Source organism: Nonomuraea sp. NPDC050536, from assembly GCF_044457685.1.
Taxonomy (GTDB): Bacteria; Actinomycetota; Actinomycetes; order Streptosporangiales; family Streptosporangiaceae; genus Nonomuraea.
The window spans coordinates 454,709-567,332 of record NZ_JBITHD010000003.1; the positions used below are offsets into that span (position 1 = coordinate 454,709).

At 71.4% G+C, this 112,624-nt stretch carries 108 protein-coding genes (2 of these 108 cut by a window edge); 52 read left to right on the forward strand and 56 right to left on the reverse strand.

Features of this window, described 5'->3' with window-relative positions; genetic code table 11:
* The 4 genes in view from ACIBHX_RS12120 to ACIBHX_RS12135 are tightly spaced (at most 11 nt apart) and all read left to right on the forward strand, a layout consistent with a single transcriptional unit that may run on beyond the window.
* A protein-coding gene (locus tag ACIBHX_RS12120; RefSeq protein WP_397066751.1) for an SCO2322 family protein crosses the window boundary here: on the forward strand, positions 1–531 show its 3' portion. 129 nt of this gene lie to the left of the window's left edge; 531 of the gene's 660 nt are visible here — the last part of the coding sequence; the start codon falls outside the window, past its left edge; the stop codon is at positions 529–531.
* Entirely contained in the window at positions 528–1,436 is a 909-nt protein-coding gene (locus ACIBHX_RS12125; protein ID WP_397066753.1) for a bifunctional adenosylcobinamide kinase/adenosylcobinamide-phosphate guanylyltransferase, read from the forward strand. The genes ACIBHX_RS12120 and ACIBHX_RS12125 overlap by 4 nt, the downstream gene beginning before the upstream one ends.
* An 11-nt stretch (positions 1,437–1,447) precedes the next feature.
* A complete protein-coding gene (locus ACIBHX_RS12130) occupies positions 1,448–2,170 on the forward strand; it encodes an aminoglycoside 3'-phosphotransferase (protein ID WP_397066755.1) in 723 nt (240 codons plus the stop codon).
* Positions 2,167–2,895, forward strand: a complete 729-nt coding sequence (locus ACIBHX_RS12135; RefSeq protein WP_397066757.1) for an adenosylcobinamide-GDP ribazoletransferase — start codon at positions 2,167–2,169, stop codon at positions 2,893–2,895. The genes ACIBHX_RS12130 and ACIBHX_RS12135 overlap by 4 nt, the downstream gene beginning before the upstream one ends.
* Here the strand turns inward: ACIBHX_RS12135 and ACIBHX_RS12140 are convergent.
* The 3 genes from ACIBHX_RS12140 to ACIBHX_RS12150 are packed head-to-tail and all read right to left on the reverse strand — an operon-like array spanning position 2,776 to position 5,047.
* Positions 2,776–3,750, reverse strand: coding sequence for a lysostaphin resistance A-like protein (locus tag ACIBHX_RS12140; protein ID WP_397066758.1), 975 nt, complete (start codon positions 3,748–3,750; stop codon positions 2,776–2,778). The two genes, ACIBHX_RS12135 and ACIBHX_RS12140, sit on opposite strands and share 120 nt — an antisense overlap.
* Positions 3,747–4,703 (reverse strand): hypothetical protein, encoded by a 957-nt coding sequence (locus tag ACIBHX_RS12145; RefSeq protein WP_397066760.1) that lies wholly within the window; start codon positions 4,701–4,703, stop codon positions 3,747–3,749. The genes ACIBHX_RS12140 and ACIBHX_RS12145 overlap by 4 nt, the downstream gene beginning before the upstream one ends.
* Positions 4,700–5,047 carry a GntR family transcriptional regulator gene (locus ACIBHX_RS12150; RefSeq protein ID WP_397066762.1) on the reverse strand — a complete coding sequence of 116 codons (348 nt, stop codon included), beginning with the start codon at positions 5,045–5,047 and terminating at the stop codon, positions 4,700–4,702. Before ACIBHX_RS12150 ends, ACIBHX_RS12145 begins: the two co-directional genes overlap by 4 nt.
* A gap of 98 nt (positions 5,048–5,145) precedes the next feature.
* Here ACIBHX_RS12150 and ACIBHX_RS12155 point away from each other — a divergent pair, with 98 nt between their 5' ends.
* The 12 genes from ACIBHX_RS12155 to ACIBHX_RS12210 all read left to right on the forward strand — a co-directional run bounded on the left by ACIBHX_RS12155 (position 5,146) and on the right by ACIBHX_RS12210 (position 18,696).
* Complete coding sequence (locus ACIBHX_RS12155; protein ID WP_397066763.1) at positions 5,146–6,591, forward strand: leucyl aminopeptidase; 1,446 nt, start codon at positions 5,146–5,148, stop codon at positions 6,589–6,591.
* A gap of 48 nt (positions 6,592–6,639) precedes the next feature.
* Complete coding sequence (lpdA, locus tag ACIBHX_RS12160) at positions 6,640–8,004, forward strand: dihydrolipoyl dehydrogenase (RefSeq protein WP_397066765.1); 1,365 nt, start codon at positions 6,640–6,642, stop codon at positions 8,002–8,004.
* A gap of 23 nt (positions 8,005–8,027) precedes the next feature.
* Entirely contained in the window at positions 8,028–9,479 is a 1,452-nt protein-coding gene (gene sucB / locus ACIBHX_RS12165; RefSeq protein ID WP_397066767.1) for a 2-oxoglutarate dehydrogenase, E2 component, dihydrolipoamide succinyltransferase, read from the forward strand.
* A 186-nt stretch (positions 9,480–9,665) separates the two neighbouring features.
* The gene (locus ACIBHX_RS12170) at positions 9,666–10,559 is read left to right on the forward strand and encodes a TIGR01777 family oxidoreductase (RefSeq protein ID WP_397066768.1); all 894 of its coding nucleotides are present in this window, start codon (positions 9,666–9,668) and stop codon (positions 10,557–10,559) included.
* A 37-nt stretch (positions 10,560–10,596) separates the two neighbouring features.
* The gene (locus ACIBHX_RS12175) at positions 10,597–11,334 is read left to right on the forward strand and encodes a Type 1 glutamine amidotransferase-like domain-containing protein (RefSeq protein WP_397066770.1); all 738 of its coding nucleotides are present in this window, start codon (positions 10,597–10,599) and stop codon (positions 11,332–11,334) included.
* A 47-nt stretch (positions 11,335–11,381) separates the two neighbouring features.
* Positions 11,382–12,053, forward strand: a complete 672-nt coding sequence (lipB, locus tag ACIBHX_RS12180) for a lipoyl(octanoyl) transferase LipB (RefSeq protein WP_397066772.1) — start codon at positions 11,382–11,384, stop codon at positions 12,051–12,053.
* A gap of 12 nt (positions 12,054–12,065) precedes the next feature.
* On the forward strand, positions 12,066–13,031 hold the full coding sequence (locus tag ACIBHX_RS12185) for a hypothetical protein (protein WP_397066774.1): 966 nt from the start codon (positions 12,066–12,068) through the stop codon (positions 13,029–13,031).
* Between the two features lie 84 nt (positions 13,032–13,115).
* On the forward strand, positions 13,116–14,045 hold the full coding sequence (lipA, locus tag ACIBHX_RS12190; RefSeq protein ID WP_397066776.1) for a lipoyl synthase: 930 nt from the start codon (positions 13,116–13,118) through the stop codon (positions 14,043–14,045).
* 196 nt (positions 14,046–14,241) lie between these two features.
* A complete protein-coding gene (locus tag ACIBHX_RS12195) occupies positions 14,242–16,500 on the forward strand; it encodes a glycoside hydrolase family 3 C-terminal domain-containing protein (protein WP_397067078.1) in 2,259 nt (752 codons plus the stop codon).
* A gap of 44 nt (positions 16,501–16,544) precedes the next feature.
* Complete coding sequence (locus tag ACIBHX_RS12200) at positions 16,545–17,225, forward strand: DUF4191 domain-containing protein (RefSeq protein WP_397066778.1); 681 nt, start codon at positions 16,545–16,547, stop codon at positions 17,223–17,225.
* Positions 17,225–17,998: a class I SAM-dependent methyltransferase gene (locus ACIBHX_RS12205; RefSeq protein ID WP_397066779.1), complete on the forward strand. Its 774-nt coding sequence runs from the start codon at positions 17,225–17,227 to the stop codon at positions 17,996–17,998. The genes ACIBHX_RS12200 and ACIBHX_RS12205 overlap by 1 nt, the downstream gene beginning before the upstream one ends.
* Before the next feature lie 197 nt (positions 17,999–18,195).
* Positions 18,196–18,696, forward strand: coding sequence for a helix-turn-helix domain-containing protein (locus ACIBHX_RS12210; RefSeq protein ID WP_397066781.1), 501 nt, complete (start codon positions 18,196–18,198; stop codon positions 18,694–18,696).
* A 40-nt stretch (positions 18,697–18,736) separates the two neighbouring features.
* Here the strand turns inward: ACIBHX_RS12210 and ACIBHX_RS12215 are convergent, their stop codons facing one another.
* Positions 18,737–19,198, reverse strand: a complete 462-nt coding sequence (locus ACIBHX_RS12215; RefSeq protein ID WP_397066783.1) for an RDD family protein — start codon at positions 19,196–19,198, stop codon at positions 18,737–18,739.
* A 60-nt stretch (positions 19,199–19,258) separates the two neighbouring features.
* Here ACIBHX_RS12215 and ACIBHX_RS12220 point away from each other — a divergent pair, with 60 nt between their 5' ends.
* The 4 genes from ACIBHX_RS12220 to ACIBHX_RS12235 all read left to right on the forward strand — a co-directional run bounded on the left by ACIBHX_RS12220 (position 19,259) and on the right by ACIBHX_RS12235 (position 24,360).
* A complete protein-coding gene (locus tag ACIBHX_RS12220) occupies positions 19,259–20,230 on the forward strand; it encodes a hypothetical protein (protein WP_397066784.1) in 972 nt (323 codons plus the stop codon).
* Positions 20,231–20,322: 92 nt separating this feature from the next.
* A complete protein-coding gene (glnA, locus tag ACIBHX_RS12225; protein ID WP_397066786.1) occupies positions 20,323–21,747 on the forward strand; it encodes a type I glutamate--ammonia ligase in 1,425 nt (474 codons plus the stop codon).
* An 81-nt stretch (positions 21,748–21,828) separates the two neighbouring features.
* Entirely contained in the window at positions 21,829–22,731 is a 903-nt protein-coding gene (locus ACIBHX_RS12230; RefSeq protein ID WP_397066787.1) for a DUF4231 domain-containing protein, read from the forward strand.
* A 60-nt stretch (positions 22,732–22,791) separates the two neighbouring features.
* Complete coding sequence (locus ACIBHX_RS12235; RefSeq protein ID WP_397066789.1) at positions 22,792–24,360, forward strand: hypothetical protein; 1,569 nt, start codon at positions 22,792–22,794, stop codon at positions 24,358–24,360.
* Here the strand turns inward: ACIBHX_RS12235 and ACIBHX_RS12240 are convergent.
* Both ACIBHX_RS12240 and ACIBHX_RS12245 read right to left on the reverse strand, forming a co-directional pair.
* Entirely contained in the window at positions 24,354–24,992 is a 639-nt protein-coding gene (locus ACIBHX_RS12240; protein ID WP_397066791.1) for an NUDIX hydrolase, read from the reverse strand. The genes ACIBHX_RS12235 and ACIBHX_RS12240 overlap by 7 nt on opposite strands.
* Positions 24,993–25,001: 9 nt before the next feature.
* Positions 25,002–26,273 (reverse strand): MFS transporter, encoded by a 1,272-nt coding sequence (locus ACIBHX_RS12245; protein WP_397066793.1) that lies wholly within the window; start codon positions 26,271–26,273, stop codon positions 25,002–25,004.
* A gap of 82 nt (positions 26,274–26,355) precedes the next feature.
* On the opposite strand from ACIBHX_RS12245, the gene ACIBHX_RS12250 reads away from it, so the two are divergent.
* Complete coding sequence (locus ACIBHX_RS12250) at positions 26,356–27,171, forward strand: LysR family transcriptional regulator (protein ID WP_397066795.1); 816 nt, start codon at positions 26,356–26,358, stop codon at positions 27,169–27,171.
* On the opposite strand, the gene ACIBHX_RS12255 is transcribed toward ACIBHX_RS12250, so the two are convergent.
* Positions 27,161–27,691: a PASTA domain-containing protein gene (locus ACIBHX_RS12255; protein ID WP_397066797.1), complete on the reverse strand. Its 531-nt coding sequence runs from the start codon at positions 27,689–27,691 to the stop codon at positions 27,161–27,163. The genes ACIBHX_RS12250 and ACIBHX_RS12255 overlap by 11 nt on opposite strands.
* Before the next feature lie 42 nt (positions 27,692–27,733).
* On the reverse strand, positions 27,734–28,765 hold the full coding sequence (locus ACIBHX_RS12260) for a hypothetical protein (protein WP_397066799.1): 1,032 nt from the start codon (positions 28,763–28,765) through the stop codon (positions 27,734–27,736).
* 284 nt (positions 28,766–29,049) lie between these two features.
* Between ACIBHX_RS12260 and ACIBHX_RS12265 the strand changes: the two genes are divergently transcribed.
* Complete coding sequence (locus ACIBHX_RS12265) at positions 29,050–31,089, forward strand: tetratricopeptide repeat protein (protein WP_397066800.1); 2,040 nt, start codon at positions 29,050–29,052, stop codon at positions 31,087–31,089.
* Here ACIBHX_RS12265 and ACIBHX_RS12270 read toward each other — a convergent pair.
* A complete protein-coding gene (locus tag ACIBHX_RS12270) occupies positions 31,040–33,973 on the reverse strand; it encodes a bifunctional [glutamine synthetase] adenylyltransferase/[glutamine synthetase]-adenylyl-L-tyrosine phosphorylase (protein ID WP_397066802.1) in 2,934 nt (977 codons plus the stop codon). The two genes, ACIBHX_RS12265 and ACIBHX_RS12270, sit on opposite strands and share 50 nt — an antisense overlap.
* Positions 33,974–34,051: 78 nt before the next feature.
* Here ACIBHX_RS12270 and ACIBHX_RS12275 point away from each other — a divergent pair, with 78 nt between their 5' ends.
* On the forward strand, positions 34,052–34,606 hold the full coding sequence (locus ACIBHX_RS12275; protein ID WP_397066804.1) for an HXXEE domain-containing protein: 555 nt from the start codon (positions 34,052–34,054) through the stop codon (positions 34,604–34,606).
* Here the strand turns inward: ACIBHX_RS12275 and ACIBHX_RS12280 are convergent.
* Positions 34,584–35,267 (reverse strand): type 1 glutamine amidotransferase, encoded by a 684-nt coding sequence (locus ACIBHX_RS12280; RefSeq protein WP_397066806.1) that lies wholly within the window; start codon positions 35,265–35,267, stop codon positions 34,584–34,586. The two genes, ACIBHX_RS12275 and ACIBHX_RS12280, sit on opposite strands and share 23 nt — an antisense overlap.
* 49 nt (positions 35,268–35,316) lie before the next feature.
* Here ACIBHX_RS12280 and ACIBHX_RS12285 point away from each other — a divergent pair, with 49 nt between their 5' ends.
* On the forward strand, positions 35,317–36,162 hold the full coding sequence (locus ACIBHX_RS12285; protein ID WP_397066808.1) for an alpha/beta hydrolase: 846 nt from the start codon (positions 35,317–35,319) through the stop codon (positions 36,160–36,162).
* A 10-nt stretch (positions 36,163–36,172) separates the two neighbouring features.
* On the opposite strand, the gene ACIBHX_RS12290 is transcribed toward ACIBHX_RS12285, so the two are convergent.
* Positions 36,173–36,886 (reverse strand): PaaI family thioesterase, encoded by a 714-nt coding sequence (locus ACIBHX_RS12290; protein ID WP_397066810.1) that lies wholly within the window; start codon positions 36,884–36,886, stop codon positions 36,173–36,175.
* A gap of 279 nt (positions 36,887–37,165) precedes the next feature.
* Here ACIBHX_RS12290 and ACIBHX_RS12295 point away from each other — a divergent pair, with 279 nt between their 5' ends.
* Both ACIBHX_RS12295 and ACIBHX_RS12300 read left to right on the forward strand, forming a co-directional pair.
* A complete protein-coding gene (locus tag ACIBHX_RS12295) occupies positions 37,166–38,413 on the forward strand; it encodes a serine hydrolase domain-containing protein (RefSeq protein WP_397067080.1) in 1,248 nt (415 codons plus the stop codon).
* Between the two features lie 79 nt (positions 38,414–38,492).
* Positions 38,493–38,990 carry a GNAT family N-acetyltransferase gene (locus ACIBHX_RS12300; protein ID WP_397066811.1) on the forward strand — a complete coding sequence of 166 codons (498 nt, stop codon included), beginning with the start codon at positions 38,493–38,495 and terminating at the stop codon, positions 38,988–38,990.
* A gap of 81 nt (positions 38,991–39,071) precedes the next feature.
* Here ACIBHX_RS12300 and ACIBHX_RS12305 read toward each other — a convergent pair whose 3' ends face one another.
* The 3 genes from ACIBHX_RS12305 to glnA (ACIBHX_RS12315) form a co-directional block, all read right to left on the reverse strand.
* A complete protein-coding gene (locus ACIBHX_RS12305) occupies positions 39,072–39,467 on the reverse strand; it encodes an NUDIX domain-containing protein (protein WP_397066813.1) in 396 nt (131 codons plus the stop codon).
* Positions 39,468–39,574: 107 nt separating this feature from the next.
* Complete coding sequence (locus tag ACIBHX_RS12310; protein ID WP_397066814.1) at positions 39,575–40,477, reverse strand: phosphotransferase; 903 nt, start codon at positions 40,475–40,477, stop codon at positions 39,575–39,577.
* Positions 40,478–40,549: 72 nt separating this feature from the next.
* The gene (gene glnA, locus ACIBHX_RS12315) at positions 40,550–41,911 is read right to left on the reverse strand and encodes a type I glutamate--ammonia ligase (protein ID WP_397066815.1); all 1,362 of its coding nucleotides are present in this window, start codon (positions 41,909–41,911) and stop codon (positions 40,550–40,552) included.
* Between the two features lie 151 nt (positions 41,912–42,062).
* Between glnA (ACIBHX_RS12315) and ACIBHX_RS12320 the strand changes: the two genes are divergently transcribed.
* The 3 genes from ACIBHX_RS12320 (at position 42,063) to ACIBHX_RS12330 (ending at position 44,333) form a co-directional block, all read left to right on the forward strand.
* Positions 42,063–42,608: an EF-hand domain-containing protein gene (locus ACIBHX_RS12320; RefSeq protein WP_397066817.1), complete on the forward strand. Its 546-nt coding sequence runs from the start codon at positions 42,063–42,065 to the stop codon at positions 42,606–42,608.
* An 11-nt stretch (positions 42,609–42,619) separates the two neighbouring features.
* Positions 42,620–43,573: a terpene synthase family protein gene (locus tag ACIBHX_RS12325; protein ID WP_397066819.1), complete on the forward strand. Its 954-nt coding sequence runs from the start codon at positions 42,620–42,622 to the stop codon at positions 43,571–43,573.
* A gap of 82 nt (positions 43,574–43,655) precedes the next feature.
* On the forward strand, positions 43,656–44,333 hold the full coding sequence (locus ACIBHX_RS12330) for an expansin EXLX1 family cellulose-binding protein (RefSeq protein WP_397066821.1): 678 nt from the start codon (positions 43,656–43,658) through the stop codon (positions 44,331–44,333).
* On the opposite strand, the gene ACIBHX_RS12335 is transcribed toward ACIBHX_RS12330, so the two are convergent.
* Positions 44,330–45,286 carry a DUF5937 family protein gene (locus ACIBHX_RS12335; protein ID WP_397067081.1) on the reverse strand — a complete coding sequence of 319 codons (957 nt, stop codon included), beginning with the start codon at positions 45,284–45,286 and terminating at the stop codon, positions 44,330–44,332. The genes ACIBHX_RS12330 and ACIBHX_RS12335 overlap by 4 nt on opposite strands.
* Positions 45,287–45,356: 70 nt before the next feature.
* Here ACIBHX_RS12335 and ACIBHX_RS12340 point away from each other — a divergent pair, with 70 nt between their 5' ends.
* Genes ACIBHX_RS12340 through ACIBHX_RS12365 form a run of 6 tightly spaced genes read left to right on the forward strand, consistent with a single transcriptional unit; the run spans position 45,357 to position 53,041 of the window.
* Positions 45,357–46,559 carry an MDR family MFS transporter gene (locus ACIBHX_RS12340; RefSeq protein WP_397066822.1) on the forward strand — a complete coding sequence of 401 codons (1,203 nt, stop codon included), beginning with the start codon at positions 45,357–45,359 and terminating at the stop codon, positions 46,557–46,559.
* Positions 46,560–46,604: 45 nt separating this feature from the next.
* Positions 46,605–48,455, forward strand: coding sequence for a histidine kinase (locus ACIBHX_RS12345; protein WP_397066823.1), 1,851 nt, complete (start codon positions 46,605–46,607; stop codon positions 48,453–48,455).
* A 49-nt stretch (positions 48,456–48,504) separates the two neighbouring features.
* The gene (locus ACIBHX_RS12350; RefSeq protein ID WP_397066825.1) at positions 48,505–49,941 is read left to right on the forward strand and encodes a BTAD domain-containing putative transcriptional regulator; all 1,437 of its coding nucleotides are present in this window, start codon (positions 48,505–48,507) and stop codon (positions 49,939–49,941) included.
* Between the two features lie 60 nt (positions 49,942–50,001).
* Positions 50,002–51,771, forward strand: coding sequence for an NAD+ synthase (locus tag ACIBHX_RS12355; protein WP_397066827.1), 1,770 nt, complete (start codon positions 50,002–50,004; stop codon positions 51,769–51,771).
* A gap of 29 nt (positions 51,772–51,800) precedes the next feature.
* Positions 51,801–52,646: a TIGR03619 family F420-dependent LLM class oxidoreductase gene (locus tag ACIBHX_RS12360; protein WP_397066829.1), complete on the forward strand. Its 846-nt coding sequence runs from the start codon at positions 51,801–51,803 to the stop codon at positions 52,644–52,646.
* An 11-nt stretch (positions 52,647–52,657) separates the two neighbouring features.
* Complete coding sequence (locus tag ACIBHX_RS12365) at positions 52,658–53,041, forward strand: hypothetical protein (RefSeq protein WP_397066831.1); 384 nt, start codon at positions 52,658–52,660, stop codon at positions 53,039–53,041.
* On the opposite strand, the gene ACIBHX_RS12370 is transcribed toward ACIBHX_RS12365, so the two are convergent.
* The 6 genes from ACIBHX_RS12370 to ACIBHX_RS12395 all read right to left on the reverse strand — a co-directional run bounded on the left by ACIBHX_RS12370 (position 53,038) and on the right by ACIBHX_RS12395 (position 60,803).
* Positions 53,038–54,255 carry a hypothetical protein gene (locus tag ACIBHX_RS12370; RefSeq protein ID WP_397066833.1) on the reverse strand — a complete coding sequence of 406 codons (1,218 nt, stop codon included), beginning with the start codon at positions 54,253–54,255 and terminating at the stop codon, positions 53,038–53,040. The genes ACIBHX_RS12365 and ACIBHX_RS12370 overlap by 4 nt on opposite strands.
* Positions 54,252–54,635 (reverse strand): hypothetical protein, encoded by a 384-nt coding sequence (locus ACIBHX_RS12375; RefSeq protein WP_397066835.1) that lies wholly within the window; start codon positions 54,633–54,635, stop codon positions 54,252–54,254. The genes ACIBHX_RS12370 and ACIBHX_RS12375 overlap by 4 nt, the downstream gene beginning before the upstream one ends.
* Positions 54,632–56,629: a hypothetical protein gene (locus ACIBHX_RS12380; protein ID WP_397066837.1), complete on the reverse strand. Its 1,998-nt coding sequence runs from the start codon at positions 56,627–56,629 to the stop codon at positions 54,632–54,634. The genes ACIBHX_RS12375 and ACIBHX_RS12380 overlap by 4 nt, the downstream gene beginning before the upstream one ends.
* Positions 56,630–56,901: 272 nt before the next feature.
* Entirely contained in the window at positions 56,902–57,507 is a 606-nt protein-coding gene (locus ACIBHX_RS12385; protein WP_397066839.1) for a TetR/AcrR family transcriptional regulator, read from the reverse strand.
* Positions 57,508–57,514: 7 nt separating this feature from the next.
* On the reverse strand, positions 57,515–59,065 hold the full coding sequence (locus ACIBHX_RS12390; protein WP_397066840.1) for an MFS transporter: 1,551 nt from the start codon (positions 59,063–59,065) through the stop codon (positions 57,515–57,517).
* 526 nt (positions 59,066–59,591) lie between these two features.
* The gene (locus tag ACIBHX_RS12395) at positions 59,592–60,803 is read right to left on the reverse strand and encodes an MFS transporter (RefSeq protein ID WP_397066841.1); all 1,212 of its coding nucleotides are present in this window, start codon (positions 60,801–60,803) and stop codon (positions 59,592–59,594) included.
* A gap of 134 nt (positions 60,804–60,937) precedes the next feature.
* On the opposite strand from ACIBHX_RS12395, the gene panB reads away from it, so the two are divergent.
* Complete coding sequence (panB, locus tag ACIBHX_RS12400; RefSeq protein ID WP_397066843.1) at positions 60,938–61,759, forward strand: 3-methyl-2-oxobutanoate hydroxymethyltransferase; 822 nt, start codon at positions 60,938–60,940, stop codon at positions 61,757–61,759.
* 440 nt (positions 61,760–62,199) lie between these two features.
* On the opposite strand, the gene ACIBHX_RS12405 is transcribed toward panB, so the two are convergent.
* The 6 genes from ACIBHX_RS12405 to ACIBHX_RS12430 all read right to left on the reverse strand — a co-directional run bounded on the left by ACIBHX_RS12405 (position 62,200) and on the right by ACIBHX_RS12430 (position 68,275).
* Complete coding sequence (locus tag ACIBHX_RS12405) at positions 62,200–63,684, reverse strand: nitrilase-related carbon-nitrogen hydrolase (protein WP_397066845.1); 1,485 nt, start codon at positions 63,682–63,684, stop codon at positions 62,200–62,202.
* A 138-nt stretch (positions 63,685–63,822) separates the two neighbouring features.
* The gene (locus ACIBHX_RS12410; RefSeq protein WP_397066847.1) at positions 63,823–64,488 is read right to left on the reverse strand and encodes a response regulator; all 666 of its coding nucleotides are present in this window, start codon (positions 64,486–64,488) and stop codon (positions 63,823–63,825) included.
* Positions 64,489–64,492: 4 nt separating this feature from the next.
* Positions 64,493–65,575: a sensor histidine kinase gene (locus ACIBHX_RS12415; protein WP_397066848.1), complete on the reverse strand. Its 1,083-nt coding sequence runs from the start codon at positions 65,573–65,575 to the stop codon at positions 64,493–64,495.
* Positions 65,576–65,634: 59 nt separating this feature from the next.
* Positions 65,635–66,642, reverse strand: a complete 1,008-nt coding sequence (locus ACIBHX_RS12420; RefSeq protein ID WP_397066850.1) for a threonine/serine dehydratase — start codon at positions 66,640–66,642, stop codon at positions 65,635–65,637.
* Positions 66,642–66,938, reverse strand: a complete 297-nt coding sequence (locus ACIBHX_RS12425; protein WP_397066852.1) for an ArsR/SmtB family transcription factor — start codon at positions 66,936–66,938, stop codon at positions 66,642–66,644. The genes ACIBHX_RS12420 and ACIBHX_RS12425 overlap by 1 nt, the downstream gene beginning before the upstream one ends.
* A 173-nt stretch (positions 66,939–67,111) precedes the next feature.
* Positions 67,112–68,275: a trans-sulfuration enzyme family protein gene (locus tag ACIBHX_RS12430; protein WP_397066854.1), complete on the reverse strand. Its 1,164-nt coding sequence runs from the start codon at positions 68,273–68,275 to the stop codon at positions 67,112–67,114.
* A gap of 59 nt (positions 68,276–68,334) precedes the next feature.
* On the opposite strand from ACIBHX_RS12430, the gene ACIBHX_RS12435 reads away from it, so the two are divergent.
* The 3 genes from ACIBHX_RS12435 to ACIBHX_RS12445 all read left to right on the forward strand — a co-directional run bounded on the left by ACIBHX_RS12435 (position 68,335) and on the right by ACIBHX_RS12445 (position 73,290).
* The gene (locus ACIBHX_RS12435) at positions 68,335–69,750 is read left to right on the forward strand and encodes a PLP-dependent aminotransferase family protein (protein WP_397066855.1); all 1,416 of its coding nucleotides are present in this window, start codon (positions 68,335–68,337) and stop codon (positions 69,748–69,750) included.
* 59 nt (positions 69,751–69,809) lie between these two features.
* A complete protein-coding gene (locus tag ACIBHX_RS12440; RefSeq protein ID WP_397066857.1) occupies positions 69,810–70,493 on the forward strand; it encodes an alpha/beta hydrolase in 684 nt (227 codons plus the stop codon).
* Between the two features lie 67 nt (positions 70,494–70,560).
* On the forward strand, positions 70,561–73,290 hold the full coding sequence (locus tag ACIBHX_RS12445; RefSeq protein WP_397066859.1) for a BTAD domain-containing putative transcriptional regulator: 2,730 nt from the start codon (positions 70,561–70,563) through the stop codon (positions 73,288–73,290).
* Between the two features lie 14 nt (positions 73,291–73,304).
* Here the strand turns inward: ACIBHX_RS12445 and ACIBHX_RS12450 are convergent, their stop codons facing one another.
* The 17 genes from ACIBHX_RS12450 to ACIBHX_RS12530 form a co-directional block, all read right to left on the reverse strand.
* On the reverse strand, positions 73,305–73,619 hold the full coding sequence (locus ACIBHX_RS12450; protein WP_397066861.1) for a winged helix-turn-helix domain-containing protein: 315 nt from the start codon (positions 73,617–73,619) through the stop codon (positions 73,305–73,307).
* A complete protein-coding gene (locus ACIBHX_RS12455; protein ID WP_397066863.1) occupies positions 73,603–74,031 on the reverse strand; it encodes a hypothetical protein in 429 nt (142 codons plus the stop codon). The genes ACIBHX_RS12450 and ACIBHX_RS12455 overlap by 17 nt, the downstream gene beginning before the upstream one ends.
* A gap of 5 nt (positions 74,032–74,036) precedes the next feature.
* Positions 74,037–74,792, reverse strand: coding sequence for an ABC transporter permease (locus ACIBHX_RS12460; RefSeq protein ID WP_397066865.1), 756 nt, complete (start codon positions 74,790–74,792; stop codon positions 74,037–74,039).
* A gap of 4 nt (positions 74,793–74,796) precedes the next feature.
* On the reverse strand, positions 74,797–75,735 hold the full coding sequence (locus tag ACIBHX_RS12465) for an ABC transporter ATP-binding protein (RefSeq protein ID WP_397066866.1): 939 nt from the start codon (positions 75,733–75,735) through the stop codon (positions 74,797–74,799).
* A gap of 80 nt (positions 75,736–75,815) precedes the next feature.
* A complete protein-coding gene (locus tag ACIBHX_RS12470) occupies positions 75,816–76,592 on the reverse strand; it encodes a lantibiotic dehydratase C-terminal domain-containing protein (RefSeq protein WP_397066867.1) in 777 nt (258 codons plus the stop codon).
* Position 76,593: 1 nt separating this feature from the next.
* Entirely contained in the window at positions 76,594–78,897 is a 2,304-nt protein-coding gene (locus ACIBHX_RS12475) for a lantibiotic dehydratase (protein ID WP_397066869.1), read from the reverse strand.
* Positions 78,894–79,970, reverse strand: coding sequence for a hypothetical protein (locus tag ACIBHX_RS12480; RefSeq protein ID WP_397066871.1), 1,077 nt, complete (start codon positions 79,968–79,970; stop codon positions 78,894–78,896). Before ACIBHX_RS12480 ends, ACIBHX_RS12475 begins: the two co-directional genes overlap by 4 nt.
* A 58-nt stretch (positions 79,971–80,028) precedes the next feature.
* Positions 80,029–80,202 carry a thiocillin family RiPP gene (locus tag ACIBHX_RS12485; protein WP_397066873.1) on the reverse strand — a complete coding sequence of 58 codons (174 nt, stop codon included), beginning with the start codon at positions 80,200–80,202 and terminating at the stop codon, positions 80,029–80,031.
* An 11-nt stretch (positions 80,203–80,213) separates the two neighbouring features.
* Positions 80,214–80,378 carry a thiocillin family RiPP gene (locus tag ACIBHX_RS12490; RefSeq protein WP_397066875.1) on the reverse strand — a complete coding sequence of 55 codons (165 nt, stop codon included), beginning with the start codon at positions 80,376–80,378 and terminating at the stop codon, positions 80,214–80,216.
* A gap of 14 nt (positions 80,379–80,392) precedes the next feature.
* Entirely contained in the window at positions 80,393–80,560 is a 168-nt protein-coding gene (locus ACIBHX_RS12495) for a thiocillin family RiPP (RefSeq protein ID WP_397066877.1), read from the reverse strand.
* Between the two features lie 13 nt (positions 80,561–80,573).
* A complete protein-coding gene (locus ACIBHX_RS12500; RefSeq protein ID WP_397066879.1) occupies positions 80,574–80,756 on the reverse strand; it encodes a thiocillin family RiPP in 183 nt (60 codons plus the stop codon).
* Positions 80,757–80,761: 5 nt separating this feature from the next.
* A complete protein-coding gene (locus ACIBHX_RS12505; protein WP_397066881.1) occupies positions 80,762–81,436 on the reverse strand; it encodes a nitroreductase family protein in 675 nt (224 codons plus the stop codon).
* Positions 81,433–83,016, reverse strand: a complete 1,584-nt coding sequence (locus ACIBHX_RS12510; RefSeq protein ID WP_397066883.1) for a nitroreductase family protein — start codon at positions 83,014–83,016, stop codon at positions 81,433–81,435. Before ACIBHX_RS12510 ends, ACIBHX_RS12505 begins: the two co-directional genes overlap by 4 nt.
* Positions 83,013–83,597, reverse strand: a complete 585-nt coding sequence (locus ACIBHX_RS12515) for a TOMM precursor leader peptide-binding protein (protein WP_397066885.1) — start codon at positions 83,595–83,597, stop codon at positions 83,013–83,015. The genes ACIBHX_RS12510 and ACIBHX_RS12515 overlap by 4 nt, the downstream gene beginning before the upstream one ends.
* Positions 83,598–83,604: 7 nt before the next feature.
* Entirely contained in the window at positions 83,605–84,924 is a 1,320-nt protein-coding gene (locus ACIBHX_RS12520; RefSeq protein WP_397066886.1) for a YcaO-like family protein, read from the reverse strand.
* A gap of 199 nt (positions 84,925–85,123) precedes the next feature.
* Positions 85,124–85,885, reverse strand: coding sequence for a hypothetical protein (locus tag ACIBHX_RS12525; protein ID WP_397066887.1), 762 nt, complete (start codon positions 85,883–85,885; stop codon positions 85,124–85,126).
* A 4-nt stretch (positions 85,886–85,889) separates the two neighbouring features.
* Positions 85,890–86,804 (reverse strand): ABC transporter ATP-binding protein, encoded by a 915-nt coding sequence (locus tag ACIBHX_RS12530; RefSeq protein WP_397066889.1) that lies wholly within the window; start codon positions 86,802–86,804, stop codon positions 85,890–85,892.
* 511 nt (positions 86,805–87,315) lie between these two features.
* Between ACIBHX_RS12530 and ACIBHX_RS12535 the strand changes: the two genes are divergently transcribed.
* The 7 genes from ACIBHX_RS12535 to ACIBHX_RS12565 are packed head-to-tail and all read left to right on the forward strand — an operon-like array spanning position 87,316 to position 93,847.
* Positions 87,316–88,638, forward strand: a complete 1,323-nt coding sequence (locus ACIBHX_RS12535; RefSeq protein ID WP_397066891.1) for an AAA family ATPase — start codon at positions 87,316–87,318, stop codon at positions 88,636–88,638.
* A complete protein-coding gene (locus ACIBHX_RS12540; RefSeq protein ID WP_397066893.1) occupies positions 88,635–89,549 on the forward strand; it encodes an ATP-binding cassette domain-containing protein in 915 nt (304 codons plus the stop codon). The genes ACIBHX_RS12535 and ACIBHX_RS12540 overlap by 4 nt, the downstream gene beginning before the upstream one ends.
* Positions 89,546–90,367, forward strand: coding sequence for an ABC transporter permease (locus ACIBHX_RS12545; RefSeq protein WP_397066894.1), 822 nt, complete (start codon positions 89,546–89,548; stop codon positions 90,365–90,367). The genes ACIBHX_RS12540 and ACIBHX_RS12545 overlap by 4 nt, the downstream gene beginning before the upstream one ends.
* A 21-nt stretch (positions 90,368–90,388) precedes the next feature.
* Complete coding sequence (locus tag ACIBHX_RS12550; protein ID WP_397066896.1) at positions 90,389–90,910, forward strand: hypothetical protein; 522 nt, start codon at positions 90,389–90,391, stop codon at positions 90,908–90,910.
* Between the two features lie 8 nt (positions 90,911–90,918).
* Positions 90,919–91,995, forward strand: a complete 1,077-nt coding sequence (locus ACIBHX_RS12555) for an efflux RND transporter periplasmic adaptor subunit (protein WP_397066898.1) — start codon at positions 90,919–90,921, stop codon at positions 91,993–91,995.
* Positions 91,992–92,654 carry an ABC transporter ATP-binding protein gene (locus ACIBHX_RS12560; protein ID WP_397066900.1) on the forward strand — a complete coding sequence of 221 codons (663 nt, stop codon included), beginning with the start codon at positions 91,992–91,994 and terminating at the stop codon, positions 92,652–92,654. Before ACIBHX_RS12555 ends, ACIBHX_RS12560 begins: the two co-directional genes overlap by 4 nt.
* On the forward strand, positions 92,651–93,847 hold the full coding sequence (locus tag ACIBHX_RS12565; RefSeq protein WP_397066902.1) for an ABC transporter permease: 1,197 nt from the start codon (positions 92,651–92,653) through the stop codon (positions 93,845–93,847). The genes ACIBHX_RS12560 and ACIBHX_RS12565 overlap by 4 nt, the downstream gene beginning before the upstream one ends.
* Here the strand turns inward: ACIBHX_RS12565 and ACIBHX_RS12570 are convergent.
* From ACIBHX_RS12570 to ACIBHX_RS12585, 4 genes are all read right to left on the reverse strand, one after another.
* Entirely contained in the window at positions 93,801–94,574 is a 774-nt protein-coding gene (locus ACIBHX_RS12570; RefSeq protein WP_397066903.1) for a DivIVA domain-containing protein, read from the reverse strand. The genes ACIBHX_RS12565 and ACIBHX_RS12570 overlap by 47 nt on opposite strands.
* A complete protein-coding gene (locus tag ACIBHX_RS12575; RefSeq protein WP_397066905.1) occupies positions 94,571–95,671 on the reverse strand; it encodes a globin domain-containing protein in 1,101 nt (366 codons plus the stop codon). The genes ACIBHX_RS12570 and ACIBHX_RS12575 overlap by 4 nt, the downstream gene beginning before the upstream one ends.
* Positions 95,672–95,879: 208 nt before the next feature.
* Positions 95,880–96,533: an NADPH-dependent F420 reductase gene (gene npdG / locus ACIBHX_RS12580; RefSeq protein WP_397066906.1), complete on the reverse strand. Its 654-nt coding sequence runs from the start codon at positions 96,531–96,533 to the stop codon at positions 95,880–95,882.
* Between the two features lie 314 nt (positions 96,534–96,847).
* Positions 96,848–97,999: a lipase family protein gene (locus ACIBHX_RS12585; RefSeq protein ID WP_397066908.1), complete on the reverse strand. Its 1,152-nt coding sequence runs from the start codon at positions 97,997–97,999 to the stop codon at positions 96,848–96,850.
* A gap of 108 nt (positions 98,000–98,107) precedes the next feature.
* On the opposite strand from ACIBHX_RS12585, the gene ACIBHX_RS12590 reads away from it, so the two are divergent.
* Entirely contained in the window at positions 98,108–98,686 is a 579-nt protein-coding gene (locus ACIBHX_RS12590) for a hypothetical protein (RefSeq protein ID WP_397066910.1), read from the forward strand.
* Between the two features lie 70 nt (positions 98,687–98,756).
* On the opposite strand, the gene ACIBHX_RS12595 is transcribed toward ACIBHX_RS12590, so the two are convergent.
* Complete coding sequence (locus ACIBHX_RS12595) at positions 98,757–99,707, reverse strand: LysR family transcriptional regulator (protein ID WP_397066912.1); 951 nt, start codon at positions 99,705–99,707, stop codon at positions 98,757–98,759.
* Positions 99,708–99,780: 73 nt separating this feature from the next.
* Here ACIBHX_RS12595 and ACIBHX_RS12600 point away from each other — a divergent pair, with 73 nt between their 5' ends.
* Both ACIBHX_RS12600 and ACIBHX_RS12605 read left to right on the forward strand, forming a co-directional pair.
* A complete protein-coding gene (locus ACIBHX_RS12600; RefSeq protein WP_397066913.1) occupies positions 99,781–100,041 on the forward strand; it encodes a hypothetical protein in 261 nt (86 codons plus the stop codon).
* Positions 100,038–100,688 (forward strand): cyclase family protein, encoded by a 651-nt coding sequence (locus tag ACIBHX_RS12605; RefSeq protein WP_397066915.1) that lies wholly within the window; start codon positions 100,038–100,040, stop codon positions 100,686–100,688. The genes ACIBHX_RS12600 and ACIBHX_RS12605 overlap by 4 nt, the downstream gene beginning before the upstream one ends.
* Here ACIBHX_RS12605 and ACIBHX_RS12610 read toward each other — a convergent pair.
* Positions 100,685–100,858 (reverse strand): hypothetical protein, encoded by a 174-nt coding sequence (locus ACIBHX_RS12610; protein ID WP_397067085.1) that lies wholly within the window; start codon positions 100,856–100,858, stop codon positions 100,685–100,687. The genes ACIBHX_RS12605 and ACIBHX_RS12610 overlap by 4 nt on opposite strands.
* A 32-nt stretch (positions 100,859–100,890) precedes the next feature.
* On the opposite strand from ACIBHX_RS12610, the gene map reads away from it, so the two are divergent.
* The gene (gene map, locus ACIBHX_RS12615) at positions 100,891–101,739 is read left to right on the forward strand and encodes a type I methionyl aminopeptidase (RefSeq protein WP_397066917.1); all 849 of its coding nucleotides are present in this window, start codon (positions 100,891–100,893) and stop codon (positions 101,737–101,739) included.
* On the opposite strand, the gene ACIBHX_RS12620 is transcribed toward map, so the two are convergent.
* From ACIBHX_RS12620 to ACIBHX_RS12635, 4 genes are all read right to left on the reverse strand, one after another.
* A complete protein-coding gene (locus ACIBHX_RS12620; protein ID WP_397066918.1) occupies positions 101,736–102,122 on the reverse strand; it encodes a sensor histidine kinase in 387 nt (128 codons plus the stop codon). The two genes, map and ACIBHX_RS12620, sit on opposite strands and share 4 nt — an antisense overlap.
* A gap of 163 nt (positions 102,123–102,285) precedes the next feature.
* A complete protein-coding gene (locus ACIBHX_RS12625) occupies positions 102,286–104,259 on the reverse strand; it encodes a cytochrome c oxidase assembly protein (protein WP_397066920.1) in 1,974 nt (657 codons plus the stop codon).
* The gene (locus ACIBHX_RS12630; RefSeq protein ID WP_397066922.1) at positions 104,256–104,831 is read right to left on the reverse strand and encodes a copper resistance protein CopC; all 576 of its coding nucleotides are present in this window, start codon (positions 104,829–104,831) and stop codon (positions 104,256–104,258) included. Before ACIBHX_RS12630 ends, ACIBHX_RS12625 begins: the two co-directional genes overlap by 4 nt.
* Before the next feature lie 46 nt (positions 104,832–104,877).
* Positions 104,878–106,161: a helix-turn-helix domain-containing protein gene (locus ACIBHX_RS12635; RefSeq protein ID WP_397066923.1), complete on the reverse strand. Its 1,284-nt coding sequence runs from the start codon at positions 106,159–106,161 to the stop codon at positions 104,878–104,880.
* 419 nt (positions 106,162–106,580) lie between these two features.
* Between ACIBHX_RS12635 and ACIBHX_RS12640 the strand changes: the two genes are divergently transcribed.
* Positions 106,581–109,400 (forward strand): BTAD domain-containing putative transcriptional regulator, encoded by a 2,820-nt coding sequence (locus tag ACIBHX_RS12640; RefSeq protein ID WP_397066924.1) that lies wholly within the window; start codon positions 106,581–106,583, stop codon positions 109,398–109,400.
* A gap of 43 nt (positions 109,401–109,443) precedes the next feature.
* Here ACIBHX_RS12640 and ald read toward each other — a convergent pair whose 3' ends face one another.
* Positions 109,444–110,559, reverse strand: a complete 1,116-nt coding sequence (ald, locus tag ACIBHX_RS12645) for an alanine dehydrogenase (protein ID WP_397066926.1) — start codon at positions 110,557–110,559, stop codon at positions 109,444–109,446.
* A gap of 99 nt (positions 110,560–110,658) precedes the next feature.
* Here ald and ACIBHX_RS12650 point away from each other — a divergent pair, with 99 nt between their 5' ends.
* Positions 110,659–111,525, forward strand: coding sequence for an excalibur calcium-binding domain-containing protein (locus tag ACIBHX_RS12650; protein ID WP_397066927.1), 867 nt, complete (start codon positions 110,659–110,661; stop codon positions 111,523–111,525).
* On the opposite strand, the gene ACIBHX_RS12655 is transcribed toward ACIBHX_RS12650, so the two are convergent.
* On the reverse strand, positions 111,522–112,624 hold the 3' portion of the coding sequence (locus tag ACIBHX_RS12655; protein WP_397066929.1) for an NCS2 family permease. Its footprint extends 274 nt past the window's final position; only the last 1,103 of its 1,377 coding nucleotides appear in the window; the start codon falls outside the window, past its right edge; it ends in the stop codon at positions 111,522–111,524. The genes ACIBHX_RS12650 and ACIBHX_RS12655 overlap by 4 nt on opposite strands.

Below are 112,624 nucleotides of genomic sequence, written 5' to 3' on the forward strand. Positions count from 1 at the left end.
GACGGCACGGCCTGGCTGGCCGCCACCCCGGCGGACGTGCCGAAGGACGGTTCGGTGATCGGCTGGCGCTTCTCGGTGTCGGCCGACGGGTCCGCGGCCGAGTCGCCCGGCGGCGACCAGCCGGTGTTCGACAAGGTGTGCGGCAAGCAGGCGGCCGCCTCCGGCCAGAAGCGGGTCGCCGTCCAGGTGGACTTCGGCGACACCGCCTCCGATGCCTATCCCGGCGACACGCCGCCGGCCCAGGGCCTGCTCAAGTGCGTCGGCGGCGCCGAGAACGCCTCCGCCGCCCAGCTGCTCGCGCTGGCCGCCAGCGCCAGGGTGAACCCGCAGGGCGACGTGGTGGCCGTCAACGACTACCCGGCCAAGGAGAAGGGCGGCGCGGCGCCGGCGCCTATGTCCGGCGGTTCACCGGGCGGCGGGCTGCCGCTGACCTGGATCCTGGGCGGCGCGGGCGCGCTGGTGCTGGTCGCCGGTGGCGCGGTGGTGGCCACCCGCCGCCGTGCCAAGGCTCCCGTACGCTCGGGCGGGTGACTGTCCAGCTCATCGGTACGGCGGGCCCGCGCGGGTGGCCGGAGCCCGGCTGCCCGTGCTCCTCGTGCGCCCGCCTCCCCGAAGGCCATCGCCGCCCCTTCGACCTGCGGGTCGACGGCCCGGCCGACGGGCTCCTGGTGTACTCGCCCGGCGAGCCCGTCCCTGAGGGCCGCTGCGAGCTCGTCCTCATCGACCTGCTCGAGGCGCCCGAGCACCTGGGGCTGCTGCGCAGGCGCGGGGTGGTGGACGGGGCGACCCAGGTCGTGGCCGTGGGTCTCGACCACCGGATCCGCTCGGAGGAGGAGCTGGCCAGGCGGCTGGCCTTCTGGGGGGCGGTGGCCGTGCCCGACGGGACGTTCCTTCCCGTCGCGGCCGCTCCTCGTGACGTTCCCTTGCGGACGCTGCTGCTGGGCGGGGCGCGGTCGGGCAAGTCGGCCGAGGCCGAGCTGCGGCTGGCGGCCGAGCCGTACGTCACCTATGTCGCGACGGGCCCGTCGGGGGCGGACGACCCTGATTGGGCGGCGCGGGTGAAGCTGCACCGCGAGCGCAGGCCCGCGCACTGGGACACGCTGGAGACCACCGACCTGGCGGCGGCGATCCGCCGGGCGCGGACGCCGCTGCTGATCGACGGGCTGGGCACGTGGCTGGCCGCGGTGTTCGACGAGCACGGCGCGTGGGACGGCGACCGCGCGCCCGTCGCCCAGCGGTGCGAGGAGCTGGCCCAGGCGTGGCGGCGCGCGCGGCAGCGGATCGTGGCCGTCTCCGACGAAGTGGGGCTGGGCGTGGTGCCCGCCACGGCCAGCGGAAGGGCCTTCAGGGACGCGCTCGGCCGGCTCAACGAGCGCCTGGCGGAGGAGTCGGACGAGGTGACCCTGCTCGTCGCGGGCCGCCCGGTGCCGCTTTAGGATCGGCGACTATGCACCTTCCTGGGGGAATTCTGGATCTGTTCGGCGACGACGCGGTCTGGTCCGACGACCACGAGGGCAGGAGCGGGGTGACGCTCAGGGTCACCAACCCTGGCGGGCGGTTCTTCGTCAAGCAGGGTCCCGCGGCGGTGGCCGAGCACGAGCGGCTGCGCTGGCTGAAGCGGTGGCTCCCGGTGCCGGACGTGGTGGCCTTCGAGGGTGACGCGCTGGTGACCGCCGACGTGGGCTGGAACAGCCTGGAGCGAGCCAAGGCCCCCAACAGGGCCGCGCGGATGGGCGAGGCGCTGCGCAGGCTGCACGGGATCCCGGTGGAGGAGTGCCCGTTCGACGAGCGGCTGGACGTCAAGCTGGCGCACGTGGCCGCCCGCGTCGCCGCAGGGCTGGTCGACACCGGCGACTTCGACGCCGACCACGCCGGGATGACCGCCGAGCAGGTGCTCGACCTGCTGCTGGCCGAGCGGCCCGCCGTCGAGGACCTGGTGGTGACGCACGGCGACTTCACGCCGGGCAACGTGCTGGCGCCGCCGGCCGGCGATCCGGTCCTGATCGACCTGGGCGCGCTCGGCGTGGCCGACCGCCACGTCGACCTGGCCATCGCGCTGCGGGAGCTGACCGAGCCGGGCGAGCGCGAGGAGTTCCTGGCCGCCTACGGGCTCCAGGCCCTCGACGAGCGGCGGCTCGGCTACTACCGCCTGCTCGACGAGCTGCAGTGATCGACGGGCTCCGCTTCGCGGTCGGCACGCTCACCGCTTTTCCCGTCAGGGTGGAGCGGGTCGACCGGCGGGTGGCGGGGCAGGCGATGCTCCTGGCTCCCCTGGTCGGGCTCGCGCTCGGCGGCCTGGCCTGCCTGGCTCTGCTGCTGCCGGGGCCTGAGCTGCTCGGCGCCGCCCTGGCGCTGGCGCTGCTGGCGGCGATGACGCGCGGGCTGCACCTGGACGGGCTCGCCGACCTGGCCGACGGGCTCGGCAGCGGCAGGCCCGCCGCGCAGGCGCTGGACATCATGAAGAAGTCGGACATCGGGCCGTTCGGCGTGATGACGCTGGTGCTGACCCTGCTCGTCCAAGCGGCCGCCCTCACGCGGGCGGGTCCCGCCGGCCTCATCGCCGCCTGCGTCACCGGCCGCCTCGCGCTGGCCTGGGCCTGCCGGGCGGGCGTTCCCGCCGCCCGGCCCGGCGGCCTGGGCGCGATGGTCTCGGGCACCGTACGGCCGGCCGCGGCGTGGGCCGTGACCGCGGCCACCGTCCTGGTCGCCGCGGTCGCCGGGCTCGCCCTCGGTCAGCCCGTCATCCCTGTGGGTGTGGCCGCCGGGCTCGGCGCGTCACTGGTGCTGCTCCGGCATGCCGGGCGCAGGCTCGGCGGTGTGACCGGCGACGTGCTCGGCGCCCTGGTCGAGGTCGCGACGGCCGGCTGCCTGGTGGTCTGCGCCGCCTTCCGCTGAGGCCTGCCGTACGGGCAGGAATTTGTACAGGGCGAGCGCGGTCAGGCCCATGACCACCCAGCCCACCGCGCCCGTGATGCCGGCCAGCGCCGGGTCGGGCCGCTTGGCGGCGAACAGGAAGAGGAGCGAGGCGGTCCCGTTCAGCGTGCCGTGGGCGATCACCGGCGGCCACACGCTGCCCGTGCGCAGCCGCAGCCACCCGAAGATCAAGCCGATGAACACGCACGTCACCACGAAGTAGGCCGCGGCCCACGGCCCGAGGCCGGGATAGTTGTAGCCGAGCAGGGTCAGCGGCGCGTGCCACAGCCCCCAGATGACGCCGCTGAGCACCAGCCCCTGGCCGAGCCCGCGCGAGCGCACCAGCGTGGGCAGCAGCCACCCGCGCCAGCCCCACTCCTCTCCCAGCGAGGGCAGGGCGTTGATCACCGGAGCGATCAGGATCCCCACCACGACCTGGATCGCCACGATCGCGCCCACATTGGCGGGCACGGGTACGCCCTGCGCGCCGAGCACTGCGCGGAAGGTGGCGAAGTCGTGCAGGTCGAGCGTGAGCAGGCCGACGGCGGCGCTCAGCGCGCCCGCCACCAGGACGAGCAGGACCGTGCTCAGCCAGGCGCCGAGGCCGACCAGGACGGTCCTGCCGGGACGCGGGCCCAGCGTGAGCCCGGTCTCGCGGGCCCACTGCCGGAACGGGGTGCGGCTGCGCAGCCACACGGCCAGCACGCCCAGCGAGGGCGTGAACATCATCACGGTGGCCAGGACGCGGAAGTACGGCGAGGCCAGCCCACCGCCCAGCCACAGCGGTAACGCCACCAGCCAGGACAGCACGAACGCCACAGGCAGGAAGATCTTCACGCTCTCTCCTCGATCAAGGCGTTGACAAGGGATGCGCCCCGTTCGGCGTCGTCGACGCTGATCAGCAGCTGGCCGCCGGAGCGGTAGCGCAGGATCAGGCAGTCGCCGCCGCGGAGCATGATGGCCGCCATGCCCGGCAGGCCGCGCAGACCCCAGCCGCCGACCTGGCTCGGGTAGCGCACCTCGGCCCAGGCGCGGTCGATCTTCGACAGGCGGATGCGCCGCACCGGCCAGCCGAACGGCCCGAAACCGATGGCCAGCCCGTCCTGCGTCACCCGGACCGTGGCCGAGGAGGTGGCCAGGCCGGCGACCAGCACGATCGCCATACCGGGCAGGATCCGCCCGGCGTCCTCCCGCGCTATCACGCCGAGGAGGATCAGCCCGCCCGTCACCACCAGCGCGGCACCCGCCGCGGCGGCCATGGCCATCAGCCACGGGTTGACCACCCGGCTGACCCAGACCGAGCGCTGGCCGGGACTCAGCCGCAGCCGCGGCACGCCCTCGCCGGCAGGTGACGGCTGGTCGGGCGCTCCCCTGCCGGCGTACCCGGCCAGCACGCCGATCCCAACGGACGCCACCAGGGCGATCGTCATCCAGTCCGGCAGCACGGCCTCCTGCCAGGAGGACCTGTCGAGGTTGGCGTAGAGGGTCGACAGCTCCATGCCGGTCACGAAGACGGCACCGCCGATCAGGAAGCCCCACCAGTACATGCGGCTGAGGCGGCGCTGGAACATCCGCCCCTGCACGGCGATGCCGGTCATGATCGCCCACGGCACCGCCCAGGTGAGGACGCTCGTGATCAGGAAGCTCGTGAAGGAGCTGGCCGAGTCTGGGCCGTTGGACCAGTGGGTGGCCAGCGGCTCGGGCAGCCGGTCGCGCACCGACAGGGGGACCACGATCAGCACCGCGGTGACGATCAACCCCCATCCGATGGCGAGAAAGCGGGGGTTCATGACAGGTCCTCCAGGATCGTGATGAGGTCTTCGCGGCGGTAGCCGTGCCTCTTCGCCTCGTCGAGCAGCTCGCGGGCGCTCTGGACCAGCTGCGCGCGGGCGTCGGCGCCGCCCGCCACGCTGACGCCTCTGCCGCGCCGGAACTCCAGCAGCCCCTCGTCGCGCAGGTCGCGCAGGGCTCGCAGCACGGTGTTGGCGTTGATGCCCAGGGCCTCGGCCAGGTCCTTGGCGGGCGGCAGGCGGTCGCCCGGCCCGTAGGAGCCCTCACCGATCGCGCGGCGGATCGCGGCGGCCACCTGTTCGTGCAGCGGCCGCGAGTCGTTCATGTCCAGTGTCAACAGCATGGTGCTAATGAAGCTAGCACTATTCTGTTCGCTGTGTCGAATGGTGGGATGAACCCCTGATTGTGAGTAGCCATAAACCCTGGATAGCATCGGTTTACGTGACCACCGTGCGGCTGAACTCAGCAGATTCCGTCTCATTCGACACCGACGCACTGATCGTCGGATTCCGGTCCGGCCCCGATGGGCCCCGCCCCGTCGCCGACGGCCTGGAGGCCGCCTTCGACGGGAAGCTGGCCGCCTCGCTTGCGGCCGTCGCCTTCTCCGGCAAGCCCGGCGAGATCGCCAAGATCCCGACCTTCGGCGCGATCACCGCGCCGCTGCTGGTCGCCGTCGGCGTGGGCGAGAGCCTCGAGGACCTGCGCCGCGCCGCCGGCGCCGCTGTCCGCTCGCTGGCCGGTACGGCTCGCGCCGCCCTGGCGCTGGACGGCGACGCCGAGGCGGTGGCGCTGGGCGCGCTGCTGGGCGCCTACGGGTTCGACCGCTACCGCACTGGCGAGCCTCCCAAGGCCCCGGTCGGGGAGCTCACGGTCCTGACCGATGCCGACCAGGCGGTCGCCGAGCGGGCCACCGTACTGGCCGACTCGGTGAAGCTGGTGCGCGACCTGGTCAACACCCCGCCGTCGGACCTGTGGCCGGCGCGCTTCGCCGAGATCGCCGAGCAGACCGCCGCTCCGCTGGGCATCGCCGTGGAGGTCCTCGACGAGAAGCAGCTCAAGGACGCCGGTTACGGCGGACTCATCGGCGTCGGCCAGGGCTCGGTCAACCCGCCGCGCCTGGTCCGCCTGGCCTACAGCCACCCCGAGGCCGCCAAGACGCTGGCGTTCGTGGGCAAGGGCATCACCTTCGACTCCGGCGGCCTGTCGCTGAAGCCGACCTCGTCCATGGACTGGATGAAGTCCGACATGGGAGGCGCGGGCGCCGTCTTCGGCGCGCTGGTCGGCATCGCCAAGCTGGGCCTGGCGGTGAACGTGGTCGGCTACCTCTGCCTGGCCGAGAACCTGCCCTCCGGCACCGCGCAGCGGCCCTCCGACGTGCTCCACAGCTACAGCGGCAAGACGGTCGAGGTGCTCGACACCGACGCCGAGGGCCGCCTGGTCCTCATGGACGGCATCGCCCGCGCCGCCGAGGACGGCCCCGACCTGATCGTCGACGTCGCCACGCTGACCGGCGCCCAGATCGTCGCGCTCGGCTGGCGTACGGCCGGCGTCATGGCCAACGACGACGAGGTGCGCGAGCAGGTCGTCGAGGCCGCCGGCGCCGTGGGCGAGGCCGCCTGGGGCATGCCGCTGCCCGACGAGCTGCGCAAGGGCCTCGACTCCCCGGTCGCCGACATCGCCAACCTCCACCCCGAGCGCTGGGGCGGCATGCTCACCGCGGCCATCTTCCTGAAGGAGTTCGTGCCCGACGGAGTGCGCTGGGCGCACATCGACATGGCCGGGCCCGCCTTCAACAAGGGCGAGCCGCACGGCTACACCCCCAAGGGCGGCACCGGCGCCATCACCCGCACCCTCATCGGACTGGCCGAGCGGCACGCGTCCGCATGAAACAAATGAAAAGATGACGGCATCACGAACCCGACAAGGAGCCTTCCTGTGGCCTACGACATCGTCGTCCTAGGTGGCGGCAGCGGCGGATACGCGTGCGCGCTGCGGGCGGCCGAGCTGGGCAAGTCCGTCGCGCTGATCGAGAAGGACAAGATCGGCGGCACCTGCCTCCACCGGGGATGCATCCCCACCAAGGCCCTCCTGCACTCGGCCGAGGTCGCCGACGAGACCCGCGAGAGCGAGTCCTTCGGCGTCAAGGCCCGCTTCGAGGGCATCGACGTCCCTGGCGTCCACTCGTTCAAGGACAAGATCGTCACCCGTGCCTGGAAGGGCGTGCAGGGCCTGCTGAAGTCGGCCGGCGTGACCATCGTGGAGGGTGAGGGCCGCCTGGTCGGTCCGCGGCAGGTCCAGGTGGGCTCCGAGGTCGTCGAGGGCACGAACCTGGTGCTGGCCACGGGCTCGGCGCCCAAGTCCCTGCCCGGGTTGGACATCGACGGCGAGCGGATCATCACCAGCGAGCACACGCTGGTGATGGACCGCGTGCCCACCTCGGTCATCGTGCTCGGCGGCGGCGTCATCGGCGTCGAGCTGGCCAGCGTCTACCGCTCCTTCGGCGCCGAGGTGACCATCGTCGAGGCGCTGCCGCACCTGCTGCCGACCGAGGAGGAGTCCAGCTCCAAGCTGCTCGAGCGGGCCTTCCGCCGCCGCGGCATCAAGTACGAGCTGGGCGTCTTCTTCGACAGCGCCAAGACCACCGACACCGGCGTGGTCGTCACCCTGGCCAACGGCAAGACCCTCGACGCCGAGATCCTGCTCGTGGCCGTCGGCCGCGGCGCCGTCTCCGCCGGGATGGGCTTCGAGGAGCAGGGCATCGCCGTCGAGCGCGGCACCGTCAACGTCGACGAGCACTGCCAGACCTCCGTGCCCGGGGTCTACGCCATCGGCGACCTGATCAACACCCTGCAGCTGGCGCACGCCGGCTTCGCCGAGGGGATCATGGTGGCCGAGCACATCGCCGGGCTCAACCCGCCGCCCATCGACTACCTGGGCGTGCCCCGGATCACCTACTCCGACCCCGAGGTGGCCTCGGTCGGCCTGACCTCGGCCCAGGCCGCCGAGCGCGGCATCGAGATCGTGGAGCAGGTCTACGACCTCGCGGGCAACCCCAAGAGCCAGATTCTCGGCACCGCCGGCGCCGTCAAGGTCCTCGCCAGGAAGGACGGGCCCGTCGTGGGCGTTCACATGGTCGGGCGGCGCATCGGCGAGCTCGTCACCGAGGGCCAGCTGATCTACAACTGGGAGGCGCTGCCCGCAGAGGTCGCCCAGCTGATCCACGCTCACCCGACTCAGTCAGAAGCCATGGGCGAGGCCATGCTGGCGCTGGCCGGCAAGCCCCTGCACGTGCACAACTAAGAATCTCGAGGAAGACATAACCCATGCCGGTCTCCGTACAGATGCCCCAGCTCGGCGAGAGCGTGACTGAGGGCACCGTCACCCGTTGGCTGAAGAAGGAGGGCGAGCGCGTCGAGGCGGACGAGCCGCTCCTCGAAGTGTCGACCGACAAGGTCGACACCGAGATCCCGTCGCCGGCCGCGGGCGTCATCACCAAGATCGTCGTGGCTGAGGACGAGACCGTCGAGGTCGGCGCGGAGCTGGCCGTCATCGACGAGAACGGCCAGGCGGGCGCCACCGCCCCGGCCGCCGAGCCCGCCGCCGCCCCGGCCCCTGCGCCCGCGCCGGAGCCTGAGCCCGCCGCGCCCGTTTCTTCGATCCCGCAGCCCGCACCGGCCGCCGCCCCGGCGCCCGCACCGGCTCCGGCTCAGGCCGCTCCGGCGCCCGCCTCGGCTCCGGCTGCTCCCGCGCCCGCTCCGGCTCAGGCCGCGCCCGCGCCGCTGCCGTCCGCGGGCGAGAGCCCGTACGTGACGCCGCTGGTGCGCAAGCTCGCCGCCGAGCACAGCGTCGACCTGGACGCGATCACGGGCACCGGCGTCGGCGGGCGTATCCGCAAGCAGGACGTCCTCGAGGCCGCCAAGGCCCAGCGTGAGCAGGCCGCCACGGCCGCTCCCGCCCCGGCCGCCGCGGCCCCGGCTCCCGCCGCCGCCCCGGCCGCCGCCGCTCAGGCTCCGGTCGCCACGGCTCCCGAGCCGGTCGAGGTGGACACCACGCTGCGCGGCCGTACCGAGAAGATGACGCGGCTGCGTCAGACGATCGCCAAGCGGATGGTCGAGTCGCTGCAGACCGCGGCGCAGCTCACCACCGTGATCGAGGTCGACGTCACGAAGATCGCCCGGCTGCGCGCGAAGGCCAAGGACGACTTCCAGCGCCGCGAGGGCGTGAAGCTGACCTTCACCCCGTTCTTCGCGATGGCCACGGTCGAGGCGCTCAAGCAGCACCCGAAGCTGAACGCCACGATCAACAACGAGACCAACGAGGTGACCTACTTCGACGTCGAGAACCTCGGCGTCGCGGTCGACACCGAGCGCGGTCTCCTGGCGGCCGTCGTCAAGAACGCCGGCGACCTCAACCTGGCCGGCCTCGCCCGTAAGGTCACCGACCTCGCCGAGCGCACCCGCAACAACCAGGTGACGCCCGACGAGATCACCGGCGGCACGTTCACGCTCACCAACACGGGCAGCCGCGGCGCGCTCTTCGACACCCCGATCCTCAACCAGCCGCAGGTCGGCATGCTCGGCACGGGCGCGGTCGTCAAGCGTCCCGTCGTGGTCGACACGCCTGAGGGCGAGGTCATCGCGGTCCGGTCGATGGTGTACCTGGCGCTGACGTACGACCACCGCCTCGTCGACGGTGCGGACGCGGCGCGCTTCCTGGTCACCATCAAGAAGCGTCTCGAGGAGGGCCGCTTCGAGGCCCAGCTCGGCCTCGCATAACCCTCTTCCGAGCGGGCCGGGGCACTTTCCGCCCCGGCCCGCTCGCTTTTCCTGTACGGCACGCCTTCCCGCCCCCACACCTCACACCGGGTGTGTGGGGCTTTCGTGTCTGGGGTGGGGATTGGCCTGGTGGGGTGGGGGTGGCGTGGCTGCGGGTGGGGGTGGGTGGGCGCGTAGGGTGGAGGTATGACGATCATCGTGACCGGGGCGTCCGGGCTGCTGGGGAGCGCGCTGGTCCGGGCGTTGCGGCAGGACGGCCAGGAGGTCGTGCGACTGGTACGGCGGGCCGCACGGGCCGACGACGAGGCATCGTGGGACCCCGGCACAGGCGTGATCGACGAGGCCTCCCTGGAGGGCGCGACCGCCGTGGTCCACCTGGCCGGAGCGCCGGTGGCCGACAAGCGGTGGAACACCGCCTACAAGCGGACCCTGGTCGAGAGCCGGGTGGCGAGCACCAAGGCGCTGGTCGAGGCCCTCAAGAGGCTCCAGACACCGCCCGAGGTGCTCGTGTCGGCCTCCGGCGTCGACTTCTACGGCGACACCGGCGACGACGTCATCGACGAGGACGCCCCGCGGGGCGAGGGGTTCCTGGCCCAGCTGTGCGAGCAGTGGGAGAGCGAGGCGCGCGGGGCCGAGGAGGCGGGCATCAGGACGGTGCAGCTGCGGACCACACTGGCGCTCAGCGGACGGGGTGGGGCGCTGCGCAGAATGCTGCCCATCTTCAAGGTGGGCATGGGCGCCCCCCTGGGAAGCGGCAAACAATTCTGGTCCTGGATCACGGAGGACGACTGGACCGCCGCCACCCTACATATCCTGAAAAATCGGGAAATAGGAGGGCCGGTTAATATGGCCTCCCCCACCCCGGTCACGAATGCGGAGTTCACCAGAACTCTGGGAAAAGCCCTGCACAGGGGTACGATGCCCATTCCCGCGCCCGCCTTCGCACTGGAGCTCGGACTCGGGGAGTTTGCCAGAGTCGGCTTGCTGTCAAGCCACCGCATTCTGCCCAAGAAGCTGGTGGACAACGGCTATCGCTTCATGCATACACGCCTCGACGAGGCGCTGCGCGCCGTACTGTAGTGTGCCGTTCGTCCAACAGCACGTGGGGAATACGAAAATGACCAGATCAGGGCAGTCTCACATTCTCGCCATCGGCGGTGGATCGTTCCGCCAGACCAAGCGCCACGGCTTCCTCGAGGCCGGCCCGCTGCTGCGCTACGCCCTGGATCTGACCGGTCAGGACCGTCCCAAGCTGGGCCTGCTCGCCACGGCGACGGGCGACGACTCCGACTGGCTGCTGACGATGTACGGCGCTTTCGCCGGGTGGGACGTGGAGCTGAGCCACCTGACGGTGTTCCCCATGCCCAACGTCGACGATCCGCGCGCCTGGGTGCTCGACCAGGACATGATCTACGTCAGCGGCGGCAGCGTGGCCAACCTGATGGCGCTGTGGCGGCTGCACGGCCTCGACGAGGCGATGGAGGAGGCCTGGCGGGCCGGCGTCGTACTGTCCGGCCAGAGCGCGGGCGCGCTGTGCTGGCACGTCGGCGGCAACACCGACTCCTTCGGCCCCGAGCTGCGGGTCTGGGCTGACGGCCTGGCGCTGCTGCCCTACAGCTGCGGCGTGCACTACAACTCCGAGCCGCAGCGCCGCCAGATGCTGCAGGCGTCGGTGGCCAGCGGCGAGCTGCCCGACGGCTACGCCGCCGACGAGGGCGTCGGGCTGCACTACGTGGGCACCGAGTTCATCCAGGCGGTGACGGTCGACCCCGGCGGCTACGCCTACCGGGTCGAGCACGACGGCGCCGACGGCGTCAAGGAGTTCAGGATCGAACCTCGGCTGCTGACGTCCTGAATTACCCTTGATGGGTGAGGGAACGGCACAATGGCACCATGCGCCCCATGCACGACGGACTCGCCGTCGTCAGGCTCGGTGTCGACGTCCCCTACGAGCAGGCCTGGGAGCTCCAGCGCTGGGTGCACGGCAAGCGGGTCGCCGACGAGCTGCCCGACACCGTCCTGATCCTCGAGCACGCACCCGTCTACACGGCGGGCAAGCGGACCGCGCCGCACGAGCGTCCCGCCGACGGCACGCCGGTGATCGACGTCGATCGCGGCGGTCGTATCACCTGGCACGGTCCCGGCCAGCTGGTCGGCTACCCCATCATCAGGATCGACGACCCCACGGCGTACGTGCGCCGGCTGGAGGACGCGATGATCCAGGTGTGCTCCGACTTCGGGGTGACAGCACGCCGCTCCCCCAGGCACGGCGGCGTGTGGGCGGCCGGTGACACCACGCTCGGGCTGCCCGACCGGCAACTCGGCGCGGTCGGCATCCGCGTGCAGCGCGGCGTCACCATGCACGGCTTCTCACTGAACTGCGCCAACGACCCGCGCTGGTTCAACAGGATCGTGCCGTGCGGCATCCCCGGCGTGGGCGTCTCGTCGCTGTCGGCGGAGACGGGCAGGCGCATCGTGGCCGATGAGGTCATGCCGATCATGGAGAAGCGGCTGGCCGAATGGCTGGGCATGGAGGCCTACGAACTGCACGAGGAAGATCTGCTCCGCCGATAGTACGATCGGCCGATGAAGAGCCACTTAGCCCTCGCGCTCTCGCTGGCCGTCCACCTGCTCACGCTGGCGTTCGTGCTGCTCGGCGGCTGGACGATCGCCGCGCACGCGTCCTCCTTCCCCGCCTGGCTCATCGGCGGCTTCCTCATCGCGGTCGGCTGGCTCCTGCGGCCGCGCCTGGGCAGCCTCCCCGCCGACGCCGAGGTGCTCGACCGCTCCTCCGCCGCCGAGCTGTACGGCACGGCCGGCCGGGTGGCCGACCGGATCGGAGCCGGCCGGCCCGCCAGGATCGCGGTGCGCGATCTGGCCACCGACGTCCGCTACGAGCGGATGGGCCCGCTGCGCACGCCGACGCTGGTGATCGGGCTGCCCCTGTGGCTGGCGCTGACACCCAAGCAGCGGGTGACGCTGCTGGCCAAGGCGTACGCGGACGTGCCGACCGCCAAGGAGCGCACGGTGGAGACCGCGCTGGCCACGCTGGGCGAGTGGCGCAAGGCGCTGCTGGGCGCCGAGCCGCTGAGCGTGCGCGAGGAGGCGCAGGTGAAGATCGCCGAGGCGTCGCTGGGCATCGCCGCCTCCCCCGGTGGCTACGAGGCCACCGGATTCCTCGGCCGGATCGTCGGGCGGGTGTTCGGCGGGCCGGTGCTGCTGGTGGAGTTCGCGCTCAGCCGCCTGGCCCGCGCGGGCGAGAGCCGTACCGCGGAAAGGAAGCGGGTGCGGGCGCTGCGCGTGGTGAGCGAGCGCGAGCTGGACGACCTGGACAGGGTGATGGCCACCGGCGGCTACCTGGCCCCGATCCAGGCCGCGGCGCTGCGCGGCGAGAGCGTCGAGCAGATCAGGCAGGGCGCTTTGGAGCGCTCGTCGGTGCTCACGGCGGGCGGCGACGGCGAGCTGCTCGCACTGGCCGAGTCGGACCGCATCGACGACGAGCTGCTGCGCCACTACACCAGGGCCATCCGGGGCTTCGGCCTGATTTCTTAACACGTAAGCTGTCACTGTGAGCGAGCGTAGCGAGCGAACCATCAAATACAGCACCTTGGTCGCGAGACCGACGAAGGAGGTCTCGTGACCGTAGCTCCTGAAGGCAGGAAGCTCCTCCGCCTGGAGGTGCGCAATGCCGAGACCCCTATCGAGCGCAAGCCCCCGTGGATCAAGACCAAGCTGAGGACGGGCCCCGAGTACACCGAGCTGAAATCGCTCGTGCGCCGGGAGGGCCTGCACACGGTCTGTGAAGAGGCGGGCTGTCCCAATATCTACGAGTGCTGGGAAGACCGCGAGGCGACCTTCCTCATCGGCGGTGACCAGTGCACCCGCCGGTGTGACTTCTGCCAGATCGACACCGGCAAGCCCAAGGAGTACGACAAGGACGAGCCGCGCCGCGTGGCGGAGTCGGTCCAGCAGATGGGACTGAAGTACGCCACCGTGACCGGTGTCGCCCGCGACGACCTGCCCGACGGCGGCGCCTGGCTCTACGCCGAGACCGCCAGGCAGATCCACGCGCTGCTGCCCGGCTGCGGCGTCGAGCTGCTGGTGCCCGACTTCAACGGCGACCGCGAGCAGCTGGCGGAGGTCTTCTCCAGCAAGCCCGAGGTGTTCGCGCACAACATCGAGACCGTGCCGCGCATCTTCAAGCGCATCCGCCCGGCCTTCCGCTACGAGCGTTCCCTGAAGGTGATCACGATGGCCCGCGAGGCCGGGCTGGTCACCAAGTCCAACCTGATCCTGGGGATGGGCGAGGAGCGCGAGGAGATCGTCCAGGCGATGCGCGACCTGCACGAGGCGGGCACCGACCTGCTGACCATCACCCAGTATCTGCGTCCCACCCCCCGCCACCACCCGGTCGAGCGCTGGGTCAAGCCGGAGGAGTTCGTGGAGCTGCAGGCCGAGGCCGAGGCGATCGGCTTCGCCGGCGTCATGTCCGGGCCGCTGGTCCGCTCGTCCTACCGGGCGGGCCGCCTGTACCAGCAGGCGATCGAGGCGCGTCAGACCGCCTAGCCACACCTCACCGAGGCCGCATTCCCCCAGGGAATGCGGCCTTTTTGCTGTTCAGCAAGGAAAGAGGTTGGTAACACAAAGATAACAAACCTATCGATCACTCAGTATTCGGGTTAACACTGTGCGTGTGGACTTCGATGACCTGATCAACAAGCTGGACCTGCCCACCAAGATCCGCCTGCTCACCGGCGCGGACATGTGGTCGCTCCCCCCGATCCCCGAGATCGGACTCGACCGGCTCGTGATGAGCGACGGCCCCATCGGCGTGCGCGGCGAGCAGTGGAGCGCGGTCGACCCGTCGATCGCGCTGCCCAGCCCCACCGCGCTGGCCGCCACCTGGGACGTGGACCTGGTCAAGCAGGTGGGTCGCCTGCTGGCTCAGGAGGCCCGGCGCAAGGGCGTGCACGTGCTGCTCGCGCCCACGATCAACCTGCACCGCAGCCCGCTGGGCGGCCGCCACTTCGAGTGCTTCTCCGAGGACCCGTTCCTGACCGGCGAGCTGGGCGCGGCCTACGTCGAAGGCGTCCAGGAGGGCGGCGTGGGCACCACGCCCAAGCACTTCGTGGCCAACGACTTCGAGACCGACCGCTTCACCGTGAACGTCCAGGTCACCGAGAAGGTGCTGCGGGAGGTGTACCTGCGGCCGTTCGAGCGGGTCGTCGGCGCCGGGGCGTGGGGGCTGATGACGGCCTACAACGCGGTCAACGGCACGACCATGACCGAGCACTCCGACCTGGTCAACGGCGTGCTCAAGGACGAGTGGGGCTTCGACGGGTACGTGGTGTCCGACTGGACCGCGGTGCGCTCCACGGAGCCGGCCGCGCTGGGCGGCACGGACGTCGCGATGCCCGGGCCGCACGGGCCGTGGGGCGACAAGCTCGAGGAGGCGGTCCGCGAGGGCCGGGTGCCGGAGTCCGTCATCGACGACAAGGTCCGCAGGATCCTCCGCCTGGCGCACCGCGTCGGAGCGCTCGGCGACGCGAGCCGTACCGGCGCGGAGCATGAGCGCATCGACGGCGCCGCGCTCGCCCGCGAGGTCGCGGCGCGCAGCTTCACTCTGGTGCGGAACGACGGCGGCGTCCTGCCGCTGGAGGACGTCAGGACCCTGGCGCTGATCGGCAGCGCCGCGGACGAGGCGCGCATCATGGGCGGCGGCAGCGCCCAGGTCTTCCCCGACCGCGTCTTCTCCCCGCTGCAGGGCCTGCGCGAGCGCGACGGCGTGGAGGTCCGCTACGCGATCGGCACCGACCCCCGGGTACGGCTGTCGCCGCTGACGATCCCGACCAGGGCGTACTTCATGGACGCCGACGGCGACGTGCTGGCGGAGGAGCGGCTGGCCACCACCGAGGCCCGCTGGATCGGCCAGCTGCCCGACGGGGCGGCCCAGGACCGGCTGTCCTTCGTCGAGCTGCGCACCACCTACACGCCCGACCTGTCGGGCGAGCACGTGTTCTCCGTGGCCGGCGTCGGCGCGTTCACCGTGACCGTAGACGGGCGGACCGTGCTGGAGGAGACCGTGTCGCTGGACGGCGACGACCCGGCGGCCGCGTTCCTGGCGCCGCCGGAGCGGCGGGTGGCGGTGGAGCTGCGGGCGGGCACGCCGGTGGAGCTGACGGTCAAGCACCCGTCGGGCGCGCTGATGGGCTTCGGCCTGGTCGCGTTCACGCTCGGGCACGCCAACCCCTCCCCGGGCGAGGACGAGTTGATCGCCGAGGCCGTCCGGGTCGCCGCGGCCAGCGACGTGGCGGTGGTCGTCGCCTCCACCACGCTGGAGGTGGAGAGCGAGGGCTTCGACCGCAAGGACCTGAAGCTGCCCGGCCGCCAGGACGAGCTGATCGCCGCCGTGGCCGCGGCCAACCCGCGCACGGTCGTGGTGGTCAACGCCGGGTCGCCGGTCGAGATGCCGTGGCTGGAGTCGGTGGCCGCGGTGCTGCTGACCTGGTTCCCCGGTCAGGAGGCGGGCGGGGCGCTGGCCGACGTGCTGTTCGGCGACGCCGAACCGGGCGGCCGGCTGCCCACGACGTGGCCGCGGCGGCTGAAGGACGCGCCGGTGGTGAACGTCACGCCGGCCGACGGCGCCGTGCCGTACTCCGAAGGCGGCAAGATCGGCTACCGGGGCTGGACTGCCGAGCCTGCGTTCTGGTTCGGGCACGGCCTGGGGTACACCAGCTGGTCCTACGACTCCATCGCGGCCGAGGACCGGAGCGTGACCGTGGCGGTCACCAACACGGGCGCGCGGAGCGGCAGAGAGGTCGTGCAGGTGTACGTGGACGGCGCGCTGGCGGGGTTCGACGTGGTCGAGGCGGATCCCGGGCAGACGGTGCTCACCACGGTCTTCCTGCCGGAGCGCGCCTTCCAGGAGTGGACCGAGGGCGGCTGGCGGGCCGTGTCCGGGCCGCACACCGTCGAGGCCGGCCGGTCCTACGCGGAGCGTTCGCTCTCAGCGACGCTCTAGGTCACGTTTTCCTTTCGGACGGCTCGGGTTTGTATCCTCGGAACATGGCGAAGTCCGAAGATCCAGAGAAGCCGGGGCGCATCAAGCAGCTCCGCATGATCGCACAGATCATCAAGCAGGCCAACCCCAAGGGGATGCCGATCGTCTTCCTTTCGGCGGTGGGCACGCTTGCCGTGGTCGTCGTGATCGGCCTGGTGACGGACTACCTCGTGTACTCCATCTTCCTGGGCATCCTCGCGGCGATCAGCGTGGGCCTGGTCGTGTTCGGACAGCTGGCGCAGCGCGCGCAGTACAGCATCCTGCACGGCCAGACCGGCGCCGCCGCGGCGGTGCTGCAGGGCATGCGAGGCAACTGGCAGGTCACCCCGGCCATCGCGGTCAACCGCGACCAGGACCTGATCCACCTCGTGGTCGGCGCCCCGGGCGTGGTGCTGGTGTCGGAGGGCCCGGGCAACCGGGTGGCCAAGATGCTCGCCGCCGAGAAGAAGCGGGTCGCCCGCGTCGTGCTCGACGTGAACATCTACGACATCCAGTGCGGTGACGGCGAGGGCCAGGTGCCCATCTCCAAGCTGCAGCGGCAGATCATGAAGCTGCCGCGCAACCTGAAGAAGCCGGCCGTCAACGAGATCAAGGACCGCCTGCGCTCGCTCCCGAAGAACATGCCGATGCCCAAGGGCCCGATGCCGAAGGGCACCCGGATCCCGCGCGGCCCGAAGATGCGCTAGTGGGCTCGGTCTCGTCGCGCGCCAACCGCGGCTGGTGGGACGGCAACGCCGACGACTACCAGCTCGAGCACGGCGAGTTCCTGCGTGACACCGGCTTCGTCTGGTGCCCGGAGGGCGTCGACGAGGCCGCGGCGCGCCTGCTCGGCGACGTGCGCGGGCGCGACGTGCTGGAGATCGGCTGCGGGGCGGCACAGTGCGCCCGCTGGCTGGTCGCCCAGGGCGCCAGGGTTGCCGCCTTCGACATCTCGCACCGGCAGCTGCGCCACTCCCGGCGCATCGACGAGGAGACCGGGGTCTTCGTGCCGGTGGTGCAGGCCGACGCCGAGAGCCTGCCGTTCGGCGGCGCCGCCTTCGACCTGGCCTGCTCCGCGTTCGGGGCGCTGCCGTTCGTGGCCGACCCGGCGGCCGTCTTCCGCGAGGTCCGCCGGGTGCTGCGGCCCGGCGGGCGCTTCGTCTTCTCCGTCAGCCACCCCGTCCGGTGGGCCTTCCCCGACGATCCGGGGCCGCGCGGGCTGACCTCCGACCGGTCCTACTTCGACCGCTCGCCGTACGTCGAGAGAGACTCCGACGGTACGGTCACCTACGTCGAGCACCATCGCACGATGGGCGACTGGATCGCCGCGATCGTCGCCTCGGGGCTGACCGTGGAGGGGCTGCTCGAGCCCGAGTGGCCCGAGGGCCACGACCGGGTGTGGGGCGGGTGGAGCCCGCTGCGCGGCCGGCACATCCCAGGCACGGCGATCTTCACAGCGAGTTCCGGTACAGCGGCATGAGCGGCACAGGGTCCCCCTCGGGTACGGCAGAGCGCGCCTGGCCTGGGACGGCCCGGCCCTGCCGTACCTGTTCTGGCGCGTGACCAGACAGCGGGATCGGACGGGCATGGCCCGTCCGGTCCTCAGCGATCCGCGGCCGGTGATCGGCGCACCCGGCACCGTCCACTGGCCGGCCGAGCGCTCGGTAGGTTTGATCAGTGCAGCTCCGGTACAACTTCCGTCTCTACCCGACACCGGGTCAGCAGGTCGCGCTGGCCAGAGCGTTCGGGTGCGCGCGGACGGTGTTCAACGACGCACTGCGCGCGCGGCAGGAAGCCCGCGAGCAAGGCTTGCCGTATGTCTCGGACGGGGAGCTGTCCAAGCGGGTGATCACTCGAGCCAAGGTGAGTACGGAGCGGTGCTGGCTGGGCGAGGTTTCGGCCGTCGTGCTTCAGCAGGCGTTAGCGGACCTGAACATCGCCTACCGCAACTTCTTCGCCTCGGTGACGGGCAGGCGGAAGGGCGTGAACGTCCGCTCCTGGACGTGCCCTGGCGGTGTATCCCACGATCGGGACGTGAACGCAGCGATCAACATTCTCGCCGCTGGACGAGCGGAGAGCCTAAACGCCTGTGGAGGGACGGTAAGACCATCGCTCGCGGTGGCACGACCCGACGAAGCAGGAACCCGCTCCAAGCTGCCCGCCACATCGGCGGCGTAGCAGGGGGGAATCCCCGCCCTTCTTCAGGGCGGAGAGGACGTCAAATGCGCACGACCATCGTGTTGGAGACGCGGTCGTGGACGCCGCGGTGGTCGCGGTCCGAGATGAGGGCGGGGATCGCCAGGCACAGCAGGACGGTGCGGACCAGGACCGGCAGCAGGCGCGGCGCGCGGCCGTCCATGGCCGCCACACGGATGCCCATGAGGCGGTGGCCGAAGGTCTGGCCGATCAGGCCGACGAGCAGCAGGTACTGTAGGGCGAAGATCAGCACGGGCGCCCACGGCGCCTGGACGGGGCTGATGCGCAGCAGCAGCTGCGCGATCGCCCAGGTGCAGATCATCCAGTCGATGACCAGGGCCCCGATCCTGCGTCCCCAGCCGGCGATCGACCCGCTGCCCTCCTCGGGCAGACCCAGGCGCTCACCCGGATAGCCAAGATCGAACCCCGCCGAACGCACCCCGCCCAGCCAGGTCTGCGTCCACCGCGGCCCCTGCTTGCTCATGTCCCCACGGTATCCGCAGTTGTGACCCAAAATTGCTCAAGGACCAACATCATGGACGCCATGCCACACGGGGATGACCTTGACGCGCGCTTCAACGAGCTCGTGTCCCAGATCGACGCCGACGAGCAGCGCAAGATGCGCGCCTCGGCCGCCAAGGGCGCGAAGGCACCGCAGCGGGCGCGGCGGCCGCGCCGCGCCCGCCGCGGGCTGCTGGCCGCCGCCGCGGTGACCGCGGTGATCGCCGCCGCCGGTCTGGTGCTGACCTACCGCCCGGACCTGCTCACCCCTTCCCCGGTTTCCCCGGTACGGCAGGCCGCCTCGATCCCGCCTCCCGAGGAGACGCAGCCGGTCGTCGAGGCGCCACAGAAGGTGGGCCCGTTCACCGATTCCAAGGCCGAGCACTTCGCCGACGGCATGGCCGGATTCCAGCTGCCCAAGGCCAAAGCGCTGGCCGGGCTGTCCAAGGCGGAGGTCCGTGCCGGTCTCGACCGCGTCGGGAAGCTGTTCCAGGCGGCCTATCTCGACCGTGAGACGCTGATGGGCGCCAAGCCCGAGTCCTACCTCAAGCTGCTCGACCCTGATGAACGTTCCTGGTATCGCAAGAAGCCGCGGATGTGGGTGAACAGCTTCGCCCCCAAGACGGCCGAGTTGGCCACCAACGTGATCAAGGTGCACGGTACGACCACGCTGAGCACGAAGAAGGACCAGGGCAGGACCGTCATCGTCGTGAAGACCAACTACCTGGTCGTCTACGCGATCCGGCGCCCCGGCCAGCCCGACACCACGATGCGGCTGGTCACCCACCCCAAGGGCGTGGCCGAGATCTACCGCGAGGAAGGACACGTCGTCGTGTGGGTGACCGACGGAGGCGCCAGCGCGACCCCGGCACGTTGCGACGTCCACGACTACTTCATTCACCCGATGTACGAGGACTCCGAGCCGGACGCGGTGCAGCCCTCAGGCCCGCCCCGGGACCCCTACGAGCTGGACAAGCCCGAGAGCGAGGGATGTGCGACGTCGACGGGCACGTGAGCCCCTTAACACCGGCGAAACACTTGGGACATGGGACGGAAACCGCTGCGCCATAGCGTCGGTCTGATACACGTCCCCAGGGAGGTTCGAGAGTGTTCAACTCCGCCGACGAGGTCCTGAACTTCATCAGGGACGAAGGGGTGCAGTTCGTCGATGTCAGGTTCACGGACCTGCCGGGGACGACGCACCACTTCACCTTCCCTGTCGAGAACTTCGACGCGAACGTCTTCACTGACGGCCTGATGTTCGACGGCTCGTCGATCCGCGGTTTCCAGGCCATCCACGAGTCGGACATGCTGCTGCTGCCCGACCCGACCAGCGCCGTGGTGGACCCGTTCCGCCAGCACAAGACGCTCAACCTGAACTTCTTCGTGCACGACCCGCTGACGGGCGAGGCCTACAGCCGCGACCCGCGCAACGTGGCACGCAAGGCGGAGGAGTACCTCAAGGGCACCGGCATCGCCGACACCGTGTACTTCGGGCCCGAGGCGGAGTTCTACATCTTCGACGACGTCCGCTTCGAGACCAGGCAGAACGCCGGCTACTACTACATCGACTCGATCGAAGGCGCCTGGAACACCGGCAAGGCCACCGAGGGCGGCAACCTGGGTTACAAGCCGCGCTACAAGGGCGGCTACTTCCCGGTCCCGCCGATGGACCACTTCACCGACCTGCGCTCGGAGATGGTCCGCAACCTCATCGAGTGCGGCATCGACGTCGAGATGCAGCACCACGAGGTCGGCACCGCGGGCCAGGCGGAGATCGACTTCAAGTTCGGCACGCTGCTGAAGACGGCCGACAACCTCATGCTCTACAAGTACGTGATCAAGTCGACGGCGCTCGAGTACGGGCACACGGTCACGTTCATGCCGAAGCCGATCTTCGGTGACAACGGCTCGGGCATGCACTGCCACCAGTCGCTGTGGAAGGACGGCTCGCCGCTGTTCTACGACGAGGTGGGCTACGCCGGGCTGTCCGACACCGCCCGCTACTACATCGGCGGCCTGCTCAAGCACGCCCCGTCGCTGCTGGCGTTCACCAACCCGACGGTCAACTCCTACCACCGCCTGGTGCCGGGCTACGAGGCGCCGGTCAACCTGGTGTACTCGCAGCGCAACCGGTCGGCCTGCGTCCGCATCCCGATCACGGGGTCGAACCCGAAGGCCAAGCGGATCGAGTTCCGCGTGCCCGACCCGTCGTGCAACCCGTACTTCGCGTTCTCGGCGATGCTGATGGCCGGTCTCGACGGCATCCGCAACAAGATCGAGCCGCCGGAGCCGGTCGACAAGGACCTGTACGAGTTGCCGCCGGAGGAGGCGCGCAACATCCCGCAGGTGCCGGGGTCGCTCACCGACGTGCTCAACGCGCTGGAGGAGGACCACGACTACCTGCTCGAGGGTGGCGTCTTCACGCCGGACCTGATCGAGACGTGGGTGTCGTACAAGCGCGAGAACGAGGTCGACCCGATCCGTCTGCGCCCGCACCCGCACGAGTTCGAGCTGTACTACGACGTGTGACCTGCCGTCGTTGAGGAGGCCGTCGACCGGATCCGGTCGACGGCCTTTCTCGTGCGTGGGCGCCGGGGTAGATTCCGGGTCATGTCGCTGGCCGGTGAGAGCACGCAGCTGACCGACTCGTCCCTCCCCGGCCTGTTCCAGGCCGCCGACCAGACCTCGCTCGCCGGGCAGCGCCGCTACCTGACGGCATCCCGCACGCGGCTGGCTTTCGTGCTGCTGGCGGCGACGGGTGGGGCGCTGAGCCTCCAGGTCGGCGGGGGCACCTTCGACGTGGCCGCGGCGGGCACCGCGGTCGCGCTGACGGCGACCGCGTTCGTGGAGATCTGGCTGCTGACCGAGAAGCCGGAGCAGGCCTGGTACGACGGGCGGGCGCTGGCCGAGTCGGCCAAGACGGTCGCCTGGCGCTATGCGGTCGGCGCGCACCCGTTCCCCACGGGCGGCGACGAGACCGCCACCGACACGCGGTTGATCGACCAGCTGGACCACCTGCTGAACGACGCGCCGGCCACCGGCATCGCGCCGAGCACCGAACCCGCCATCAGCCAGGCGATGCGCGACCTGCGCGCCTCCCCTTTGGACAGGCGCAGGAGCGCCTACGTCCAGGAGCGGATCGTCGACCAGCAGCGCTGGTACAGCCGCAAGGCGCGGTGGAACCAGAGCCGCGCCCGCGCGTGGGGGCTCACGCTGGTCGCCGTCGAGGTCCTCGGCATCTTGACCGCCCTGCTGCGCGCCTTCGGCTCCATCAGGTTCGACCTGGCGGGCATCGTCGCGGCGATGATCGGCGTCGGCGTGGCGTGGCTGGCGATCAAACAGCACGACACGCTGGCCAGGGCCTACTCCTTCGCCGCCAACGAGCTGTCCATCGTGCGCTCCCGGCTGGAGCTGGTCAAGGACGAGCAGGCCTGGGCGAGCGAGGCGAGCGACGCCGAGGAGGCCATCAGCCGCGAACACACCATGTGGCGCGCCTCCCGCCGAAGCCCCTAGCCGGGCGATCGCGACGACCGCGCGCGGTAACGCGGGACATCCGGCACTCGATACGCGGCTATGGCGATCCGATTCCGCAAGCTGGAGACCGGCGACGTCGACGCCATGGCGGTCGTGGCCCAGTCACTGGACAACCAGTGGGTTCCCCCTGACCTCCTGCACGAGATGATCGACAGGCGACTCGAGTTCTCCGACGTACGGGCGCGGCTGCGTGCGGCGGTACGCGGCGAGTACATCCGCTCGCTGATCAACAGCACCCAGGTCGTGATCAACAGGTCCTTCTTCTACAACAACCCGGTGCTGTTCGAGGACTTCCTTCCCGGTGCGCCCAACCGGGCCGGCTTCATCGAACTGCTCGACCAGGGCGCGATCGTGCAGATGCTGCTGGCCGAGCGGACACCCGTGGAGCCGCCCGCCTTCCTGGTCGGCCAGCACGCGCCCCACTACGCCTTCATGCAGCAGGGCTGGGATGCCTGGGCGGCCACGGCCGAGGAGGCCGAGGTGCACAGCCTGCGGCTCTCCTGGGGCGACGACAGGCGCAACGGCGACCTGATCAGGCAGCGATTGGCGGGCGAGTTCACCCGCAAGGCCCAGACGCTGGTCAACCTGTACGGCCCCACGCTGGCCGGCGACCTGGGGGTGGACCTCGACACGGCGCACGCGATCAAACGCAGGCTGGCCGACGTGGCCGCCCGCTGCGTGCAACTGTCGGTGGACGACCAGGTCGCCACGCGCGAAACCATGTACAAGGAGTTCCTGACCGCAGACCGTAGCGAGCCGATCCTGGGCAGATTCGACCGGGGCAGGCCGTTCACCGCCTACGTCAAACAGCTGATCGACCTCACGCACAGCGTCAACATGGCGGTCGCGCTGGAAACACTCGCGCTCACTCCTGCCGGCGCGTTGCACCGTTCCACTCTGCAGGAGTGGGAGAGCTTGGGCCACGGTCCCCAGGAGGTGAGCGCGGAACAGATCGGGGAGCTGCTCCGCGGTCTGGCGTTCGAAGTCGTGTCGGAGGACCTCTACCTGGACACGTTCGCCAAGCTGTCCCTGCGCGACGTGGTGGACGTACGGGCGAGCAGGCAGTGGACGGACTACGTCGCGCTGATGAAGGGGTTGCTGCGGGATCCGCTCGGCAGGTTCGACGACCCGCGGCGAGGGGCGCCGGCGGTGATCGCCGCCTATGTGGACCTACTCTCGGAGACCACCCGGATCGCGGTCGGCCGCGCACGTCCCGACAAGCCCCTGCCCATGGCCCGCTCGTTCGCGCTGGTCGCGAGCGTCGACGTGGCGGGCGCGCTGCTCGAGTTCTCGACCGGACCGCACGGGGTCCACATCGTCGTCGCGGGAGCGGTGGCCACCACGGCGGCCGGCGAGGCGGCGACCGTGACCATCCGCCTCGGCCTGCGCGCGCTGGAGCGACGGCGGCGGTCCGCCCGTTTCGGCAAGGCCCTCGACACGCGCACGCAGGTCCTGACCGGACGGACCGACGTCAGGGCGGGGCGGTTCTGGCGGGACCTGGTGGCTCAGTTCGAGGCCCACGTGAGCGAGGAGACGGCGGCCGAGGTACGGCGGCGCCAGCGGACGGACGCCACCGTGGAGGGCGAGGAGGGACCCGCCGACTACTGAAAGGGGCTCAGCCGCAACCGCCTGGCGTGCAGGATGGCGGCCAGGGTGAAGGAGTCGGTGATCTCACCCCGCGCCAGCATCGAGTCGATCTCCTCCGGGCCGGCCAGCCGCACCTGGTCGATGCCCTCCCCCGCGTCGTACCCGGTGACCGGGCCGTCGAGCTCGGCCCAGTACAGCGCCACCTCGGTGCCGATGAGGCCGGTGTCGGTGTGCATGCGGCCGAGTTCGCGCACGCGCATCCCGTCCGTGCCGAGTTCTTCGCGGGTTTCGCGCCTGGCCGTCTGCTCGAAGCTCTCGCCGCTGTCGGCGAACCCCCGGGGGATCTCCCAGTGCCGCCGCCTGGTCGCGTGCCGGAAATGCCGGACGAGGACCACCTTGCCATCGCATACGGGGAGAATCGCCGCCCCGCCGATCCCCGACGTGTGCAGGATCCGGATGTAGGCGCCCGTCGTCCCGTCGGGGAAACGTACGCGATCCCGCACGAGCGTGACGTAGCGGTCCTTGTACCGCACGCCGAACGAGTCATCGCGAGCGGCCAGGATGATGGTGCCGGCTCCCGGCGGGTTGGCGAACAGCTCCGGGTGTCTGCCGCGCAGCGTCCGGTATCGGGACAGGGACAGCTTGGGCCGCATCGCAACAACCTACAGCGCGCTCTTCTCGCGGTGGAGCATCACGGCCCGGCCTCTCACGGCGTAGGACAGGGCCGCGAGCGCGACGAGGACGGCGGCGGCCGTCAGCGGGCTCGGGACGCGGGCCAGGACGGCGACGCCGACGGTGGCGCCCACCTGGCGGGCGGCGTTGAGTACGCCGCCGGCGGTACCGGCCGTACCCGCGGGGGCGGCGGCGACCATGCCGGCGACCAGGGCGGGGAGACAGAACGACAGGCCGAGGCCCGTCAGCACCAGCCACGGGATCAGCACGTCCGTCAGCGCCAGCCCCGCCAGGCCGGCCGCGAGCAGGGCGAGGCCGGCCAGGATCGGCGGGCGCGCTCCGATCCTGGCGACGATCCGGCCGGTGAGCACGGGGTTGACCGCCATCGGCAGCGTGAGCGGCAGGAACGCCAGCCCTGCGGCCAGCGGCGAGAGCCCCTCGCCGTCCTGCAGCCGCAGCGTGAGCACGAACAGCGCGCCGGCGAAGGCGAAGTTGGCCACCGTGCCCGCGAGCAGTTCCCGCCACGTGGCCCGCAGCAGGCCGCCCGGCAGCGCGGGCGCCTGGCTGCGGCGCTCCACCAGCACGAGGCCGATCAGCGCGGCCGCCGCCAGCACGCCGGCCAGGACCGAGGAGTCGACCAGCGCCTCGGCGAGCAGGCCGAGCAGGGCGCACGCCAGGACCTGGACGGCCCAGTCGATCCGCCGCCCGCCCGCGGGCGAACGCAGCCCCCGTACGGCCAGCAGCGACAGCAGCGCGATGGGCGGGTTGATCAGGAACACGGCCCGCCAGCCGTACAGGCCGACCAGCAGGCCGCCGAGCAGCGGCCCCGCGGCCAGCGCGGCGCCGGTGATCGCCGCCCACCCGCCCATCGCCCTGGCCCGGCGGCCGGCCTCGGGGTACAGCTGGGCCACCAGCGCCAGCGAACCGCCCAGGCACAGCGCGCCCGCCACGCCGAGCAACGCGCGCAGCCCGACCAGCACCCCGAGCACCGGCGCGGCGGCGCTCAGCAGCGACAGCACCCCGAACGCGGCCACGCCGACGCGGAAGACGCGTGCCGCACCGTAACGGTCGGCCACCGCCCCTCCGGTCAGCAGCGCCGCGGCGAAGGCGACCGTGTAGGCGTTGACCGCCCACTGCTGGCCGGCCAGCGTCCCGCCGAGGTCGGCGCGCAGGTCGGGCAACGCGATCGTGAGCGCGGTCGTGTCGAGCAGCACCAGGAAGTAGGCAAGGGAGAATCCCAGGAATCGCCGGGGAGAGATCATGCCTCCAGCCTGCGGAAAGGCGGCCCTCCCGCTCAACAGGCCGAGCCGCCGGGGGCATCAGGCGGAACCGTATGCTGGCTGTGTGGAATTGCGACAGTTGCGGGGATTTGTCGCCGTAGCCGGGACCGGCAGCGTCAACGGCGCCGCCACCGCGCTCGGCCTCGCGCCCGCCTCGGTTTCCGAGCAGATCCGCAGGCTGGAAGGGACGCTGCAGGTCAAGCTGTTCGACCGGACCCCGCAGGGCATGCGGCTCACCGAGCAGGGCGCCATCCTGCTCTCCCACGCCCAGGAACTGCTCGACCACGCCGAGCAGGTACGGCTGGCCGTGACGGGCACCCGGCGGCGGGTGCGCGTCGGAGCGCTGGAGAGCCTGGTCGCGACCCGGCTGCCGGCCGTGGTGCGCAAGCTGTCACACCTGGACGTGGACGTGCGGGCGCTGCCGCGGCGCGAGCTGCTCGCGGAGGTGGCGGGAGGCGGGCTGGACGCCGCGCTGCTGCTCGACTCGGGGACACGGATCGGCGGGCTGGGCTTCGATCCGCCTGCCGACCTGGACTTCCTCGACGTGGGCGAGGTGTCGTTGATCATGGTGGCGGCGCCGGAGTCTGAGGAGGACACGCTGCTGACCACGCCGCCGGGCTGCTCGATCAGGATGGCGGTCGACCGGATCTTCCCCGTGGACGTGCCGCGCAGGGAGCTGACCAGCATCTCCACCGCCCGGGAGTGGAGCAGGCAGGGACTCGGGAGGTCCCTGCTGCCCGACTTCGCGGTGGAGGCGGATCTGGCCTCGGGAGGGCTGGTGCCGCTCGGGTTCGACGCGCCCGCGCTGGCGCTGCGCCTGGTCTGGCTGCGCAGCCGCGAGTCCTCCCTGCGCGACGTGCTCTACGCGCTCAGCGGCTAGCCCTGGCGGGCGGGCTCGGGCAGCGCTCGCCGTACTTGACGACCCAGAGCTGGACGGGGCGGCCCTGGAGGCGCTCGCCCGCCGGCGGGGTCTGGCGGCAGATCCGCCAGGCCGTGTCCATGAGCGTGAGCCGGTTGCTGCCGGTGGCGTCCTGGATCTTGATGCTGGTCCTGGGCGGCAGGGAGTCCTTGGCGACGCGGACGCTCTCGCCGGTGAAGTCCGGCATCAGGCCGGGCGCGGCGGGCTCGGCCACGGCGCCGGGGCACACCTCGCCGACCTTGACCACGTCGAGCCGGATCTCGGCGGCCTCGGCGTGCTGGCCGCACACCTGCCAGTCGCGGCGCAGCAGCACGATCCGGCCGCGGCCGCTGACGTCGATCGCTCTGATCCGCCTGAACCCGGCCGCGGACAGCTCGTCGTCGGCGACCGCCAGCCCCTTGCCCACGACCTGCGGCACCGGTGCGGCGGCGGCGCTCACCCCGCAGCCGGCCACGAGTGCCAGCACGACCAGAGACCTCATGACAACTCCCCGTCTGTCCGAGCGGGGGGGAGAAGTCAGATCCTAGCTCCTCGACTTCAGTCCGGTGATGCGCCTGAACAGGTCCCACCAGAACGGCGCGCCGAACAGCAGCGCCACGTAGGTCAGCAGGTAGCCGGGCCAGTGGCTGAGCGTGGTGATCCGGCTCCACCACTGGCCGCCGTTCCACTTGATGCCGGGGTCGCCCTCGGCCGGGATGTCGACGCTGACGATCCCGTGGTCGAGCACCTTGACCAGCGCGGGCGAGCTGAGCGTGTCGGTGATGCAGGTGACGGGCTGCTGCGACTGGCACTGCGTCTTGAGGTCGGTGTAGGCGTCCTCGCCCGAGGCGGCCACGGCGCTGACGGAGGCGCGGAAGGCGTTGTCGCGCAGCAGCGTCTTGGCGAACTCCAGCCCGTCGGCGCTGAACAGCAGCACCACCACCAGGCCGAGCACGGCGACCGCCCACTTGACGTACCGCTTGTAGAGCATCGACAGGCGCTGCATCTCGCTGTCGAACCAGGTGGTCACGCCCTCCCTGAAGCGCTCCATGTCGCGCTGCGCGGCGTCCCACACGCCCTTGAGGTGGCCGTACAGCGGGCTGTTCATGGCCTTGAGCCTGTTCAGGAACGCGTCGACGCCACCCTCCTCGCTCGCGGCCAGCTCCATCACGGCCGTGGCGAAGCGCTCGGGCGGGATGTTCGCGATGCTGGTCTTGCCCGTCTTGGGGTGGTCGATTTCGCGGACCCGCTCGTAGAGCAGGTTCGTCATGGCGTCCTCGGCCTTGTTCTCGTGCGCGGGCAGCTCCGACTCGGGCGGCGCCGGCTGGTCGCTGTGTTTCGGTCGCGGGTCGCGCACGAACGGCAGCACGGCGAAGACGTCCTTGACTCCCGCGGGCAGCCAGGACCGTCCCTGGGCGTCGGTGCCGTCCAGGGTGTCCCTCAGATAGGCCCACAGGAACTTGGCGCGGATGCTCAGCATCCGCACGATCCCCTCGTTCAGCCCGCTCACCAGCAACGACAGCAGCAGGAACGTGAGCACCAGGCCCAGCGCCAGATCAACGTAAACAGATATCAAAATGGATCACCCCGCGCTTTGATACACCTGCCGGGGCACTCCTCGCCACTCTCTTGCGCATGTACGGCTCGCGCGACCATCGTGGGCCATGCCCCGAGACGCATCCGGCGACCGTTGCGAGGCTGCGGGGACGACCGCCTCAGGCGAGCGTTCCGTCGCGGCAGGGACGATAGGCGACAGCGCGGTCGTGATTACGGGCGACCGGAACGTGATCAACGTCGGGCAGGCCGCACCTGGGCGGGTGACTTGCCGTCGCGGGCGGCGAAGTCGTGAAATCCTGAGCCATGCCCCAAGAAGGCGCGTCCGGCGACCGCTCCGTCGCCACCGGATCCGTCGGCGAGGGTGCGGTGGTGATCCCCGGCGACCACAACGTGGTGAACCTGGGCCGCCGCCCGCCCAGCCACCTCGTGGTCGGCGAGATCCCCCAGCGTCCGCCGTCCTTCCAGGAGCGCCCGGAGATCATGGCGGGGTTGCGGGCCGACGACCGGGTCACGGTGGTCCGCTCCGTCAGCGGCGCTCCCGGCGTGGGCAAGACCACGATGGCCGCCGCGCACGCCAGGGAGTGCCAGGCAGCGGGCTACCAGGTGGTGGCCTGGATCCACGCCGAGGAGCGGGAGGGCATCGCCGGCGGTCTGGCCCGCCTGGCCGACCGGCTCGGCATCCGCAGGCCGCAGGACACGGCCGCGGAGGCGGCCGAGCGCGCCCGCGACTGGCTGGCCGCGGCCACCAAGCCCTGCCTGGTGGTCTTCGACAACGCCGAGCAGGTGGCCGACCTGCGCCGCTGGGTCCCGGCCACCGGCAGTACCCAGGTCGTCATCACCACCCGCAACCGGGCCTTCGACCGCCTGGGCGCGGCCGTCCCTGTCGAGGTGTTCACCTCGGAGGAGTCCGTGGCGTTCCTGGCGAGGGTGACGGGGCTGGACGATCCTCCGGGGGCCGCGGAGCTGGCCGCCGAGCTCGGGCAGCTGGCGCTCGCACTGGCCCAGGCGGGCGCGATGATCGAGGAGCGCGGCCTCACCTATGCCGGGTACCTGCGCGTCCTGCGGGCCAAGCCACTGGCGCAGGGCCTGCGCGGCATCGAGGGCGACGCCTACCCCGACAGCGCCGTCCGCGCGATCCTGCTGGCCGTGGAGGCGGCCGAGTCGTCGATCGCCGGCGCGGGAGAGCTGCTGTCGGTGTTCTCCGTGCTCTCCCCCGACGGGGTGCCCCGGGAGATGCTGCCCGACGACACGGAGGACGTCCTGGTGGCGCTGGTCCGCAGGTCGTTGCTGACCTGGAGCCAGGACCGCAGGGCCGTGGTCATGCACCGCGTCACCCAGCGCGCCCTCAGGGAACGCGACCCGTCCCGCCTCCCCGCCGCCCTGGAGGCGACGGCCGAGATCCTCAGGGGCTATTGGCTGGGGCATGCGACCTGGGGCGACCCCGACAGCGTGGGCAAGCTGATGACGCAGGCGGAGGTCGTCCACGCGCACTCCGGCGACCACCCGCCGATCTGGCTGCTGCGTGTCCGGTCCTGGTACGCCAAGCACGTCACCCACCACGACGATCCCGCCCGCGCTCTCGAGCTGACCATGCAGAACGTGGCCGACTGCGAGCGCGTACTCGGTCCCCACGACCGGCTGACCCTGTATGCCATCAGCGATCTGGCCGACGCCTACGGGGTCATGGACGACGAGCAGGAGGCCCTGCGGCTGTACCGGCACGTCCTGGCCGAGTGGGAGCGGATAGCGGGTCCCGATGACGAGGAGACCGTGGAAGCACGCAGCGACGTGGCCAGGTCACTCGACGACTCGGGGCAGCACGAGCTCGCGGTTCCCCTGCACGAGAGCGTTGTCGCCCACTACGAACGCACGCTCGGCCCCGATCACCGCAAGACCCTGCGCGCCCATCGCCGCCTCGCCAACTCCTACGGAGACACGGGCGCGTACGAGCAGGCCATCGCCCTCCATGAGCGCATCCTCGCCGACTTCCGGCGCACCCTCGACCCCGACCACGATGACATCGTCAGGCAGGAGGAGGACCTGTCCTCCGCCTACGCGGACTCGGGTGACCTCGAGCGTGGAATCGCGCTACGCGAGCAGGCGCTCGCCCACTCCGAGCGGATCAGCGGGCCCACCCACCTGTTCACGCTCAATTCCCGCTACGTGCTGGCCATGCTCTACGCGCAGACCGGGGACACGGACACGGCGATCCGCCTGTGCGAGGAGGTTCTGGAACTGGCAGAGCGGACGCTGGGAGCCGGGCACAAGCTCATCACCTGGTCGCAGGACTATCTCACGAGCCATAGAAGGCCCGCTCCACCACCTGACGAGCCCGCCGGGTGACACGGCGGTAGTCGTCCAGGAAGTCCTCCGAGCCGTCCGGCGGGTAGCCGAGCGTCTGGGCCAGGCGCAGCCGTTCGCGGGCGTCGGCGGGGACGCTGTCTCCTGGGCGGCCCTTGACCAGCATGATGGCGTCGCGGATGCGGGAGGCGAAGCTCCAGGCCTCGGCCAGGATCGCCTCGTCGGCCGGGTCGAGCAGCCGCTCGGCGACGGCCGCGCGCAGCGCCTGCAGGGTGCGGGGCGTGCGCAGCGTGGGGCGGTCGTGCGCGTGGCGCAGTTGCAGCAGCTGCGCCACCCATTCGACGTCCGACAGGCCGCCGGGTCCGAGCTTGGTGTGCAGGGCCGGGTCGGCGCCGCGGGGCAGGCGCTCGGCCTCCATGCGGGCCTTGAGCCGGCGGATCTCGCGGACCGCCTCCTCGCTGAGCCCGCCCGCGGGGTAGCGGATCTCGTCCGCCGTCGCGGCGAACTCGGCGCCGAGCGCGGCGTCGCCGGCCGAGAAGCGGGCGCGCAGCAACGCCTGCGACTCCCACGGCGAGGACCAGCGCGCGTAGTAGGCCCGGTAGGAGGCCAGCGTGCGCACCAGCGGTCCCTGGCGGCCCTCGGGCCGCAGGTCGGGGTCGACGATCAGCGGCGGGTCAGGGGCGGGCAGCGCCAGCAGCCGGCGCAGCTCGTTGGCCACCGCGAAGGCCGCGTCCGTGGCCTCCCGCTCGTCGCCGAGCGGCGAGTGAACGAACATCACGTCGGCGTCGCTGGCGTAGGAGCACTCCATCCCGCCCAGCCGGCCCATCGCGATGACCGCGAACCTGGTCGGCACCGGCGCGCGCCGCTCGGCGGCCACCTTGGCCAGCGACACGTCCAGGGCGGCCTGGATGGTGACGTCGTTGAGCGCCGACAGCACCACCCCGACGCGCTCGATCTCCAGCAGCCCGGAGACGTCGGCGACAGCCGTTCGGAACAGCTCTCTGCGGCGTACGGCGCGCACCGCGGCGACGGCGGGCTCGGCGCCGCCCCCGTGGCGTGAGACGGCGGCCGACAGCTCGCCGAGCAGCGCGTCGGCGGGCCGGGGGGCGAGGTCCTCGTCCGAGCCGAGCATGGCGACGGCCTCGGGCGCGTTCATGAGCAGGCCGGTGGCGTAGCGGGAGGTGCCGAGCACGCGGGCCAGCCGGGCGGCCACGGCCGTCTCGTCACGCAGCAGCCGCAGGTACCAGGGGGTGGTGCCGAGCTTGTCGCTGATCTGGCGGAACCCGAGCAGCCCCGCGTCGGGGTCGGGCGAGTCGGCGAACCAGCCGAGCATGACCGGCAGCAGCGTGCGCTGGATCGCGGCCCGCCTGGACACGCCCGTCGTCAGCGCGGCCAGGTGGCGCAGCGCGCCCTCGGGGTCGACGTATCCCAGCGCCTGCAGCCGGGCGGCCGCCGCCGTGGTCGACAGCCGCGCCTCCGACTCCGGCAGCCGGGCGACCGCCTGCAGGAGCGGGCGGTAGAACAGCTTCTCGTGCAGCCGCCTGGCCTCCCTCGCGTGCCGCTTCCACCGGGCGGTGAACTCGCCGACCGGGTCGGTCTGCGTGCCGAGCGCCCGCCCGAGCCTGCGCAGGTCCTCGGGCGCGGTGGGCAGCAGGTGAGTGCGGCGCAGCCGGTGCAGCTGCAGCAGGTGCTCGACCTGGCGCAGGAACGTGTACGCCTCGGCCAGGCTCTTGGAGTCGTCGCGGCCGACGTAGCCGCCGCGGGACAGGGCGGCCAGCGCGGGCAGCGTGGCGCGGCGGCGCAGCAGCGGGTCGAGCCGTCCGTGCACGAGCTGCAGCAGCTGCACCGCGAACTCGATGTCACGCAGCCCGCCCGGCCCGAGCTTGAGCTCACGCTCCCCCTCGGCGCGCACGTGCTCCTCGACGCGGCGGCGCATCGCCTGCACGTCCTCGACGAAGTTGGGGCGGGTGGCGGCCGACCAGACCAGCTCGTTGACCGCCGACACGTACGCCTCGCCCAGCTCGCTGTCGCCCGCGACCGGCCTGGCCTTCAGCAGCGCCTGAAACTCCCAGGTCTTGGCCCAGCGCCGGTAGTAGGCCAGGTGGCTGGCCAGCGTCCGCACCAGCGGCCCCGACCGGCCCTCAGGGCGCAGCCCGGCGTCGACCTCCCACAGCGCGCCCTCGGGCGTGGCGGCCGAGCAGGCCCGCATCGTCGCCTGGGCGAGCCGGGTGGCGGTGCGCAGCGCCTTGGTCTCGTCGGCGCCGTCGCGCGGCTCGGCCACGAAGATCACGTCCACGTCGCTGATGTAGTTCAGCTCACGGGCGCCGCACTTGCCCATGCCGATGACGGCCAGCCGTACGTCATCGTCGCCCACCTCGGCCCGCGCGATCGCCAGCGCGCCCTCCAGCGCGGCGCCGGCCAGGTCCGACAGCTCGCCGGTCACCTCGTTCAGTGTCAGCTCGCCCGTCAGGTCCAGCGCCGCCAGCCGCAGCAGCCGCCCCCGGTAGGCCACCCGCAACGCCACCAGCGCATCCGCCTCGCCCGCCCGCGGATCGCTGTCGGCGGGCTCGGCGCCGACAGCGCGCAGCAGGTCCGTGCGCGGATCAGGCAGATCCTGTACGGCGAGCAGCCCCACGTGGCCGGGATGCCGGATGACGTGCTCGCCCAGGGCGGCGCTCACGCCGAACACGGCCAGCAGGCGGCCACGGACGCGCTCGTCGGCGCGGATGGCGTCGAGGACGGCCGGATCACGCTCGGCCAGCCGGGTCAGCGAGGTCAGCGCCAGGTCAGGATCGGCGGCGCCGACCAGCGCCGGCAGCAGGTCGTCCAGGTCGACCCCCGCGGCCTCGACGAGACGGGCGGCCCGGGCGCCGTCGGCGAAGCCGAGCTTGGCCAGGCGGGCTGCGGTGGACTCGATCCTGGGCACGCTTCCATCTTCGCAGCCCTGCCGTAAGATGAGTATGCAACGCAACGTTGCGTTGCATATAGTGTCGAGGGAGGGCGTATGGGTGAGAGGGTTCCCGCGGCGGTGACGTGGGGGATGCTGGCGGCCTGGATGGTGCACGACGCGGAGGAATTGGCCACGATGGCCTCGTGGTCACGCACGGCCTCGGACCGGCTCGGGGCGCGGTTCCCGTGGGTTCCCTGGGAGCGGCTGGAGGTGTCGCAGCGGCACGTGAACGTGGCGATCGGGCTGATGGGCGGCGTCATGGCGGGCGCGTCGGCGCTCGGTGCGCGCACCGGCGGGCGCAGTCCCGCCTTCCAGGCGGTGCTGGCAGCCTTCGGGCTGCACGGGGTGGTGCACCTGGCGCAGGCGGCGGCCGCCCGCGGCTACACGCCGGGCGTGGTCACGGCGCCGCTGGTGGTGCTGCCCTTCTCGTGGTGGGCCTGGCGACGCCTCAAGGCCGCCGGGGTCCCCACGGGCGGCACCTGCTCGACCGTGGCAGGTCTGGTGATCTTCCCCCTGGTCACGGCCGGCGTCCACGCGGCGGCCCACGCCCTGTCCCACCGGGCTCCCGGCCGTGCGGGGCGGCGGGCTAGGCGGGAGCGGTGGTTCTGACGACTTCGGCGAAGGCCTCCGCGACAGGGCGCCAGGTGGCGACGAGGCGGTCCTCGGCGGCCTTGACCTCGGCGTTGAAGTCCTCGGCGCCGTCCAGGCCGGCGGCGGAGGTCCAGGCGGTGAAGATCTCGGGGGTCGCCTCGGGGTGGAACTGGACCGCCCACGCGGCCTCGCCGAGCCGGTAGGCCTGGTTCGGATACTGGTCCCCGGTCATGAGCGGCACCGCGCCCTCCGGGAGCCGGGTCATGGCGTCCTGGTGGTACTGGATGGCGACAGCCGTACCGGCCCCTGACAGCACGGGGTCGGAGGCGGCGGCCGGCAGCGGGCGCACCTCGCGCAGGCCGACTTCCAGGCCGTTGCCGCCGCGCCCGACGACCCCGCCGCAGGCCATCGTCATCAGCTGCGCGCCCAGGCAGATCGCCAGCGTGGGCGTGCCCTCGTCCACCGCGCTCCGCAGCAGGTCACGGGTGGCCGGGTGCCAGGGTGAGTGCTCGTCGTCCCAGGCGTCGGCGGCCCCGCCGAGCACGATGAGCCCGTCGGCGGCCCGCTCGGGAACTGTCTCTCCCAGGTACGGCCGGACGACGTCGCACTCCAGCCCCAGCCAGCTCTCGAGGTACCCGAGCCCGGCATCGGCCTCGTGCTCGATCACGGTGATCCGCATGTGCGTAATTTATCCCTATAAGCCGGGGAGCAGTCCTTAGGATCCGGTTATGAGAATCGACGACGTCGACGGGATGCGGATCGCGCGGTTCGGGGAGGGCGAGCGGCTGGTCATCGCGGTACACGGGATCACCGCCTCGCTCATGGCGTGGAAGGCCGTGGCGGGCAAGCTGCCCGAGGGCTGGTCGCTGGTCGCGATGGACCTGGCGGGCCGCGGCCACAGCGCGGGGCTGGCCGGGCCGTACGGGCTGCCGAGGCACGCGGCTGACGTGCTGCGCGTGGCCGACCACGTGGGGGCGGGGGCCGACGCGGTGCTGACAGGGCACTCGATGGGCGCCTACGTGGCCGCGCTGGCCGGGGCGCAGCGGAACTTCGCCAGGGTCGTCCTGGTCGACGGCGGGCTGCCGATGCCACTGATGCCCGACGCCGATCCGGACGAGGTGCTGGAGACCACGCTCGGCCCGGCGCTGGCCCGGCTGACGAAGACGTTCCCGTCGGTCGAGGCCTACGTGGACTTCTTCAAGGCGCACCCGGCCTTCGCCGGGCACTGGAGCCCGCTCGTCGAGGAGTACGTCAGGTACGACGTCACCGGGCCCGAGGGCGCGCTGCGCTCGCGGGCGGTGCCGGAGGCGGTCAGGCAGGACGGCCGCTGGCTGCTCACCGAGGACGCCGCGATCGGGGCGGCGCTCGAGGCCGTCAAGTCGCCGCTCCACCTGCTACGGGCGCCGCGCGGGCTGCTCAACCAGGACGTCGGGATGCACCCGGACGCGCTGGCGGCCGCCTGGACCGCGCGGCTGCCGGAGCTGCGGGACGAGCTCGTCCCCGACTGCAACCACTACACGATCCTCTTCGACGACCGCTGCGCCGCCCTCGTCGCCGACCGCCTCACCACCTGACCCGCGGAACCTAACGCGGGGCGATCCAGGTCGCGCGGGCGGAGGCGACCAGGGCGCCGTCGTTCTCGTAGATGGCGCTGCGGCCGAAGAGCTTGCGGCCGTCGCGGCCGGTCGCCTCGCCGACCACCGAGTACGTTCCGCCGGCGTAGACGCGCCGGTGGATCTGCACGGCGAGCCTGCCGAGCAGCGCGGACTCGCCGGGTGCGAAGTGGGCCCAGCCCGTGACGCAGTCGAGCGCGGCGCCGACGATCGCGGCGGGCACGCCGTCCTCGTCGGCGACCGTGAAGGGCACCCGCCAGCCGGCGGCCACCAGGTTCGTGCCCTCGACTGGACCGGGGAAGACGCGCAGGCCGTCACCGGGCTCGCGCAGGCCGCAGACGAAGCACTCGGGGAAGGCGTGGCCGTGCCAGCCGGGGAAGCCCGCCTCGGCCCTGGCCGCGTCGGTGAAGGACACGAAGTCCGGCGCCTCCAGGTCCTCGGCCACGGGGAACGCCTCGACGAGCAGCTTGTCTCCGTCGGAGAGGGTGACGGTGTTGGCCACGTGCTCCAGGCGGAGTTCGGTCTCCAGTGGCGTGGGAGCATGGAGGGTGACCTCGACGGCTGATCGGTGGCCGTTGAGCGCGTCGGCCATGGTGCCGGCTATCCAGCCGCCGTTGGCCACCGCGGCGGGCCCGCGGAAACGCTCTGGAACGGTCAACACGGTCTGCAGGGCAGCCGTCGTCATCGACATCCTCCATATCGCCCCAAAGGGGCGCTAAGACCACAAATACCGATAGAAACAGGCCGATTTTACGGGGTGGGGTGTTTACCGAGACCACGGGGTACCCCACACGTGAACAACATCACCACCCTGCCCGAAACTTCCCGATCCGCGATCATTCGTTCTCGTCGGGGAAGGGGCACTCAGGGCGTCGCACCGTTCCACCCGCCAGCACACACTTTCGACATCCCGTAAGATGCGTGGTCAACTGTGGCCAATGTGACTTAGGGGTTGGAAGTGACGATGCTCAGCCGGCGGACGTTGCTCAAGGCGGGCGCCGCGGCCGTGCCCGCGATCGCGCTGGGAGCCCTGCCCGAGCAGGCAGAGGCGGCAACGCTGGTGACGAGCGGTGTCATGCCGTCACAGCTGGCCAGCTTCGACAAGACCGTCCAGAAGTTCATGACCGACCGGAGCATCACCAACGGTCAGCTCGCGATCGCCCGCAAGGGCAAGATCCTGGCGGCTCGGGGCTACGGCGTCTACAGCCCGAATGGCGCGTCGATGGCGACGGTGCAGCCGACGTCGCTGTTCCGCATCGCCAGCCTGAGCAAGAACATCACCTCGGCCGCCATCCTGCGCTTGGCCCAGGACGGCAAGCTCACGCTCACCACGCCGATCACCAAGCTGCTCGGCCTGTCGTCGGCGGCGGACCAGCGCCTGGAGCAGGTGACGCTGTGGCGGCTCATGCAGCACACCGGCGGCTGGGACCGCGATGTCAGCAAGGACCCGCTCTGGCTGGACCAGACGATCGCGGCCTCGCTCGACCAGGGCTTCCCGATCAGCCACGCCGACATCATCAAGTACGTCACGGGCAAGCCGCTCGACTTCGCGCCGGGCAGCAAGATGTCCTACAGCAACTACGGCTACATGCTGCTCGGCCGGGTCATCGAGAAGGTGTCGGGCATGAGCTACGAGGCGTACGTGCGCTCCAAGCTGCTCGCCCCGCGCGGCATCACCCGGATGCGGCTCGGCAAGAGCCTGCGCTCGGAGATGTCCACCGCCGAGGTCGGCTACCAGTCGAAGTACACCACCAAGATCGTGGTGAACGACTCGGGCACGACCGTTCCGTATCCCTACGGCGGCTTCAACATGCCCAACCAGGACGCCAACGGCGGCTGGCTGGCCTCCGCGGTCGACATGGTCAGGTGGGCGGGCGTGTTCGACGCCCCGAACTCCGTGCTCAACGCCACGTCCATCTCGCGGGCCTTCGCCAAGCCGGAGATCGGCGTGAGCAGTGACGGGTCCTGGTACGGCGCCGGGTGGTACGTGCGCACCTGGGGCAGCGGCCGCAACACCTGGCACAGCGGGTCGATGCCGGGCACCTTCACCTTCCTGGTGCGCAACGCGCTCGGGGTGACCTGGTGCGTCCAGTTCAACCGCCGGGAAGAGGAAGGCTCGCTCGACTTCGACGCCATCGACCAGTTGCTGTGGCAGGCCCACGACGCCGTCACCAGCTGGCCCACAACCGACCTGACCCCGCGCTACTTCTAGCACGCCGTACGGCGGGGCCACGGCGTCGCCCGGTCCCGCCCGTACGAGCTCGTCACGTTGTGCGGTAACGTCCGGTCGCGTGACCGTCTCCATCCGCCCCGCCGAGCCGCGCGACCTGGCGGCGCTGCCGGACATCGAGCGCGTCTGCGACGGCGTCTTCCACGAGGTCGGCATCGTCTTCCCCGACGGCGCGCCGGTGATCGAGGAGGTCATCGCCCAGGGCGCGCCCGTCTGGGTCGCCGGAGACCCGCCGGTCGGCTTCGCCGGCATCATCGAGCTGGACGGCCGGGTCCACCTCGAGCAGCTGGCGGTCCTCCCCCAGCACGGCCGCCGGGGCATCGGCGGCGCCCTCGTCTCGGCGGTCCTCGCGGCGGCCGCCGCGCAGGGCTCGCCCGGCGTCACCCTTCTCACCTTCCGCGATGTCCCGTGGAACGCCCCCTTCTACGCCCGCCACGGCTTCACCGAGTTCCCCGCGGCGCAGTGGGGCCCCGGCCTCCACGCCCACTGGCAGGCGGAGATCGACGCGGGCCTCCACACCCTCGGCCCCCGCCTGGCCATGCACCACCCCCTCCCCTGAGCGCCCCGCTAACCGCTGCGGCTGCAGCTGGTGTGCGAGTGGTCCGCGGCTACTGGCGAAGGCTGGGAGAGTGGGGTGGCGTCAGGTGAGTTGGCCGGTGGACTTGAGGGTGTCGAAGATGAGCTGGTCGACGGGGGCGACGCGGTGGCGGTCGGCGTAGGTGAGCCAGACGACCTCTTCGATTTCGCTGCTGGGCACCGGCGTGCCCTCGTAGTCGGCGCTGTAGCAGGTCATCTGGACGACGACCCCGTCCGTCTGGCCGTGCGCCTGGGCCGAGTAGGTGCCGACGTGGGTGGCCGTGCCGGGCAGGATGGCTACCGCGAGCTCCTCCGAGATCTCCCGCACCAGCGTCTGCACGTCGCTCTCCCCCGGCTCGCGCTTGCCGCCGGGCAGGTAGTAGACGTCCTTGCCGCGCGAGCGCGTGCTGAGCACCCGTCCGTCCTCGATGCGGATCCACGCGACCTTGTCGATGACCATCGACCCACGCTACAGGGCGGCCATGACGATCCCGACCAAGATGAGGACGACCACGACGTAGTGCAGCACCTTCATATCGTCAACTCTAGGTTGACGCTAGAGAAGCGTCAACCCGAGGTTGACAGATCGAAGCGCGAGAGATCGACGGTCACCAGGTCCGTCAGGAAGGACGCCTGCCGCGGATCGTCCCAGTCCCCCGTCTCCAGGCCGTTGACGACCGTCCACACGCCCCACTCCAGGAGCATGTACCGCAGCGCCACCGGCCACAGCCGCCGCTCGTCCGCGGTCAGCTCCACCTCCCCCAGGTACGCCCGCGCGAACACCGCCCACTCCTGCGCGGTGAACAGCCGATCCCCCAGGTCGTTGTGGAACAGCAGCACGGCCAGCGCCAGATCGAGCACCCGCGGCACCCGCTCCCCGTTGTCCGGATCGATGAGCACCGGCCCGGCCTCGGTGTAGACGAGGTTGTTCGCCTTGAAGTCCATGCTCGCGTCGACCCACGGCAACCCCGCCTGCCGTACGGCCGGCAGCTCGGCATCCATGAACCCGCGCAGCAGCGGCGCGAGCCGCGCGAGCACCTCCTCGCGCAGCTCGGGACGGTAGGTGCTCATGGCCTTGTCGAGCCCGGCGACGTCCTCCTCGACGACGCCGGCGTCACGGTCGGGCCAGCTGAAGTCGTTCAGCCCGGCGGGCTCGGCCCCCAGCGCGTGCAGCCGGCCGAGCAGCGTTCCGGCGGCGGCGATGTCCTCCGGAGTGCACGCGTACCCGCGTCCGTCGATCCACGGATAGGCCACCCAGTCGTACTCGCCGATCCTGTGCGGCCCCGCCACCGGGGTCACCACGGGGAACCCGGCCGAGGCGAGCCGCCCGACCCAGCGGCCCATGCCCTCGGCGGAGTGGGTCCGCTTGACGGCCACGCCGTCGCCGCGGAACACCGGCGCGTAGGGGTAGATCGACTCCTGCGGGGGGATCCCGAAGCACCGGAAGACCTCGGCATACTCACCAGACATACCACGACACTAGCGACACATCTGACACGTCTCCCACCGGTTTCCGACCCGCCGCGGGCGGGCGAGGTGGTGTCAGAGAACCGGCAGGTAGCGGCCGAGCTCGAACTCGGTGACGGTGCGGCGGTAGTCGCGCCACTCCGAGCGCTTGTTGCGCAGGAAGAAGTCGAAGACGTGCTCCCCCAGCGTCTCGGCCACCAGCTCACTCTGGTCCATCACACTGATCGCCTCGTCGAGCGACCCGGGCAGCGGCTGGATGCCCAGGGCGCGGCGCTCGGCGCTGGTGAGGGTCCAGACGTTGTCCTCCGCCGCCGGCGGCAGCTCGTACCCCTGCTCGATCCCCCTCAGTCCCGCGGCCAAAATCAAGGCGAAGGCCAGATAAGGGTTGCAGGCCGAGTCGAGCGAGCGGAACTCGATGCGCGTCGAGCCGCCCTTGTGCGGCTTGTACATGGGCACCCGCACCAGGGCGGAGCGGTTGTTGTGGCCCCAGCAGATGTAGGAGGGCGCCTCGCCGCCCTGCCCGGCGATGGCCTCGGCCCCGCCCCACAGCCGCTTGTAGGAGTTGACCCACTGGTTGGTGATCGCGGTGATCTCCGCGGCGTGCCGCAGCAGCCCGGCGATGAACGAGCGGCCGGTCTTGGACAGCTGGTACTCGGCGCCGGCCTCGTAGAAGGCGTTGCGGTCGCCCTCGAACAGCGACATGTGGGTGTGCATGCCGGAGCCGGGGTGCTCGGTGAACGGCTTGGGCATGAAGGAGGCCCAGATGCCCTGCTCCAGCGCGACCTCCTTCATGACCAGGCGGAAGGTCATGATGTTGTCGGCCGTGGTGAGCGCGTCGGCGTAGCGCAGGTCGATCTCCTGCTGTCCGGGCGCGCCCTCGTGGTGGCTGAACTCCACCGAGATGCCCATGGACTCCAGCATCATGATCGCCTGGCGCCTGAAGTCGTGGCCGGAGCTGTGCGGGGTGTGGTCGAAGTAGCCGCCGGAGTCGATCGGCTCGGGCCGCTCACCCTGCTCGGGCCGGTTCTTCAGCAGGAAGAACTCGATCTCCGGGTGGGTGTAGAAGGTGAAGCCCATGTCGGCGGCCTTGGCCAGGGTGCGCTTGAGCACCCAGCGCGGGTCGGCGTGCGAGGGCGAGCCGTCGGGCATCAGGATGTCGCAGAAGATGCGCGCCGCCCCCGGCGTCTCGCTGCGCCAGGGCAGGATCTGGAACGTCGACGGGTCGGGCTTGGCCAGCATGTCGGACTCGTAGACCCGGGCGAAGCCCTCGATGGCGGAGCCGTCGAAGCCGATGCCCTCGGCGAAGGCGCCCTCCAGCTCGGCCGGCGCGATGGCCACGGACTTGAGGAAGCCGAGCACGTCGGTGAACCACAGCCGGATGAATCGGATGTCGCGTTCCTCGAGCGTGCGGAGCACGAACTCCTGCTGGCGGTCCAAGGCATCCCCTCGAGAAGACAGTACTGGTCAAGTACCAGAATGCCGTGCCAGTGTTTCACACACGTTACGAGCCTCACCGGTGCGTGCCTCACTGACAAAGCGCCCGGCCCGACCTAATGTGATCACGCAGATCAGTCTCGGGGGAGGCAACGTGGCCATCGACCTGCTTGATCACAAGCTCGATCGCGCCTTCGACCACATCGACGCCGACGGCGACGGTGAGATCGACCGGGAGGACGTGCTGGGCTTGGGAGCCCGCATCCTGGTGGGCTTCGGGGAGTCGCCCACCTCGGTGGCCGGCAGCAGGATCGTGGACGGCTTCGACGGGATCTGGCGGAGCCTGGCGGAGGCGCTGGATCGCGACGGCGACTCGAGGTTCTCGCGCGAGGAGTTCCGTGCCGGCATGACCTGGGCTTTCGTCTCCGGCGACCGCTACGATCGGGTGTTCAAGCCGGCCACGGAGGCGCTGGCCGAGCTGGCCGACCACGACTGCGACGGGCTGATCGGGCCCCGGGAGTTCCGCATCATGATCACGGCGTTCGGCACCGCCTACGACGACGTGGACGAGGCCTTCGACCGGCTGGACAGGACCGGCAGGGGCGCGCTGACCACCGACGAGCTGGTCCTGGCCGCCTGGCAGTACTACACCCTCGACGACCCGCATGCCATCGGCAACTGGCTCTTCGGGCCCCTGTAATGATCGCTTCCGTGAAATCCGCGCTGCGGTCCGTGCTCAAGAGGCCGCTGCTGCCCGCGCCGCGCAGGGGCACCTCTCCCGCCGAGGCGCTGCTGCCGCTGACGGACCGGGTGCCCGCGATGGGCGTGCCGAGCCGGATGCACCCCTCGGTGTACGCCATCGAGGCCGCCGTCATCGACTGGGCCCGCAGGACCGGCATGCAGGCCGATCCCGGCGTCGGCTTCCACCGCATCGCCGGGCGGGTGTTCGCCGAGTTCGACGCCGCCGCGGCGGCGCTGTTCGCGCAGTGGCTGACCTGGCTGTTCAACCTGGACGACGAGCTGGACGAGGGCGCCAGGCCGCTGAACCTGTTCCAGGGCATCCTGCAGGGCGCCTGCGGGCACCCGATCGAGGCCGCCTTCGCCGACCTGTGGCGGGTCACCAGCGCCAGGATGAGCGACCAGTGGCGGGCCCGCTTCGCGCTCAACCTGCGCCGCCAGCACGACGCCTGCCGCGACGAGGCGGCCAACCGGGTCACCGGCCGCGTGCCCACGCTGGCCGAGTATCCGGCGCTGCGCCGCGGCACCGTGGGACCGTACCTGTTCGACCTGGTCGAGCCCTGCCTGCGGGTGGAGGTGCCGGCCTGGCTGCACGGCACCGAGCCGTGGCAGGAGCTGGTGGACGCCTGCATCGACGCCACCGCCTGGTGCAACGACATCACCTCACGCGCCAAGGAGCGCGACGACCAGCACAACCTCGTCGTCATCGCGATGCACGAGCTGCGCATGGACCAGCGCGAGGCGGTCGCCTGGGTGCTGGACAGGATCGTCGAGCGCTGCCACGACATGCACCGGGCCGCCAAGCGCGTCCCGCTGGACGCCCTGGCGCCCCAGCAGTCCAGGGACGTCAGCAAGGTCGCCTGCGCCTACCTGGCCGCGCCCCGCGCCCACCTCGACTGGCTGCTGGAGTCCAACAGATACACGTAACGTGACGGTCCGGTTTCGCTATGTACTCAACGTGGCGCGGCACAGAAGGAAACGGCGACGGCGAGGGCTTACCACGATCTCCATGCTCGGCGTGACCGGCGCCGTGCTGTGGCTGCTGTACCTGGCCCGCGCCCCGGCCTGCGCGGCCACTCCCGTCACGTGCGCGGCCCTGCCCGCCGACCTGCCCGCCGCCCTGTACGCGACGGTCTCGTCCCAGGAGTACGGCGGCGCCGCGGCGTGCGGCGGCTACCTGGACGTCACGGGACCACGTGGCACGGTCCGCGTGCAGATCACCGGGGCGTGCGCGGACTGCAGGGCCGGCGAGGTGGACCTGAGCCGGGCGGCCTACGGCCGCATCGCCGAGCCGGGACGCCCGGTCACCGCGGTGACCTACCGCCAGGTCAAGGATCCGCAGCTGCGCGAGCCCCTGGGGTTCCGCATCAAGCAGGGATCCACGCCGGACCGGCTCGCCGTACAGGTGGTCGATCACGGCAACCCGCTGCGCAGCGTGGACGTGCGGGTCCATGACCGCTGGCGGGCGATGAAGCGGCGCGCGGACGGCTCCTGGGCGGCCAGGAACGGCGCCGGCGACGGCCCGTTCACCTTCCGCGTCACCGACGTGCGCGGCCACCGCAAGCAGGTCGGCGACCTGGACCTGCTGCCCGGCCGGATCCAGCGCTCCGACGTCTTCCTGTACGGCAGCGCCAGGGCGGTCCCGTTGCCGACGATCGCGGCGACCCCGGTCAGGCGCAGCTGTTAGGCGGCGCCGGCGGCCAGGGCGTCGCCGTTGGCGGTGCGGCGGTAGAGGACCTGCTTGCCGACGCGCATGCCGATCGCGAGCCCGCCGTCGCTGAGCACGCCCAGGTGCTGGCTGACCGCGCCTGGGGTGAGTGACATCCGCCCAGCCAGCGCCGAGGTGGTGCTGGGCTCGGCCAGCGCGAGCAGGATCTGGGCCCGGCTGCGGCCGATGAGCGCCGCCAGCGCCCCGGGGGCGGGCGGCGGGCCCTGCTCCCACAACGTGCCGACGCCGAGCACCGGGTAGACGAGCATCTCCTGGTAGGGCGCCGACATCACCGCGACCGACGGCCAGTAGAACGCGCTGGGCACCAGCACGAGCCCGTCGCCGTGCAGCCCGCCGGTCGAGCACCAGGGCCTGTCGACGAGCAGCCGCTCCCCCGTCCAGGTGACGGCGGGGTCGAGCGCGGCGAACAGCGCCTTGGCCCCGCCCTGGGCCAGCAGCCGCGACCTGCGCAGCACGTCGCGTTCGAGCAGCCCGTAGACGCGGGGCCAGAACTCGGCGAAGCACGACTCCCAGTAGGCCTGCAGCGCCTCGGTCACGCGGGCCACGGCCCCCGCGGGATCGGCTACGATGCGGTCGATGATCGCGGGGGCGGTGCTCTTGACCTGGCGCACCTCGTGGACGACCCGGTCGGGCGGCGTCAGCCGTACCCGGTCGAGCTCGGCGGCGAAGTCGGGCAGCGGCGTGTCTGGCGGCGGGGTGAGGAAGTCGGCCAGGTAGCCCTTGGGCGGGACCAGCGCGAACAGCTCGGCCAGGTCCAGCTCCGCCAGGCGCGGGCGGACGGCCTTGATCCAGGGCAGGTGGACCGACTGGCGGGCCGGGTCCTGCAGCGTGCGGAGGCTGGCCACCAGCTCCCACAGCGGGGAGAAGGCGAACCTGATCCTGGCCACGTCTTCCGGCTTCATCACCCACATCACGGACACAGCTTTTAGTCTGCACTAAATCGTTCGCGCGGACGCATACGCGCCCTTGACGCTTGCACGCGTGACAAGCGCTCTCGCGGACAAGCCGTCGTTCTGGGGTTCCAAGGTGGGCGGGCTGCCCCGGCCGTTCTGGGCCCTGTGGGCGGGCTCGCTGGTGAACAGGCTGGGCACGATGGTGGTGCCGTTCACCGGCGTGTACCTGACGCAGGCCCGCGGGCTGTCGGTGGCCGCTGCCGGACTGGTGATGACCGTCTACGGCGTCGGCTCGCTGATGTCGCAGCTGACCGCCGGGGTCCTGGCCGACAGGATCGGGCGACGGGCGACGCTGGCCGGATCCATGCTGGCCAGTGCCACGAGCATGCTGGCGCTGGGATACAGCACCACACTGCCCGCGATCACCGTGTCGATGTTCGTGCTCGGGCTCGTGGTCGACGCCTACAGGCCCGCCTCGAACGCGCTGGTGGCCGACCTGATCTCGCCCGCCGAGCGGCCACGCGCCTTCGCGCTGCTGTTCTGGGCGATCAACCTCGGCTACTCGGTCGGGATGACCGCCGGGGGCTGGCTCGCGGAAGCGGGGTTCATCTGGCTCTTCTGGTTCGACGCGGTCTCGAGCCTGGTGTTCGCGCTGCTGGTGTGGCGGGCGGTGCCGGAGACGCGGCCGGAGGCCTCGCACGTGGGCGGCGGGTTCGGTGTGGTGCTCCGCGACCGGCTGATGATCGGCTTCACGCTCGTCGTGCTGGGCAACGCCTTCGTCTACACCCAGACGTTCACCATGCTGCCGGTCGCGATGACCACGTTCGCCGGGCTGTCGACCGGCGAGCTGGGGCTGGCCATGGCGCTCAACGGGGTCCTGATCGTCGTCGTGCAGCCGCTGGTGTCGGACTGGCTGGCACGGCGCGACCCCTCCCGGACCTTCGCGCTCGGGCTGGCGGTGATGGGTGCCGGGTTCGCGCTCACCGCGTTCGTCACGTCCATGGGCTGGCTGGCGGGCACGATCGTGGTGTGGACCGTCGGCGAGGTGATCACGGCCGGGATCCCGGGGGCGATCCTGGCCGCGCTGGCGCCGGAGCATCTGCGGGGGCGGTACGCGGGGCTGTTCGGGTTCGCCTGGTCGGTGGCGGCGGTGCTGGCGCCGATGCTGGGCAGCCGGCTGCTCGCGCTGGGACAGGGTGCGATGTGGTTCACGATGGGCGGGGTGGGCGTGGCCTCGGCCGTCGCCATGCTGGCGCTCGCGCCGGCGATCCGCCGCAGGTCAGCTCATTGAGCAAATTTTGATCCAATGTTGTCTTAGGCCCGATACGTTCCCGGCGTGCGCATCACTTCGGCCAGGAGCATGGCGATCGGGCTGGCCACGCTGGCGGTGGTGCTGGAGCTGTCCGACATCTGGGTGACGGCCCAGCTGCCGCCCTCGCCCTACACGCCGCTGCCGTTCGCCCCCGAGGACATGGCGGGCACCGCGTTCCCCGTGTTCGGGGCGATCCTGGTGCACAGCAGGCCGCGGCTGGTCATCGGGTGGCTGCTGTGCCTGGGCGGGCTGGCCTCCGCGGCCAACATCCTGGCCGCCAACACCGCGCAACTGCTCGGCGACTCGCCCGCGAGCCGGCCGGTGGTGGGTCTGACGTGGAACGCCTGCACGCTGGCGCTCGGCGTGCTGCTGCCCCTGCTCTATCCGACCGGCGTGCTGCTGTCGCGGCGGTGGCGGTGGGTCGTCGTGCTGGCCGTGGCGGGCATGGCGGTGGACTGGGCGGCCAAGCTGTTCTCCGTGCCGGACGGCAGGCCTGCCGCCCAGGTGATGGTGGCGGCCGCGATGGGGCTGGCGTTCCTGTCGCTGGCCATCCGCTTCCGCCGGGCCGATCCGGTCGAGCGGCGGCAGCTGATGTGGCTGGTGGTCACGCTGCCCGCGCTGCTGATCCCGTGGATGATCGGCGATCCTGTGTGGTGGCTGGCCACGCTGGCGATCCCGCTGGTTCCCGCGGCCATCGCGGTGGCGGTGCTGCGGTACCGGCTGTTCGGCATCGACACGCTGATCAGCAGGACGCTGGTCGGCACCGGGCTGGCCATCGTGATCGCGGGCGTCTACGTGGCGGCCGGCGGCGCCTCCACGCTGCTGCTGTCAGAGGTTGACCGCTTCGCCGGGCTGGCGGCGGCCCTGTTCGCCGGGGCGTTCTTCCTGCCGATGCGGCGCCTGCTGCTGCGCGGCGTCGACCGGCTGCTGTACGGCAGCACCGGCGACCCGCGGGCGCTGGCACGGCGGCTCAAGCACCGGCTGCAGCACGCCGACCCCGGCCATGGGCTGCTGGCCACGCTGGACGTGCTGGTCGAGGGCCTGTCGGTGACGGGCGCCGCGGTGGACGTCGACGGGACGATCGTCACTTCGGGCACTCCGGGGCGGCCCGCCAGGACCGAGGCGCTGGTCTGGCACGGCGAGCCGGTCGGGCTGCTGCTGATCGGCCCCACCGAGCGCCGCCGGTTCCCGGCCGCGCACGACGAGCGGGTGATCGCGACGCTCACGCCGTACATCGCCGACGCCGCGCACGCCGTACGGCTGACGGCGGCGCTGCAGCGCTCGCGCGAGCACATCCTCGGCGTGCGCGAGGAGGAGCGCCGACGGCTGCGCCGTGACCTGCACGACGGCCTGGGCCAGTCGCTGTCGGCCATGGCCATGACGATCAACGTGGCGCGCACGACGCTGCGCCGCTCCCCCGACCAGGCCGAGCGCCTGCTCACCGACCTGCGCGCGGGCATGGACGCGGTCACCGGCGACATCAGGCACCTGGTGTACGGCCTGCGTCCCCCCGCCCTGGACGAGCTGGGCCTGGCGGGAGCCGTCGAGGAGCTGACCTTCGGAGGACCCGTGCAGACGGCCGGGGATCTGGACGGGCTGCCCGCGGCGGTGGAGGTGGCGACCTACCGGATCGTCCAGGAAGCGCTCACCAACGCGCGCAAGCACGCCGACGCCACCAGGATCGACGTCCGGCTGGAACGTGACACCTGCCTGCACGTCACGGTGTCCGACGACGGGAGGGGGCTGCCGCCCGACGCGCGGGCCGGGGTCGGCATGAGCTCCATGCGGGAGCGGGCGGCCGAGCTGGGTGGGACATGTGTGGTGCGCGGGCGCCGGGGTGGCGGGACGATCGTCCACGCGGAGCTACCACTGTGAAAAAACGCCATATCACCAAATGCCGGGAACGTTTACGCTTACGCCTGCCATGGTGACCTTCAATGTGCTCGGACCGTTCCAGGCGTGGAACGGCGGAGCCCTCCTCGACCTCGGCGGGCAGCGCCAGCGCGCGGTGCTCGCCCGGCTCCTCGTCGCGGGCGGCCGCGCCGTACCGGTGAACACGCTCATCGACGAGCTCTGGCCGGGCCACCCGCCCGCGCAGGCGCTGTCGACGATCCAGGGATACGTCTCGCGGCTGCGGCGGGCGCTCGAACCCGCGCGGGCGCCGCGGGAGGAGGCGGGGGTGCTGGTCAGCGCGCCGCCCGGGTACGCGCTGCGGGCCGATCCCGACGAGGTGGACGCCTGGCGCTTCGAGTCGCTGGTGAAGTCGGGCGAGGGGACGCCCGCCTCGGTCTGGGCGGCGATGGACAGCGCCCTGGCGCTGTGGCGCGGGCCCGCGCTGGCCGAGTTCACCGACTTGGCGTGGGCGGCGACCGAGTCGGGGCGGCTGGAGGAGCTGCGCCTGATCGCGGTGGAGCGGCGCGCCGACGCCGGGCTGGCGCTGGGCCGGGCCACCGACCTGGTGGCGGACCTGGAGGCGCATGCCAGCGCCCATCCGCTGCGGGAGGAGGCCTGGCGGCTGCTGTCCCTGGGCCTGTACCGGACGGGGCGGCAGGGGGACGCGCTGGCGGCGCTGCGGCGGGCGCGCTCGGTGTGGCGCGACGAGCTGGGGCTCGACCTGTCGAGCGGGCTGCAGCGGCTGGAGGCCGACATGCTGGCCCAGCGGCTGGAGGAGGTCGCCGAGCCCGTGCCGGCGTCCCACGAGGGGCAGTTGCGGGTCGTGGTGGCCGACGACCAGGCGCTGGTGCGGGCCGGGTTCAAGGCGATGCTGGACGGCGAGCCCGGGTTCGAGCTGGCGGCCGAGGCCGCGAACGGCGAGGAGGCGATCGCGGCGGCCCGCCGGACACGGCCCGACGTGGTGCTGATGGACATCCAGATGCCGTACCTGGACGGGCTGGCCGCGGCGCGGCGGATCCTGGCCGATCCCGAGCCGCCCAAGGTCATCATCATGACCACGTTCGGCACCGACGAGAACTTCTACGCGGCGCTGCGCGCGGGCGTGAGCGGGTTCGTGCTGAAGACCTCGGCGCCCGAGCAGCTGCTGGCCGCGATCCGCGCGGCCGCCGCCGGGGACGCGCTGATCGACCCGGCGATGACCGCGCGCCTGATCTCCGCCTTCTCCGGCACGCCCGACCCGGACGCGCCGCCGATCCTGGCGGGCCTGTCCGACGCCCGGCTGGATCTGCTCAAGCTGGTGGCCAGGGGGCTGACCAACCGTCAGATCGCCCGCACGCTGGCCGTCCCCGAACCCGAGGTGGCCGGCGAGGTCGCGTGGCTGCTCGATCACCTCGGCCTGTTCGACCGGGCCCAACTGGTGGTCGCCGCCTACGAATCCGGGCTGGTCACCCCGGTCGAGCGCAGATGAGGCGAGGATCACTTTTCGTCTCTTTGAAGATAAAAATCGGGACATACTACGCTTGACTCCGTGGCCCAACTGCGCATTGCCCTGGCACAGACGAATCCGACCGTCGGCGACCTGCCTGCCAACGCCGATCTGCTCGTCGAGTGGACGCGCGAGGCCGCCGACCGCGGCGCGCACCTGGCCGTCTTCACCGAGATGTTCCTCACCGGCTACCCGGTGGAGGACCTGGTGCTCAGGACGTCCTTCGTGGACGCCAGCATCGCGACGCTGGAGGACGTGGCGGCGAGGCTGGAGCGGGAGGGGCTCGGCGGGCTGCCGGTGGTCGTCGGCTACGTCGGCCGGGCCAACCGGGCGCCGCGCGTGGGCCAGCCAAAGGGGGCGCCGCTGGACGCCGCCGCGCTGCTGTACCGCGGGGAGGTGGTGACCAGGACGGCCAAGCACCACCTGCCCAACTACGGCGTGTTCGACGAGTACCGCTACTTCGTGCGAGGCGACCGGCTGCCGGTCTTCCGGCTGCACGGGGTCGACGTGGCCATCGCGGTGTGCGAGGACCTGTGGCAGGACGGCGGTCCTGTGGCCGTGGTGGGCCAGGCGGGGGCCGGGCTCCTGGTGGTGCCGAACGCCTCGCCGTACGAGAAGGAGAAGGACGACGTCCGGCTGGAGCTGTGCGCGCGGCGCGCCCGCGAGGCCGGGTGCGCGCTGGTGTACGTCAACCAGGTGGGCGGGCAGGACGAGCTGGTCTTCGACGGCGACTCGCTGGTGGTGGACGCCGCGGGCGAGCTGGTGGCGCGGGCGGCGCAGTTCCGCGAGGAGCTGCTGCTCGTCGACCTGGACCTGCCGGTCTCGCACGCCGAGCCGGGCGAGTTCCCGCACGACGCGGGTGACGGGTCGACGATCACCGTCGACCGGATCGTGCTGTCGCAGGAGCCGGTCGAGCCCTACCAGCCGCTCCCCCACCGGGTGGCCGAGCGGCTCGACCTGCCCGCCGAGGTGTACTCGGCGCTGGTGCTCGCGGTGCGCGACTACGTGGTCAAGAACGGCTTCCGCTCGGTCATCGTGGCGCTGTCCGGCGGCATCGACTCGGCGCTGACCACCACGATCGCCGCCGACGCGATCGGGCCCGAGCGGGTGCACGTGGTGCTGATGCCCTCCCGCTACTCCTCCGCCCACTCGGTGACCGACGCCGACGAGCTGGTGCGCAGGCAGGGGGTGAACGCGCAGATCGCGCCGATCGCCGACATCGTCAACGCCTTCGAGAAGGAGATCGAGCTGTCGGGGCTGGCCGCGGAGAACCTGCAGGCGCGGGTCCGCGGCATGATCCTCATGGGGCTGTCGAACGAGCACGGCCACCTGGTGCTGACCACCGGCAACAAGAGCGAGCTGGCCACCGGCTACTCCACGCTCTACGGCGACTCGGCGGGCGGCTTCGCGCCGATCAAGGACGTGCCCAAGACGATGGTGTGGGAGCTGTCGCGCTGGCGCGACGCCCACACCGAGCCCTGGTTCGAGCTGCAGGCGGATCGGCCCATCCCGGAGAACTCGATCGAGAAGGAGCCCAGCGCCGAGCTGCGGCCCGACCAGCGCGACACCGACTCGCTGCCGCCCTACGAGGTCCTCGACCCGCTGCTGGACGACTACGTGGAAAAGGACATGGGCTCCCAGGAGCTCATCGCCGCCGGCCACGACCCGGCGCTGGTGGCCCGCATCATCAGGCTGGTGGACCTGGCCGAGTACAAGCGGCGGCAGTACCCGCCGGGCCCGAAGATCACGCCGAAGAACTTCGGCCGCGACCGGCGCCTGCCGATCACCAACAGGTGGCGCGAGTTGCCTTGACACCGGCGTCAGGGTTCTAACGTGGCCGGGTGAAATATGGAATCGCCTACAACACCGCGCTGCACGGCCTCGGCGCCGAGCAGGTCGTGACGTTCGCCCGGCACGCCGAGGCGTGCGGGTTCGAGTCGCTGTTCGTCCCCGAGCACCCGGTCCTGTATCCGGGTGCCATGGTCGGGCCGTACGAGATCCCGCCGTCGATGCCCTACGCCGACCCGCTGGACCTGCTGAGCTTCGTCGCGGCGAGCACGCGCCGGATCCTGCTGGGCACCGGCGTGCTGCTGCTGCCCTACCATCACCCCGTGCATCTGGCCAAGCGCCTGTCGACCATCGATGTACTGTCCGGCGGGCGGATGCGGCTGCTGACCGTGGGCCTGGGCTCGCTGCCCGGTGAGGCGCACGCGCTCGGCGTCGACTTCGCCTCCCGCGGCCGCCGGGCCGACGAGGCGATCGACGTGCTGCGGCTGCTGTGGACCGGCGGCGAGGAGGGTGTCAGCTTCGACGGGGAGTTCTTCTCGCTCGACCGTGCCTGCAGCTTCCCCAAGCCGTACGGCGTGCCTTCCCTGCCCGTCCATGTGGGTGGCTCGAGCCGGGCGGCCGCACGGCGGGCCGGACGGCGTGGCGACGGCTTCTTCCCCGGCGGGGCGCTCGGGCCCGAGGAGCGGGCGCTGCAGTGGGAGCTGGCCCGTTCCGCCGCCGCGGAGGCGGGGCGCGATCCCGGCGCGCTGGAGTACACCCGCTGGGGCGCCATCGACATGGACTCCGAACGGGTCGAGGAGCTGGCCGCGCAGGGCGTGACGCGGATCGTCGTCAGCGGCGGCCTGGACCAGATGTCCGCCTTCGCCGAAGCGCATTGCGGAAGATCGACCACCGTGTGATCATGGGCGGAATGAGGCGCCTCGTGGCATTCCTGACCTCCGTCCTCCTGGCCGTCGCGCTCCTCGCGTCCCCCGCCGACGCCGCGGCCGGCGGCACCCGGCTCAAGCTGCGCTTCGGCTGGTGCGAGTCCGCGTGCAAGATCTACGTCACGGTCACCAATAGGAGCCGCCACTCCATCTCCTGGGTGGGCGGGACGTGCCGCCTGTACGTGAACGGGCGCTACGTCGGCAAGGGGACCATCTACATCGGCCCGATCCGGCGCGGGGCCTCCCGCACCAGCACCTGCAGCGTCGTCGACGCACGCCTGGTGGACGCCTGGTACGACTACCAGGACGGCGAGGCCGGCTTCCAGACCTACGCCGCGGCCCACGCGCAGGCGCACTACCGCTACTAGGCGAGCAGCAGGGTCAGCCCGCCCAGCGTGTAGCAGATCATCAGGATGAACAGCGGGATCTGGCCCGCGATCGCGCGGGCGGGCGGCAACAGGCGCACCGACCGGTCGTGCGCCGCGATCACCCCGCACACGTGGCCCGTGACGATCGCCACGACCTGGACCGTGGCGATCGTCGCGGGCGACACCGCGTTCTGGTCCACCCGGGCGGGCAGCCACAGCGCCAGCACGGCCGCGCGCTGGCCCTCGATGACCAGGAGTGAGAAGTAGTGCGCGATCAGGTATCCGACGGCGATGGGCACCAGCGAGTGGGCGAAGCGCGGCGCCAGCCCTCTGGCCCCGCCGATCAGCCCGGCGGCGGCCAGGCAGCCGGCGTACAGCGCGGCCACGGCGGCGACCGTGGCGAGCAGGCCGAGCGTGCCCAGCCCTGTCCTGCCGAGCGGGCCGGTCTGCAGTGCGCTCACCCAGCCGGGAGAGCCGGAGAAGCCGTCGTAGGCGGTGCCGCCCAGCAGCACGCAGACCGTGGCGAGCAGGCCGGGCGCCGGCTCGATCGCGTCCAGACCGTCGAACGGGCCGCGCAGCACCACCTTGCCGTCCGCCCGCCTGCCAAGCGGTGACAGCCGGCCGATGAGCGTGGAGTACACCTCGAAGGCGTCGCCACGCTCCAGCCACGCGTGGCCGTACACCAGCGTGCCCGTCACCTGGGCCGCGCCGTACACCAGCAGGAAGGCCGCCAGCGTGAACCGGTCGGCGGGGTGCGGCGAGACGAGCTCGGTCCAGGTGAAGGCGAGCAGCCCGAGCGCTGCGGGCCAGTAGCCGAGCCGGAGCGGCAGCGGCCGGAGCGGCCGGTCCGGCAGCAGCCGCAGCGGGTCGAGCAGCCGCCAGACCGGCCCGAACAGCAGCGACGCCGGCACCAGCCCCACCCAGAAGACCACGTAGAACAGGTACGGCGCGGCATTGCCCGCATCCGGCCCCACCATCAGCCAGCCCGCGGCGTAGGCCACCACGAGCAGCGTCGCGACCCGCAGTGCCGTGGCGGGCGGCCGGAGCCTGATCACGCGGCCCGCCGCGTCGCCGCGGAAGCGCGAGTCCGGCCACAGCAGCCCGAGCGCCAGGAACGAGGCCACCAGCGCGGCCAGCGCCCCCGCGTAGGCGTAGAAGATCGGGATCGGCAGGTCGCTGCGGCTGCCGACGCCGTGCGCCAGCACGCCGGTCATCGCACCGCGACCTGGGTCAGGACCAGCTCGGTCTGGTGCGTTTCGACCTCGAACACGCCGGTGATGGTGGCCTTGAAGCGGATGGTGACCGGTTCGCCGGGCCGCAGCTCGGACTCCAGGTCGTAGCCGTGCACGTGGAGCTCGTCGGCGACGTCGCTGGTGACGGTGATGGCGACCTGCTGGCCCTTGGACACGTCCAGCCAGCCGGAGGGCGGGCTCACGTGCCCGTGGTTGATCGAGATGGTGGCCTCGATCTCGCCCGCCGGGGCGCTGGGGTCCGACGTGGCCACCTCGTGGGTGGTGCCCGGGCGGTGGTGCGTGTCCGACAGCGGCGCGCACGCGGTCACCAGGGCCAGCGCCGCGATCCACGCCTTCCTCATACCGGCACCTCGACCTGCGGCGTCTCCTCGACCCGGCTGCGCCGCGGCGCCAGCACCACCACCGCGCACAGCACCCACAGCCCGGTGAGCAGGCCCCGGATCCAGCCCGGACCGACCGGGATGATCGGGATCAGGTGGACCGACCGGTCGAAGGCGTCGGCGAAGGCCAGCAAGCCCAGGATCACGCTGAACCAGCCGAATCCGCCCCGCCTGGCGAGGCCCACGCCCAGCCACCAGCTCCCCATGCCGACCAGCGCGAGCGAGGCTCCTATGGTGCTGTCGAAAGCCGCCGCGAGGACGTCGAGGAAGAGCCCGGCGAAGCCCATCACGGTCGCCACCGCCAGAACCCTCGCCGAGTCGCTGCTCCGGCGACGCCTCCACAACAGGGCGGCGATCAGGGCCAGGACCAAGGATCCCGCGAGGGCGAGCTGGGTCTCGACCTTGGCCAGCCCGGTGGCGCCGAACCAGTCGCAGCCCGCGGGCAGCTTGGCGTCCCTGGAGCTGAAGTCGGCGCACAGGTAGAGCTTGACGAGCTTGACCGGCTCGGCCACCCACCGGTTCGAGCCGCCCGACAGCGCGGGCGCCCGCGCCCCGCACACCGGCAGTACGGCCGGCGTCGACGCGCCCGTGTCCGCCTGCCAGCAGTTGCCCGTGCCCTGCCCGTCCCACCAGACGTTCACCCCGTTGCCGCGGAAGAGGTTGCCCTCGTAGCGGTTGTCGTTGGAGGTGTCGGCCTGCTTGGCGAGCGAGGTCTCACCGCGGATGAAGGCGGGCACGCCGAACAGCTGGAACCCGGCTCGCTGGTGCCCGGAGATCCGGTTGCCGCGGAAGACGTCGTAGTTGCCGCCGGCGACCAGGATGCCGGTGCCCGGCGGGACGCCGACCTGGGAGCAGACCACACCCCTCTCGTAGCCGCGTTCGGCCGGGGGCTTGTTGCAGGTGCCGTTGCGAATGTAGCCGTAGTAGTCGCGGTTGTTGTCGTGGATGTCGTTGTTCTCGAACTTGGCGTGGTTCTGCGGCAGTCCCGGGTGGCTGGGCCACAGGCTGTCCATCGTGGCGCCGACCATGTTGTCGTAGAACTCGTTGTCGTGGACCCACATCGAGTCGCCGGCCGTGCCCGAGTAGCCGAGCGCGTTGTCGTGACTCTTGCAGCGGCGGATCTCGATGGCGTACCTGGGCACCTCGTGGCCGCGGCCGTTGTTGATGTTGGAGGCGCTGCCCGGGTAGAGCCCGCCGTCGCCGTTGCCGTAGGCCTCGCAGTCGGTGTAGAGACCGTGGTCGCTGGCGAAGGTCAGGAAGCCGTACTCGTCGTTCCAGCGGGTCAGCACCTTGTCGATGACGAAGCCGTCGGTCTCCAGCACGTACAGCGAATTGAACGTGGTGCGCTGGGCGGTGAAGTTGCGGAAGTAGACGCCGTCGGTGCGGTCGGCGCGGATGGCGTTCAGCTTGCGGTACTGGGCGTCGACGACCACGTCCAGCGGGCCTGCGCCGGTGCCCTCGATCTGCAGGTCCTTCTTGCCGAGGACGGCGACCAGGTTCTGGTTGTGCGGGCACCGGCTCTGTTGTTCGAAGGAGAGGATCTGGTAGCCCCACGAGGACCAGCGGGCGGGCAGCCGGGCGCAGTCGCCGGTGGGCGGCGCCTGGCTGGGCTCCTCCTGGTAGAGGCCTGGCAGCATCGCGATCGTCATCCCCGGGCGGTCGACCTTGTCGACGGCTTCCTGGAGGTTACGGAAGCCGTTGCGCTGGCACTTCGCGAAGAGCTCGGCGTTGCGCCGCCGGAGATCATCCGGAAATGTCGCGATACGACGGTCGAAGTCGGCCTTGTCGGACTTACACACCAGCAGGTCGGGGTCCGCGGTCCGGTAGACCGGCACCGAGCCGGTCCCGTCGGGGAGCTTGACCGGCCGCTCGTCGTGGGCCAGCGCCGCCGTTGCGGGTATGAGCAGCCCTAGGGCCATTCCTAAGACGATCGCGATCTTGCGCATGGGGGGCATGCCCGGAGACTAGAACTGTGCTCACGTTTTGCCTAGCGCTTGCTTCTTCCCAGGCGACCGGATCCCGTGCGCCGTGACGGCGGGCAACCGTCCCCGACTCGCCGCAAGCGCCGGTCGCGGGCCCTCAGCCGGAGTACGGCGGGCGGTCGGTGGGCGGCCTGCCGTACAAAATGAAAGGCCCAAAGGGCAAGAAGGTCATGCCGCCTGCCGTACGAAATGAAAGGCCCGCACGGCAAGGAGGTCATGCCGTGCGGGTGCGAGATGTCAGGAGACTACGAGGCCAAACCCCGCAGCGCGTGGTCGACGAGGGACTCGGCCAGGCCGGCCGGGAGGTCGCCGGCCGGGCCCCACTTGGTGAACCAGAGCATGGCGCCCGACATGATCGCCATGGCCAGCTCGACGTCCACGTCCTGGCGCAGTTCGCCGTTGGCTACGCCGCGCTCGAGCGTGTTGCGCATGGCCTGCCTGCGCGGCTCGACGGCCGTCTTGAAGAAGCGCTCCATGAGCTGCGGGTAGCGGTCGGACTCGCTCATCGCGATGTTCATGACGCATCGGACGCGGCCCATGCCCGCCTCGACGCGCATGGCGTCGAGGAGGGTGATCAGGTCCGCCCGCACCGACTCGCCCGACAGTGCGGGCAGCGGCGCCTTGAGCGTGACGAGGGCGTCGACGACCAGGTCTTCCTTGTTCGACCAGCGGCGATAGATGGTCGTCTTGCCGACGCCCGCTCTGGCGGCGATCGCCTCGATCGACAGCTCGGAGATGCCCATCCCCTCGCCGATCAGGTCGAGCGTCGCCTCGATGATGGCCTTCTCGGCCTTCTCGCTGCGCGGCCGGCCCGCAGGCCGGGTCGCCTGGCTTGCTTCCTGGATCGTCATCGCGGCCTCACACTACCGCTGGTTCCTTCGTCTCTGCATGACGTGCCGGGCGCGGCTTGCCCGGCATCCACTTGGCCACCATCAGGACGCCCAGCAGCGCGATGACCGCGGACACCATGGCCGTGACGTGCATCCCGTGGATGAAGGCGTCGAAGGCGGGCTTGATGAGTCCCTGCCCCTGGGCGCCCAACGCATGCGCGCCGCCCACGGTCGCCATGAGCGACTCGCCGAGCTTGTCACGGACGGCGGACGGCAGCCCGTTCAGCGCGGGCGCGATCTCTCCCCGGTACTGCGTGGACAGGACCGAGCCGAGGATGGCCACGCCCAGCGCACCGGAGAGCTGGCGAACGGTGTTGCTCATGGCCGAGCCGACGCCGGCCTTCTCCCTGGGCAGCGACTCCATGATCGCGGTGGTTGCCGGCGGCATGATGTTGGCCATCGCGGCGCCCTGGACGAAGAAGACGACCTCCATCAGCAGGACGGGCGTGTTCAGGTCGAACAGCGCGTAGCTGGCCAGCGCGGCGGCGACCACGAGCATGCTGACCGTGGCGGCGACCTTGGCGCCGAGGGCCTGGTTGACCCGCTGGCTGAGCGGCGCGAAGATCAGCTGCGCCGCGGCGAACGGGATCATCAGCGCGCCCGCCTGGACCGGGCTGAACCCCTTGACGATCTGGATGTAGAAGGTCAGGAAGAACATCCCGCCCATCATCGCGAAGAAGACGACGCCCATCATGCCGATGGCGGAGGAGAAGCGGACGTTGCTGAAGTTGCGCACGTCGAAGGCGGGGTGGTCGATCCGCCGCTCCCACCAGACGAACACGCCCAGCACCGCCAGGCCGATCAGCGACGGGACCAGCACCTCGGCGTCGGTGACCGTGGCCAGTTCGCCGCCGCGGATGATGCCGTAGACGACGGCCACCAGGCCCACGATCGACAGCAGCACGCCGACCGGGTCGAGCCTGGACGGCTTGGGGTCGCGCGACTCGGGGACGACGGTGCTGATCAGGATCAGGCTGATGATGACGATCGGGACGTTGATCAGGAAGACCGAGCCCCACCAGAAGTGCTCGATCAGCAGGCCACCGGTGATCGGGCCGACCGCGACCGCGAGCCCGACGCCGCCGGCCCAGATGCCGATGGCCTTGCCACGCTCGGTAGGGGGAAAGACATTGGAGATGATCGCCAGCGTGGCCGGCATGATGGCCGCGCCACCGATGCCCATCGCCGCCCTAGCGAAGATCAATTGCGTGGGATCTTGGGAATAGGCACTGGCCAGCGACGCCAGGCCGAACAGCGCCATGCCGATCATCAGCATCCGCTTTCGGCCGGTGCGGTCGCCGATCACACCGAAGGTGAACAGCAATCCGGCGAAGACCAGGGTGTAGGAGTTGATCGCCCATTCCAGCTGACTCTGCGTAGCGCCGAGGCCGACGTTGGGGTCGGCGATGGTCTTCATCGCCACGTTCAGGATCGTGTTGTCCAGCACGACCGCCAGCAGGCTGAACACCAGCACGCCGAGGATGCCCCAGCGGCGGGGGTGGCCCGTGTTCGCGTCCATGACAGCTTCCTTTAATTTCGATACGACTAAGTTTCGCAACGCAACCGTATCGCAAGGAATTCCGATACGCAACGGGCCCGTTTCGTAACCTCACCCTAACAACCGGTTAACCCCGCACTCTGCTCTCGTCGTCCGGCGAACCGCCGTCGCCCTCTCGCGCTTCCTGCTCTCGTTACGGCGAGCCACCGCCACCGCACTTGCGCTTCCTGCTGTCTTACGGCGAGCCACCGCTACCGGCCGTCCGCCGTACTCCGGCTGAGGACCCGCGACCGGCGCTTCCGGCGAGTCGACGCCCCTTGCCCACCGTCACGCGCTTCGTTATGCGGGCACCACGGTCCCCTGGCCCGCCGTACAGGGCGCCGACCTTCGCCGTACACCCTCTCGCCGACCCGGCGCCTGGAAGCGCGACCGTGGGCGAGACCCCAGGAAACGCGGCTGTAGGCGAGGCCCGGGAAGCGTGACCGTGGGGGCGCGACCCGGGCCGCCCGACCGCGCCGACGCGGCGTATGGGGTGCGTGATCGTGGGTCAGCGGGAGGCGGGTTCGGGTTCGGGGTCGGGGATGCGGGTGGCGGGTTGGGGGCGGCGGCGCCAGAAGGGGGCGGCTATGACGACCATGGCGACGCCTACGAGGCCCGCCGTGAAGAAGGCCCACGGTGGGCCGTGGGCGTCGATGATGGCACCGGCGATGGGCGACGACGAGGCGCCGCCGATCAGCAGGGCCGTGCCGTGCAGGCCCATGGCCTCCCCCCTGGCTCCGGCGGGGACCCAGCGGCTGACCGTGTCGACGGTGGACGACAGGGCGGGGGCGCACAGGACTCCGGCCGGCAGCAGGGCCAGGAGGAGCCACTTCCAGTCGCCGCCGACCAGCGCGACGGGGACGGTCAGGACGCCCATCAGCGCGATGAGCAGCAGCGGCGAGAAGCCCCGCGACAGCCCGCCGTAGACGAAGCCGCCGAGCAGCGAGTACACGCACCAGATACCGACAGCCAGCCCCACCCACCCGGTCTGCCCGGCGTGCTCCATCGTGCCGACCAGCGACAGCTCGGTCGCGGTCAACACGAACGTGGCCGAGGCCACGGTGCCGAGCAACGCGATGAACGCGGGCGTGAGCCACTGGCGCCTGGGCACCTTGACCGCGGGCGTCTCGAGCTCCTCGGCCGAGCGGGTGGGCGGGTTGAGCAGGAGCAGGGCCAGGCCGGAGCCGGTGATGCCGACGGCGATGACGCCCAGCGTCCAGCCGCTGCCGAGTGTGGTGATCCCGGCGACCGCCAGCGCGGGACCCGTCATGTAGGACAGCTCCACCAGCATGGAGTCGAGCGAGAAGCCCATCCTGCGCTGCTCGACGGGCACCATCGCGGCCAGGCACTGCCGGATCACGCTGAAGACCGGCAGCATCAACAGCCCGCCGACGGCCGCGGCGACCACGAGCACGGGATAGGGCAGCGCCCAGGCCGTCGACCAGAACAGCGCCTGGGCGACGGTCGTGACGGCCAGGATGGGACGCAGGCCGTACTTGTCGACGAACCTGCCTGACAGCGGTGAGCCGATGGCCATCCCGACCGTGCTCGCCATGGTGACCAGGCCCGCCTTGGCGAAGCCGAGCCCCATGCCGTTGACGACGTGGAGCGTCAGTGCCATGCCCATGGCGGTGGCCGGGATGCGCGCGAGCAGCCCGACCAGGAGCAGAGTGCGGACGCCAGGCAGCCTGAGCAGGCGCCTGTAAGGTTCGATGGCCATGTTGATTGCTTACCTCCGCCACTATTGTGACGGGCGGGGCTGACAGTTTCGCCACCGGATATCGCCACGTGAGACCATCGGAGGCGTCCGGGTACGCCGCTGGGGCGACTCGAGACCTTTCTGGAGGCTTCACCATGTCCTCTCTGTACGGCGGCACGTCCCAACGAAGGGTCACCGTCCGCGACCTGGCCGCGGCCAAGGAGTCCGGTGAGAAGTGGCCGATGGTCACCGCCTACGACGCGATGACGGCCCGCGTGTTCGACGAGGCCGGCGTCCCGGTCCTGCTGGTGGGCGACTCGGCGGCGATGGTCGTCTACGGCTACGACTCCACGCTCCCGGTCACGGTCGACGACCTGCTGCCGCTGACGGCGGCGGTCGTGCGCGGGTCGCGGCGCGCGCTGGTGGTCGCGGACCTGCCGTTCGGGTCGTACCAGTCCTCGCCTGCGCAGGCGCTGGAGTCGGCGGCCCGCTTCATGAAGGAGGCGGGCGCGCACGCGATCAAACTGGAAGGCGGGCGCCGCGTGCTCCCGCAGGTCGAGGCGCTGGTGTCCGCCGGGGTGCCGGTGATGGCGCACCTCGGGCTCACCCCCCAGTCGGTCAACGCGCTGGGCGGCTACCGGGTACAGGGCCGCGGGCAGTCGGGCGACGAGCTGATGGCCGACGCCAAGGACCTGGAGCGGGCGGGCGCGTTCGCGGTGGTGCTCGAGTGCGTCCCCACGGACCTGGCGGCCCGGGTGACCACGTCGCTGTCGATCCCCACGATCGGCATCGGCGCCGGTGCGTCGACGGACGCGCAGGTGCTGGTCTGGCAGGACATGATGGGCCTCACGCCGCAGCCGGCCCGCTTCGTCAAGCAGTACGCCGACCTGAGCGCGGTGCTCGACTCCGCCGTCCGCGCCTTCGCCGCCGACGTGGCGAGCGGCGTCTTCCCCGGCCCCGAGCACACCTACAGCTGACCCCTCAGACACGGCGAGATCTCTCTCCTGTACCGCGAGATCTCTCTTCTGTACCGCGAGATCTCTCTGTGTACGGCGAGATCTCTTAGGTACGACGAGATCGCTCTTCTGTACGGCGGGCCGCCCCACCGGCCGCCCGCCGTACTTCGGCTCAGGCCCTCAGCCCGGCGCTTGCGGCGAGTCGGTTCCGCTTGCCCGCCGTCACGGCGCTTCGGCAGCCGTGTCCCACGGTCCCGCTGGCCCGCCGTCCAGGGCGCCTCGTCACCCGCATCCCATGGTCCCCCGCCCCCGTCCGGGGGCGTTCATCGCCCGTGTTCCACGGTCCCGCTGGTCCGCCGTTCGGGGTGCCTCGTTACCTGTGTCCCACGGTCCCCATGGTCCGCCGGGCGGGGTGGTGGCCTTCGCCGTGCAGCTCCTGCCTGGAAGTGCGTGAGCCTGCGTCAGTGAGCTGTAGCGGTTTTGGGGTGTCTGGTGGGTTGCTGGGTGGGTGGTTGGGGGCGGCGTAGGGCTGCTGCTCCCACGGTTACGGCGAGCATGACGGCGCATGTCCATGGGAACCAGTCGCCGACGCGGGCGTAGAGCGTGGGGGGCGCCGGGGCAGGGAGGGGCGTGGTGAGCGTGGCGAAGTCGCCGTCGCTGGTGGTCTCGGCGACGATGCGGCCTCGGGGATCGCTGACGACCAGGGTTCCGGCTCGGGCGGCGCGTGCCACGGTGACGCCGGATTCGACGCCGCGGGTTACGGCCATCCGGCCGTGGAGCCAGCCGTCGTCGACGAAGTCCCAGGCGGGTGCATAGAGCACGGTCGCGCCCCGGGCGCGGAAGGCGCGGACGAGTTCGGGGTAGTCCAGGTCCTTGCAGATGATCATGCCTTCCGTGGTGCCGGGGAGCAGGGCCAGGGTGCCCTCGCCGGGCTGGACCTCGTTCTCGACGCCGGGGATGAGGTGCTTCTTGACGTACCGCACGCCCGATGGCAGGGCGAGGGCGACGTTGTTGGCGCCCTGTCCCCGTTCCTGCACCAGGCCCGCCACGATCGTCACCCGGTGGCGGGTGGCGACGCGGCTCAGCGGGGCGAGCGCGGCCATGGTCTCTGGGCGGACGCGGAACGTCTTCTCCGGCAGGACGATCGTCCGGACCCCGCGCGCTGCCAGGGCCTCGGCGCGGGCCGCGTAGCGGGCCACCAGATCACGGCCCTCGGCGGTGTCGACCGGAATCGTGTCGTTGGGGTGGTCGGTGACGAGCAGCGCGATCCGGTCGCCACCGGCCGGTCCGCCCCGGCCGGTGGCGATCCGCTCGGTGGCGATCCGGCCGGTGGCGGACGGGGCGGACCCCAGGAGCTGGAATGTGCCGTAGGCCAGCGCCACGGCCACGACGGTGCCGAAGGTCAGCGCAAGCCGCGCTCGGCCCGCCGTACCCGAGAGCGCGGCGGCGACCGCCGAAGGGACGGCGAGCAGCAGGAACGTGACACCCCATGCGCCGGTGAGCGAGGCGGTCTGCAGGACAGGCAGCACGTCGGCCTGCGTATAGGCCAGGCTCCACCAGGCGCCGTGCGGCATCGCGACGGAGAACGCGTACTCCACCACCGCCCACCCGGCGGGCACGAGCAGCGCCGCGGAGACCGGACGGCCCCGCCGTACCAGGGTGCCGAAGCCCGCCGTGAGCAGGCCGAACAGCAGCGCGGGCGCCAGCTGGCTGAGCACCAGGATCGGGAGGGGTATCTCCACCACGTTCAGGAAATAGCGCCACATGGGGGCTTGGCCGAGCGCCCAGACGGCGAACCCGGCGGCCAGCGCCATACGGAACCGGACGCGCGCCGCGACGAGCAGCACCGGCAGCGGCGCGAGCCAGGTGAACCACGGCATCGGGTGCAGCCCGGTGCCCAGAATGAAGAGAACGGCCGACAGCGCGACCGCGAACGGCTTCCACATGCCGTCGATGCTGCGCCCGCGCGTCCCTCCAGATCATCGCCCGCAGGCGCGATCTCCCCCATCACTCCCGGGGACCACTGCCCCTGACCCGTGACCTCACGAATCACTCCCGGGGACCACCGCCCCTGGCCCGCGGCCTCAGCCGTCGCTTCCGGGGAGCACCAGGCCCGACTCGTAGGCGAAGACGACGGCCTGGACGCGGTCGCGCAGGTCGAGCTTGGTGAGGATGCGGCTGACGTGCGTCTTGACGGTGTGTTCGCTGACGACGAGCCGCGCGGCGATCTCGGCGTTGGAGCGCCCGGCGGCCACCAGGCGCAGCGTCTCGTTCTCCCGGTCGGTCAGCGCCTCGAGCCGGGCGGCGAGCCGGGGCGCGACGCCGTGACCGGGCCGCCGTACCAGGTCCTCGACCAGCCGCCGGGTGACGGCGGGGGCGAGCAGCGACTCCCCCGCGGCGACGACGCGGACGGCGTGGGCCAGTTCGTCGCGCCTGATGTCCTTGAGGATGAATCCACTCGCACCCGCCCGAAGTGCCCCGTAGACGTACTCGTCCAGGTCGAACATGGTGAGGATCAGCACCTTCGCCGACGTCGTCGCACAGATCCGCTCGGTCGCCTCGACGCCGTCCATGCCGGGCATCTGCACATCCATCAGCACCACGTCAGGCGCCAGCGCGGCGGCCGCGGCGACGGCCGCAGCCCCGTCGCCCGCCTCGCCAACCACCTCGATGTCCGGCTGCGCGCCGAGGATCATGGCGAACCCGGCTCGGAACAGGTCCTGGTCGTCGGCGATCAGCACGCGCAGCATGCCCTCATCCAACAGGAAGCTCGGCCGACACGACGAAGCCACCGGGCCCCGGCCCGGCGTGCAGCGTCCCGCCACAGGCCTCGGCCCGCTCCCGCATCCCCTTGACCCCATGCCCACCCGACTCGGCCCGCTCCCGCATCCCCTTGAGCCCGTGCTCGCCCGGCGCGGCCCCGCCGTCGTCGGCCACCTCTACGCGCAGGCCGTCTCCCCACGCGAGCTGGATGCGTACGGCCTGCGCATTCGAGTGCCGCAGCACGTTGGTCAGCGCCTCCTGGACGATCCGGTAGGCGGCCGCGTCGACCTCGTCGGGGACCGGCCGCGGCTCCCCCTCGATGGCCAGCTCGACCCGCAGCCCCGTCCTGGCGATGCGCTCCACCAGCTGAGGAAGCGCGGCCAGGCCGGGCCGCTCGGCGCGCAGGGTCCCGATCAGCCCGCGGAGCTGCAGCAGCGCCGCGCGGCCCGTCTCGGCGATGGTGTCGAAGGCGTGCTCGGCCCTGGCCGGATCGGAGCGCAGCACCACGGGTCCCGCCTCGGCCTGCACGACCATCAGCCCGACGGAGTGGGTGACGATGTCGTGCACGTCGCGGGCGATGCGGGTGCGCTCCTCGTCCGCGGCCTGCGCCCGCTCCACCGCTACCCGCCGCGCACGCTCGGCCACCTCGGCGGCCTGGGCCCGGCGCGCCCTGGCGCCGAGCCCGAGCGCGTAGGCGGCCACGAACGACGTGCCGACGAAGCGCCACGCCTCGGAGTCCTCGTGCGGCACCAGGAGCGAGGCCGTCACGATCACCGCGGTCGCCGGCACCACGACCAGCCGCTGCAGGGCCGTACTCTGCGCGGCGATCGTGTAGAGGCCAACCAGCGGCCCGAACGGCAGCAGCGGCTTCTCCCACACCACCATCGCGGTCATGGCCAGGCCTACCACCAGGCTGGCCCGGATGGGCGCGCGCCGTACCCAGTACACGGGCACCGACGCCAGCACCGCCAGCCCGATCACCCACCACGGCCGCGGACTCGGCACCAGCACCGGGATCACGGTGGCCGCGGTGACGGCCACGGTGATCGCGAGATCGACACGCCGGGACTCCACCGGGCGAGTCTAGATGTCCGTTTCCTGCCCGGCGTCGCTCCCGAGAGCGACCCCGCGGGTCACTCCCGCGGCTGAGCCAGCGTGGCCGGGTCGGTGTTCGACCCGCACACCAGCACCGCCACCCGCTCCCCCGGCTCGGGCACGTAGGCGCCCGCCAGGAGCGCGGCATAGGCCGTCGCACCGGCGTGCTCGACGGCCAGGCGGTACTTCTCCCAGAGGGTACGGCGGGCCTCGATGATCGCCTCGTCGGACACGAGCACGCTGGCGACCCCGGCACGGGACACGATGTCGTAGGCCAGCGCCCCCACCTTCGTGGCCCCCAGCGCATCAGCCCCCACCCCGCTCACCTCAACGGGCACAGGCCTCCCCGCCTCCAGCGCACTGTGCAACGCATGCGTCAACTCCGGCTCCACCGCCACAACCCGCGGTCCGGTCTTCGCGTCGCCCTTGCCCGCGGTGGGCAGGGTGCCGGAGTCCATCGCGGGACCGGTCTTCGCGGCGGCCTGGCGCGCGGTGGGCAGGGCGCTGGAGCCGAGGACGATGCCGGCGATGAGGCCGCCGCCGCCCACGGCTACCAGGATCGTGTCGACGCCGCCCGTCTGCTCCACGATCTCCAGACCGACCGTGCCCTGGCCTGCCACCACTTCGGGCTGGTCGTAGGCGTGCACCTCCAGTGCCCCTGACTCGGCGGCGCGTTTGGCGGCGGCCTCGGCGGCCTCCGAATAGATCGACCCCGTCTGCGTGATGTCGGCGCCCAGGGCCCGCAGCCCCGCCACCTTGACCGGGCTCGTCACGGTCGGCACGAAGATCTCCGCCCGCACGCCCAGCGACCTGGCCGCGTACGCCACAGCCAGCCCGTGGTTGCCGCCGCTGGCCGCGATGACCCCGGCCTCGGGCACGCTTCCCGCCGACAGGATCCGGTTGAACGCCCCGCGTACCTTGAACGACCCGGAATGCTGCAACTGCTCCAGCTTGAAGAACAGCCCCGGCGCCACCTCGTAGACGGGTGTCCGCAGGACGTGCCCGCGTATCCGCTCGGCCGCCGCCCGCACATCCGGAAATATCATCACAGCTCCTGGTCGATGGTCCGCTTGAGCTCTGCTATCCGCCGCTCGTCCCGCTGGTAGAACACCCACTGCTTGATCCGCTTTCCCCGGACCAGCCCGGCCCGCTCCAGGATCTTGAGGTGCCCGGTGGCGCTCGGCTGCATCATCCCGAGCTTCTGCGCGATGAACAGCGAGCACACCCCGTCGGCCACCAGATCCCCGTCGACCTGCGGCGGAAAGTGCGCCACGGGGTCCTTCAACCACTCCAGGATCAGCAACCTGGGCCGGCTCGCCAGCGCCTGCATCTCGGACAACACTGAGGCATTTTCCTAATCCCCTAACCCTCCCGTCAACCCTCCTGGCAGCGGGCTCCCGCATTTCCCGGCTCCCAGGTCACGCCCGAGCAGCACACGGGCACACCCCGAGCAACACGCGGGCACGCCCGAGCAGCACGCGGGCACGCCCGGGCAGCGCAAGAGCGCGCGCGGGGTCAGGAAAGGGCCTGGGAGATGTCCTCCCAGAGGTCCTCTGGGTGTTCGATGCCGACGGCGATGCGGACCGTGCCTTCGCTGATGCCGTGGCGGGACAGTTCGGCGGCGCTGAGCGAGCGGTGGGACGTCGTCGCCGGGTGGAGGACGAGCGTCTCGACCCCGCCGAGCGAGGGCGCGAGCAGCGCGAGCCGGATGGAGCTCATGAACTTCTCCCCCGCCTCACGCCCCCCGGCCAGGTCGAAGGCGAAGACCCCGCCGAAGTCCGGCAGCAGCTTGACCGCCAGCTCGTAGGAGGGGTGGCCGGGCAGCCCCGGCCAGTGGACCGCCGAGACGGCCGGATGTTCGGCGAGCCGGGTGGCCAGCAGGCGGGTGTTGGAGCAGTGCCGCTCCATCCGCAGTGCCAGCGTCTGCAGCCCGCGCAGCGTGAGCCAGGCGGCGAAGGGGTCGGCGGCGGCCCCGAGTTCGATCGCGAAGTGCCACACCTTCTTCCACAGCGCCTCGTCGGCGAAGACCGCGATGCCGCCGACGACGTCGGTGTGGCCGGAGAGGTACTTCGTGGTGGAGTGGACGACGATGTCCGCGCCGTGCTCGATCGGACGGCACAGGATCGGCGAGGCGAAGGTGTTGTCGACCACCGAGAGGAGGCCGAGGTCGCGGGCCGCGGCGCACATGCCGGGCAGGTCGGCGACCTGGGCGATGGGGTTGGCGATGGTCTCCAGGTAGACGAGCCTGGTCTCGGGGCGTACGGCTGCGCGCAGGGCGGCGGGGTCGTCCTCGGGCACGTAGCTGACGGTGATGCCGAAGCGGGCGACCAGTTCGTTGATCATGGCGGCGGTCCCGCCGTAGAGCGCCTTCTGGGCGATCAGGTGGTCGCCCGGCTTGAGCAGGCCGAGCAGCACCGTGTTGATCGCGGCCATGCCCGAGCCGGTGGCGATGGCGCCGGCGCCGCCCTCCAGGCCGGAGATCGCCTCCTCCAGCGAGCGGACGGTGGGGTTGGTGTAGCGGCCGTACACGAACGGGCCGTCGGGGCGGCCCATGGCGTCGGCCATCACCGCCGGGTCGTCGAACACGAAGCCGGAGGTCTGGTAGATCGGCACGGTGATGGGGCGGCTGTGCTCGATCGGGGGTTGCGGCAGGTGAACGGCCCTGGTGTCTGGTCTCATGCCACCAGCTTCGCCGGAAATGTGGAGGAAGTTCAGATCCAATGCGGCAGAATTGGTCCATGAATGGGGCCAATCTCGATGATCTGGTCGACCTGCTGGGGCGCTGGGCGTCCGGTCGCGGGCCGCTCTACCTGCTGCTCGCGGCCAGGTTCCGCGCCCTGATCGACGACGGCGTGCTGCCCTCGGGCGAGCCGCTGCCGCCCGACCGGGTCCTGGCCGCCCGTCTCGCGGTCGGTCGCGGCACCGTGGTGGCCGCCTACGACCTGCTGCAGCAGGAGGGCCGCGTGGTGCGCCGTCAGGGCAGCGGCACCCGGGTCGCCCCGCTCGACCTGCCCGCCACCCGCACCGCCGACAGCGTGGTGGCCAACCCGCTGCTGCTGCACATCCTGCATCCGCCGGACGGCGTGCAGTTGCTGACCTGCGCGGCCCCTGACGAGCCGCCGGCGCTGATGGTGGAGGCCTACCAGGAGGCCGCCGCGCGGCTGTCCGGGACCCGTGACCTGGGCTACCAACCGGCGGGCAATCCGGCGCTGCGCGAGGCGGTCGCCGGCTACTACCGCGACCGCGGGCTGCCGACCTCGCCGCAGGAGATCCTGGTGACGACCGGCGCCCAGCAGGCGCTCACCCTGCTGGCGGCGCTGCTCCTGGCGCCGGGTGACACCGTGCTCACGCAGGCGCCGACGTATCCGGGCGCGCTGGAGGTCTTCCGCCACGCCGCCGCGATCGTCAAGCCGCTCGAGTCCCCTGACCGGCCCGCGGCGATCTACGTGGTACCCACGGCGAGCAACCCCACCGGCTCGATCATGGATCCGCCCGAGCGGCGCCGCCTGGTCGGGCGGGCCGCCGCGCTCGACGCGCCGCTGATCGACGACGAGGTCAACGCCGAGCTCTGCTTCTCGGGCGAGACTCCCCCGCCGCTGGCCCGCTACGCCTCGGGCGACGCCGAGCACGTCATCACGATCGCCTCGATGAGCAAGCTGGTGTGGGGCGGGCTGCGCGTGGGGTGGATCCGCGCCACGGCGCCGCTGATCTCCCGGCTCGCCCGGCTGCGCGCGATCCACGACCTGGGCGGCGAGGTGGTCTCGCAGCTCGCCGCCGCCATCCTGCTGCGCCGCCTCGACGAAGTACGGCGGGCCAGGGTCGACCGGCTGCGCGCCGACCACGACCACCTCTGCACCGAGCTGCGTTCCCGGCTTCCCGGCTGGACGTTCGAACCCGCGCTCGGCGGCCAGACGCTGTGGGTGCGGATTCCGCGGGGCGACGTGGACTCCTTCTCCCAGGTGGCGCTCAGGCACGGTGTCGCCGTGGCACCGGGCAGGTCGTTCGATCCGCTGGGCGGGCTGGCCGACCGGATGCGTCTGCACTTCCTGTTCCCGAAGGAGGAGCTCACGCTGGCGGTCGAGCGCCTGGCCGAGGCCTGGGTCGCCTACGACGGCACCCGCCACCCCGCGGCCCGGCACCAACTGATCGTCTAACTGGTCAGCTCTGGGCTGATCGGGGTTCTCCAAGGCGGGCGATGGGCGAGGGTAGGGGCATGCAGTCGACCTTCGTGCTCGTGCACAGCCCGTCCGTTGGCCCGTTGACCTGGGCGCCGGTGGCCGCCGCGCTGCAGCGGGCGGGCCACGCCGCCGTGGTGCCCGACCTGACCGGCGTCACCCGGGGCGGCCCGCCGTACTGGCCCGCCGTGGTCGAGGCGGTGCGGGCCGGCACGCCGGAGGGGCGGGTGGCGCTGGTGGCGCACAGCAACGCGGGACTGTTCCTGCCCGTGATCAGGGAGGGGCTGGGCGACCGAGTGGAGGCGTGTGTGTTCGCCGACGCCCACCTGCCGCCGCGGGAGGGGCTGGTGCGGGCGGCCGAGGAGGAGTTCCAGCCGTTCCTGCGCGGGCTGGCCGACGAGCGGGGCGTGCTGCCGCGCTGGACCGACTGGTGGAGCGAGGAGGACGTGGCGCCCATGTTCCCCGACGCGGCCACCAGGGCCGCGGTGGTGGCCGAGCAGCCGCGGCTGCCGCTGGACTACTACACCCAGCGCGTCCCTGTGCCCGCCGGCTGGGATCGCGGCAGGTGCGGCTACCTGTGGTTCGGCCCGCCGTACGACACGTTCGCGGAGGAGGCGCGGCGGCGGGGCTGGCCGGTGCTGCGGACGCCCGGGCACCATCTGCACCAGCTCGTCGATCCTGGCGCGGTAACAGCGGCCTTGCGGAAGTTGACGGGAAAGTAGGGGTACCAGACAGGGACAAAGTAAATCTAATTTGGGACAATTACGGCGGCACTCATAAGGGGGCAATGTGTCGCCAATCCGATTTGTCATCCTTGGGCCACCCGCGATTGCGGAGAAAGGGGAGGAGATCCGGCTCGCCACCCGGCGCTCCCGGGCGGTGCTGGCGCACCTGCTGCTGAGACCCGCCTTCTCGGCTTCCGTCGACACGCTGGTCGACGCGATTTACGGGGACACGCCGAGCAAAAGCGCGCGCAATCAGGTGCATCGCGGAGTCGGGGAACTACGCAGGCACGGGGTGACCATCGACGTCCACGACAACGTTTACACGCTGGCGGCCGCCGAGGATGAGGTGGACGCGTTCGTTTTCGCCCGTTCATGCGAGCGGGCCGCGGACTGCTCGGAGCGGGGTGATCACGGCGGGACCGCGCGCACGCTGCGCGAGGCGTTGCGGCTGTGGCGAGGCCCGGCGCTGGACGGGCTCGACAGCACGGCGTCGGTGACCGCGGCCGAGGAGTGGAACGAACGCCGCATGACCGCGACCGAGGACCGCGTCGACGCCGACCTGGCGCTCGGCCGGCACCGCGAGATCATCGCCGAGCTGCGGCACCTGACCGGCCGGCATCCGCTGCGCGAACGTTTCCACGGCCAGCTCATGCTCGCCCTGTATCGTTCCGAGCGCGGGAGCGAGGCACTGCGGGTCTTCGCCGACCTGGAGGCGCTGCTGCGTACGGAGCTGGGCACCGATCCCGCGCCCGCGCTCCAGGAGCTGCATCTGCGGGTGCTGCGCCAGGACAGCACGCTCGAGCTCACCGAGGAGATCGCGGTCGAACACCCGGCCGCCACGCCCGTCCCCCGGCAGCTTCCGCCGCGGCCCGGCCGGCTCGTCGGGCGCGATCCCGAACAGCTGCCGCTCGCGCCGCTGACGGTGTTCACCGGGCCGGGCGGGTCGGGCAAGACGGCGCTGTGCCTGGAGGCCGCGCACCGGATGGCGCCCGGCCACCCCGACGGCCAGCTGTTCGCCGACGACCTGCGCGACCCCGGCGAGGTGCTGGCGGCCTTCCTGTTCGCTCTCGGGGTTTCCGGCATTCCCGCCGGCGTGGCCGCCCGTTCCGCCCTGCTGCGGTCCGTGCTCGCCTCGCGGCGGGTGCTGATCGTCCTGGACGGCGTGTCCGACCCCCGCGTGGTGCGGCTCTTCCTGCCGGGACACGACGGCTGCGCGGTCCTGGTGACCAGCCACTCGCCACTGGCCACCCTGCCGGACGCGGTACGGGTGGACGTGCCCCCGCTCGCTCCCGGCGACGCGCTCGCGCTGCTGGCCGAGGGCGCGGGGGCCCGCCGCGTGGCCGCCGAGCCCGAGGCCGCCGCGCGGGTGGCGGAGCTGTGCGCCAGGTTGCCCGCCGCGCTGCGCATCGCCGCGGCCAAGCTCGCCGTACGGCCGCACTGGCGGCTGGAACACCTTGCCCAGCGTCTGTCCGATCCGGCCCGCATCCTGCGCGAGCTGCGCCACGACGACCGCGCGATGACGCCGATCCTGGCGCGCGGCTACGAGGCGCTGCGCGCGCGGCACCGGGCGCTGCTGCGCGCGATCGGCTACTACGGCGTGCCCGAGGTCCCGGTGGAGATCGCCGCCGCCCTGGCCGACGCCCCCGTGGACACGGCCGCCACCCTCCTGGAGGACCTGGCGGAACACCACGTCCTGGTAGCCCGCGCCTCCACACAGCACGAGGCGTCGCCCGGCTCGGGCGAGGTCTTCCGATGTCATGAGCTTCTGCTCGGCTTCGGCGCCGATCGAGCCATCGCCGAGGACTCGGCCCCCGCGCTGACCGCCGCACTGACGCGGGCGTTCGGCGCGTGGCTGGCGCAGGCCGACGCCTCGCACGCCGCGCTGCGCGGCCCGGGTCACTGCGTACCGCGCGGCTCGGCGCCGCGTTACGACGTCACCCCGGCCGCGCCCGGCGCCTCCTGGTTCGCCGACCACCTGCCTCTGCTCATGACCGCCGTACGGCGTGCCGCCGCGGCCGGGCTGTCGGAGTCCTGCTGGGAACTCGCGGTGGCCCCGCTGGCGTGCTTCGAGGCGGGAGCCCACTTCCAGGCCTGGCTGGAGTCACACGAGATCGCGCTGTCGTGCGCCAGGAAGGCAGGAAACCTGCGCGGGCAGGCGGCCATCCACTACTCCCTCGGCCAGCGGGCCCTGCTGGTCGGCGACTACGCCCGGTCGGCCGCGCATCTCGACCGGGCGCTGGGCCTGTTCGGGGACCTCGACGACCGCCACGGCCGCGGGCTGGCGCTGCGGCTGCAAGCCGACCTGCGCAGGATCCACGGCGACGTGGCCGGTGCGCACGCCGCCTACGAGGAGGCGGCGTGCCTGCTCAGGGAGACCGGCGACCCGGTGGCCGAGGCCGACGCGCTCGGCGGGCTGGCGCTGCTCTCCCACGGCACCGACGCCGCCCAGGCCTACCTCGACCGCGCGCTCGCGCTGTGCCGTTCGGGGGGCAGCCTCCGCGGCGAGGCCCAGATCCGGCGCGGCCTGGCGATGCAGTCGGCCCGCACGGGGACTCCGGAGAACGCCTACCCGGAGCTGCTCGAGGTCCTGGACATCGCCACCCACCTGGGCGACCGCGTCATGCAGTCGGACGTCCTGCTCGACCTGGGCACCACCCGCATCCTCATGGGGGATCCCGAGGCGGCCCGCGTCACCCTCACCAGCGCCGAGGAGGTCGCGCTGAGCTCCGGCGTGGCCCGCGTCGTCGCCCGCACCCGCCAGGCCCGCGCCTTCCTCCACGACCCGGTGCTCTAGCTGGGACGGCGGGGTCACTCGGCGGGCGGGACCGTGGCGCCTTCGGCGATGGCGCGCAGGGCCTGGAGGTGGCGGTCGAAGGCGCGCCGCCCCGCGGCCGTCAGCGACAGGTAGCTGCGCGGCCGCTTGCCCACGAACGTCTTGCGCACCTTGACGTAGCCCGCTCTCTCCAGCGTCGAGATCTGCTTGGACAGCGCCGAGTCGGTGATCTCCACGGTGTCGCCCACGGATCGGAAGTCGGCCTCGTCCACCGCCGCCAGCGCGGCCACGATGGAGAACCGCACCGGCGAGTGGATGATCTCGTCGAGCGCCTTACGTGGATGGTTCACGGCCGGCCCTGAGGTCCAGATATGCCACGACGAAGAAGGGTACGGCAGTGACCAGCGCCCCCGGCAGCCACCATGCCCACGAGCCGGGAAACACCGCCGACCCCACCACGACCACCGCCGAGTAGATCCCGGCGCCGCCGGCCCCGCACAGCGCGTACAGGCTGCGGTAGTGACGCGGCACGACGGGCCGGGTGCTGGTGTAGACGATGAGCACGAGCAGCGGCACCAGCCCCACCGCGGTGATCGCGTAGCTGGCCGGCGGCGGCACGAGCACCCCGAACACCAGCAGGATCACCACGGCCAGCACGCCCAGCCCGGCGGCGACGACCGCGTGCAGCCGCGCCTTGGCCCGTATCCGGGAGCCCGCGGCCCTGGCGTCGGCGAGGGCCTGCTCCGCCTGTTCCCTGTCCATCCCGCTCACTCTCCCTGCTCCCATTTGAACGTCTTTACGGCGAGCAGCGCCACGACGACGGTGGTGGCGACCACCACGGCCACCGAAACCCCCACGGAGTGGAAGGGCCGCCCGCCCGGCAGCTGCGTGGCCATCAGATCAGCGTAGAACGAGCTCGGCAGCAGGCTCAGCACCCCGGACACCCCCTTGGGGAGCAGCCAGAGCGGCAACGTCAGCCCGCTCAGGAACAGCGCCGCGAGCTGCACCAGCGTGGCCACGTTGGTGGCGGCGTCGGGCGAGGACATCCGGCCGCCGATGAGGTAGCCGATGCCGGCGAACATGCCCAGTCCGAGCAGCGTGATCCCGAACAGCGCGGGCAGCGCGGCTGGCCGTACCAGACCCATGATCAGGGCCGCGGCGAGCACGAGCACGGTCTGGATCACCACCATGGCCAGCCGGGCGGGCCAGTGGGTGAGCAGCAGCCGCGCGCGGCTGACCGGGGTGGTGCCGAGCAGGCGCAGCGTGCCCTTGGCGCGCATGCCGGCGATCGGTCCCGCTGTCATGGTGAGCGCGGTGCCGGTGACCGACAGGTAGAGCGCCATCGGCACGACGATCTGCTCGAAGTCGGGGGTGTTGCCGTTGCCTTCGGGCATGAGCTTGGCGATCGTCAGGAAGATCCCCGCCATGAAGAAGGGGAAGAACAGCGCGAACCAGAAGTAGCGGCGGTCTCTGATCAGCTCGCGAACGTGCAGGCCGACCAGCTCGCGGGTGGCGGAGGCCATGGCGTCATCCCTCTCCGTCGATCTCGGCGAACGTGCGGCCGGTGACCCGGCGGAAGACCGCCTCGAGCCCGGCGTCCCTGGTCTGGATCTGCCGCGCGCCCAGGTCGCCGGTCAGGACGGCGAACAGCGCGTCGGGGTCGGAGGTGCGCAACCGTACGCGCGTGTGGCCGTTCTGCTCGTGCGTGGTCAGCTCGACCACCTCGGGCCTGGCCTGCAGCGCGTCCAGTCCCGTGCCGCCCGTGACGGTGAAGTGGAGCTCCTGCTCGGGTGAGTGCCGCAGGATCAGCTCGGTGGGCTCGCCGAGCGCGACCACCTTGCCCTGGTGGAGAATGGCGACGCGGTCGCAGAGCGTCTCGGCCTCCTCCATCGAGTGGGTCGACAGCAGCGCGGTGCCGCCCGCCTCGCGGTAGGCGCGGATCGCCGCCCACAGGTCCTGGCGCGCGTTGGGGTCCATGCCGGTGGACGGCTCGTCCAGGACGAGCAGCCGGGGCCGGGAGATCAACGCGGTGCCGACGAGCAGGCGCTGCCGCTGGCCGCCGGAGAGCTTGCGGACCCGCACGTCCCTGGAGTCGCCCAGGCCGAGCCGCTGGATGATCTCCTCGGGGTCGGCAGGGTCGGGGTAGAAGGAGGCCCACACGCGCAGCAGCTCGGCCACCGTCTGGTGCTCGAAGAGGGCGGCGTGCTGCGGCTGGATGGCGACCAGGCGGCGCACCTCGTCGCGCTGGGCCACGGGGTCGAAGCCGAACACCATGACCCGGCCGGAGGTGGGCCTGCGCAACCCGGCGAGCGTCTCGATGCTGGTGGTCTTGCCCGCGCCGTTCGGGCCGAGGAAGCCGAAGATCTCCCCGCTGTCGATGGTGAGCGTGATGCCGTCCATGGCGGCCAGCGCGTCGTAGCGCTTGACCACGTCGTCGAACACGACCGCCAGGTCGTTCATGGGCATGGCGACGAACCTCTCTCGATACGTCAGGTTCTTCGCTTTCCATGTTGCTATCTACTTGCCAACTTGGCAAGTACTTTCCATCAGTGCGCGGCGATCAGTCCCAGCAGGCATTCCTCGGCGGGCACGAACCCCCACCGGTTCAGGTCCATGTGGACGTACTGCAGCAGCAGGTGCGCGCGCGACATCCCGGCTTGATCCAGCGTTTCCACCACGGCGGAGACCAGCTCGCCCACGTCCAGAGCGGGCGGCTCCACCGAGGCGACCGTGCGCCCGACGAGCTCGCGCAACCGGCCTTGATCCGGTACGGCCAGCCGCAGCTGCCATCCCCAGTGCCTGCGATGCGCCGCCCAGAAGGCGTCCTTCTCCCCCGGGGGCAGCGCGGCCGCGACCACCGAGCGCAGGTAGGCGACGGCCAGCCAGGCCCGGTCGGTGGAGCGGGCCAGCTTGGTCAGGTCGTTGTCGGCGTACCAGGCGCTGGCCCGAGTGAACAGGTCCTCGGCCAGCGCGACCCCGGCGGCGCCGCCGTACTTGCCGAATTCTGGCGCGTACAGCCCGGTCCTGACCGCGCGGTGGGCCGGCAGCGGGCCGGGGAAGTCGCCGGTGACGAGCCGGTCCTCGGGCTCCGGGCGCAGCGTGTCGATGAGCGCGCGCAGCTCCGGCACGCGTTCGTGGACGCGGTCGATCTCGTCGGGCGGGGCCTGCAGGCGCAGCCGCAGGTGGTGTCCGGTCATGTCCCAGTAGCGGATGAAGAACCACCGGGTTCCGCCCTGGGCGCGCAGCCAGGGCACGAGCACCCGGGTCGCGGGGTCCATCAGCTCCTGACCGCCTGGGTAGGCGCGGGCGTACCACCAGTCCACGTCAGCCTCCCTGCCGCGGCCAGCGCACGAGCACGGCGTGTTCGGTGGCTCTGCGCCGCCCGTCGGCGTCGAGCTGCGGATGCCGGTCACGGCTCGGAAGCGCCTCGACGACGCGCACGTGCCGGGTCTCGGGCCGCAGCCACTGGGCGAGCGCGCCCAGCGACAGCGGCGAGGCAAGCGACACCCACAGCGGTTTGCGTTCGCCGCCCATGCTCAGCGTGGTGCTGCCGAGCTGGTGCACGAACACCTCCTCCGGCAGTCCGTGAGCGCGCCTGAACCGGTCGGCGGACAGCGCCGGCTCGGCCTCGGCCTGACCGCGTACGGGCAGCGGCAGCCGGTCGACGGGCACGATCCAGGAAGCGCGCCGGGTGACGACCCTGCCGACGCTCTGGCGGGGCAGGGCGACGACGTCGGGGCCGCAGTGGGCCTGCAGTTCGTAGGCTTTGATCATGGTGTAGTCGGAGTAGGGGGCGGCGTTGATCCACGGGTCGGCCAGTACAGCCAGCAGCCGCACGTAGGACTGGAGCAGGTGCTGCGGGATGAGCCCCAGGTAGGCCAGGCCCACCGGCTCGCCCGAGGCGTCCAGGAGCGACAGGGTGCCGGTGCCCGCGTCGTGGGCGAGCGTGGTCGCACCCAGGCAGACGCCGCCGGGGCCGTCCAGCTCGCCGGGCAGCACCAGCGGCTGCAGCAGCCCCGCGCACTCGGCCTGGACGGTGTTGCACTCGGTCCACACCACCAGCTCGCGGCGGCTCACCTCGGGCCAGCAGGCGGCCAGGTGGGCGGCCAGCCGCTCCCGCAGGTCGTCGCCGAGCAGCCCGCGGAACCGGGTGAACAGGCCGCCGCTGCCGTAGCTGAAGTTGTTGACGACCATGCGGTAGTCGCCCGCGGCGACGGCGGCCTGGTCCTCGGCCTCGAGCTGGAGCAGGAGCGCGGCGGCGGGTGGCGCGCTGGTGGGACCGACGGGCAGCCAGGCCCGCCGGCCGGGGTCGGCGCGGGCGCGCAGGTCCTGGGCGACTGCCTGGTCGAGGGGGCCGTTGGAGTCGCCCTCGGGTGACAGGCGCATGAGGAAGCCGAGCGGATCGGGGCAGGTGCCGCCCTCGCCGTACTCGGCCACGAAGCGCTCGACGAGCAGGTCGTAGACGTGGGAGCGGAAGATCCAGGGCCGCATGCGGGCGGTCAGCTCGGCCAGGTCGTCGCGGACGGGCGGCAGCGCGAACGGGTCGGGCAGGTCGAGAACGGTCTCCCTGTCCTCGTAGATCAGCCCGACCTCGGCGACGGCGGCCAGTCGGGCGGGCACGTCGCCGTCGCGGGCGTCGGCACCCACCTGGCCGGTGCGGGGCAGGCCGAGCGCCGCGAAGGGTTCCTGGCCGCGGCCCCAGGGCGGGATCGGGTGCAGCACGCCGGTGTCCAGCAGGCGCAGGAAGCGGGCGAAGGGTCGTTCGCCGCCGACGGCGTCGAGGATCTCGGTCAGCGTCAGCTCCGCGCCGGGCAGCCTGGCGAGCCAGGGCCGGGCGTGGTCGGCCTCGACCACGCTGTCCTGCCGCCAGACGATGCCGTCCACCTCCTGGACCGCGCTGTGCAGGAACAGGTCGCCCGCCAGGTGGCCGGGCCGGTAGCGCAGGCCTGCGGCGGTCTCCTCGGCGTGGGCCAGCCGCCACAGCTCCCGGTAGGCGGGGGTGGCGGCGGTACGGCTGCGCGCCCGGCCCCGGCCCGCCGCCCCGGCCAGCCCGACCGTGGTCAGGCCCGACATCGGGCTGGTCTTGACCGCCGCGCGGGAGACGTAGGAGTACAGCGTCTGGCGATCCCGCGGGGTGTCGCGCTTGCCGTACCGGATCCAGTCGGGAGCGGTGAGGGCCAGCGAGCGGGCGAAGCCGGGGTCGTCGAGGCAGGAGCGCAGAGCCTCGAGCGCGGCGGAACGGTCGGCGGCCAGGTGGGTGGCGAGCTTGGCGGTCAGCTCGGCGCCCCCGGCGGTGAGCCGTATCCACTCCTCGACGAGCCCGCCGGGCAGCCGCGCGCGGACGCGGGCCACGACGTCGTCGTCCCACGGCAGCGGGGCGAGCCTGTTGACCGCGCGCTTGCCCGCCAGCACCCGGCGGCGCAGCGGCACGTCGTCGTCCAGCAGCGGCACCAGCTCGAACAGCGCGTCCACCAGCGCGGGCGCGAGCCGTTCCAGCTCCTCCCTGCAGCGGGCGAGCTCGTCGAGCAGGTCGCGGGTGGGCATGCCGACGAGGTCCAGCACGTCGGCGGGCAGTCCGGCGACGCGGGCCAGCACGGGGCCGGAGATCCGGCCGGGGACGCCCCTCATCGGCCCGCCGAGGCCACGATGCCCTGCACGATCCATGGCAGCGCCGACAGCATCGACAGCGCGAGCACGCAGACGTAGGTGGTGGAGATCAGCCCGTAGGCCAGGTAGGCCAGGCGCGCGCGGCGCGGCAGGTTGGTCAGGTACGGCGGCAGCGGGCGCGGCACGACGAGGTTGCCGAGCAGCGTGAAGGCCCTGCCGCGCGGGTCGACCAGCCCGGTGGCGACCTCGATCGCGGTGTAGCCGTCGCTGGGCAGCAGCGGGTTGAGGTTGATCACCAGCCCGACGAGCTGGAAGCCCAGCAGGAACAGCGAGGTGTGCTGCACGAACCCGTGCGCGGTGAGCGCGACGACCGCGTTGACGCCGGTGAGCCAGCCGTCACTCATCACTCCGGCCAGCGCCAGCACCACCCTCCCGCCGCGGCCCCGCAGGCGGTAGGCGTCGGTGCGGTCGACGAAGGCCAACGGCAGGAAGTAGAACAGCAGCGCCACGCCCAGCCCGCGGACGGGGACCCGGAGCACCTGGGCGACCAGCGCGTGCGCGCTCTCGTGCACGACCACAGACAGCAGTTGCAGGATCGCGGCCACGATGAACGGCGCGCCGCCGAGATGCTCGAACGGCGGCGGCGAGTGCACCAAGGTGTACACCCCGAGCGGGAAGCCCACCAGCGCGCCCAGCGACGCGAGGACCACCAGCGCCCGCGGGTCGACCCGGCGCAGCACCGCGGCCGGCGGTTCGAGCAGGCCCGGCAGGGCGCGGGTGAGGATGATCCGCGGCATGAACATCGAGGTGCGGATCCGCTTCTTCTTCTCCGGATCCCGCTGCGAGCCGACCAGCAGCCCGCTCTGCTCCAGGCTCGCCAGAAACGCCTCCAGCTCCTCCCTCCTGCCGCCCCGCTCGCCCAGGAAGGCCAGCAGTTCCTCCCTGGTCCTGGTGCCGTCCAGATGGGAGAGCACCACCTTGGCCGAGCGGGTGATGCGGTGGTAGGTGCCGTTGGCCGGGTCGTACACCAGCGGATGGTCGTCCATGCCGGTGAGCAGCTCGACGTCCTCGCGGAGCCTGGGTTCGCTGATCATCAACTCTCCGGTGGGGAGGGCTGAGGCCGTCTCCGGCCCCAGCCGGCTTCCTGATCGGTCACGACGGGCCGTAGCACATCGCGGTCATCACCGATCCCGCGGTGCTCGGGCAGCTGGCGGTGCCCAGCGTGGAGGTCGTGCTCAAGGTGGCCAGCGCCACCCCGTCGCGGAACCGCTCCAGCTCCAGCCCGTCTTCGGGCAGTTCGACGGCGTTCAGATCGAGGGGATCCATCTTCTGCTCACCTACCACGAGTAACTGGAAGCGGTGGTGAAACTGGAGGCGGAGCTCGCCGGGCACGACGCCGACGACGCCGAGGTCGCGCAGGCGAAGCAGCCGAGGGCGTTGCCCGCGGGCAGTTCCTCGATCGCGAGCGTGTCGTCGAACGCGTACAGTTCGAGATCTTCCATGACGGGTCTCCTCGTCAGCCGAAGGTCGAAGCCGAGCCGAGGCTGGCGGCCGAGCTTCCCGGGCAGGACGCCGTCGACGCCGAGGAGGCGCAGAACCAGCTGCCCAGCGCGTTGCCCGCGGGCAGTTCCTCGATGTCGAAGCCGTCATCGAAGGCGTAGAGCTCGATGGGCTCTGGGTTCATCTCTCACTCCTGACTAGGTGTAACTGGAGAACGATCCGAAGGACGAGGCCGACGAGGCCGGGCACGAGGCGCTGGAGACCGTCGAACCCGTGGAGGCGGAGTTGATGCACGGCCCGGTGGCCGAGGCGCCTTCAGCGAGGGGTTCCAGCTCCAGCGAATCGCTGATCGCGTACAGCTCCAGCTGGTAGTTGTCCACGTTTTTCACTCCTTTCTGTGTTCGAGGGGTTCTCGCCCAACTGCCAGGGCGAAGACGTGGTGGCGGCCGGTCCCGTCGGCGCGCAGCGGCCGGCGCACGGAGGCCGGGATGAACCCGGCGAAGACGGTGCCCGCCAGCCCGAGCGCGACCGCGTCGAGCCACATCGTGTAGGCGGCCGCGCTGGCCCGCCCGAGCAGCATCCGGTATCCGTGCGCGTCGATCCCGCTCAGATCCACCGCGATCGAGACGATCGCCGCGGATCTGCCGAACTCGGCCTGCAGTGTCAGGTTCTCCAGCTCCCGCTCCGGCGGCAGGGGCGCGACGGGGGTGTAGGCCCTGGCCGCGTAGGAGTACATGGCCGGCTCCAGCCCTTCGACGGCGACGGCGACCACGTCCGTCTGCAGTTCCTGCTCGCCTGGCCAGGCGGACTCGTCCTCCGTGATCCCGCTGTCGATGACGCCCGCGAGCAGCCCCGCGGGGATCGGGCCGGGCTCGAAGAACCGCTGCGAACGCCGCCTGGCCAGCGTGCTGAGCAGATCCGTCCGTTCACCTGTGATCGGCTCAGCTCGTACGGCAGGCCCCACAGCCTCGGGTTTCACGGCCTCGGGACTCCTGGTTCGCCGAGCATGCACGCGGAAGGCCTGGATGAGTTCGGCGGCGAGGGTGTGCGCGTTGGTCACCGGGTGCCTCCCAGGTCGATCACGGCGGTGATCGGGTGGGTGTCGGGATCGACGCCGAGCAGTTCGGCGATCGCGTCGTCGTCCCAGCGCGGGCGCAGGGCCAGGTCGAGGCCGAGCGCGCGGGCGGCCAGGCGGCAGGTGGCCTGCGCGCAGCCGCTGTCGAGCAACACGATGCGCAGCGCGAACGCGGCGTACTTGCGCGCCACCTTGTTGAAGTCGCCGGTCAGCACCAGGCTCGCCGGGCCGTCGCCGGGCAGCTCGGCACTGGACAACCAGGCCAGCCGATGGTCGGTGGCGGCGTAGCCGTAGATTCCCGGGTCCAGGCCGGGCACGTCGCGGACCACCGGATACGCCACGACGGACCCGATGTTGCCTCCGCTGGCCGTCCAACGGAACAGCCGCTGCGGGCTGTCGGCCTGGATGCCCGCCGTGACGGCCAGCAGCAGCGACAGCCGGTCGGCGTCCAGCTTGCCGGGTGAGGGGGTGGCGAGCAGGTCGAAGTCGGGCGGCGGCAGCTCCACCCGCCGCGCCACCGGCCAGGACGGCGCGATGCGCTGCAGCGCCATGTTCGAGGGCTTGTAGTGCATCTGGTGGGCCTTGATGTCGGCGTACTCCTTGGGGGGAAACGCGATCGCGCTCTCGTACCGCGCCGCCAGCGGCGGTTCGCCCAGGGGGCCCGGCGCGACCGAGCAGGTGGGGCAGCCGGGCCTGGTGGCGGCCGAGGTGTCCTGCTGTGCCAGCGTCGCCAGGTCCACCGAGCGCCAGCGCATCGGCCACGGCGCGGTCACCGCCCGCGACAGGAACGCGAACAGGTCCCTGGCGAACAGCGCCACCGCCAGCGCCCTGTCGCCGTCGCCCGGCGTCCTGTCGTCGTCGGTCTCGCCTGCCGTACGGCAGGCCAGGCAGGCCGTCACGCGCGGGTCGGCCAGCGGGCCGAGCACTGCGGTGCGCCCCGTGACGCGCAGCCGTACCAGCGGGATGCCGCGCTCCCAGCACGCCTGCGCAGGACCTTCACCGCCGTCGTCGATCCACACGGCGAACGTGGTCTCCTGCGCGGGTACGGCTTCCGCCGCGCGGGTGACGCGCAGCGAGGGGGCCAGCTCGGCGATCAGGTCGTCGGCGTCGCCGAAGATCTCCACCCGGGCGTGGCCGAGGCGGATCGCCGCCTGCTCCCAGGCCGCGTTGGCGCCCGTCGCATCGCCCATCCGGGACAGGAAGTCGGCCAGGTCGTCGCCCGTATCGGGCAGCGGCCCCGGAGGCGCGGCCTCCTCCACGACACCGCACGTCCACAGCAGCGACAGCGCCTTGAACACCGACTCCTCGGGGATGCCCAGCTCCAGCGCCAGCTCGGCGTGGCCCCGTACGCCATCCAGCAGGGCCAGCAGCCGGGGCAGCAGGTCGGTGGCCGAGCGGCCGCGCAGCAGCTGCCGCTTCGGGCCGCCGGACACCACGACCTGGTCGTCCTGGTGGTCGATCACCAGCCCGCGCCTGACCCTGGGCCTGGCGGGGACGCGGATCTGCGGGTCGTACCTGGCCGCGGCGCCCATCGTCTCCGCGGTGATCACCGATTCCCCCGTCACGCGCCCACCCCTTCGAACAGCTCCCACAGCTCCTGCTCGCCCCTGGTACGGCAGCGCGGGCACCTGTCGACCGCGACCACCGGGCCGGCCTGCGTGATCCCGTCCACCTGGCCGAATCTGCGCACCGTGGCGCCCAGCGTTCCCGGGTCGGGCTCGGCGCGGGCCTCCTCGATCGCCTGCCGCGCGAACGCGGCGGCGATGCCCACGTGGTGTTCCGGGTATCCGCTCGGCGCCTGCTCTCCCTGCTCGGGCGCCCGGCCGTGCTGGGCGCGGCGCTTGACGTAGCAGGCGTGGCATGCCGTACGGCCTGGCACGACGACCGGGCCGCAGTGCACCTCGGTCGCGCTCAGGTGCACCGGGAACCACGGCAGGCGCCAGGCGTGCGCCGCGTAGTCCACGCCCTCGGCCAGCCGCGCCCGCTCCCGGTCGGTGGCCAGCACGATCAGGTCGGCGTGCGGCCACAGGCTGGGATGGGTCCCCTGGTCGACGGGCAGCACGTGGGCGTCGAAGGTACGGCGGAGCCGCCCGGCCACGGCGTGACCGAACGATCCCGCGGCGAGGATCAACAGGTGGAAGGGCACGGTCACCTCACGCGAACGGCTGGGGCAGCGGGTTGATCTCGGGCTCTGCGTGCACCGGGTGGCCCATGGCCCGCGGCGCCTCGTACAGCCGGGGATGGGCCAGATAGCGGGCCCGGTGCGCGAACGACAGCGGCATCAGCTCCGGCACCAGCACCCGGACGACGGTGGCGCCGACCTGCCTGGCCTCGTCGGTGGAGATGTCCACCACGACCACCTCGCACCCAGCGTGGCGCATCCGCCCCAGCAACCAGGGCAGCGCCTCCTCACCGGGCCCGGGCCGTGGCAGATCACTCAGCCGATGGGCAGGCCGCTCACCCTCCAGCAGGAAGTCGAAGCGTGCGCGCCGGTCGAGCGGCCCCGACTCCAGAGCCCCGCCGATCACGCCGTGCTCCGTCGGCTCCTGCCCGCTCAGGGCCCGCAACGCGATCCGCAGGGACGCGCTCTCCCGAAAGAGCTTGGCGACGGCCCTGCCGGGATCGACCTCGCAGGTGGCGATCACCACCTGGGCCAGCTCGGGGTCATGGTCGGCCAGCTGCACCCCGTAGATCACCGGCACTCCTAGGTCGGTGGTGGCATCGAACAGCAGCGTCCGGATGTTCTCCGAAGCCCCGCGCGCCGCGAACGCCCGATGCCGCGGCGCCAGCTCCTCCAGGTCGAACTCCAGCCGCGGCAACCGCAGCCGCTGCAGCCAGGTCAGGCTGATGGAGTCCCGCTCGATCACCTCGAGCAGGCCGTTGGTCACGGCGGCCAGCGGATCACTGTGCGCCGCGCATCCGGTCGAGACGTTGTGCGTGTACCTCTCGGCGGCCGACTCAGGCGGACACTTCAGCCACACCTGTACGGCGGGCACGTACACCGGCCGGTTACGGGTGAACGACCACCCTCGCACCCACCTGATCGGAATCCGCGGATCACTGGCCACCAGCCCGCACCGCGGATCGGCCAGCTCGGTCGCCGAGCAGGTGGGCCACCGCTGCGGCGCGACGGCCTCCTCCCCCAGCTCCTGCGCGCTCGCCCAGATCAGCCGATCGGGATGCCACGCGCAGGAGGAGTACCGCTCCAGCGACTCGGCCACCGCCAGGTGCGCGGCCACCTCCCGGTCCAGGTCGCCTCCGGCGCCGTCGAAGTTGCCCGACGACGGGTCGTGCTCCCATCCCGCCTGCGTGCTCAGCACGGCACCCGGGTTCCCCAGCGAGCCAGAGTAGATCGGGAAGTTCGGTTCCCCTTCGGCCACGGGCAGCCAGCTCAGCCTCGACACCAATCCGTAGGGCGAGACCAGCTTGCCCATCTCCCGTAACGACTCCGGGACGACGGCGGGCGTGCTCACTTCGTCGTACCTCCCCGTGTTGTGCGGCGGGCACCGGCTGCCGATCCCCCGAGCGGTGCCGTACTCGTCCCGAGTATGGCCAGCCGCCGCTTCCTCCCCGCTTCCCCGCCCATCTGCGCAGCTCACAGCACCTTTTCTGGAGCACTACATGGCGACGTCCCCGGCCTCGGGTGAGGGCGGGGACGTCGGAAAGGGATGCTCAGGCGAGGTCGCGGCGGGAGTGGACGGCGGTGGCGGCGCCCGCCACCACGGCCACGATCACCGCGAACACCGCGAGCCCGGGGATCGGCCCCAGCACGCCGATGATGGCGGCGTTCGCCCCCACCGTCTTGAACGGCAGGAACGCCGCCACGTTGTGGGGCAGGACGAACAGGAGGATCTGCTCGACGCCCAGCCCCCAGATCAGCAGCGTCGAGACGGCGGCGGCCGTGCTCTTCATGAGCAGCCCGACCGCGACTCCGAGCACGGCCGCCAGCGGCGCGGCCAGCAGGATGGCCAGCAGCACCACCGGCCCGTCACCGGAGAACGGCGAGAAGGCGCCGCCCGCGCCGACGAGTCCGCCGAGGTAGCCGACGACCAGCCCGGCCAGCGACACCACCAGCGCGACGGCGGCCGCGGCGGTGTACTTGGCCGCCAGCAGCCGCCCCCGCCACGGCACCATCATCGACGAGATGCGGAACGTGCCATTGCGCAGGTCCGCGGTGGCGATCAGCACGCCGATCACCATCAGCAGATAGAGCAGGATGTCCGACGGGATCGCGATGACGGCCACCGACGAACCCTGTGCGGCGGACGCGTCGCCGCGTGCCACGAGCGGCACGTGGCCCTGGGCGTCGACCGCGCCGGCGATGGACAGCGCGCCGAGCCCGCACAGCAGCACGGCCGCCAGCGCCGCGATCAGGTAGGACGGAACCGTGCGGATCTTGATGACCTCCGCGGAGACGACGTTTCCGAAGTTCATCGCGCTAGCCCACCTCCCCCTTGATCTCGGCCCGGTCGACCGTGGCGTTGGCGAAGGCGCGGTGCAGGCTGCGTTCCTCGGTGAGGCCGAAGATGGCCACGTTCTCGTCGCGGGCCAGCGCGCCGAGCTGCTCGGCGGTGATGCCGCTGATCTGCATCCGCTGTCCGTTGCCGTCCAGCACCTGGCCGCCCGCCCTGACCACGGCCGCGCCGAGGGCCTGCGGTTTGTCGGACATGACGGAGATCGTGTCGGCCTGGAAGCGTTCGATGAACGCCGCCGCCGAGCCACTTCCGATGATCTTGCTTTGCGCGATGACGACCAGGTCGTCGACCAGATCCTCCAGCTCGGCCAGCAGGTGGCTGGAGACGAAGACCGTCCGCCCCTGGTCCCTGAACTGGCGCAGCAGCCCCTTCATCCAGACGATGCCCTCCGGGTCGAGGCCGTTCATCGGCTCGTCCAGGATGACGATCTCCGGGTTGCCGGCCAGCGCGATGGCCAGGGCCAGGCGCTGACGCATGCCGAGCGAGAAGCGGCCGGCCCGTTGACCTGCCACTTCAGTGAGACCGACCCGGTCGAGCAGCACCTCCGCCTGGCTGGTGGGAACCTCGGCCAGCTTGGTGGCCCAGCGCACGCTGTCGATGGCCCGGCGGGCGGGGTGGGCACACTGCGTGTCCAGCGCGGCGCCCACCTTGCGGGCCGGCACCGGCCAGTCGTGGATGGGTTTCCCGTCGATCAGCGCGGCGCCCGACGTGGGGTGGTCGAGCCCCAGGAACAGCCGCATCGTGGTGGATTTCCCTGCGCCGTTCGGCCCGAGGAATCCGGTTATCGCGCCCGATCTGATGGCAAAGCTCGCGTTACTCACCGCAAGCACCGGCCCGTATCGTTTCGTTAAGTTCTCTGCCTGCAGCATCGGTTTCATGCTCAGTGCAACCACCACTTCCGAGTCACACACCCCGTTGGAGATATGTCCGCTTCGTGCCTTGGTTGGCTGTTTGATGTGACATGCGAAGTTGGCGGGCTAGTATATGACTTTTCCCCGACTAGCCCATTTGAGGCATCATGCAAACACCAGTGAATACGTCTGTCAATCTGCAAGACTTGGCACCCATTGGCGGACGCTGGGGCTCCAGATAGCCTGAATCTCGCCTCTGACCTGCTATAACGCACGCCACAATGGCAAGTTGACGACAATTCGCGCGAGCGCGGTTGGGATCGGGTAAGTGCGGGAACCAGTGTGACTATCGAGCTCGATGTCCCTTATGTCGCGGTCACGATAATTGTCGATCGCGCTTTAAGGTGATATATGGGTCTTTAGTTTGGCAATGAGGCTTGCTACGTTGTTAACCATGGAGTGAACTCAGGAAGCAGCCGATGCGAGTCAGTAAGAGGGCGAACGGGGCACTATGCACGGCGAACCTGAAGACGACGGGGTGTTTGATTCGGCCGACGAGTCGGCGGCCTACGATCAGAGCAAGACCACCCAGTGGGTGCGGCGTGACGCGCCGCGCCGGGTGCTCGATCCGGACCAGGAGCGCGCCCTCCGGTTCCCACCGCCCAACCCGGCGGCGGTCGACGGGGAGAGCCCGCCGGTGCTGCCGTGGCAGCCGGGTCCCGGCTGGCCGGATTCCGCCGAGCAACCGGTGATCCCCCAGCCACGCCGCTTAGGCCATTTCGCCGCGGCGAGCACCGACACCGACCTGGGTACGGCCGACCGTCCGCAGACCGCGGACCCCGAGCCGTCGTGGAACGGGACCGTGGCGGCGCCACCCGAGATCGGGATCGAGGAGCTGCCCGCGGACGCGGAGCCTCCCGACTACACGACCTCGGAGAGCCTGCGCCCCGACCGCCTGCTCCGCAACCGCAGGCGCCCGCCCGCCGGCGGCTGGCGCAGGCTGGTCTACCAGGTGACCGGCGGCCTCATCCACCCGCCTCCCTCCAAGCTGGAACGCCACCGCCACGACCTGGTCGAGCGCATCCGCCAGCCGGTGGCCAAGGGCCATTTCAGGGTCGCGGTGATGAGCCTCAAGGGCGGCGTCGGCAAGACCACCACCACGATCGCCCTCGGCTCGACCCTGGCCGCCCAGCGCGGCGACCGGATCATCGCCGTCGACGCGAACCCGGACCGTGGCACGCTGTCGGACAAGCTCCGCCTGGAGTCGCCCGCCACGATCCGCCACCTGCTCAACGACCGCGCCGGCATCAGGCGCTACGCCGACGTCCGCTCCTACACCTCCCAGGCGCCGTCCAGGCTGGAGGTGCTCGCCTCCGACAGGGACCCGGCGATCTCGGAGGCGTTCAACGCCAACGACTACGCGGCCGTGGCCGAGATCCTCGACCAGTTCTACTCGATCGCGATCACCGACTGCGGCACAGGCATGCTGCACTCGGCGATGAGCGCGATCCTGGCGATGGCCGACCAGATCATCCTGGTCAGCCCGATCACCGTGGACGGCGCCCGCTCGGCCTCGGCGACGCTGGACTGGCTGCAGGCGCACGGCCACCGCCCGCTGGCGACCAACGCCGTGGTGGTGCTGTCGGCGATCAAGAACCTCCGCAAGAACGCCGTCGACGTGGACGAGCTCAAGGGGCACTTCTCCAAGCGCTGCCGGGCGGTGGTCGGCGTGCCGTTCGACCCGCACCTGGAGGAGGGCTACGAGGTCGACCTGGACCTGCTGCGCCCGCGGACCCGCGACACCTACCTGGAGCTGGGCGCCACGATCGCCGACGCCTTCCACCGGCGGGGCCCGTCATGACGCCGCTGCTCCGGGTGTCGGATCTGGAGGCGGGCGTGCTGGCGAGCGTGTCGTTCACCGTACGGCGGGGCGAGGTCGTGTGCGTGGCCGGACCGCCTGGCAGCGGGAAGACCACGCTGGCCGAGTGCGTGGCGGGCTCCCGCGAGCCGGACGCCGGTCACGTCGAGCCGAACGGCCGCGTGGGCGTGAGCCTGCGCGACGACGACCCGCCGGCACGGATGAAGGTCGGCGAGGCGCTGGCGCTGTTCGCCGGCCTGTACGGCACGCGCGGCCTGCCCGCGCATCTGGTGGACCTGCTGGACCTGGGCACGCTGCTCGGCAGGCGGTTCGGCGCGCTGACCGAGGGGCAGCGGCGGCGGGCGCAGGTGGCCCTGGCGCTGGCGGGCAATCCGGAGCTGGTCGTGCTCGACGACCCGATGGGCGGCCTGCGCGACGGCAGCAGGGACCGCATCGAGCGGGTGATCGCCGAGCTGAGCGCCGGCTACGGCGCGGTGTGCCTCATGCTGGACGACCCGGCCCAGGCCGAACGGCTGGCCGATCGCGTGGTGCTGCTGCGCGCCGGCCGGGTGCTGGCCGAGGCCGAGCCGTCGCGCCTGCTCGGGCTGCTCGGCGCCGACTGGGTGCTGCGCGTCCCGTCGCAGGTCCGCGTCGGCGAGCCGCCCGAGGTCCAGGTGCTGCGCGGCTCCTCCTCGACCTACCTGTACGGCGAGCGTCCCGCCCTGGAGCGCGCGGCCAGGGACCTGCCCGGCATCAACGGCAACCGCGTCCGCCCGACGTCGTTGCGCGACGCCTACCTGGTCCTGTCCGCCGAGGGGCGTCAGGAGGCCGCGCGCGATCGGGAACCCCTCACGCTGACCGGACGCCTGGTCGGCCCCAGCGAGGTTCCGGCGGCGCTGGAGCAGGGCTCGTGAGCACCGCGACGGGCGCGCCGGAGAGCAGGCCGCTGCGGGCGGCGTGGATCCTGGCGCGGAGCGAGCTGGTGCTGCTGGCCAGGACGCCGGTGGCGTGGCTGGCCTCGGTGGCGCTGCCGTTCGTGGTGTGGCTGCTGCTGATGCTCTTCATCGGTTTCTCGCTGCCGACGATCGAGTTCGGCGCCATGCCCGGCATCAGGGTGATCGACCGGCTGGCGGCCGAGATGGCAGGGACCGTGGCGGCCTCCGTCGGGATCGTGGTCATCGCGCTGAACGTCTCGGGCGACCGGGCCAGCGGGATGCTGCGGCGGCTGCGCCGTACTCCCCTGACGGACGGCGGCTTCATCGCCGCCCAGGTCGCCGTGGCGGCGGCGCTGGTGGTGGCGAGCGTGGCGCTGTTCGTGGCCGTGACGTTCGCGATCTACGGGGCGCCGCGAACCTGGCATCCGCTGTATTTCGCGGGGGCGCTGGTCGTGGTGGCCTACTGCACGTTCAGCGTGGGGCTGCTGCTCGGCGGGCTGCGGCTGCCGGAGTCGGGCGCCAGGGTGGCCGCGCCGACGATCTTCGTCCTGCTGTTCCTCACCAGCGGCATGGGGGTGCCGCGCGAGGGCTGGCAGGGGGTGGCGCCGTGGCTGTACCAGATCACCACGTTCAACCCGCTGGCGCAGCTCAACGACTTCGTCTTCGACGCCGCCTACCTGGGCAGGCTGTCGGCCACCTGGCCGGCGGTGGCGGGCCTGTTCGTCACCGCGCTCGTGGTGAACGTGGCGACCGGCAGGACCTTCGACTGGACCGGGCGGCGCGCACCGATCACGTGACGTAGGGGGAAACAGGGGGACATGCGTAAGATCACCTGCCTGGTGGCGGCGATGGTGATGCTGCTGGTGGCCGGCTGCACGCAACGCGATTCCCGGCACCCGATCGCCATCGCGATCGCCGGAGGCACGCAGCGGCCCGCCGTACAGCAGACACAGACACGTCCACGGACGCCCGGGCCCGCCGGCTCACTCAGCCCGGCCGACGCCCAGGCCAAGCTCACCCAGTGCATCAGGCAGAACGGCATCGACATGCCCGACCCCGGCTCGCCCGAGGCCAAGAACTGGCGCTACACCGGCGACCAGGCCACGCTGCAGAAGGCGCTGAAGGCCTGCGAGCAGTACGCCAAGCAGCTCCCCAACCCCTACGACGACCCGAAGGTCCGCGACCAGCTGGTCAAGTTCGCCCAGTGCATGCGCAAGCAGGGCATCGACATGCCCGACCCGCCCCAGCAGAATTGGAACCTCAACCCCAACGACCCCTCCTTCCAGAAGGCCATGCAGGCCTGCAGCCAGTTCGTGCCCAGCCTCGGCGGGTCGCAATGAGGGGCCCGATGAAGGGCGTGATCGTCGCCCTGGAGACCACCGCGATCGGTGCGGCCGTCACCGCGGGAGGTGTGTTCGCCGCGGGGGCGTTCTTCCACGACGGCCCGCACGCCGCGAAGGCCGCCGCCCCCGCCACCCACCCGCCCGCCACGGCCACCGCCGCGATCACCCGCGGCGACCTGATCGACCAGGAGAGCGTGGACGGCAAGCTCACCTTCGCCGACGGCCGCACGATCAAGGCCGGCCAGGCGGGCACCGTTACCGGCCTGCCGTCCGAGGGCGGCGTCGTCACCCGCGGCCAGGCGCTCTACCGCGTCGACCGCAAGCCGCAGCTCCTCCTGTACGGCGAGCTGCCCGCCTACCGGGACCTGGAGGATGGCGTCAAGAAGGGACCCGACGTCGAACAGCTCGAACGCAACCTCCGCGCGCTCGGCTTCGGCAAGGGCGTGACCGTGGACGGCAGATTCACCGCCGCCACCGCGCGAGCCGTACGCAGATGGCAGAAGCACAACGGGCTGGAGCGCACGGGCCGGGTGGGGGCGGGACAGGTCGTGTTCCTGCCCGGCGCGGCCCGGGTGAGCGCGACGAGCGTCGAGGTGGGCGACCGCGTCGCGCCTCAGCGGCCGGTGCTGGAGGTCACCACCACTGAGCGGCTGGTCCGCATCGACCTGGACGCCGACAAGCAGGACGTGGCGCGGGCGGGCAGGAAGGTCACGGTCAAGCTGGCCGAGGGCAGGCCCGTCACGGGCACGATCTCGAAGGTCGCCAAGGTGGCCAAACTGGTCAAGTCGAACGGCCAGGACAAGGGCCAGGCCGTGGTCCAGGTCGAGATCAAGGTCCCGGCCAAGGCCGTGGGCGCGCTCGACGAGGCTCCCGTCACGGTCGAGCTGCGGCGGCAGCGCGCCAGGAACGTGCTCAGCGTCCCCGTCGAGGCGCTGCTCGCCCTGCCGCAGGGCGGCTACGGGGTCGAACTCGCCGACGGCCGCCGGGTGCCGGTGACCACGGGCGCGTTCGGCAGCGGCCGGGTCGAGGTGAGCGGGCAGGGCATCGCCGAGGGCATGCGGGTGGCGGTGGCGGGACGATGAGCCGGCCGATCCTGGAGATCCACCGGGTCAGCAAGACCTACGGCAGCGTGCGGGCGCTGCGCGAGGTGAGCCTGACCATCCGCCAGGGCGAGATGGTGGCCATCGTGGGCCCGTCCGGCTCGGGCAAGTCCACGCTGCTGCAGATCGCCGGCACCCTGGACCGGCCCACCTCGGGCACGGTCCGCGTGGCCGGCTACGACGTGAACCGGCTGTCGGACCGGGAGCTGTCGGCGCTGCGCGCCCGCTACATCGGCTTCGTCTTCCAGCAGTTCCACCTGGCTCCTGGACTGTCGGCGCTCGACAACGTGGCCGACGGGCTGCTGTACTCCGGGCTGTCGCTGCGGGTCCGGCGCGCGCGGGCCGCCCAGGCGCTGGAACGGGTGGGGCTCGGGGACCGGCTGCGGCACCGGCCGCACCAGCTCTCGGGCGGTCAGATGCAGCGGGTCGCGGTGGCCAGGGCGGTGGCCGGCGAGCCGCCGCTGCTGCTGGCCGACGAGCCGACCGGCAACCTCGACACCGAGTCCGGCGCCGAGGTGCTGTCGGTGTTCCGCTCGCTCAACGCGGCCGGGATCACGATCGCGCTGATCACCCACGATCTGGACGTTGCCACGGCCTGCCCGCGCAGGATGCGGGTGCTCGACGGGCGGATCACGCCGTGAGCGGGCCGCTGCGCCCGGTCCGGTTGCGGCCCTCCGACCTGGTCAGGCTCGGCACCGCCGGGCTGCGCGCCAGGCCGGTGCGTGCGCTGCTCGCGGCTCTGGGCATCGCGGTCGGCATCGCCACCATGGTGACCGTCGTGGGCATCTCCGCCTCCAGCCAGGCCCGGCTGCTGCGCCAGCTCGACGCGCTCGGCACGAACCTGCTGCGGGTCTCCCCCGGCGACGACCTGTTCGGCGGTGACCCGGTCAAGCTGCCCAAGGGGGCGGCGGCAGCCGTACTGCGCATCGACGGGGTGCGCGAGACCGGCCAGACCGGCGACACCAAGGCCACGGTCAGGCGCAACGACCTGATCTCCAGCCAGGTCTCGCTCGGCATCAGCGTGCAGGCCACCAGCCTGGACCTGCTCGGCACGCTGGACGGCAAAGTCCGCTCGGGGACCTGGCTGAACGCGGCGACCGAGCGGCACCCGGCGGTGGTGCTGGGATCCGTGGCGGCCGAGCGGCTCGGGCTCACCGCGCCGGACGCCCAGGTCTGGATCGGCGACCGGTGGTTCACCGTGATCGGGATCCTGGACCGGATGCCGCTGGCCGAGGAGATCGAGCGGTCGGCGCTGGTCGGGTTCCCCGCCGCCGAGGAGTACCTGAACTTCGACGGCCATCCGACCACGGTCTACGAGCGGTCGGACGACCAGAGCGTGGAGATCGTGCGGGACGCGCTGGCCAGGACCGTCAGCCCGGAGCGGCCAAGCGACGCCAAGGTGAGCCGCCCGTCGGACGCGCTGAAGGCCAAGGCCGCGGCGGCAGGCGCGTTCACCGGGCTGATGCTGGGGCTGGGCGCGGTCGCGCTGTTCGTGGGCGCGGTCGGGGTGGCCAACACGATGGTCGTGGCGGTGCTTGAGCGGCGCAAGGAGATCGGGCTGCGCCGCTCGCTGGGGGCCACCCGCGCGCAGGTGCGCACGCAGTTCCTGGTGGAGGCGCTGATCCTGTCCGTGGCGGGCGGGGCCTTCGGCGTGGCCGGAGGGGCGCTGGCCACGTTCGGCTACGCGGGCGTCAACGCGCTGCCCGCCGTGGTGCCGATGTGGGCGCTGGGCGGGGCGCTGGGGACGACGCTGCTGATCGGGGCGCTGGCCGGGATCTACCCGGCGATCAGGGCTGCCCGGGTTCCTCCTTCTGTCGCTCTGACAGCCCAGTGAGCTCGGTCCTCTCCCACTCCTCCAGGTTGGCCAGCACCACGCGCAGCGAGTCACGCAGGTTGCCGCGGTAGTGGCGGTTGGTGGCCCTGAGGTGCTCGGCCTGCTCGTCCTCGCCCTGCTCGACCGCCCTGGCCAGCAGCTCGGCGCGGCGACGGCGGGCGTCCTCGACCAGTTCCCTGCTGTACTGCTGCGCTTCCTGCATGTACTGGTCGGCGGTCTGCTGGGCCTGAGACAGGATGCTCGCCGCGTAGACGTGCGCCTCGTGGACCCGGCTCACCGCCTGTTGCACGGGGACGTGCTCCTCCTGCTTGGTGTCAAGCTCCTTCCCGACCGGCTCCTCCTGCGGGGCCGGCTGGGGCGGCGTTTCCGCTGGAGACGTGCCCGCGATGTACTCGCGCAGGCGGGTCACCTCGGCCTCCAGGGCCCGCTTCTCCTGCAGCAGCACGGTCAGCTCCTGCTCGACGCGGTCGAGGAAGGCGTTGACCTGCTGCTCGTCCAGGCCGCGCTTGCCGAAAGCGGCCCGGCGGAACACCACGGACCGCAACTGCGCGGGGGTGAGCCAGTCGGCGGTGCGCGCCTCCCAGGGCTCGGCCGTCGCCCGTGGCTCGTCCCACTGCGGCTCCTCCCACGTCTCCTTGTGGCCGTTCTGCCCCGGCTCCTGCCAGGGCACCACGTCTTCGGCGGGGGCGGAGAACTTGGCGTGGAACTGCTCCACGTTGTCAGTCATGATGCGAACCTCTGTGGCGGCGTGGCCACCGTGCCGGCGAATCGTTCCAGGTGGATGCGGGTGTCGTTGAAGCCGTTGGCGCGCAGCCGCCCGACCGTGTCGTCGACCATGGCCGGCGGCCCGCAGATGTAGGCCTCGTAACCGTCCCAGCGGCCGTAGCGGCCGACGACCTCGCCGGCCGTGCCCGAGGGCGCCATGTCGGGATCGAGCACGTCCGACAGCGCCGGGGTGACGTTGAGCCAGGAGTAGCGGGCCGCCCAGGTGCGCAGCGCGGCCAGGTCGTACAGGCCCTCCGGCTCGCGGGCGCCGCAGAACAGGCTGACCCAGGGCGGCACCGGCAGCCGGGTGACGTGTTCGAGAATCGCCTTGATCGGCGCCAAACCCGTGCCGCCCGCTATCAGCAGCAGATTTCTGCCCGTGGTGGGATTGAGCGTGAGCGTGCCGACCGGCGCGCCGAGCTTTATCGTGTCGCCTTCCTGTAAATGGCGCACAAGTGTCTGGCTTACCACGCCGGACGCTTTCACGTGCAGCTCGATCGTATTGTCCTGGCGCGGCATGTTGGCCATCGAATAATAACGCCACGTATTCGGCCGGCGAGCCACTTCCACGGGCGCCGACTGGCCTGGCACATATGGATAGGGGCGGTCGATCAGCAGGCGCAGCACCGCCGTGTCGACGGCCCGCCGTTCATGGCTGATCACCTCGGCGGTCCACCGCGCGGGGCGCGTGGCCGCGTCGAGCTGAGCGCCCTCCACCAGCACCCGCGTGATCTCCCCCAGGAAACGGTGCCACTCGGCCTCCAGCTCCGCGTTCCACACGGGTCCCGAGAAGCGCCGCATCGTGCCGACCACGCTGGCGCCCCACTGCGTGTAGTGCTCGGGCTCGGCACCGAACTTGCGGTGACTGCGCCCCAGGCGGTGCAGGTAGGGGGTGATCTCGGGGATGTCGCCCGCGTGCTCGACGGCGAAGGCGAGCGCGGTCATCAGCCGTGCCCGCTGGTTGCGCATGGTGAGCGGGAACATTTCCCGTAGCTCGGGTGCGCGCAGGAACAGATCGGAGAATAAATACAGCGGCACCGTGTCGCCGTATTTGGCCACCAATTCGAAGTTGTCTTTGAGTCGCTGAAAAGCCAAAAGAGCCCCCCGGTAGAACTCTAATATTTTGTACCTTAACCAGGCATGTGGTGATTGTCCACCGCCTTGACCGGGGGAAATCCAATGAGTATGGGCTCCAGCCTTGACATGACGAAGGGGGAGCCCTGCCCTCCCGGGCCTGGCTCCCCCTGTGTTTTGACGTGCTTGGACGTCAGACGTCGGTGATCCGGATGCCGGCGTGGGCCTTGTAGCGGCGGTTCACCGCGATGATGTTGGCGGTCAGCGCCTCCACCTGGTGGGCGTTGCGCAGCCGCCCGCCGTAGATGCCGCGCACGCCGGGAATGACGGCGGCCAGCGCCTGGACCAGGTCGGTGGCCTCGCGGTCGTCGCCCAGCACGAGCACGTCCAGGTCGATCTTGTCCACCTCGGGGTCGAGCAGCGTCACGGCCGACACGTGGTGGAAGGCGGCCACCACCCGACTGTCGGGCAGGACCTGCTCGGCCTCCTGGGCGGCGCTTCCCGCCTCGACCTTCAGCGCGTACGCTCCCTGCTTGTCGAAGCCGAGCGGGTTGACGCAGTCGACGACGATCTTGCCGGCCAGTTCGGTGCGCAGGGACTCCAGCAGCGCCTTGTGCCCCTCGTACGGCACGGCCACGATCACGATGTCGGTCTCGGTGGCGACCACGTGGTTCTCGGCGCCCCGGGTGCCGGAACCGATCGAGTCGGCGGCGTCCTGCGCCCGCTGCGCGTTGCGCGACCCGATCACCACAGGGTGCCCCGCCAGCGCGAACCTCCGCGCCAGCCCCTTCCCCTGATCACCCGTTCCGCCCAGGATGCCTACCGAAAGCCCGCTCACGTCAGTCATGGGTCAGATCATGCCAGATCACCTTTTCCCGCCTTCGTACGGCGGCCCAGCGCGGGAGCCCCAGTACCGGGGTTGGGGTCTACGTACGGCGGCCCGCCCCGCGTACCCCCGGTACCGGGGCCTCGTTCCGTGAGCCGGTCCGGGTACCCCGGTACTGGGGTGGGGCGGAGTCGTGGCGGCGGGAGAGCGTCCTCGACTCGCCGGAAGCGCCGGGCGCGGGCCCCTGGCCGAAGTGCGGAGGGCGGCCGGTTGGGGCGGCCTGCCGTACAGGACCATGAAAGAGCACCAGGGGCCCGGGGATATGACGAGCGCGGTCAGCAGTTGGACAGGGCGGGGAGGCCGAGGATGCGGAGGGCCAGCCATTCGATGGCCAGCGGGCCGCCCTCGACCGCGCCGAGGACGTGGCTGGGTGCGGGCAGCGAGGTCCAGCGGACGGTGACGCCGGCGCGGCAGTACTCCGAGCGCAGCGTGGAACCGATCTCTTGCGGGATGATCTCATCCCCCTGCGCGTGGTAGAGGAAGAGCGGCACGTGCGGCGGCTGGGCGCCGAGGCGGTTCTCCGACAGGCGGGCCAGCCACTTGGGCTGGTTGAGCAGGTCCACCGTGCTCAGGTCGGAGAAGCGCAGCCCGGCGAGCTTGCTCAGGTCGCCCACGCAGTCATCGGCCGCGTCGGCCAGCAGGGCGCGCCCGCGGGCGTTGAGGTCGTCGACCAGGCGCAGTTCGGGATAGGCGGCGTCCAGACCGACCCCGGCCGCGGCGCCCAGACCGAAGTTGGCCGAGCCGTCGAGGTGGTCGGCGACGGCGTGCAGGTCGGCGGGGACACCGCCGGCGGCCACGCCCTTGAGCCGCAGTTCGGGTGCGTAGGAGGGCTGCAGCTGGGCGGCCCAGGCGGCCGACGCGCCACCCTGCGAGTAGCCCATGACGGCCACCGGCGCGCGGTCGGACAGCCCGGCTCCCGAGACGCGGGTCGCGGCCCTGATCGAGTCGAGCACGGCGTGGCCCTGCGAGATCCCGGCCATGTAGGTGTGCTCGCCGGGCGTGCCGAGGCCCTCGTAGTCGGTGACGGCCACGGCGAAGCCCTTGAGCAGGAAGAGGCTGACCAGGGCGAGCTCCGCCTCGGTGCCCTGGCTCATGCTGACCGAGGGCGCGCACTGGTCGCCGAGCCCGTGGGTGCCGACGGCGTACCCGATGATGGGGCGCCGGCCGAGCGGATAGGAGGCCTTGGGCACGAGCAGCGTGCCGGAGACGGCGTTGGCGTTGCCGGTGGCGGAGGTGGAGGTGTAGAGCAGGTGCCAGGCGTTGACCGGGACTTCGAGCAGTTTGCCGGGTAACGCGTAGACGGTGGTGGGCTGGGCGGAGATGACATCCCCGGGCGCGGCGGCGCGGGCGGGGATGGCGACGAGCGACAGGATCAGCAGCAGGATGGCGGACAGGCTGACGCGGACACGTAATCTACGTAATCTCATGTGCCGCCCCTCTCGTGGGGGACCACTCGTGGGAGGGCGGCGCCGCGAGCCGATCGTTACCCGCGAGTAACACCTTGTCAAGGCCCGAAGTGAACCATCATGGACGGCATGGACTCAGGGTCGGTCGCCTTCCTCCGCGAGCTCCTCACCGACACCGGCTGGCTGGAGCGCACCCGCGAGCTGGGTCTCGCGCTGCGCACCACCCGGTCCCCCGGCGGGCTGCTGCTGGTCGGCACGCCCGACGACGAACCCTGGCACCTCACCGCGCACCTCGGCGACGAGGCCAGGCTGTCCGGGCTGACCCAGCTGACGCCCACCCTGGTGCGCTGGCAGCCGCCCGCCGACGCGCCCGCCCATCTGCGGATCGGCCTCGACCGCCTCGAGCAGGCGGCCCGCGGGGAGACGCTGTTCGTGGTGGCGGAGCAGAAGGCGCCGGTGCCGCTGCTCGAGCGGGTCGACGACGCGCGCCGTACCGGGGCGACGATCCTCGCACTCGAGAGCGGGGACGCCGAGCTCGTCGGGCTGGCGCACGACGCGATCGCGGTGCCCGAGCACGGGCTGGTCACCTTCGACGGCGCGCAGCACCTGGTCAGCGCCGCCGCGGGCGAGATCGCCCAGCGCCCCACCCTCCGCGAGCGCCTCGCCCGCCTCCTCGACAAGGTCAGCGGCCCGGCCCTCCCCGACTGACCCTGCTCTACGGATCTTGTACGGCGGGCCGCCGACTTTCGCGTGCACCGGCGCCTGGGACAGCGCCCGGTCAGGGCTCCACCGAGGCGGGGGTGAGGTGGGCTTCGAGGGATTGGCCGAGGTTGAGGGTGGCCTGTTCGATGGCGGCGATGACGACGGCCTGGACGGGATCCGGCTCGCCCGAGCCCGTACGGCTGATGCGGGTGACCGCGGCGAGGCGGCGGGCTCCGACGTTGCGTACCTCGCTGACCTGCACCTCCCCCTCCGGCACGTCGAGGAGCGCGAGCCCGGGCACGATGGCCACACCGTGACCGGCCGCCACCAGCGCCAGCGTCGGGCCGAACTCGGTGATCACGTGGACCTTGCGGGGGGCGAAGCCGTGCAGCCCGGCGAGGCGGTCGAGGGCCTGACCGCAGGCCTGGTCGGGCTCCCCCGCCACCCACGGCGTGTCGGCCAGGTCGTCGATCTCCTTCGGGAGCGGCCAGCCGGGCGGCACCACGATGCGGTACTCGTCCACGTAGAGCGCCCGGGTCGCCAGCGACGGCTGGGCCAGCGCCGGCAGCCCCATGTCGTGCTCGGTGATCAGCACGTCGACCGCGCCGAGGCGGAGCTCCTGGAGCGCGGGCTGGCCGTACACCTCGTGGATGGTCGGCGCGATCTTGGGATGCCTGACCGCCAGGTCGCGCATGGCGGGCACGAGCATGTGCTTGATCACCGTGGGGAACGCGGCGATCCTGACGGGACCGGCCAGCCGCTCGGTGAAGCGGGTGAGCTCCCGCTTGGCCTCGGCAAGCTCGTCCTCCACCCGTTCCGCGTAGCCGGCCAGGACGCGTCCGGCGGGCGTGAGCGACACGCGGCGTTGCGAGCGGTCGATGAGCGCCAGACCGACCTCGCGTTCCAGCTGGGCGAGCTGCTGGGAGACGGCCGAGGGCGTCAGGAAGAGCGCCTCTGCGGCGCGCATGACACCGCCACGGCGGTGGACCTCGTACAGGACACGCAGGCGCCGGGGGTCGATGTCCATGCAGGTCAGCTTACGCGCCACGTTAGCTTTCTTTAATTGCCCTTCAGGGGTCCGAATCCGGACAATGGCCCCCATGGACTTCCTGCTTGCGGCAGTCGGCTGGATCGGCGCCGCGCTACTGCTGTTCGGCTACGGCATGGTGTCGTCGTCCCGGATGTCGGGTGACGGCCTGCCGTACCAGCTCATCAACCTGGTCGGCGCGGTCAGCCTCATGGTCAACAGCGCCTACAACGCCGCGTGGCCGTCGGCCGGGCTCAACCTGGTGTGGGCCGCGATCGGCATCGCGACCGTCATCAAGCTGGGCACCGCCACTCGTCAGGGAGTTTCCCAATGATCGTCGAGCTGAGCCACCGCATCACCCACGGGATGGTGACATATCCCGGCATCCCGGCCCCGGAGATCGGCGTGCACCTGAGCAGGGAGGATTCCAAGCAGGTCTACGCCCCTGGCACCGAGTTCACCATCGGCATGATCACCCTGGCCACCAACACCGGGACGTACGTGGACACGCCCTTCCACCGCTACCCCGACGGCTCCGACCTGTCGGAGTTCCCGCTGGACAGGCTGGTGGACCTGCCCGGGCTGGTGGTCCGCGCCGAGGGGCTGCCGTCCGTGGGGCTGGATCTCGTGAAAGATCGGGAGGTGTACGGCAAGGCCGTCCTGCTGCACACCGGCTGGGACCGCCACTTCGGCACCGAGGACTACTTCGCCGGCCACCCCTACCTGGAGCCCGAGGCGGCCGGCTGGCTGGCCGAGCAGGGCGCGGCGCTGGTCGGGATCGACTCCCTGAACATGGACGCCACCCCGCCACGCGGCGAGCGGCCGGCCCACACGAGGTTCCTGGCGGCCGGGATCCCGCTGGTGGAGCACATGACGGGGCTGGGCACGCTGCCGGACGACGGCTTCCGCTTCCACGCGGCGCCGCCGATGATCGCCGGCCTGGGGACCTTCCCCGTGCGGGCCTACGCGATCGTGCCCTAGTCGTCCCGCTCGGCCTCGTCCCACGCCTTGTTGCGTTCGGCCGCGCGCTGCAGGGCCCCCGCGGCCTCCTCTTCGGTCGCGTAGGGGCCCATGCGGTCCTTGTTCGGGCAGCCCTGCTCGGGCTCGACACGCATGTGCTTGAGGCAGAACCACCACTGGCCATCGCTCACGCCACCAATGATGCCCCGTAGACTCAGGTTTCATGACGACACTGCTCCAGCCCGGGCGAGTCTCGCCCATGCGTAAGGTGCCCGCCGCGATCCAACGGCCGGAGTACGTCGGCAAGAAGCATCCCAAGACGGGCGAGTCCGACGTCAAGACGCCCGAGCTCATCGAGAGGATGCGCGTCGCCGGCCGGATCGCCGCGCAGGCCCTCGAGGAGGTGGGCAAGCACGTCAGGCCCGGCGTGACGACCGACGAGCTCGACAGGATCGGCCACGAGTTCCTCATCGACCACGGCGCCTATCCCAGCACGCTGGGCTACCGCGGCTATCCCAAGTCGCTGTGCACCTCGATCAACGAGGTGATCTGCCACGGCATCCCCGACGACACCGTGCTGCGCGACGGCGACATCGTCAACGTGGACATCACCGGCTACATCGGCGGCGTGCATGGTGACACCGACGCCACCTACCTGGTCGGTGACGTGGACGAGGAGTCGCGGCTGCTGGTCGAGCGCACCCGCGAGGCGATGATGCGCGCGATCAAGGCGGTGGCGCCCGGCCGTCAGCTCAACGTGGTGGGCCGGGTGATCGAGGCCTACGCCAAGCGCTTCGGCTACGGCGTCGTGCGCGACTTCACCGGGCACGGCATCGGCACCACGTTCCACTCGGGGTTGATGGTGCCGCACTACGAAGACCCGTCGCTGCAGGTGGAGCTGAAGCCGGGAATGACGTTCACGATCGAGCCGATGCTGACGCTGGGCACGATCGAGTACGACATCTGGCCCGACAAGTGGACCGCGGTGACCAAGGACCGCAAGCGTACGGCCCAGTTCGAGCACACGATCCTGGTGACCGACAGCGGCAGCGAGATCCTGACGCTCCCCTAACGCCTGGGCACGATCCCCGATACGGTCGTGCCCTCGCCCTGCACGCTGGTCACCGACAGGCTGCCGCCCAGCTCGGCCATCGAGGCCCGCATGCGGGCGATGCCGCGCGCGGCCTGGTTGAGCGAGAAACCGTTGCCGTGGTCGCTGACGGTCAGCTTCAGTCCGCTCTTCCCCACGGTGACCGCGATGGACACCGTCGTGGTGCCGCTGTGGCGCTCGACGTTGTCGAGGGCCTCCCTGATCACGACCAGCACCCCGCGGGCGATGCGTGACGGCACATCGACGGTGGGCAACGCCCAGGTCTCCACGACGATCCCGGTACGCCCGGACCATTCACCGAGGTAGCTCTCGAGCTCCTCGGCCAGGCTTCGCCCCCCGCGCATACGCGTGTCTTCCGTCAACTGAACTCGCCTTCCTGAGCATCCAAGCACGCGCCGATCCCCGAGAGCTGCAACTTTGGCGCGGTGATGCTCGACTCCCCCGAAAGCCAGGCTACCTTCGGGCAACCGGAGCCGATGGGGAGGATAGGATGCCGTGACCGTCAGGCTACTCGCCCTTGTCCATGCGATTGAGGTTGGCGAGATAGGCGTTGTAGGCATCGAGTTCGACGTCGCCGCCGCGCTGCGCCGCCCGCCGGTCGCCGCGCCGGGCCTTGCGGTCCTCGTCCGCGTACCACTGCACGGCGATGGTCAGCAGCACGATCAGGGTCGGGATCTCGCCGAACCCCCACGCGATCGCCCCGCCGGTCTGCTGCTCGTCCAGCAGCGGCCCGCCCCAGGTCCTGCCCAGCTTCTCGTACCAGCCTGAGGCGATCACGGTGCCCATCATCATGAGCGCGATGCCGAAGAACGCGTGGAACGGCATGGTCACGAACAGCAGGAGCAGCTTGCCCACGTACGGCAGGCGGTGCGGCGCCGGGTCGATCCCGATGATCACCCAGAAGAACAAGGACCCGCTGAGCAGGAAGTGCAGCGTCATCGCGATGTGGCCGAGGTGCTCCTCCATGGCCGAGGCGAACAGCGGCGTGAAGTAGAGCCCGTAGGTGGAGGCGATGAAGATCGCCGTGGCGATGCCGGGGTGCGCGATCACCCGCACGAACCGGCTGTGCAGGATCGTCGTGATCCACTCGCGCGGTCCTCGGTCGCCACGCCTCTTCGCAGGCTTGAGCGCGCGCAGCGCCAGCGTGACGGGTCCGCCCAGGACCAGGAAGATCGGCACCACCATGGACAGCGTCATGTGCTCGATCATGTGCACGTCGAACATGACCTTGGCGTAGCGGGCCAGGCCGCTCTGGGTGGCGATGACCAGGATGAGCACGCCGATGTACCAGGCGACGGTGCGGCCCCACGGCCAGCGGTCGCCCCGCCGTATCAGCCGGTAGACCCCCGCGGCGTACAGGCCGGCGAGCAGCGCGGCGACCAGCGCGAAGAACAGGTCGAGCCACCACAGCGAGACGAGGTTGCCCAGCGTGAGCTCCGGCGGCATGCGGAAGCCGAGCAGCTCGAAGGCCGGGTCGCTGGGCAGGTCGACCGGCGGCGGTGGCGTGCGCGACAGCGCGACGGCCAGGCCGACCGTGGCGAACATGAGCAGCATCTCGCCGCCCGCCAGCCGCGTGAACGAGCCCGGCTTGCCCTTGCCCAGGCTGACCAGGCTGCGCTGACGGTGCCAGTAGCCCACGTAGCCGAGCAGGACGAAGGCGATGATCTTCGCCACGATCAGCACGCCGTACGCGGAGGTCCACAGATCCGACACCGCGGTCAGCCGCGCGATCACGCTGAACAGCCCGGACAGGCCGACGCCGACGTAGCACCACAGCGCCATCCGCGAGAACCGGTCGGCCGCGACCTCCAGGTGCGGTTGCTTGCGCACGGCGTGCAGGGCCAGTACGGCGAGCCCGCCCACCCACAGCGCCAGCGCCAGCAGGTGCAGCGACAGGCCCGAGGTGGCCAGGTCGTGGTTGGGCGAGGAGGCGGAGTGCCCGGTGAGCGCCGGCGGCAGCAGCGTGGCCAGCGCGAAGACCAGCAGGCCCGCCGCGGCGCCGGCGGTGATGGCGCCGCGCGAGAACAGCGCGATGGCCACCGCGAACAGCACCACCAGCGTGAGCGCGATGCCCTGGCTGGTCTGGGTGGCGTAGCTGGTCAGGAAGTTGCCCTGGAAGATCTGGCCGAGCGGCATGCCCCAGGAGTCGGCCGTGCCGAACATCAGGGCGAGTGTCGCGGCGCCCGCCCAGCACAGCGCGCTCCACGAGGCGGCCTTGACGTAGCCGAGCGCGGGCTTGCCGAGCAGGCCCTTGTCGTTGGGCAGCAGGGCGGTGGCCATCAGCAGCAGGCCGATGGTGACGATGGCGCCGCCGTCCATGGCCAGCTTCGACAGCGGCAGGCCCCACCGGGTGAAGGCGCCGGCGTCGGGCAGCCCGGGGATGATCCTGGGGAACGCGGCGCCCCCGGCGATCATGGCGATGATCAGCCCGGCGAGTGCCGCCCCCGCCGCCGCGAGCGCCAGCCGCGCGGCCCTGGTCATCGCTTCTTGTTCCGTACGCTGAGCAGGAAGCCGATCCCGATGCCGACGAGCGCGCCCACCGCGATGATCAGCCAGACGGGGAACGTGCCCCCCGACTCCTCCTTGGCTTCCGTGGCGACGGCCTTGTCGGCAGCCTGCAAGGGGGTGTCGTTCGGCGTCGCGCCGGCGGTGGCCTGCGAGGGGCTGTCGCTGGGCGTCGGCGTCGGGGAGGCCGCCTTGACGGTGAAGGGGATCTCGCCCTCGATCGGGTGCCCGTCGGAGGACACCACCCGGTAGGCGATCGTGTACTTACCCGCCCCCAGCGGCTCCTTCAGCGCCTGCCGTACCGTCGCGCCGTCGACGGACGGCTTGCCCGCCTGGTGGCCGGCGCCGTCGGCGCCGCGCACGAGCACGGTCGGCATCCGCACGCCCTCGGAGAAGACGAGGCTGACCCGGTCGACGGCCTCGACGGTGGACCCCTTGGCGGGGTCGCTGCTCTTGAGCGAGTCGTGCGCCAGCGCGGGCCCGGCAGTGCCGAGCACGAACAGGGCGGCGATGAACGCGGTAAGTGCCGCGAGCGGGGATCTCTTCATGACACCCCCAAGGCTACCGACGCCGCCGCCCGGTCCGGACTCCGCGCTACAACCCAGCGCAGGCCAAGGCCCGCTGATACGCCTCCACGGCCCTGTCCTCGTCACCGAGCTGCTCCATGGTCTGGGCCGTGGCGTACCAGTTGGAGGCGGAGCGACTGGTGTCGGGCATCGGAGAGAGCCAGTCGCGCACGCTCTCCACGTGATGCCGTGCCTCTGTGAGCCTGCCGGTGGCGGTGTAGGCCAGGCCGAGGAGCAGATTGGCCGCGGCTCCCAGCGCGAGCGCGGAGTCGGGCAGCAGGGCGCGGGCGTCCGCGGCGTGCTCGGCCGCCTCGGCGATGTCGCCTGTGATGATCTCGGCACGCGCCAGCTCAACCATGGTCCTGGCGCGGTCGACGGTGCTGACGGAGGTCTGCGAGGTTTCCGCGACCGCCTTGCGCAGGGCCTCGCGGGCGATATGCGCCTCGCCGGGACGGTTGCGGAGGTGCAGCTGGGCCAGGGCCACGCGCATCCTGGCGGTGTTGCGCGGCTGGCCCGTCTCGGCCTGGACGGCCATGGCCCGCTCGGCGAAGGTGAGCGCCTCGTCTCCGTGACCGGCGGCGCTGGCCACGTAGGCGGCGTTCCAGTTGGCCGCGACGGTCGAGCGTGGCGTGCCGAGCGTGTCGGCCGCGTTGAGCAGCTCAGCCGCGAACTGCCTGGCGCGGAGCAGATCGCCGCGCTCCAGGTAGGCCGACAGGAGCGTGGCGCCGAGCTCGACCAGCAGGTCCGACCAGGCGGGCCGGGCGGCGGAGCCCAGGATCTCCTCGCCGACCTGGACGGCCTCGGTCAGGCGCTCGCTGTCGCGGTAGGCGCGGCACAGTGCGATCGCGATCTCGATCCGGCGCTCGGAGGTGATGTCCTCCTGCCGCAGCTGGTTCAGTATCGCGATGGCCTCGACGTGGTCTCCGCAGGCCTCCGAGGCGAGGGCCAATCCGAGTTCCGTGTCTTGACGCAGCGACTGCAACCCTGTCAGGTTGTTGTTCGCCAGCAGCTCGGCGAAGCGGGTGCGGGCTTCGGAGATCTCGCCGTTCTCCATGGCCAGGCGCGCGTAGCCGAGCGCCAGTTCGATGTCTTCCATCTGTTCGGCGGTGACGCCGTTGACGAGATATGAGAGTGAGCAGTCCAGCTTCTGAGCCAGCAGCTCCAGGACCGCCGGGGTCGGGGTACGCTTGCCACTCTCGATCAAGGAGACGTAACTATCTGAGAGTTCTGGGTGCGCCAGTTGCGCCTGCGACAGGCCCCGCTGTCGCCGAACAGTCTTAATTCGGAGTCCGACCAGGTCAGATGTGGTCACGCTGTCACTCCCCTGAGATGATGTCCACGCAAACCCACGGCGAGGGAGCCCCTCATGCGCACGCGTCTTGCCCTGTCCGTACTCGCTGCCCTTATGTCGGCTATCGCGGTACTTGGAGGCAATGCTACGGCCGCAAGTGCCGACACGTCTTCCCCCAGTCAGCCCACAATGATTGCAAGTGTGGACGACGTTTACTGCTGCTGACCTCAGCAGGGCGCAGACTGTAAGAGTGTCCACCTGACGCCAGCGGGTGGACCTCATGGAGCCGCGAGGGAGCTTGTGCATGCCAAAATCCGGCCGCGAGCTCCCCACTCGCCCGCAGCTCTGCCGACGGTAGCCATCCCGTCTACATTTTTTCTACAGAAGCCGTTTCTGAGTACGCTGCCGGATGCGTCATCCGCATCTACCAGGGAGGCCGGGTGGCCGAGGGCATCGTGATCCGCTTCCTCGGACCGGTCACGGGCGTCAGGGACCGCTCGCCGCTCGACCTCGGAACGCCGCGCCAGCAGGCGACCTTGGCCGTGCTCGCCTCCCGGATCGGCCGGGTCGTCACGATGAACCAGCTGATCGAGGCTCTGTGGGGTGACGATCCGCCCAGGACCGCCGAACAGAGCGTATACACCTACATCGCGGGATTACGGCGGGCACTGGAACCAGGGCGTGGCCCCCGGGAACCCTCCCGGTTGCTGGTCGGGGCGTCCGGCGGCTACGTCCTGCACCTGCCGCCGCATCAGGTGGATGTCGCGGTACTGAACGAGCACCTCGACGCCGCCCGGCGCGTGAGGCAGTCAGGTGACCATCTCGAAGCCCTGAGCCATCTCGACGAGGCCCTCGCGCTGTGGCGCGGCCCGACGCTGAGCGGCATTCCCGGGCCCTTCGCGGAGAGCGAGCGTGACCGCCTCGAGCAGTTGCGTGCCGACGCCGTCGAGTGGCGCGCCGAGGCGCTGATCGAGCTCGGACGGCTGCAGCAGGCGCTGGCCCCGCTCAGGGAGCTGACCGCGCAACATCCCCTGCGGGAACGTGCCCGCGAGCTGACGATGCTGGCTCTGGACCGGCTGGGCCGCCAGGCGGAAGCCCTGCAGGTGTTCGAAGAGGCCAGGCGCGTGCTCAACGACGAACTCGGCATCGACCCCGGAGAGGGACTGAGCCGCCGCCACGAGGCGATCCTGCGCGGCGGGTCCCGGCCCCCGTCCGAATCCCCCATCCCGCGGCAGCTACCGCGTGATCTCATCGGATTCGTCGGCCGCGCCCAGGAGACCCTCCACCTGAGGGGACGGCTGGCCCCTTGGAATGGCTCTCCTCCGCACCCGCTGGTCGTGATCTCCGGCGCACCGGGCGTGGGCAAGTCGGCACTGGCGATCCGCGTCGCCCACTTGGTCAAGGACCGCTTCCCGGACGGGCAGCTGCACGTGGACCTCAGGGGCGCGACACCCAACGTGCCGGAACTGGAGCCGGCCGCCATCCTCAGGAGGCTGCTGCGGGCTCTCGGCGTGGACGACGACGCCGTGCCCGCCGACCTGGACGAGGCGGTGGCCATGTGGCGGGATCGGCTGGCGGGCAGGCGAGTCCTGGTGGTGCTGGACGACGCGGCCAGGCTCGATCAGATCCGCTGCCTGCTGGCGGTCCCGAAGGGCAACTCCGTCCTGGTGACCAGCCGGGAGAGCCTGGTGGCCGGCGACGACTGCTACCAGGTACACCTCGCCCGGATGACCAGGGCCGAGGCGACGACCCTGCTGTCCAAGCTGATCGGAGCCGGACGCGTGGCCCAGGATCCGGCCGCCGCCTCCACCCTGGTGCGGCTCTGCGAAGGGCTCCCCCTCGCCCTCAAGATCGCCGGTGCCCGGCTGGCGGACCGGCCGAGCTGGAGCCTGTCCTCGCTGACCGACCGGCTGAACGACGAGCGCAGGCGGCTGAGCGAGCTCGAGATCGGCGACCTCGCGGTGAGGTCCAGCCTCACGTCCAGCTGGAAGGCCCTCCGCGCCGGACCGCGGCCGGTGGACGCCTCCGCCGCACGGGTGCTGTCCCAGCTGGGTGTCCTGCACGTGCCGACGGTGTCGGCCGAGGTCGTGGCGGCGCTGTCGGCCATGAGCGACGCCGAGGCGGAGCGGAGCCTGGAGAGGCTGGCGGACGCGCATCTGGTGGAGCGGAGCCGTTCCGGGCACTACCAGCTCCACGACCTGGTGCGGCTCTTCGTCGGCGAGCTCGCGCCCGATGACCAGCACCCGGCGCTGATCAGGGCGCTGAGCTTCTACGTCGTGACTGCCAGGCAGGCCTGCACCCTGCTCGATCCCCATCGGGTGCAGGCCCCCGCCCCGGAGGTGGATGCCACCCCGCCGGCGATGAAGGACAGGGACGCGGCGCTGCGGTGGCTGGAGGCGGAGGAGACCAACATCGGGCACGCGGCGATGCAGGCGATGGTCCACGACGACCCGGCCGTCGCCCGGCTCGGTGTGGCGCTGACGTTCGCGGTGTTGTGGTACCAGAACGGCGCGCACAGGGGGGCGGAGCTGGTCATGCTCAACTCTGCGGCGCTCGGGGTGGGCGAGCGGCTGGACGACGAGCTGATCGTCCGGGGCGCCCACTCCCACCTGGCCGGCGGCCTCCGGATGCTCAGTCGTCTCGCGGAGGCGGTCGAGCACCTGCGGATCCAGCTGGAGATGGCCAGGGCCGCCGGTGACGCCTTCGACGAGCAGCGGACCCTGGGAAACCTGGCGATGATGCATGTGACCATGGAGGACTTCGCGACGGCACTGGACTACGCGAACGCCCAGCTGAGCCGCGCCCGCGAGATCGGCTCGACCATCGGGGAACGGTACTCCCGGCTGGTGGCCGGATCGGCCTATCGCGGGTTGGGCCGGCTCGACGAGGCGGAGGCGTCGCTGCGGATCGCGCTGCACAGCGCCAGGAGCGCCGGTGACGCCTTCCACGAAGCCCAGGCCAACATGATCCTTGGGGAGGTGCATCTCGCCGGTGAGCGGATCGGCTCGGCACTCGGCTGCCTCGGCCAGGCGGTGCTGCAGTGCAGGGACGTCGGTTACAAGATCGGTGAGTTGCGTTGTCTCGTGGGGATGGCGCAGGCGCATCGGACCGAGGGCGAGCTCGACAAGGCGCTGGAGGCGATCGACAGCGCGATGCCGCTGGCGCGCACGCTGGGCAACGTGCGCTGGGAGCGCCGGGCCGAGCGGGAGCAGGCGGCCGTGCACGAGGCACTGGGGGTCCCACCCATGCGGACCATCTGATCACGTGCGCATGGGAGCGGCGAAGATCGTCAGTGAACTCTGGCTAAGCGATGACCTCCGCGATCGGTAGCCAGTCCAGGCCGTGGGCCTCGGCCACCGCTCGGTTGGTGACGTGGGACTCGTGGGTGTTCAGGCCCAGCGCCAGGGAGTGATCCAGGCGCAGCGCCTGTACCCAGCCCAGGTTCGCGATGGCCAGCGCGTACGGCAGCGTCACGTTGGTCAGCGCGAACGTCGAGGTGTACGGCACGGCCCCCGGCATGTTGGCCACGCAGTAGAAGACCGATTCGTGCACCTTGTAGGTGGGATCCTCGTGCGTGGTCGGCCGGGAGTCCTCGAAGCAGCCACCCTGGTCGATCGAGATGTCCACCAGCACCGAACCCGGTTTCATGCGCGAGACCAGCTCGTTGGTCACCAGCGTGGGCGCCTTGGCGCCGGGCACCAGCACCGCCCCGATCACCAGGTCCGCCTCCATCGCGGACCGCTCGATCTCCAGCGTGTTGGAAGCGAGCGTCTGGCAGTGACCCTGGTAGATCGAATCCGCCTGGCGCAGCTTGTCGATGTTCTTGTCCAGCAGCAGCACCTCCGCCTGCATGCCGAGAGCGATGGCGGCCGCGTTCATGCCCGATACGCCCGCGCCGATCACCACGACGTTGGCGGCGCGCACCCCGGACACGCCGCCCATCAGGACGCCCCTGCCGCCCTGCGAACGCATCAGGTGGTAGGCGCCGACCTGCGGCGCAAGGCGTCCTGCCACCTCCGACATGGGAGCCAGCAGCGGCAGCGCGCCGTTGGGCGTCTGGACAGTCTCGTAGGCGATGCCGGTGATGCCCGCGTCGAGCATCGCTCTGGTGCACGCCGGAGAGGCGGCCAGGTGCAGGTAGGTGAACAGGACCTGCCCCTTGCGCATCCGGTGGTACTCCTCGGCCTCCGGCTCTTTCACTTTCATGATCAGTTCGCACTCGGCCCAGACATCGTCGGCACGTTCCAGGATCACCGCGCCCGCACGCACGTAGTCGGCGTCGGGAAGTGACGATCCCGCGCCGGCGTCGCGCTCGACGCAGACCTGATGGCCGTGCCGTACCAGCTCGAAGACGCCCGCCGGGGTGAGCGCCACGCGGTACTCGCTGTTCTTGACCTCTCGCGGTACTCCGACCTTCATACTTAGGTCTTTCCCCAAAGCGAGGATTTTTCGCCTGATTACCCCGCTCAGGCTCGTCCTCGATAGGCTCACCCGCAGCCCGTACGTCAGGATATGGAGATGCCGGAACAGCCGCCCCCCGCCGAGCCGGAGAGGCCCAGGGCCAGCAGGCTCACCACCATCGTGCTGCTCGTCTCGCTTGTGCTCGTCGTGCTGATCGCCGGTGTGCTCGGTACGGTGGCCGTCCTGATGACGCGCAGCCCCGACGCCCCCCTCCTGGGCGGGGCGCCGCCGCAGCGACTGGCCGTGCCCATCCACTTCGCGGCGGTCAAGGAGACCAAGCCCGCGCCCTGCCCCGGCGCGCAGGCCGCGCTCGACGCCGAGCAGAAGACCTGCTACCTGCTGGAGGACGGCGTCACCGTCAACGCGGTGCAGCGCATCGAGCCGGTCAGGGAGAAGGACGGCACGTACTCGGTGCGGATCGCGATCGCGCCCGCCTTCAGGGAGAAGGTGGCCGCCGTCATCGACGAGCTCGAGCCCGACCAGCGGCAGGTGGCGCTGGTGCTGGTGCCGAACACGGTGCTGGCCGCGCCCTACGTCACGCAGGACATGGACGGCGACAGCGTCAGCATCGCCGGATACTCCCAGCAGGACGCCGAGGCCCTGGTGGCCAAGCTGCTGGGCGGCGCCTCGCCGCAGTCGTCCCCGCCCTCGTCCTCAGCCTCGTCCCCGGCGCAGCAGCCCACCGCCCCGGCCACGCCGACCCTGTCGACCACCCTGTCGACCACGCAGCCGACCACGCAGCCCACGACGGGCTCCACGGCTCCCGTGGGCGGCAGCCGTACGCCCGACCCGAAGTACCCCAGCTGCAAGGAGGTCGTGGCAGCCGGCAAGGGCCCGTACTACAAGGGCATGCACGAGGAGTACAACTGGTACCCCGACGTCGACCACAACGGCGCGGCCTGCAACACCGGAGACCTCCACTAGACCAGGTTCTCGATGAGCGTGATCCCGAAGTAGGCCAGGAAGACGGCCGAGACCCCCCACAGCAGCCACGGGATCTCGTTGAACTTCCCGAGGGCCGCCTTGATGAGCGTGTAGGAGATCACCCCGGCGCCCACGCCGTTCGTGATCGAGTAGGTGAACGGCATCAGGGCGATCGTCAGGAACGCCGGGATCGCCACCTCCAGGTCCTCCCAGGGCACGTTCCGGCTCTGCGTCATCATCAGCGCGCCCACCAGCACCAGCGCGGGCGCGGCCGCCGCCGCGGGCACCACCACCGCCAGCGGCGTGAACAGCAGCGTCAGCGCCAGCAGCAGGCCGGTCGCCACGCTGGCCAGCCCGGTGCGCGCGCCCTCGCCGACGCCGGCGGCCGACTCGACGAACACCGTGTTGGCCGAGGAGCTCGTGGCGCCGCCGATCACGCCCGCGATGCCGTCCACGGTCAGGATCCTGCCCAGCCGCGGCACCCGCCCCTGCGGGTCGACCATCCCGGCCTCGTCGCTGACGCCGATGATCGTGCCCATCGCGTCGAAGAACCCGGACAGCACCAGCGTGAACAGCACCACGGTCGCCGTCACCGCGCCCGCCGTGGCGAACCCGCCGAACAGGTCGAACTTACCGATCAGCCCGAAGTCCGGCGCCGCGACCAGCCGCTCGGGCACCCTCGGCACCACCACGCCCCAGGTCCGCGGGTCGATCCTGACCAGCCTGTTCACCAGCACGGCCAGCACGGTCGCCACGATGATCGAGATGAGGATGGCGCCCGGCGTCCTGCGCACGAACAGCACGATCATCAGCAGCAGCCCGAAGCAGAACACCACCACCGGCCAGCCCACCAGATGGCCGCCGCTGCCCAACTGCACGGGCGTGCCCTTGCCCGGCGTCACGAACCCGGCGTCCACCAGCCCGATCAGCGTGATGAACATGCCGATGCCGATGCTGATGGCGTGCTTGAGCGCCAGCGGGATCGAGTTCATGATCAGCGTCCGCATGCCCGTCACGGCCAGCAGGATGATCACCGCGCCCTCGATCACGACCAGCCCCATGGCCTGCGCCCAGGTCATGAACGGCGCGGCCTGGTAGG

Bases quoted from the DNA above. Each gene is read 5' to 3' on its own strand.
- ACIBHX_RS12130 (WP_397066755.1), top strand. From the start codon at position 1,448: ATGCACCTTCCTGGGGGAATTCTGGATCTGTTCGGCGACGACGCGGTC.
- ACIBHX_RS12145 (WP_397066760.1), bottom strand. From the start codon at position 4,703: ATGAACCCCCGCTTTCTCGCCATCGGATGGGGGTTGATCGTCACCGCG.
- ACIBHX_RS12150 (WP_397066762.1), bottom strand. From the start codon at position 5,047: ATGCTGTTGACACTGGACATGAACGACTCGCGGCCGCTGCACGAACAG.
- sucB (WP_397066767.1), top strand. From the start codon at position 8,028: ATGCCGGTCTCCGTACAGATGCCCCAGCTCGGCGAGAGCGTGACTGAG.
- ACIBHX_RS12170 (WP_397066768.1), top strand. From the start codon at position 9,666: ATGACGATCATCGTGACCGGGGCGTCCGGGCTGCTGGGGAGCGCGCTG.
- ACIBHX_RS12175 (WP_397066770.1), top strand. From the start codon at position 10,597: ATGACCAGATCAGGGCAGTCTCACATTCTCGCCATCGGCGGTGGATCG.
- lipB (WP_397066772.1), top strand. From the start codon at position 11,382: ATGCACGACGGACTCGCCGTCGTCAGGCTCGGTGTCGACGTCCCCTAC.
- ACIBHX_RS12185 (WP_397066774.1), top strand. From the start codon at position 12,066: ATGAAGAGCCACTTAGCCCTCGCGCTCTCGCTGGCCGTCCACCTGCTC.
- ACIBHX_RS12195 (WP_397067078.1), top strand. From the start codon at position 14,242: ATGTGGTCGCTCCCCCCGATCCCCGAGATCGGACTCGACCGGCTCGTG.
- ACIBHX_RS12200 (WP_397066778.1), top strand. From the start codon at position 16,545: ATGGCGAAGTCCGAAGATCCAGAGAAGCCGGGGCGCATCAAGCAGCTC.
- ACIBHX_RS12215 (WP_397066783.1), bottom strand. From the start codon at position 19,198: ATGAGCAAGCAGGGGCCGCGGTGGACGCAGACCTGGCTGGGCGGGGTG.
- ACIBHX_RS12220 (WP_397066784.1), top strand. From the start codon at position 19,259: ATGCCACACGGGGATGACCTTGACGCGCGCTTCAACGAGCTCGTGTCC.
- ACIBHX_RS12230 (WP_397066787.1), top strand. From the start codon at position 21,829: ATGTCGCTGGCCGGTGAGAGCACGCAGCTGACCGACTCGTCCCTCCCC.
- ACIBHX_RS12235 (WP_397066789.1), top strand. From the start codon at position 22,792: ATGGCGATCCGATTCCGCAAGCTGGAGACCGGCGACGTCGACGCCATG.
- ACIBHX_RS12240 (WP_397066791.1), bottom strand. From the start codon at position 24,992: ATGCGGCCCAAGCTGTCCCTGTCCCGATACCGGACGCTGCGCGGCAGA.
- ACIBHX_RS12245 (WP_397066793.1), bottom strand. From the start codon at position 26,273: ATGATCTCTCCCCGGCGATTCCTGGGATTCTCCCTTGCCTACTTCCTG.
- ACIBHX_RS12255 (WP_397066797.1), bottom strand. From the start codon at position 27,691: ATGAGGTCTCTGGTCGTGCTGGCACTCGTGGCCGGCTGCGGGGTGAGC.
- ACIBHX_RS12265 (WP_397066800.1), top strand. From the start codon at position 29,050: ATGCCCCAAGAAGGCGCGTCCGGCGACCGCTCCGTCGCCACCGGATCC.
- ACIBHX_RS12275 (WP_397066804.1), top strand. From the start codon at position 34,052: ATGGGTGAGAGGGTTCCCGCGGCGGTGACGTGGGGGATGCTGGCGGCC.
- ACIBHX_RS12280 (WP_397066806.1), bottom strand. From the start codon at position 35,267: ATGCGGATCACCGTGATCGAGCACGAGGCCGATGCCGGGCTCGGGTAC.
- ACIBHX_RS12285 (WP_397066808.1), top strand. From the start codon at position 35,317: ATGAGAATCGACGACGTCGACGGGATGCGGATCGCGCGGTTCGGGGAG.
- ACIBHX_RS12290 (WP_397066810.1), bottom strand. From the start codon at position 36,886: ATGACGACGGCTGCCCTGCAGACCGTGTTGACCGTTCCAGAGCGTTTC.
- ACIBHX_RS12295 (WP_397067080.1), top strand. From the start codon at position 37,166: ATGCTCAGCCGGCGGACGTTGCTCAAGGCGGGCGCCGCGGCCGTGCCC.
- ACIBHX_RS12305 (WP_397066813.1), bottom strand. From the start codon at position 39,467: ATGGTCATCGACAAGGTCGCGTGGATCCGCATCGAGGACGGACGGGTG.
- ACIBHX_RS12310 (WP_397066814.1), bottom strand. From the start codon at position 40,477: ATGTCTGGTGAGTATGCCGAGGTCTTCCGGTGCTTCGGGATCCCCCCG.
- ACIBHX_RS12330 (WP_397066821.1), top strand. From the start codon at position 43,656: ATGCTCGGCGTGACCGGCGCCGTGCTGTGGCTGCTGTACCTGGCCCGC.
- ACIBHX_RS12335 (WP_397067081.1), bottom strand. From the start codon at position 45,286: ATGTGGGTGATGAAGCCGGAAGACGTGGCCAGGATCAGGTTCGCCTTC.
- ACIBHX_RS12350 (WP_397066825.1), top strand. From the start codon at position 48,505: ATGGTGACCTTCAATGTGCTCGGACCGTTCCAGGCGTGGAACGGCGGA.
- ACIBHX_RS12365 (WP_397066831.1), top strand. From the start codon at position 52,658: ATGAGGCGCCTCGTGGCATTCCTGACCTCCGTCCTCCTGGCCGTCGCG.
- ACIBHX_RS12370 (WP_397066833.1), bottom strand. From the start codon at position 54,255: ATGACCGGCGTGCTGGCGCACGGCGTCGGCAGCCGCAGCGACCTGCCG.
- ACIBHX_RS12375 (WP_397066835.1), bottom strand. From the start codon at position 54,635: ATGAGGAAGGCGTGGATCGCGGCGCTGGCCCTGGTGACCGCGTGCGCG.
- ACIBHX_RS12380 (WP_397066837.1), bottom strand. From the start codon at position 56,629: ATGCCCCCCATGCGCAAGATCGCGATCGTCTTAGGAATGGCCCTAGGG.
- ACIBHX_RS12385 (WP_397066839.1), bottom strand. From the start codon at position 57,507: ATGACGATCCAGGAAGCAAGCCAGGCGACCCGGCCTGCGGGCCGGCCG.
- ACIBHX_RS12390 (WP_397066840.1), bottom strand. From the start codon at position 59,065: ATGGACGCGAACACGGGCCACCCCCGCCGCTGGGGCATCCTCGGCGTG.
- ACIBHX_RS12395 (WP_397066841.1), bottom strand. From the start codon at position 60,803: ATGGCCATCGAACCTTACAGGCGCCTGCTCAGGCTGCCTGGCGTCCGC.
- panB (WP_397066843.1), top strand. From the start codon at position 60,938: ATGTCCTCTCTGTACGGCGGCACGTCCCAACGAAGGGTCACCGTCCGC.
- ACIBHX_RS12405 (WP_397066845.1), bottom strand. From the start codon at position 63,684: ATGTGGAAGCCGTTCGCGGTCGCGCTGTCGGCCGTTCTCTTCATTCTG.
- ACIBHX_RS12410 (WP_397066847.1), bottom strand. From the start codon at position 64,488: ATGCTGCGCGTGCTGATCGCCGACGACCAGGACCTGTTCCGAGCCGGG.
- ACIBHX_RS12420 (WP_397066850.1), bottom strand. From the start codon at position 66,642: ATGATATTTCCGGATGTGCGGGCGGCGGCCGAGCGGATACGCGGGCAC.
- ACIBHX_RS12430 (WP_397066854.1), bottom strand. From the start codon at position 68,275: ATGAGACCAGACACCAGGGCCGTTCACCTGCCGCAACCCCCGATCGAG.
- ACIBHX_RS12435 (WP_397066855.1), top strand. From the start codon at position 68,335: ATGAATGGGGCCAATCTCGATGATCTGGTCGACCTGCTGGGGCGCTGG.
- ACIBHX_RS12440 (WP_397066857.1), top strand. From the start codon at position 69,810: ATGCAGTCGACCTTCGTGCTCGTGCACAGCCCGTCCGTTGGCCCGTTG.
- ACIBHX_RS12455 (WP_397066863.1), bottom strand. From the start codon at position 74,031: ATGGACAGGGAACAGGCGGAGCAGGCCCTCGCCGACGCCAGGGCCGCG.
- ACIBHX_RS12460 (WP_397066865.1), bottom strand. From the start codon at position 74,792: ATGGCCTCCGCCACCCGCGAGCTGGTCGGCCTGCACGTTCGCGAGCTG.
- ACIBHX_RS12465 (WP_397066866.1), bottom strand. From the start codon at position 75,735: ATGCCCATGAACGACCTGGCGGTCGTGTTCGACGACGTGGTCAAGCGC.
- ACIBHX_RS12475 (WP_397066869.1), bottom strand. From the start codon at position 78,897: ATGAGGGGCGTCCCCGGCCGGATCTCCGGCCCCGTGCTGGCCCGCGTC.
- ACIBHX_RS12480 (WP_397066871.1), bottom strand. From the start codon at position 79,970: ATGATCAGCGAACCCAGGCTCCGCGAGGACGTCGAGCTGCTCACCGGC.
- ACIBHX_RS12485 (WP_397066873.1), bottom strand. From the start codon at position 80,202: ATGGATCCCCTCGATCTGAACGCCGTCGAACTGCCCGAAGACGGGCTG.
- ACIBHX_RS12490 (WP_397066875.1), bottom strand. From the start codon at position 80,378: ATGGAAGATCTCGAACTGTACGCGTTCGACGACACGCTCGCGATCGAG.
- ACIBHX_RS12495 (WP_397066877.1), bottom strand. From the start codon at position 80,560: ATGAACCCAGAGCCCATCGAGCTCTACGCCTTCGATGACGGCTTCGAC.
- ACIBHX_RS12525 (WP_397066887.1), bottom strand. From the start codon at position 85,885: ATGAACTTCGGAAACGTCGTCTCCGCGGAGGTCATCAAGATCCGCACG.
- ACIBHX_RS12530 (WP_397066889.1), bottom strand. From the start codon at position 86,804: ATGAAACCGATGCTGCAGGCAGAGAACTTAACGAAACGATACGGGCCG.
- ACIBHX_RS12540 (WP_397066893.1), top strand. From the start codon at position 88,635: ATGACGCCGCTGCTCCGGGTGTCGGATCTGGAGGCGGGCGTGCTGGCG.
- ACIBHX_RS12550 (WP_397066896.1), top strand. From the start codon at position 90,389: ATGCGTAAGATCACCTGCCTGGTGGCGGCGATGGTGATGCTGCTGGTG.
- ACIBHX_RS12555 (WP_397066898.1), top strand. From the start codon at position 90,919: ATGAAGGGCGTGATCGTCGCCCTGGAGACCACCGCGATCGGTGCGGCC.
- ACIBHX_RS12560 (WP_397066900.1), top strand. From the start codon at position 91,992: ATGAGCCGGCCGATCCTGGAGATCCACCGGGTCAGCAAGACCTACGGC.
- ACIBHX_RS12570 (WP_397066903.1), bottom strand. From the start codon at position 94,574: ATGACTGACAACGTGGAGCAGTTCCACGCCAAGTTCTCCGCCCCCGCC.
- npdG (WP_397066906.1), bottom strand. From the start codon at position 96,533: ATGACTGACGTGAGCGGGCTTTCGGTAGGCATCCTGGGCGGAACGGGT.
- ACIBHX_RS12585 (WP_397066908.1), bottom strand. From the start codon at position 97,999: ATGAGATTACGTAGATTACGTGTCCGCGTCAGCCTGTCCGCCATCCTG.
- ACIBHX_RS12590 (WP_397066910.1), top strand. From the start codon at position 98,108: ATGGACTCAGGGTCGGTCGCCTTCCTCCGCGAGCTCCTCACCGACACC.
- ACIBHX_RS12595 (WP_397066912.1), bottom strand. From the start codon at position 99,707: ATGGACATCGACCCCCGGCGCCTGCGTGTCCTGTACGAGGTCCACCGC.
- ACIBHX_RS12600 (WP_397066913.1), top strand. From the start codon at position 99,781: ATGGACTTCCTGCTTGCGGCAGTCGGCTGGATCGGCGCCGCGCTACTG.
- ACIBHX_RS12605 (WP_397066915.1), top strand. From the start codon at position 100,038: ATGATCGTCGAGCTGAGCCACCGCATCACCCACGGGATGGTGACATAT.
- map (WP_397066917.1), top strand. From the start codon at position 100,891: ATGACGACACTGCTCCAGCCCGGGCGAGTCTCGCCCATGCGTAAGGTG.
- ACIBHX_RS12620 (WP_397066918.1), bottom strand. From the start codon at position 102,122: ATGCGCGGGGGGCGAAGCCTGGCCGAGGAGCTCGAGAGCTACCTCGGT.
- ACIBHX_RS12625 (WP_397066920.1), bottom strand. From the start codon at position 104,259: ATGACCAGGGCCGCGCGGCTGGCGCTCGCGGCGGCGGGGGCGGCACTC.
- ACIBHX_RS12630 (WP_397066922.1), bottom strand. From the start codon at position 104,831: ATGAAGAGATCCCCGCTCGCGGCACTTACCGCGTTCATCGCCGCCCTG.
- ald (WP_397066926.1), bottom strand. From the start codon at position 110,559: ATGAAGGTCGGAGTACCGCGAGAGGTCAAGAACAGCGAGTACCGCGTG.
- ACIBHX_RS12650 (WP_397066927.1), top strand. From the start codon at position 110,659: ATGCCGGAACAGCCGCCCCCCGCCGAGCCGGAGAGGCCCAGGGCCAGC.